The 115,343-nt window shown below is 27.9% G+C and carries 109 protein-coding genes, 3 tRNA genes, 1 pseudogene and 1 riboswitch (2 of these 114 only partly in view); of the genes and pseudogenes, 98 read left to right on the top strand and 15 right to left on the bottom strand.

Annotation, left to right across the window (positions count from 1 at the left end; all coding sequences use genetic code 11):
• The 4 genes from ACH36K_RS17955 to yaaA form a co-directional block, all read left to right on the top strand.
• Positions 1 to 1,342, top strand: partial view of a MutS-related protein gene (locus ACH36K_RS17955; protein WP_411168951.1) — the 3' portion only. Its footprint begins 461 nt before the window's first position; 1,342 of the gene's 1,803 nt are visible here — the last part of the coding sequence; its start codon lies beyond the left edge, outside the window; it ends in the stop codon at positions 1,340 to 1,342.
• A gap of 134 nt (positions 1,343 to 1,476) precedes the next feature.
• Positions 1,477 to 2,370 carry an exonuclease domain-containing protein gene (locus ACH36K_RS17950; protein ID WP_411168950.1) on the top strand — a complete coding sequence of 298 codons (894 nt, stop codon included), beginning with the start codon at positions 1,477 to 1,479 and terminating at the stop codon, positions 2,368 to 2,370.
• 115 nt (positions 2,371 to 2,485) lie between these two features.
• The gene (locus ACH36K_RS17945; RefSeq protein WP_411168949.1) at positions 2,486 to 2,902 is read left to right on the top strand and encodes a CBS domain-containing protein; all 417 of its coding nucleotides are present in this window, start codon (positions 2,486 to 2,488) and stop codon (positions 2,900 to 2,902) included.
• Between the two features lie 25 nt (positions 2,903 to 2,927).
• On the top strand, positions 2,928 to 3,692 hold the full coding sequence (gene yaaA / locus ACH36K_RS17940) for a peroxide stress protein YaaA (protein ID WP_411168948.1): 765 nt from the start codon (positions 2,928 to 2,930) through the stop codon (positions 3,690 to 3,692).
• Positions 3,693 to 3,745: 53 nt separating this feature from the next.
• Here the strand turns inward: yaaA and ACH36K_RS17935 are convergent, their stop codons facing one another.
• The 3 genes from ACH36K_RS17935 to ACH36K_RS17925 are packed head-to-tail and all read right to left on the bottom strand — an operon-like array spanning position 3,746 to position 5,788.
• Positions 3,746 to 4,393, bottom strand: a complete 648-nt coding sequence (locus ACH36K_RS17935) for a DUF1292 domain-containing protein (protein ID WP_411168947.1) — start codon at positions 4,391 to 4,393, stop codon at positions 3,746 to 3,748.
• 8 nt (positions 4,394 to 4,401) lie between these two features.
• Positions 4,402 to 5,055 carry a PspA/IM30 family protein gene (locus ACH36K_RS17930; protein ID WP_411168946.1) on the bottom strand — a complete coding sequence of 218 codons (654 nt, stop codon included), beginning with the start codon at positions 5,053 to 5,055 and terminating at the stop codon, positions 4,402 to 4,404.
• Positions 5,056 to 5,071: 16 nt separating this feature from the next.
• Complete coding sequence (locus ACH36K_RS17925; RefSeq protein WP_411168945.1) at positions 5,072 to 5,788, bottom strand: hypothetical protein; 717 nt, start codon at positions 5,786 to 5,788, stop codon at positions 5,072 to 5,074.
• Positions 5,789 to 6,151: 363 nt separating this feature from the next.
• Between ACH36K_RS17925 and rpsA the strand changes: the two genes are divergently transcribed.
• The gene (gene rpsA / locus ACH36K_RS17920) at positions 6,152 to 7,300 is read left to right on the top strand and encodes a 30S ribosomal protein S1 (RefSeq protein ID WP_411168944.1); all 1,149 of its coding nucleotides are present in this window, start codon (positions 6,152 to 6,154) and stop codon (positions 7,298 to 7,300) included.
• A 98-nt stretch (positions 7,301 to 7,398) separates the two neighbouring features.
• Here the strand turns inward: rpsA and pyk are convergent, their stop codons facing one another.
• A complete protein-coding gene (gene pyk, locus ACH36K_RS17915; protein WP_411168943.1) occupies positions 7,399 to 8,817 on the bottom strand; it encodes a pyruvate kinase in 1,419 nt (472 codons plus the stop codon).
• Positions 8,818 to 8,974: 157 nt separating this feature from the next.
• Here pyk and ACH36K_RS17910 point away from each other — a divergent pair, with 157 nt between their 5' ends.
• The 26 genes and pseudogenes from ACH36K_RS17910 to ACH36K_RS17785 all read left to right on the top strand — a co-directional run bounded on the left by ACH36K_RS17910 (position 8,975) and on the right by ACH36K_RS17785 (position 33,952).
• Entirely contained in the window at positions 8,975 to 10,429 is a 1,455-nt protein-coding gene (locus ACH36K_RS17910; RefSeq protein WP_411168942.1) for an aminoacyl-histidine dipeptidase, read from the top strand.
• Between the two features lie 210 nt (positions 10,430 to 10,639).
• A complete protein-coding gene (locus tag ACH36K_RS17905) occupies positions 10,640 to 11,347 on the top strand; it encodes an SPOR domain-containing protein (RefSeq protein ID WP_411168941.1) in 708 nt (235 codons plus the stop codon).
• Positions 11,348 to 11,590: 243 nt separating this feature from the next.
• Positions 11,591 to 12,157: a Maf-like protein gene (locus ACH36K_RS17900; RefSeq protein WP_411168940.1), complete on the top strand. Its 567-nt coding sequence runs from the start codon at positions 11,591 to 11,593 to the stop codon at positions 12,155 to 12,157.
• Positions 12,158 to 12,213: 56 nt separating this feature from the next.
• A complete protein-coding gene (radC, locus tag ACH36K_RS17895) occupies positions 12,214 to 12,903 on the top strand; it encodes a RadC family protein (RefSeq protein WP_411168939.1) in 690 nt (229 codons plus the stop codon).
• Between the two features lie 17 nt (positions 12,904 to 12,920).
• Complete coding sequence (locus ACH36K_RS17890) at positions 12,921 to 13,940, top strand: rod shape-determining protein (RefSeq protein WP_411168938.1); 1,020 nt, start codon at positions 12,921 to 12,923, stop codon at positions 13,938 to 13,940.
• On the top strand, positions 13,940 to 14,791 hold the full coding sequence (mreC, locus tag ACH36K_RS17885) for a rod shape-determining protein MreC (protein ID WP_411168937.1): 852 nt from the start codon (positions 13,940 to 13,942) through the stop codon (positions 14,789 to 14,791). The genes ACH36K_RS17890 and mreC overlap by 1 nt, the downstream gene beginning before the upstream one ends.
• Positions 14,792 to 14,801: 10 nt before the next feature.
• Entirely contained in the window at positions 14,802 to 15,293 is a 492-nt protein-coding gene (gene mreD, locus ACH36K_RS17880; RefSeq protein ID WP_411168936.1) for a rod shape-determining protein MreD, read from the top strand.
• Complete coding sequence (locus ACH36K_RS17875; protein WP_411168935.1) at positions 15,290 to 18,268, top strand: penicillin-binding transpeptidase domain-containing protein; 2,979 nt, start codon at positions 15,290 to 15,292, stop codon at positions 18,266 to 18,268. The genes mreD and ACH36K_RS17875 overlap by 4 nt, the downstream gene beginning before the upstream one ends.
• A 145-nt stretch (positions 18,269 to 18,413) precedes the next feature.
• Positions 18,414 to 19,055, top strand: coding sequence for a septum site-determining protein MinC (minC, locus tag ACH36K_RS17870; protein WP_411168934.1), 642 nt, complete (start codon positions 18,414 to 18,416; stop codon positions 19,053 to 19,055).
• Positions 19,056 to 19,072: 17 nt separating this feature from the next.
• Positions 19,073 to 19,867 carry a septum site-determining protein MinD gene (minD, locus tag ACH36K_RS17865; protein ID WP_411168933.1) on the top strand — a complete coding sequence of 265 codons (795 nt, stop codon included), beginning with the start codon at positions 19,073 to 19,075 and terminating at the stop codon, positions 19,865 to 19,867.
• 16 nt (positions 19,868 to 19,883) lie between these two features.
• Positions 19,884 to 20,150: a cell division topological specificity factor MinE gene (gene minE, locus ACH36K_RS17860; RefSeq protein WP_411168932.1), complete on the top strand. Its 267-nt coding sequence runs from the start codon at positions 19,884 to 19,886 to the stop codon at positions 20,148 to 20,150.
• A gap of 156 nt (positions 20,151 to 20,306) precedes the next feature.
• On the top strand, positions 20,307 to 21,434 hold the full coding sequence (rodA, locus tag ACH36K_RS17855; RefSeq protein ID WP_411168931.1) for a rod shape-determining protein RodA: 1,128 nt from the start codon (positions 20,307 to 20,309) through the stop codon (positions 21,432 to 21,434).
• Between the two features lie 394 nt (positions 21,435 to 21,828).
• Positions 21,829 to 22,320, top strand: a complete 492-nt coding sequence (locus ACH36K_RS17850) for a peptidase M23 (RefSeq protein ID WP_411168930.1) — start codon at positions 21,829 to 21,831, stop codon at positions 22,318 to 22,320.
• Positions 22,321 to 22,421: 101 nt separating this feature from the next.
• Complete coding sequence (locus ACH36K_RS17845) at positions 22,422 to 23,270, top strand: site-2 protease family protein (protein WP_411168929.1); 849 nt, start codon at positions 22,422 to 22,424, stop codon at positions 23,268 to 23,270.
• A 155-nt stretch (positions 23,271 to 23,425) separates the two neighbouring features.
• Positions 23,426 to 25,279 (top strand): TIGR03960 family B12-binding radical SAM protein, encoded by a 1,854-nt coding sequence (locus tag ACH36K_RS17840; RefSeq protein WP_411168928.1) that lies wholly within the window; start codon positions 23,426 to 23,428, stop codon positions 25,277 to 25,279.
• Entirely contained in the window at positions 25,263 to 25,964 is a 702-nt protein-coding gene (locus ACH36K_RS17835) for a TIGR03936 family radical SAM-associated protein (RefSeq protein WP_411170728.1), read from the top strand. The genes ACH36K_RS17840 and ACH36K_RS17835 overlap by 17 nt, the downstream gene beginning before the upstream one ends.
• Positions 25,965 to 25,977: 13 nt before the next feature.
• Positions 25,978 to 27,426, top strand: a complete 1,449-nt coding sequence (locus ACH36K_RS17830) for an Rne/Rng family ribonuclease (protein WP_411168927.1) — start codon at positions 25,978 to 25,980, stop codon at positions 27,424 to 27,426.
• 132 nt (positions 27,427 to 27,558) lie between these two features.
• The gene (gene rplU / locus ACH36K_RS17825; protein ID WP_322413093.1) at positions 27,559 to 27,870 is read left to right on the top strand and encodes a 50S ribosomal protein L21; all 312 of its coding nucleotides are present in this window, start codon (positions 27,559 to 27,561) and stop codon (positions 27,868 to 27,870) included.
• A 5-nt stretch (positions 27,871 to 27,875) separates the two neighbouring features.
• Positions 27,876 to 28,250 (top strand): ribosomal-processing cysteine protease Prp, encoded by a 375-nt coding sequence (locus ACH36K_RS17820; RefSeq protein ID WP_322545663.1) that lies wholly within the window; start codon positions 27,876 to 27,878, stop codon positions 28,248 to 28,250.
• Between the two features lies 1 nt (position 28,251).
• A complete protein-coding gene (gene rpmA, locus ACH36K_RS17815; protein WP_008676729.1) occupies positions 28,252 to 28,551 on the top strand; it encodes a 50S ribosomal protein L27 in 300 nt (99 codons plus the stop codon).
• Between the two features lie 233 nt (positions 28,552 to 28,784).
• Positions 28,785 to 30,075: pseudogene (obgE, locus tag ACH36K_RS17810) on the top strand (GTPase ObgE).
• Between the two features lie 11 nt (positions 30,076 to 30,086).
• Positions 30,087 to 30,383 (top strand): ribosome assembly RNA-binding protein YhbY, encoded by a 297-nt coding sequence (gene yhbY / locus ACH36K_RS17805; protein WP_411168926.1) that lies wholly within the window; start codon positions 30,087 to 30,089, stop codon positions 30,381 to 30,383.
• Between the two features lie 13 nt (positions 30,384 to 30,396).
• Positions 30,397 to 31,011 (top strand): nicotinate-nucleotide adenylyltransferase, encoded by a 615-nt coding sequence (gene nadD, locus ACH36K_RS17800; RefSeq protein WP_411168925.1) that lies wholly within the window; start codon positions 30,397 to 30,399, stop codon positions 31,009 to 31,011.
• Between the two features lie 34 nt (positions 31,012 to 31,045).
• Positions 31,046 to 31,612, top strand: a complete 567-nt coding sequence (gene yqeK / locus ACH36K_RS17795) for a bis(5'-nucleosyl)-tetraphosphatase (symmetrical) YqeK (protein WP_411168924.1) — start codon at positions 31,046 to 31,048, stop codon at positions 31,610 to 31,612.
• A 48-nt stretch (positions 31,613 to 31,660) separates the two neighbouring features.
• Positions 31,661 to 33,010: an LCP family protein gene (locus tag ACH36K_RS17790; RefSeq protein WP_411168923.1), complete on the top strand. Its 1,350-nt coding sequence runs from the start codon at positions 31,661 to 31,663 to the stop codon at positions 33,008 to 33,010.
• Between the two features lie 45 nt (positions 33,011 to 33,055).
• Entirely contained in the window at positions 33,056 to 33,952 is an 897-nt protein-coding gene (locus ACH36K_RS17785) for an RluA family pseudouridine synthase (RefSeq protein ID WP_411168922.1), read from the top strand.
• An 84-nt stretch (positions 33,953 to 34,036) separates the two neighbouring features.
• Here the strand turns inward: ACH36K_RS17785 and ACH36K_RS17780 are convergent, their stop codons facing one another.
• The gene (locus ACH36K_RS17780; protein WP_411168921.1) at positions 34,037 to 35,302 is read right to left on the bottom strand and encodes a serine hydrolase; all 1,266 of its coding nucleotides are present in this window, start codon (positions 35,300 to 35,302) and stop codon (positions 34,037 to 34,039) included.
• Between the two features lie 159 nt (positions 35,303 to 35,461).
• Between ACH36K_RS17780 and ACH36K_RS17775 the strand changes: the two genes are divergently transcribed.
• From ACH36K_RS17775 to ACH36K_RS17620, 32 genes are all read left to right on the top strand, one after another.
• Positions 35,462 to 36,148, top strand: coding sequence for a helix-hairpin-helix domain-containing protein (locus ACH36K_RS17775; protein WP_411168920.1), 687 nt, complete (start codon positions 35,462 to 35,464; stop codon positions 36,146 to 36,148).
• Between the two features lie 92 nt (positions 36,149 to 36,240).
• Positions 36,241 to 36,456 (top strand): DUF350 domain-containing protein, encoded by a 216-nt coding sequence (locus ACH36K_RS17770; protein WP_411168919.1) that lies wholly within the window; start codon positions 36,241 to 36,243, stop codon positions 36,454 to 36,456.
• Between the two features lie 163 nt (positions 36,457 to 36,619).
• Complete coding sequence (locus ACH36K_RS17765; protein WP_411168918.1) at positions 36,620 to 37,288, top strand: hypothetical protein; 669 nt, start codon at positions 36,620 to 36,622, stop codon at positions 37,286 to 37,288.
• Between the two features lie 36 nt (positions 37,289 to 37,324).
• A complete protein-coding gene (locus ACH36K_RS17760; protein ID WP_411168917.1) occupies positions 37,325 to 37,738 on the top strand; it encodes a hypothetical protein in 414 nt (137 codons plus the stop codon).
• A gap of 19 nt (positions 37,739 to 37,757) precedes the next feature.
• Positions 37,758 to 39,119, top strand: coding sequence for a 23S rRNA (uracil(1939)-C(5))-methyltransferase RlmD (gene rlmD / locus ACH36K_RS17755; RefSeq protein WP_411168916.1), 1,362 nt, complete (start codon positions 37,758 to 37,760; stop codon positions 39,117 to 39,119).
• Between the two features lie 162 nt (positions 39,120 to 39,281).
• Positions 39,282 to 39,545 (top strand): DUF4190 domain-containing protein, encoded by a 264-nt coding sequence (locus tag ACH36K_RS17750; RefSeq protein ID WP_411168915.1) that lies wholly within the window; start codon positions 39,282 to 39,284, stop codon positions 39,543 to 39,545.
• 475 nt (positions 39,546 to 40,020) lie between these two features.
• The gene (locus ACH36K_RS17745; RefSeq protein WP_411168914.1) at positions 40,021 to 42,309 is read left to right on the top strand and encodes a glycoside hydrolase; all 2,289 of its coding nucleotides are present in this window, start codon (positions 40,021 to 40,023) and stop codon (positions 42,307 to 42,309) included.
• Positions 42,310 to 43,056: 747 nt separating this feature from the next.
• Positions 43,057 to 43,797: a TIGR02206 family membrane protein gene (locus ACH36K_RS17740; RefSeq protein WP_411168913.1), complete on the top strand. Its 741-nt coding sequence runs from the start codon at positions 43,057 to 43,059 to the stop codon at positions 43,795 to 43,797.
• A 459-nt stretch (positions 43,798 to 44,256) separates the two neighbouring features.
• Positions 44,257 to 44,490, top strand: coding sequence for a hypothetical protein (locus tag ACH36K_RS17735; protein WP_322390298.1), 234 nt, complete (start codon positions 44,257 to 44,259; stop codon positions 44,488 to 44,490).
• A 50-nt stretch (positions 44,491 to 44,540) separates the two neighbouring features.
• On the top strand, positions 44,541 to 45,947 hold the full coding sequence (locus ACH36K_RS17730) for a GH1 family beta-glucosidase (RefSeq protein ID WP_411168912.1): 1,407 nt from the start codon (positions 44,541 to 44,543) through the stop codon (positions 45,945 to 45,947).
• A gap of 126 nt (positions 45,948 to 46,073) precedes the next feature.
• Positions 46,074 to 46,967: an ROK family protein gene (locus ACH36K_RS17725; protein ID WP_411168911.1), complete on the top strand. Its 894-nt coding sequence runs from the start codon at positions 46,074 to 46,076 to the stop codon at positions 46,965 to 46,967.
• A gap of 87 nt (positions 46,968 to 47,054) precedes the next feature.
• On the top strand, positions 47,055 to 47,786 hold the full coding sequence (locus ACH36K_RS17720; protein WP_411168910.1) for a MurR/RpiR family transcriptional regulator: 732 nt from the start codon (positions 47,055 to 47,057) through the stop codon (positions 47,784 to 47,786).
• A gap of 262 nt (positions 47,787 to 48,048) precedes the next feature.
• Entirely contained in the window at positions 48,049 to 49,488 is a 1,440-nt protein-coding gene (locus ACH36K_RS17715) for a glycoside hydrolase family 1 protein (protein WP_411168909.1), read from the top strand.
• Positions 49,489 to 49,524: 36 nt separating this feature from the next.
• Complete coding sequence (locus tag ACH36K_RS17710) at positions 49,525 to 49,830, top strand: PTS sugar transporter subunit IIB (protein WP_322459296.1); 306 nt, start codon at positions 49,525 to 49,527, stop codon at positions 49,828 to 49,830.
• Positions 49,831 to 49,876: 46 nt separating this feature from the next.
• Positions 49,877 to 51,214 (top strand): PTS sugar transporter subunit IIC, encoded by a 1,338-nt coding sequence (locus ACH36K_RS17705; RefSeq protein WP_411168908.1) that lies wholly within the window; start codon positions 49,877 to 49,879, stop codon positions 51,212 to 51,214.
• 292 nt (positions 51,215 to 51,506) lie between these two features.
• A complete protein-coding gene (locus tag ACH36K_RS17700) occupies positions 51,507 to 52,055 on the top strand; it encodes a phosphatase PAP2 family protein (protein WP_411168907.1) in 549 nt (182 codons plus the stop codon).
• Between the two features lie 239 nt (positions 52,056 to 52,294).
• The gene (locus ACH36K_RS17695; protein WP_411168906.1) at positions 52,295 to 53,242 is read left to right on the top strand and encodes a PucR family transcriptional regulator; all 948 of its coding nucleotides are present in this window, start codon (positions 52,295 to 52,297) and stop codon (positions 53,240 to 53,242) included.
• Positions 53,243 to 53,361: 119 nt separating this feature from the next.
• Complete coding sequence (locus ACH36K_RS17690; RefSeq protein WP_411168905.1) at positions 53,362 to 54,570, top strand: extracellular solute-binding protein; 1,209 nt, start codon at positions 53,362 to 53,364, stop codon at positions 54,568 to 54,570.
• 64 nt (positions 54,571 to 54,634) lie between these two features.
• The gene (locus ACH36K_RS17685; protein ID WP_411168904.1) at positions 54,635 to 55,552 is read left to right on the top strand and encodes an ABC transporter permease subunit; all 918 of its coding nucleotides are present in this window, start codon (positions 54,635 to 54,637) and stop codon (positions 55,550 to 55,552) included.
• A gap of 1 nt (position 55,553) precedes the next feature.
• Entirely contained in the window at positions 55,554 to 56,447 is an 894-nt protein-coding gene (locus ACH36K_RS17680; RefSeq protein WP_411168903.1) for a sugar ABC transporter permease, read from the top strand.
• 93 nt (positions 56,448 to 56,540) lie between these two features.
• Positions 56,541 to 57,560 (top strand): LacI family DNA-binding transcriptional regulator, encoded by a 1,020-nt coding sequence (locus ACH36K_RS17675; protein WP_411170727.1) that lies wholly within the window; start codon positions 56,541 to 56,543, stop codon positions 57,558 to 57,560.
• 207 nt (positions 57,561 to 57,767) lie between these two features.
• A complete protein-coding gene (gene malQ / locus ACH36K_RS17670) occupies positions 57,768 to 59,243 on the top strand; it encodes a 4-alpha-glucanotransferase (protein ID WP_411168902.1) in 1,476 nt (491 codons plus the stop codon).
• Positions 59,244 to 59,364: 121 nt separating this feature from the next.
• Entirely contained in the window at positions 59,365 to 59,652 is a 288-nt protein-coding gene (locus ACH36K_RS17665) for a DUF503 domain-containing protein (RefSeq protein ID WP_411168901.1), read from the top strand.
• Positions 59,653 to 59,745: 93 nt separating this feature from the next.
• A riboswitch (SAM riboswitch) is annotated at positions 59,746 to 59,893 on the top strand.
• Positions 59,894 to 59,988: 95 nt separating this feature from the next.
• Positions 59,989 to 61,026 (top strand): methionine ABC transporter ATP-binding protein, encoded by a 1,038-nt coding sequence (locus ACH36K_RS17660; RefSeq protein WP_411168900.1) that lies wholly within the window; start codon positions 59,989 to 59,991, stop codon positions 61,024 to 61,026.
• Entirely contained in the window at positions 61,026 to 61,661 is a 636-nt protein-coding gene (locus ACH36K_RS17655; RefSeq protein WP_411168899.1) for a methionine ABC transporter permease, read from the top strand. Before ACH36K_RS17660 ends, ACH36K_RS17655 begins: the two co-directional genes overlap by 1 nt.
• Positions 61,662 to 61,798: 137 nt before the next feature.
• A complete protein-coding gene (locus ACH36K_RS17650; RefSeq protein ID WP_411168898.1) occupies positions 61,799 to 62,626 on the top strand; it encodes a MetQ/NlpA family ABC transporter substrate-binding protein in 828 nt (275 codons plus the stop codon).
• A gap of 189 nt (positions 62,627 to 62,815) precedes the next feature.
• Positions 62,816 to 64,015 carry an alanyl-tRNA editing protein gene (locus tag ACH36K_RS17645; protein WP_411168897.1) on the top strand — a complete coding sequence of 400 codons (1,200 nt, stop codon included), beginning with the start codon at positions 62,816 to 62,818 and terminating at the stop codon, positions 64,013 to 64,015.
• A gap of 516 nt (positions 64,016 to 64,531) precedes the next feature.
• Positions 64,532 to 65,305 carry a Na-translocating system protein MpsC family protein gene (locus tag ACH36K_RS17640; RefSeq protein WP_411168896.1) on the top strand — a complete coding sequence of 258 codons (774 nt, stop codon included), beginning with the start codon at positions 64,532 to 64,534 and terminating at the stop codon, positions 65,303 to 65,305.
• A gap of 566 nt (positions 65,306 to 65,871) precedes the next feature.
• A complete protein-coding gene (locus ACH36K_RS17635; protein ID WP_411168895.1) occupies positions 65,872 to 69,819 on the top strand; it encodes a MucBP domain-containing protein in 3,948 nt (1,315 codons plus the stop codon).
• 493 nt (positions 69,820 to 70,312) lie between these two features.
• Positions 70,313 to 71,011, top strand: coding sequence for an N-acetylmuramoyl-L-alanine amidase family protein (locus ACH36K_RS17630; RefSeq protein ID WP_411168894.1), 699 nt, complete (start codon positions 70,313 to 70,315; stop codon positions 71,009 to 71,011).
• Between the two features lie 862 nt (positions 71,012 to 71,873).
• On the top strand, positions 71,874 to 72,416 hold the full coding sequence (locus ACH36K_RS17625; protein WP_411168893.1) for a hypothetical protein: 543 nt from the start codon (positions 71,874 to 71,876) through the stop codon (positions 72,414 to 72,416).
• Positions 72,413 to 72,880: a hypothetical protein gene (locus tag ACH36K_RS17620; protein ID WP_411168892.1), complete on the top strand. Its 468-nt coding sequence runs from the start codon at positions 72,413 to 72,415 to the stop codon at positions 72,878 to 72,880. Before ACH36K_RS17625 ends, ACH36K_RS17620 begins: the two co-directional genes overlap by 4 nt.
• A 44-nt stretch (positions 72,881 to 72,924) precedes the next feature.
• Here the strand turns inward: ACH36K_RS17620 and ACH36K_RS17615 are convergent, their stop codons facing one another.
• Entirely contained in the window at positions 72,925 to 74,685 is a 1,761-nt protein-coding gene (locus tag ACH36K_RS17615) for an ATP-dependent metallopeptidase FtsH/Yme1/Tma family protein (RefSeq protein ID WP_411168891.1), read from the bottom strand.
• A 223-nt stretch (positions 74,686 to 74,908) separates the two neighbouring features.
• Here ACH36K_RS17615 and ACH36K_RS17610 point away from each other — a divergent pair, with 223 nt between their 5' ends.
• From ACH36K_RS17610 to ACH36K_RS17585, 6 genes are all read left to right on the top strand, one after another.
• Complete coding sequence (locus ACH36K_RS17610; RefSeq protein ID WP_411168890.1) at positions 74,909 to 75,370, top strand: hypothetical protein; 462 nt, start codon at positions 74,909 to 74,911, stop codon at positions 75,368 to 75,370.
• 25 nt (positions 75,371 to 75,395) lie between these two features.
• Complete coding sequence (locus tag ACH36K_RS17605; RefSeq protein ID WP_411168889.1) at positions 75,396 to 76,352, top strand: YkvA family protein; 957 nt, start codon at positions 75,396 to 75,398, stop codon at positions 76,350 to 76,352.
• Between the two features lie 32 nt (positions 76,353 to 76,384).
• Entirely contained in the window at positions 76,385 to 77,011 is a 627-nt protein-coding gene (locus tag ACH36K_RS17600; protein WP_411168888.1) for a viroplasmin family protein, read from the top strand.
• Between the two features lie 82 nt (positions 77,012 to 77,093).
• Entirely contained in the window at positions 77,094 to 77,267 is a 174-nt protein-coding gene (locus ACH36K_RS17595; protein WP_411168887.1) for a YtxH domain-containing protein, read from the top strand.
• Positions 77,268 to 77,551: 284 nt separating this feature from the next.
• Positions 77,552 to 78,853, top strand: coding sequence for a helix-turn-helix domain-containing protein (locus ACH36K_RS17590; protein WP_411168886.1), 1,302 nt, complete (start codon positions 77,552 to 77,554; stop codon positions 78,851 to 78,853).
• A gap of 18 nt (positions 78,854 to 78,871) precedes the next feature.
• The gene (locus tag ACH36K_RS17585; protein WP_411168885.1) at positions 78,872 to 80,131 is read left to right on the top strand and encodes a helix-turn-helix domain-containing protein; all 1,260 of its coding nucleotides are present in this window, start codon (positions 78,872 to 78,874) and stop codon (positions 80,129 to 80,131) included.
• A 304-nt stretch (positions 80,132 to 80,435) separates the two neighbouring features.
• On the opposite strand, the gene ACH36K_RS17580 is transcribed toward ACH36K_RS17585, so the two are convergent.
• Positions 80,436 to 82,502, bottom strand: a complete 2,067-nt coding sequence (locus ACH36K_RS17580) for a helix-turn-helix domain-containing protein (RefSeq protein WP_411168884.1) — start codon at positions 82,500 to 82,502, stop codon at positions 80,436 to 80,438.
• Between the two features lie 183 nt (positions 82,503 to 82,685).
• On the opposite strand from ACH36K_RS17580, the gene clpB reads away from it, so the two are divergent.
• From clpB to ACH36K_RS17560, 4 genes are all read left to right on the top strand, one after another.
• Positions 82,686 to 85,289 (top strand): ATP-dependent chaperone ClpB, encoded by a 2,604-nt coding sequence (gene clpB, locus ACH36K_RS17575; protein ID WP_411168883.1) that lies wholly within the window; start codon positions 82,686 to 82,688, stop codon positions 85,287 to 85,289.
• A 135-nt stretch (positions 85,290 to 85,424) separates the two neighbouring features.
• Positions 85,425 to 85,501, top strand: a tRNA-Arg gene (locus tag ACH36K_RS17570).
• An 11-nt stretch (positions 85,502 to 85,512) separates the two neighbouring features.
• A tRNA-Lys gene (locus ACH36K_RS17565) sits at positions 85,513 to 85,588 on the top strand.
• A gap of 21 nt (positions 85,589 to 85,609) precedes the next feature.
• Positions 85,610 to 85,684: transfer RNA gene (locus tag ACH36K_RS17560), tRNA-Cys, on the top strand.
• A gap of 40 nt (positions 85,685 to 85,724) precedes the next feature.
• On the opposite strand, the gene ACH36K_RS17555 is transcribed toward ACH36K_RS17560, so the two are convergent.
• From ACH36K_RS17555 to ACH36K_RS17545, 3 genes are all read right to left on the bottom strand, one after another.
• Positions 85,725 to 85,907, bottom strand: a complete 183-nt coding sequence (locus ACH36K_RS17555; protein WP_411168882.1) for an alpha/beta-type small acid-soluble spore protein — start codon at positions 85,905 to 85,907, stop codon at positions 85,725 to 85,727.
• A gap of 38 nt (positions 85,908 to 85,945) precedes the next feature.
• A complete protein-coding gene (locus ACH36K_RS17550) occupies positions 85,946 to 86,128 on the bottom strand; it encodes an alpha/beta-type small acid-soluble spore protein (protein WP_411168881.1) in 183 nt (60 codons plus the stop codon).
• 213 nt (positions 86,129 to 86,341) lie between these two features.
• The gene (locus ACH36K_RS17545; protein WP_411168880.1) at positions 86,342 to 86,968 is read right to left on the bottom strand and encodes an ECF transporter S component; all 627 of its coding nucleotides are present in this window, start codon (positions 86,966 to 86,968) and stop codon (positions 86,342 to 86,344) included.
• A 250-nt stretch (positions 86,969 to 87,218) separates the two neighbouring features.
• Here ACH36K_RS17545 and ACH36K_RS17540 point away from each other — a divergent pair, with 250 nt between their 5' ends.
• Together ACH36K_RS17540 and ACH36K_RS17535 are read left to right on the top strand one after the other, a co-directional pair.
• Positions 87,219 to 87,932, top strand: coding sequence for an ABC transporter ATP-binding protein (locus tag ACH36K_RS17540; RefSeq protein WP_411168879.1), 714 nt, complete (start codon positions 87,219 to 87,221; stop codon positions 87,930 to 87,932).
• Positions 87,925 to 89,523 (top strand): putative ABC transporter permease subunit, encoded by a 1,599-nt coding sequence (locus ACH36K_RS17535; protein WP_411168878.1) that lies wholly within the window; start codon positions 87,925 to 87,927, stop codon positions 89,521 to 89,523. The genes ACH36K_RS17540 and ACH36K_RS17535 overlap by 8 nt, the downstream gene beginning before the upstream one ends.
• Positions 89,524 to 89,563: 40 nt before the next feature.
• On the opposite strand, the gene ACH36K_RS17530 is transcribed toward ACH36K_RS17535, so the two are convergent.
• Positions 89,564 to 89,761: a PspC domain-containing protein gene (locus ACH36K_RS17530; RefSeq protein ID WP_411168877.1), complete on the bottom strand. Its 198-nt coding sequence runs from the start codon at positions 89,759 to 89,761 to the stop codon at positions 89,564 to 89,566.
• 165 nt (positions 89,762 to 89,926) lie between these two features.
• Between ACH36K_RS17530 and ACH36K_RS17525 the strand changes: the two genes are divergently transcribed.
• The 6 genes from ACH36K_RS17525 to ACH36K_RS17500 all read left to right on the top strand — a co-directional run bounded on the left by ACH36K_RS17525 (position 89,927) and on the right by ACH36K_RS17500 (position 94,507).
• Positions 89,927 to 90,307: a GntR family transcriptional regulator gene (locus ACH36K_RS17525; RefSeq protein ID WP_411168876.1), complete on the top strand. Its 381-nt coding sequence runs from the start codon at positions 89,927 to 89,929 to the stop codon at positions 90,305 to 90,307.
• 10 nt (positions 90,308 to 90,317) lie between these two features.
• Positions 90,318 to 91,448, top strand: coding sequence for a DUF5808 domain-containing protein (locus tag ACH36K_RS17520; protein ID WP_411168875.1), 1,131 nt, complete (start codon positions 90,318 to 90,320; stop codon positions 91,446 to 91,448).
• Positions 91,449 to 91,476: 28 nt separating this feature from the next.
• Positions 91,477 to 92,544, top strand: coding sequence for a DUF5808 domain-containing protein (locus tag ACH36K_RS17515; RefSeq protein WP_411168874.1), 1,068 nt, complete (start codon positions 91,477 to 91,479; stop codon positions 92,542 to 92,544).
• Between the two features lie 36 nt (positions 92,545 to 92,580).
• Entirely contained in the window at positions 92,581 to 93,381 is an 801-nt protein-coding gene (locus tag ACH36K_RS17510) for a YhfC family intramembrane metalloprotease (protein WP_411168873.1), read from the top strand.
• A 106-nt stretch (positions 93,382 to 93,487) separates the two neighbouring features.
• Positions 93,488 to 93,952, top strand: coding sequence for a GNAT family N-acetyltransferase (locus ACH36K_RS17505; RefSeq protein WP_411168872.1), 465 nt, complete (start codon positions 93,488 to 93,490; stop codon positions 93,950 to 93,952).
• Between the two features lie 51 nt (positions 93,953 to 94,003).
• On the top strand, positions 94,004 to 94,507 hold the full coding sequence (locus tag ACH36K_RS17500; RefSeq protein ID WP_411168871.1) for a GNAT family N-acetyltransferase: 504 nt from the start codon (positions 94,004 to 94,006) through the stop codon (positions 94,505 to 94,507).
• Positions 94,508 to 94,616: 109 nt separating this feature from the next.
• Here the strand turns inward: ACH36K_RS17500 and ACH36K_RS17495 are convergent, their stop codons facing one another.
• A complete protein-coding gene (locus ACH36K_RS17495; RefSeq protein WP_411168870.1) occupies positions 94,617 to 95,384 on the bottom strand; it encodes a PHP domain-containing protein in 768 nt (255 codons plus the stop codon).
• A gap of 148 nt (positions 95,385 to 95,532) precedes the next feature.
• On the opposite strand from ACH36K_RS17495, the gene ACH36K_RS17490 reads away from it, so the two are divergent.
• From ACH36K_RS17490 to ACH36K_RS17425, 14 genes are all read left to right on the top strand, one after another.
• Positions 95,533 to 95,874, top strand: a complete 342-nt coding sequence (locus ACH36K_RS17490; protein WP_411168869.1) for a hypothetical protein — start codon at positions 95,533 to 95,535, stop codon at positions 95,872 to 95,874.
• A 150-nt stretch (positions 95,875 to 96,024) separates the two neighbouring features.
• The gene (locus ACH36K_RS17485; RefSeq protein ID WP_411168868.1) at positions 96,025 to 97,137 is read left to right on the top strand and encodes a TcaA 3rd/4th domain-containing protein; all 1,113 of its coding nucleotides are present in this window, start codon (positions 96,025 to 96,027) and stop codon (positions 97,135 to 97,137) included.
• 17 nt (positions 97,138 to 97,154) lie between these two features.
• Positions 97,155 to 98,495: a murein hydrolase activator EnvC family protein gene (locus ACH36K_RS17480; protein ID WP_411168867.1), complete on the top strand. Its 1,341-nt coding sequence runs from the start codon at positions 97,155 to 97,157 to the stop codon at positions 98,493 to 98,495.
• Between the two features lie 415 nt (positions 98,496 to 98,910).
• Complete coding sequence (locus ACH36K_RS17475) at positions 98,911 to 99,090, top strand: hypothetical protein (RefSeq protein WP_411168866.1); 180 nt, start codon at positions 98,911 to 98,913, stop codon at positions 99,088 to 99,090.
• Positions 99,091 to 99,167: 77 nt separating this feature from the next.
• Positions 99,168 to 99,968, top strand: coding sequence for a hypothetical protein (locus ACH36K_RS17470; protein ID WP_411168865.1), 801 nt, complete (start codon positions 99,168 to 99,170; stop codon positions 99,966 to 99,968).
• A gap of 109 nt (positions 99,969 to 100,077) precedes the next feature.
• Positions 100,078 to 101,361 carry a trigger factor gene (gene tig / locus ACH36K_RS17465; protein ID WP_411168864.1) on the top strand — a complete coding sequence of 428 codons (1,284 nt, stop codon included), beginning with the start codon at positions 100,078 to 100,080 and terminating at the stop codon, positions 101,359 to 101,361.
• 156 nt (positions 101,362 to 101,517) lie between these two features.
• The gene (clpP, locus tag ACH36K_RS17460) at positions 101,518 to 102,120 is read left to right on the top strand and encodes an ATP-dependent Clp endopeptidase proteolytic subunit ClpP (protein ID WP_411168863.1); all 603 of its coding nucleotides are present in this window, start codon (positions 101,518 to 101,520) and stop codon (positions 102,118 to 102,120) included.
• A 29-nt stretch (positions 102,121 to 102,149) separates the two neighbouring features.
• The gene (gene clpX, locus ACH36K_RS17455) at positions 102,150 to 103,445 is read left to right on the top strand and encodes an ATP-dependent Clp protease ATP-binding subunit ClpX (protein ID WP_411168862.1); all 1,296 of its coding nucleotides are present in this window, start codon (positions 102,150 to 102,152) and stop codon (positions 103,443 to 103,445) included.
• A 203-nt stretch (positions 103,446 to 103,648) separates the two neighbouring features.
• The gene (gene lonB / locus ACH36K_RS17450; RefSeq protein ID WP_411168861.1) at positions 103,649 to 105,325 is read left to right on the top strand and encodes an ATP-dependent protease LonB; all 1,677 of its coding nucleotides are present in this window, start codon (positions 103,649 to 103,651) and stop codon (positions 105,323 to 105,325) included.
• 269 nt (positions 105,326 to 105,594) lie between these two features.
• Positions 105,595 to 107,925, top strand: coding sequence for an endopeptidase La (gene lon / locus ACH36K_RS17445; RefSeq protein ID WP_411168860.1), 2,331 nt, complete (start codon positions 105,595 to 105,597; stop codon positions 107,923 to 107,925).
• Entirely contained in the window at positions 107,921 to 108,529 is a 609-nt protein-coding gene (yihA, locus tag ACH36K_RS17440; RefSeq protein WP_411170726.1) for a ribosome biogenesis GTP-binding protein YihA/YsxC, read from the top strand. Before lon ends, yihA begins: the two co-directional genes overlap by 5 nt.
• Before the next feature lie 155 nt (positions 108,530 to 108,684).
• The gene (locus tag ACH36K_RS17435; protein WP_411168859.1) at positions 108,685 to 109,119 is read left to right on the top strand and encodes a hypothetical protein; all 435 of its coding nucleotides are present in this window, start codon (positions 108,685 to 108,687) and stop codon (positions 109,117 to 109,119) included.
• A gap of 25 nt (positions 109,120 to 109,144) precedes the next feature.
• Positions 109,145 to 109,384 carry a hypothetical protein gene (locus ACH36K_RS17430; protein WP_411168858.1) on the top strand — a complete coding sequence of 80 codons (240 nt, stop codon included), beginning with the start codon at positions 109,145 to 109,147 and terminating at the stop codon, positions 109,382 to 109,384.
• A 107-nt stretch (positions 109,385 to 109,491) separates the two neighbouring features.
• Complete coding sequence (locus ACH36K_RS17425; protein WP_411168857.1) at positions 109,492 to 110,028, top strand: hypothetical protein; 537 nt, start codon at positions 109,492 to 109,494, stop codon at positions 110,026 to 110,028.
• 159 nt (positions 110,029 to 110,187) lie between these two features.
• Here ACH36K_RS17425 and ACH36K_RS17420 read toward each other — a convergent pair whose 3' ends face one another.
• Together ACH36K_RS17420 and ACH36K_RS17415 are read right to left on the bottom strand one after the other, a co-directional pair.
• Positions 110,188 to 111,117 carry a hypothetical protein gene (locus ACH36K_RS17420; protein ID WP_411168856.1) on the bottom strand — a complete coding sequence of 310 codons (930 nt, stop codon included), beginning with the start codon at positions 111,115 to 111,117 and terminating at the stop codon, positions 110,188 to 110,190.
• Positions 111,118 to 111,210: 93 nt separating this feature from the next.
• Positions 111,211 to 111,618 carry a Fur family transcriptional regulator gene (locus ACH36K_RS17415; RefSeq protein WP_411168855.1) on the bottom strand — a complete coding sequence of 136 codons (408 nt, stop codon included), beginning with the start codon at positions 111,616 to 111,618 and terminating at the stop codon, positions 111,211 to 111,213.
• Positions 111,619 to 111,923: 305 nt separating this feature from the next.
• On the opposite strand from ACH36K_RS17415, the gene ACH36K_RS17410 reads away from it, so the two are divergent.
• From ACH36K_RS17410 to ACH36K_RS17400, 3 genes are all read left to right on the top strand, one after another.
• Positions 111,924 to 112,256, top strand: a complete 333-nt coding sequence (locus ACH36K_RS17410; protein ID WP_411168854.1) for a hypothetical protein — start codon at positions 111,924 to 111,926, stop codon at positions 112,254 to 112,256.
• A 109-nt stretch (positions 112,257 to 112,365) separates the two neighbouring features.
• Positions 112,366 to 113,571, top strand: a complete 1,206-nt coding sequence (locus ACH36K_RS17405; protein WP_411168853.1) for an EAL and HDOD domain-containing protein — start codon at positions 112,366 to 112,368, stop codon at positions 113,569 to 113,571.
• 117 nt (positions 113,572 to 113,688) lie between these two features.
• Positions 113,689 to 113,910, top strand: coding sequence for a hypothetical protein (locus ACH36K_RS17400; protein ID WP_322379512.1), 222 nt, complete (start codon positions 113,689 to 113,691; stop codon positions 113,908 to 113,910).
• A gap of 21 nt (positions 113,911 to 113,931) precedes the next feature.
• On the opposite strand, the gene ACH36K_RS17395 is transcribed toward ACH36K_RS17400, so the two are convergent.
• On the bottom strand, positions 113,932 to 115,343 hold the 3' portion of the coding sequence (locus ACH36K_RS17395) for a nicotinate phosphoribosyltransferase (protein ID WP_411168852.1). The gene runs 55 nt beyond the window's last position; only the last 1,412 of its 1,467 coding nucleotides appear in the window; its start codon lies beyond the right edge, outside the window; its stop codon occupies positions 113,932 to 113,934.

Here is a 115,343-nt window from a genome sequence, read left to right as displayed (position 1 = left end):
AAGGACTCCTAGTAAAGATGATATATTAAAAAAACAAGAGGCAATTAAAGAACTAGGAGATAAAGTTGAGTGGAGACAAAGGTTAGAAGTTAAGTCAACTCTTAAAAAAAGTGGATCAAAAGATATAGATGATCTTTTAAAGTGGGCAAAGACAAGTGGAAATATAAATAAAGCATTTGAAATAGTTCCATATTTATTTATAGGACTTACTATGATCTCTTCATTATTAGTAATTTTAAGAATATTACCAATAAGTTATCTGATATTAATATTCATGATTAACTATCTTGTTGTAAAAATACTTACAAAGGATTTAGTACCAGTAATAAAGTTATTTGATAAACATAAAAAAGACATAGAAGCATACACAAATTTATTAATATTAATAAATCAAGAAAATTTTGATTCTAAACTTTTAAATGAATTAAAATCAAAGTTAAATAGTATTGAAAGTCAAAGTTGTGTTGAGAAAATGAAAGCTCTTAAAAGATTAGTTGATTGGTTAGGTGACAGCTCATCTAATGCATACTATCTATTATTAAATGTAACAGTATTATCTGATATCTTTATATTAAGAAATTTAGAACAATGGAAAAGAGAAAATGGAAAAAATTTAGAAAATTGGCTTAATATAATGGGAGAAATTGAAGCATTGTCAAGTATAGCTAATATTACATTTGACTTTAAGGAATGGAGTTATCCTACAATAAGTAATAGTAATATAATAGAAGGAATAGATATAGGTCATCCTATGCTAGGAAAAAAAGCTGTTGTAAATAGTTTTAAATTAGATTCACAGGCAAAGGTAGCATTAATTACAGGTTCAAATATGTCAGGAAAAAGTACATTCTTAAGAACTATAGGATTAAATTTACTATTAAGTTATATAGGTGCTCCAACTTATAGCGAAAGCTTTAGTTGTGGAATTTTTAGTATATACACATGTATGAGAACAAAGGATAATTTAGAAGAAAGTATATCATCATTTTATGCTGAAATACTAAGAATAAAAATACTTATAGAAGCAGCAAAAAAAGGGGAAAAGGTATTTTTCTTATTAGATGAAATATTTAAAGGAACTAACTCAAAAGATAGGCATGAAGGAGCAAAGGTTCTTATAAATCAATTAGTAAATAATAAATCTGTAGGGATTGTATCAACCCATGATTTAGAATTATGTGATTTAGAGAAAACAAAGGTTTGGTTAAAAAACTATAATTTTCAAGAGTATTATAAGGAAAATAATATAAAATTTGATTACAAACTAAGAGAAGGAAGAAGCAGGACTCAAAATGCAGTTCATTTAATGAAGCTAGCTGGTATTGATTTTAATGATAACTAGAAAAGTGAAAGTAGCAAAGTCTTGCTACTCTTTCTTTTTAAATTTATTCAAGTAGAAATCCCATTTTATAGTGAAAAGTATCAAGAAAAATGGCATAATATACCTATGAGTATAATTGATTGAGGGGTATATCAATGGCGTTTATAATAATTGATTTAGAATTTAATAATTTAGAAGGAATACATAAGTATTATCCAAATATATTTAAGGAATATCCAAATTTAAAGAGTCTAGAGCTAGATAACGAGATAATAGAAATAGGTGCGATAAAACTAGACAACTATATGAAACCAATGGAAGAATTCAAAACATATATTAAACCATCTTTAATTACTGTATTAAATCCCAAAATATCTGAAATTACAAATATAAAAGAAAGTGATTTAGAAAATGGAGTAACATTTCAGGATGGTATAGAACAGTTAGCTACTCTTATAGATGAGGGAGATATTATTTGCTCATGGGCGAAGGATGATATTATAGAAATAATAAATAATGCAATATATCATAAATATGATAATTTAAACTGGTTAAAAAATTATCTGGATATACAAGAATATTCAACTAAGATATTAGCTAAAAAGAAGTCTTTAAGCTTGAAAAATGCTCTTGAAGAGTTGAAAATAAAAGTTGATAATGATAAATTGCATGATGCGTTAAATGATGCTATATATACTTCCCTTGTTTTTAAAAGAATATATAACTCAAGAGTATTAAAAAACTATATTATAAAAGATATTTATAATATGCCAGCAGTAGATGTTAAGAACTTAGAAGAATATGAGCTAGATGTAAATAAGATTAAAGAAAAATGTCCAAAGTGCAATATTGATTTACAAATTGAATACAATTTAAGACCTATAAAATGGAGATTTGTTTCAATAGGAAAATGCCCAAGATGCAATAATAAGGTTATTAATGAAGTGATAATAAAAAAGACTTTTACAGGTGAAGAAGTTTACAAGGAAATTTCTACAATTATTAATGAGGTAGAATATATGAATTATAGCTATAGGATGGAAAAGTAGATCATAAATTAATAAACTATTAAATAATTAAAATTTTAAAACAATTACATTATAATTATGATAAAATGTATATGTGATCGAGTTTTAAATTTGATGTATGGGAGAATGATAAAATATGAATATAGCATTTTTTTTAACACCTAAAAATGAAGTTATATATGAATATTTAGATGCAACTATGAGACAAGTTATAGAGAGAATGGAACATCATGGATATACAGCTATTCCTTTAATAGATAAAGAGGGAAAATACGTAGGAACGCTTACTGAAGGTGATTTGCTTTGGAAACTTAAAAGTACACCTGATTTAAATTTTAAAAATACAGAAAATGTAAAAATTATAGATATTCCAAGAAAAAGAAAACATAAGAGTGTTTCAATAAATTCAGATGTAGAAAGTTTAATTTCACTTTCTACAAACCAAAATTTTGTACCAGTAGTAGATGATGAAGGAATATTTATTGGTATAATAAAAAGAAGTGATATAATTAATTATTGCTATGGTGAAATGATAAAAAAGAAAATAGTATAATTTTAAATATAAAGGAGGATTGGTTATGATAATAGTTATTTCTCCTGCAAAAACTTTAGATTTTGAAGAAAAAGATAATAACTTACCAATGAATGAACCAAGATTTTTAGAAAAATCCAAGAAGATAATTAAGGAACTTACTAATTTTGATAGCTATTCTTTAGAAAAGCTTATGAAAATAAGCAGTAAACTAGCAGTATTAAATAAAGAGAGATTTGAAAAATGGACAACTAATTTAGAAACTTCCAAACAAGCATTATTGGCTTTTAGGGGAGATGTATATAGAGGGATGGATGTAGGAAGTTTATCACATTCAGAACTTTTTTATGCAAATGATCATTTAAGAATTCTATCTGGATTATACGGAGTATTAAGACCTTTTGATGGTATTAGTGAATACAGATTAGAAATGGGAACAAAGCTATCTGTAAATAATTTTAAGGATTTATATGAGTTTTGGGACGATACTTTAGAAGAAAGCATTTTACAGGAGCTAAATACTCATAAAAATAAAACTTTAATAAATTTAGCATCACAAGAGTATTTTAAAGCTATTGAAGGTTTAACTAAAAGTCAAGAAGTAAATGTAGTTACTCCTATATTTAAAGAGTTTAGAGGAGATAAGTACAAGATAATATCTTTAAATGCAAAGAAAGCTAGAGGCATGATGACTAGATATATAATTCAAAATGAAATAGAAGATATTCAAGAGATTAAAAAATTTGACTTAGATGGATATCAATATAATGAAGAGTTATCTACAGAGAAAGAACTTGTATTTACAAGATAATTAACTTAATAAATTAAAAAATATACCCCGCCTTTTTAGGTGGGGTATATTTTTTAAGCTTGTTCATAAGTTTGGACAATAAGATTAAACTCATTTTCATCGGTTATTTCACCAAATTCATCTGATGAAATTCCAGGGTAGTAATATAAGATGAATTTATCATTAGAATCTTGAATGTTTTCTAAGACTATATATAATCTATCATCTTCACAGTTTTCTAATGTGGCTAAAACTTTATATCTACTTGCTTTACCTGTATTATTATTAGTTAAATCTAAAATGAAATCTTTATGGGACCTAACATTTAATTTAGATTTATCACAATTTTTTATATATGAGTTAAATCTACAACCACTGCAACTTTTAAATTTACATTCTTTTATGCAATTTAAACATGAGCATTTGGAACAATTGCTAAACTGATTAAATGCCTCAAGGTTATTTTGTTTATAGTCTGTTAAATTTAATATGGTGTCATCTTTTTTAAAGAAGCTAAATTTTTTATTTCTAGCAGAATACTCTCCATAATTTAACATTTCCATATACTCCTTTAAAATAGGGAGCTTAGAATAATACTTTCTTTTTCTTAAGATACTTTCATCAAGAAAGGGGCTGACTTCACTTATTGCATATGTTATATCAGTATAAACTTTTCCAATGCTATCCTTTTCCTTATTTATAAAATCAATAGTATTTGACATTTAATCACCTAATTTAAGTTTTTGTATTTTTCAAGTTCTAAATCTAAATCAACAGTATCTAAAGCTTCAAATTCACTATCAAATGTATCAACATCTTTAAGCTCACCTAATCCGTTAGCTAAGGCTTCATGTTTTTGAATTTTTCTTTCTATGCTATCAATTTCTATAGAATTTGATTTTGTTTGAACATTGGCAAGAACTTCATTAACCTTTTGTGTAGCTTGTGCGTTACTATATCTAGCAGCAGCTTCATCCCTATAATTTCTTGTTTTTTCGATTTCTGATTCTAATTCAGCAAGATTTTTCTTAATCGCGTCAGCTTGGCTTCTTGCAGTTTCATAACTAGATTTTAAGCTTTCATATTTCTTTTCAGCTTCAATTTTCTTTGCTAACGCTCTTTTAGCTAAATCTTCATTATTTTTAGAAAGAGCTAACTTAACTTTATCATCAAAATCTTTTACTTCTAATTGTGAAGCTTCCATTTTCTTTTTTATTTCATGTGCATTACCAATTATTTGAGCAGAGTTTAATTTAGCTGAGTTAAGTTGTTTTTCCATATCCCTAACTTTTTGATCTAGTAATTCTATTGGATTTTCCATTTCGTCTAAAGTAGAATTAACTTTTGATTTAAACATATTTGACATTCTTGTAAAAATACCCATAATGATCCTCCTAAAATTAATATTTTCTATTTTTTAAATAAGCTTTTACTACAACAACTATAATTATAAAAATTAGTGCTACGGTAAATATTGATCTAAAAGAGAAACCAGATTGCCCTCTGCCAAATCCAAAATGTCTCATAGCAGATAAACCATAAGCTATTTCACCAAAAGATGACCCACCACCATAACTATTTGTTGTATTCTTATAATCTTTATCTTGGGTGCTTTTGTTTTCATTTGAAGAACTATCTGAACTATCTTTCTTCTCATTATCAGTAGTGCTGAATGAACCGGATGAGAAGTTTTTAGAAGATCCAGATTTTCCTTTATCTACATCGCTAAATGAACCACTCTTATATCCATTTGATGAAGTAGACTTTGAATCTGAACTTTTAGTATCAGTTTTGTTATCACTTGTTTTAGAACTAGTAGAGCTACTAGAATTACTTGTTTTAGAGCTACTAGACCCATTACTAAAAGATCCACTTTTAAAAGAGTTTGAAATATTTGATTTTCCACCACTAGACTTAGAAGTACTGGAACTAGATTTAGAGCTAGAGCTAGATTTGGACCCTCCAGAACTTGTAGGTTTAGCAGATACAGTTATCTCTCCATGAGTAACATTATCAAAAATAGATATTGTATCAATTAGAAAACTAGAAGTTAGAAAAACAAAAGTTAAAATTAAGGTAAATATTAGTTTTGTATTCTTCCTTTTTATATATGTCACCTCCAAGAATAAAGATTGTATTTATATATTATAGTAAAAAATGTAATTCCTCAAAACTGATTTAAAGGCAAATTTGGGTAAAAAAATAAGAAATATCTCTTAAAACTTACATTTGCTTTTAAAATCGTAATTATACTTATATTTAGAGATAATATTAAACTTATTAAGAGTTAATACATAACCTTTTAATGATATTTTCTAAACTACTTAATTTAATAATATACTTAATTATAGCATATTTAAATTCAATAATAGTAATGCTATATTTAATTATTAAAATATTAATAATCTTAAATACTTGTAATCAATATCATATTATTCTAAAATTAATTTATGATACAACAATTTTAAGGAGTGAAATACATGACAAATCAAAATTTTGAAGAAACAATGGGGGATTTATTAAAAGATTTCGATGTTAAAAGAATAAATACAGGAGATATTTTATCTGGTGAAGTAATCGATGTTAATGATAAAGAAGTTATGGTAAATATCAACTATGCATTCGATGGAATTATTTCTAAGGAGGATTTAACTAATACTGATAAAAATCCAATGGAAGTCGTAAGTAAAGGAGATAAAATAAAAGTATATGTTTTATCTCCTAATGATGGAGAGGGATATGTTAAGCTTTCAAGAATAAGAGCTTTAGAAATAACTGAAAAAGAAGAGATTGAAAAAGCTTTTAATAATGAAGAAAACATAACTGTATATGTTAAGGAAGAAGTTAAGGGTGGATTAGTTTCTTACTACGGAAATACAAGAATATTTATACCAGCTTCATTAGCTTCAAGAGAAAGAATAGAGCTAAGTACATTAGTAGGAAAAGAAATAGAAGTTAGAATTATAGAGTTAGATTTTAAATCAAGAAGAATAGTTGCATCAAAGAGAGTTTTAGAAGATGCTATATATGAAAATAAGAAAAAAGAGTTATGGAAATCAGTTAAATCAGGAGAAAAGAGAACTGGGGTAGTTAAAAAAATAATTAGAGCTGGAGCAATAGTTGATATTGGAGGAATAACTGGCTTAATTCATTTAAATGACTTATCTTGGGGCAGAGTACACAGAGCAGAAGATGTAGTTAATGTAGGCGATAAAGTTGAAGTATTTATTGGAGAAGTAGATAGTAAAAATCAAAGAGTATCTTTAATATTAAAAGACATAGATAAAGATCCATGGGAGACAAATGGAGCAAACTTAAAAATAGGAGAAATTTTAGAAGGCAAAGTTGTTAAATTCCTTAACTTTGGAGCATTTGTAGAGTTATTTCCTGGAGTGGAAGGGTTAGCTCATATAAATGAAATATCAGAAGAAAACATAGCTAAACCATCAGATGTATTAAAACTAGGACAAAATATAAAAGTTAAAGTTTTAGACGTTGATAAGGCTAATAAAAAAGTATCATTAACTATAAAAGATGCGGAAGAAAAATCAAAGGAATACTTACAATATAATGATTCAGATGAAGGCGTATCCTTAGGAGACTTATTTAAAGGATTATTTGAAAAATAAAGAATTAATTAAAAAACTCCCAAATGGGAGTTTTTTAATTTTTTGTAATTAAGAAATGATTAATTATAGAATTAAGCAATATAGTTACTAATTTAATATTATACTTTTTCAATTTTTAACATATTAGTTCCACCAGTAGTAGCGCTTGGCATTCCACCAGCAATTATTATATCATCACCTTTTTTAGCAAATGATAAATTAGTTGATACCTTTTTTGCTTCACTTAATATTTCATCAGTAGTAGTAAATATTTCGCATTTAGTAGGAAAAATACCAAAATTAAGGTTTAATCCTCTTCTAACTTCTTCATAAGGAGTTATGGCTATAATAGGACATTTTGGTCTGTATTTAGATATAAGTTTTGCTGTTGCGCCACTATTAGTAGCAGCAACAACTGCTTTTGCATGTAAAAGGTTTGAACTTCTACAAGCAGAATGACTAATTGCTTCAGAAAATGAAGTTAATGATGGTTCTTTTAACCTCTTATTTAAATAATTATAGTCTAAATTTGCCTCTGTTTCTATTGCAATTCTAGACATAGTTTCTGCAGCTTCTATAGGGTAATTTCCACTTGCGCTTTCTCCACTTAGCATTATTGCATCAGTTCCATCGAATATTGCATTACATATATCGCAAGCCTCTGCTCTAGTAGGAAGAGAGTTTCTGATCATAGAGTCTAACATTTGAGTAGCTGTTATAACTATTTTACCAGCTTCATTACATTTTCTAATTATGTTCTTTTGAATTATAGGAACTTTTTCAATTGGAATTTCAACTCCCATATCACCTCTAGCTACCATAATTCCATCTGAAGCTTCTATAATGGAGTCAATATTATCTACACCTTCTTGGTTTTCTATTTTAGCAATTATTTGTATATAATTTCCACTATGGTTTTTTAGTACATTTCTTACATCTTCTATATCAGAAGCTTTTCTTATAAAGGATGCTGCAACAAAATCAATTTTATTTTCACAGCCAAAGACTAAATCTTCTTTGTCCTTTTCTGTAATTGAAGGTAGATTAATCTTAACATTAGGAACATTAACTCCCTTATGGTTTTTAATAGTTCCTCCTACAGTTACCTTACATTGAATTTCGTTGCCTTTAACATTTTCAATTCTAAATCTTAATAAGCCATCATCAACTAAAATTTCACCACCAACTTTTACATCTTTGTAAAGGTCTAAATAAGATATAGTACACTTTTTATTATCTCCAAGAATTTCATCTCCACAAATAAATGAAAAATCTTGTCCTTCGTGCAATTCAACTCCATCATTTATAAAATTATGAGTTCTAATTTTAGGACCTTTAATATCCAATATAATTGCAGTAGGAGAGTTCATGTCTTCCCTGACTCTTTTTATAAGATCTATTTTCTCTTTATGTGTTTCATGAGTTCCATGTGAAAAATTTAATCTAGCAGCACTCATTCCAATTTTAATAAAATTTCTTAGAGTTTCTTCATTATCACTTGCAGGGCCAATTGTAAAAATCATTTTTGTTTTTTGCATAAAAATCACCTCACACTTAAAATTATTATGATGATAAAATTAAGAATATTTTGAATAATTATAATAAAAAAATAGAATTTAAGTATCATATATACTATGATATACTTAAAGCTATATAATAATTCTAACATAGTTTACTAGGAAGGGAGAAAAAAACATGAATATTTTACAAAATTTAGAGCCTAAAAATGTTTTTAGATACTTTGAAGAAATATCACAAATACCTAGAGGATCAGGTAATGAAAAAGCCATAAGTGATTATCTAGTTAATGTTGCTAAAAAATTAAATTTAGAAGTTATTCAAGATGAGGCACTAAATGTTATTATAAAGAAGCCTGGAACAAATGGGTATGAAAACTCCAATACTGTAATACTTCAAGGTCATATGGACATGGTTTGCGAAAAGAATAAAGGAACAAATCATGATTTTGCAAAAGACCCATTAAAATTAAGAATTATTGATGATATGGTTTATGCAACAGACACAACTTTAGGATCAGACAACGGAATTGCAGTAGCATATGCCTTAGCTATATTGGATTCAGCTGATATACCACATCCACCACTTGAAGTTTTAATAACAACGGATGAGGAAACAGGAATGTCAGGAGCAATGGCAGTTTCAAAAGAGCATATAAAGGGTAAAATATTATTAAATCTAGATAATGAAGAAGAAGGACATCTTTTAGTAAGTTGTGCTGGCGGTATTAGAAGTAAGCACATTCTAGATGTAGAATTAGAAGAAGTAAATACTTATAATAGTTTTTTAAATATAGCAGTAAGAGGATTAAAGGGTGGCCACTCTGGAATGGAGATAAACAAAGAAAGAGGAAACTCTAATAAAATAATGGGAAGAATTTTAAAATCTTTATCATCAAATATAGATTTTAGATTAGTTTCATTAAATGGTGGATCAAAAAATAATGCTATACCAAGAGAAGCAGATGCATTAGTAGCAATAAAAGCAGATGACATAGAAAAAGCTAAAGATATAGTAATTAAGTGGAATGATATTTTATTAAATGAATTAAAAACACAAGATCCTGGAGTTAATATTTCTATTTCAGAAAGTAATGAAGTTATAGAAAAGGTATTTACAAAGGAATCAACTGATAAAGCTATTAATTTATTATATTTAATACCAAATGGAATAAATACAAATAGTTTAGAGATAGATGGATTAGTTGAAAGTTCAACTAATTTAGGTGTAGTTACAACTAATAAGGATAAAATTGAGTTCGATAGCGCTATAAGAAGTTCTGTTGCATCATTAAAGGACGAAATAGTTTTAAGAAGCAAGACTGTAGCAGATATCATAGGAGCAAAATTTAAAACAACTGCTGGATATCCAGAATGGCAATATGATAGCGATTCTAAAGTAAGAGAAATTTGCCAAGATGTGCATAAGAGAATGTATGGAAAAGATGCTAAAATAGTTGCAATACATGCAGGTGTTGAGTGTGGACTATTTAATGAAAAACTAGGTAAACTAGATATGATTAGCTTTGGACCAGATCTTTATGATGTACACACACCACAAGAGCATATGAGTATAAAATCAGTAAAAAATGTTTGGGAATACTTATTAGAAGTTTTAAAAGAATTAAAGTAATTTTATGAATAAATAAAAATATATTTAAATAAAAAATAGTTAGGCTAGAAATTTAGCCTAACTATTTTTTATAGCTTTAATATTTGTACTTTCAAGAAATTTTTGTATTATAAAAAAATATATTAAATAATTTAAAAAATAAATTTACATAATGAATATTATTAAATGCAAAAGAATATATATTAATATAAAAGTGAGAGGGAGGATAAAATGAAGTACACGAAATATCAATACAAAAAGAAAAATGAAGGAGCAAAATTTTTAACTTCCTTGATTATGACTACTTTAACAGCAGTAGTTATAGGAATAATTGCAGCTTGGATATTATTAAAAATTATTCCTAATATAAATAATAGTGGAATAGCTGAAGAACCTGGGATAAATGTAAGTAATAATACAGAAGTTAACACACAAGTAAAAGAACAGAAATTTTCACTTATACAATGCGGTTATTTTTCAAAAGAAGATAATGCAAAACAGGTATTGGCTAAAATAAATAGCGATTTAAATTCTTTTATAGTAAAAGATGAAACAGGAAAGTTTAGAGTTTTAGCTGGAATATTTAAAGAAGAAGAAAGTGATAAAATAGTAGAAAAGCTAAAGGGAAAGGGGATAGAAAATGCTAAGATAAGCTTAGCATTAGATAAAAATGATAAAGTTCAAGGACAAATAGGTGCTATAACAGAAGGATATTTACAAATAATAAACACTGTAAGTGAAGATGAAGTGAAAGGTATAAATACAACTGATTTCAAGAAATGGACAAAAGAGTTAGATGAGATAAAAAGTGGGGATGGAATAGATGTTTTAAAGGAATATAAGAATCACATAGAAGCCTTACCAGAAGAAATAAGCAAAGAAAATACTGTAACTGAGTTAGAGTATATTTATTCAGTATTAAGCAAGATTAAAAAGTAAAAAAACAAGCTTTGGATAAAAATTACAAAACTATTACAAATAAATAAAAATTAAATAAAGAAAGGCAAAGCCACTTGTTTGAAATCTTATATAATGATAAACTATATAAGATATAAGATTGGTATAAGTGGCTTTGCCATTATATCTATGCATTGCTAATTTAAGTATTTTAAGATTTGCGTGTTTAAACCATACCATTTTGTCAATACTATAAAATATGTATAAAAATAGGATGTGATAGGTTTGAAATATGTTTTAGCGTCAGGATCAGAAAGACGACAAGAACTATTACACAGAATAGTAGATGAGTTTGACATAATAGTAAGTGACTTCGATGAAAGTAAGGTTTTATTTAAAGATAATATAGATAATTATGTAATTAATTTAGCTAAAGGAAAATCCCTTAGTGTTAAAGAGAGTCTAAGAGAAGATTCTATAATAATTGCAGGGGATACGATTGTTGTTTTAGAAAATAAAATCTTAGGCAAACCTAGTAATGAAAATGATGCGTATAACATGTTAAAGTTACTTAGTGGAAAAACTCATAGAGTTTATTCAGGAATAGTAGTTATAAACATGTATAATAAAAAAATAGAACAAGAATCTCTTTATACAGAAGTAAAATTCTCAAATTTAAGTGATGAAGAGATAAAAGCTTACATAAAAACTGGAGAGCCATTTGATAAAGCAGGAGCTTATGGAATACAAGGGTATGGTGGAGTATTTATAGAAAGTATAAATGGTTGTTATTACAACGTAGTAGGATTACCGTTAAATCTTTTAAATAAAATGCTTAATAAGGTTAAATAGTAATAATTAAGGGTATATTTATTAATAAAACTATTATTATTTTGAGGTGTAATTATATGAATAATAGTATAAAAGTTATAGATATACCAAAAGAAGAAAGACCTATAGAAAAATTATTGGTTAATGGACCTGAAGTATTAAGTAATGCAGAACTTCTTGCTGTGATTTTAAGAACAGGAACAAGAGGAGAAAATGTAATTTCACTAAGCACAAGGATACTTTCTGAGTTTGATGGACTAAATGGATTGTTGGAAGTAGGAATTAGTGAAATAACCAGTCTAAAGGGAATAAAAAACATAAAAGCAAGTCAAATTTTAGCTGTGGTAGAACTTTTTAAGAGATTTAATACTTTAAAGCTAACCAGAACAAACCAAAGAATATCATCTCCAAATGATATAGGAAGGCTTTTAATAAATGAGATGATGAATTTAAAACAAGAAGTGTTAAAACTAATAATGTTAGATACAAAAAATAATATTATAGGTATTAAGGATGTATTTAAGGGAAGTTTAAATGCATCAATAGTTCATCCAAGAGAAGTATTTAAAGAAGCTCTTAAAAAAAGTAGTTCAAGCATAATAGTTTGCCATAATCACCCTTCAGGAGATCCTACGCCAAGCAAAGAAGATATAAATATTACAGTAAGATTAAAAGAGTGTGGTAGAATAATGGGGATTGATTTATTGGATCACATAATAATTGGAAAAGAAAAATTTATAAGTTTAAAAGAAAAAGGAATAATATAAACGAAAGGGGAATTCATATGGGATTTTTCAGTAGTAATAAGGACATGGGAATAGATTTAGGAACAGCAAATACACTTGTGTTCGTTAAAGGAAAAGGTGTAGTTTTAAGTGAGCCTTCAGTAGTGGCTATAAATAGTGCAACAAGAAGACCTTTAGCTGTAGGGGCTGAAGCTAAATTGATGATAGGAAGAACTCCAGGGAATATAGTAGCTATTAGACCATTAAAAGATGGTGTTATAGCAGATTTTGATATAGCACAAACAATGTTAAAAAAATTAATTGAAAAGGTAAGTAGTAAAAGTGCATTTACTAGCCCAAGAATTATAGTTTGTTATCCATCAGGAGTAACAGAAGTTGAAAGAAGAGCAATAGAAGAGGCGGCTAAATTTGCTGGTGCAAGAGATGTAGTTTTAATGGAAGAACCTATGGCAGCTGCAATTGGAGCAGGACTTCCAGTTGGCGAGCCAACTGGAAGCATGATAGTTGATATTGGTGGCGGTACAACAGAAGTTGCTATAATCTCACTAGGGGGAATAGTTACTAGTAAGTCATTAAGAGTAGCTGGAGATGAATTAGATCAAGGAATAATGGCATATATAAAGAAAGAATTTAACTTAATGATAGGTGAAAGAACAGCAGAGCAAGTTAAGATGGAACTTGGTTCAGCATATAAAATTGATGATGAAGAAATCAGCATGGATATCAAAGGAAGAGATATGATTACTGGATTGCCAAAAACGGTGACAGTTACAGATACTCAAATTAGAGAGGCATTAAAAGAACCAGTATATGCCATCATTGAATCAATAAAGACAACTTTAGAAAAGACACCACCTGAATTAGCAGCAGACATAATGGAAAAGGGAATAATGTTAGCTGGTGGAGGAGCTCTACTAAGAGGGTTAGATATGTTAATTAACCACGAAACAAACATGCCTGTTCATATAGCAGAATCTCCACTTGATTGTGTTGTTTTAGGAGCAGGTAAGGCATTAGATAACTTTGATGAATTAAGTAAGAGTCAAAGAGGTCAATAATGAAGCTTCTAAAAAATAAACTGGCAGTTACTATAATAGTGCTGTCAGTTGCCTTTTTAGGCATAATTATTTATACAATAAATAATGAACAAAAACAGTTTGTTTCAAGTGGTGTAGGGAGCGCTGTAAATCCTCTTCAAAAAGTAGTTTATACAGTAAACAGCAAAATAAAGGGAACGGTAGATTTCTTTCTAAATTTTTCAAAGGTAAAAGAAGAAAATGAAGAATTAACTAAAGAAAATATAGAATTAGAAAACAAGTTATTAGAATACGATAAGCTAAAAGAAGAAAATGATAGATTAAGAGAAGTTTTAAATTTTAAAAATTCAAAGAATAATTATGAATATTTAGGCTGTGAAATAATTGGATATAGTGGAGAAAGCTTCTCGAGTGGATATATAATTGATAAAGGTGAAAATGTAGGGTTAAAGAAGGATATGGTTGTTATATCTAATAAGGGACTTGTGGGACAGGTTACTACTGTTGGATCAAATTGGGCGAGAGTTGAAAGTTTATTAAATGAAAATATAGCAGTTTCCGTAATGGTAAATAGCACCAGAGAAACCACTGGAATACTAAAAGGATATATAACACATAGTAGTGAAAATTTAACTAAAGTTACTAATTTACCTATGGATTCAGCAATAAAAGAAGGGGATGTCATAGTTACTTCTGGCTTAGGACAAATTTATCCAAAGGAAGTTAGAATAGGTGAAGTAACTTCTGTTGAGACAGATGAAGTTAAGGTGATGAAAACAGCTATAGTTAAGCCATATGTTGACTTTAACAAATTAGAGGAACTTTTTGTTGTTATTCCAAAGGAATCAAGAGAAGTAAAATATGATAATTAGAGGGTAGTATATGAAAAAATGGGTTTTAATTTTAATTTCATTAGCACTTTTAATACTCGATAATTCTCTTATGCCATTTTTCGCTATAAAAGGGGCATTTCCAAGTTTACTTTTTACTTTCGCAATAGCTTATTCTATAATAAATGGAAAATCAGAGGCAGTATTTATAGGTGTAACTACAGGTTTAATGCAGGATATATTTTTTTACAATGGGTTAGGAATAAACGCTCTTGTAAATATGCTTATTTGTTTAATTGCAGCCTTTATAGGGGAAAATATCTATAGAGAAAAAAAATTTATACCGGTAATATCAGTTATATTTTTATATATAATAAAGGTATTAGCTATATTTGTAATATTTAAGCTTGTTGGGAGAACAATAAATATCGAAGTAGGAATAATTACTGCCTTATATAGTGCAGTAGTAATGTTTTTAGGGTATAATTTTGTTTTAAAACTTTATGATATAAAATATAAAAACAGGTCATGGAGGTTTAAATGATAGTAAATAAACCGAAAAAGAAAAAAAAGATTTCAAGATATACAGTTTTAAATATTATAATGCTAGCACTTTTTACTTTAATAATGTCAAAGCTTTTATATATTCAGGTTTATAAGCATGAAGACTATAAGGAAAAAGCTGATATTAGTTCAACTAGGTTTATAGCAGAAAATGCACCTAGGGGTAAGATATACGATAGTAATGGAAATGTTCTAGCAACTAATATTCAAACATTTACGCTAACTTATACTAAGCCAAGTGATGAAAAAGAAAATTTTTATGAGACAATGGATAAGGTTTTTAAAATTTTATCGGAGAATGGAGAAAAGTTTAAAGACGATTTAATGCTTAAATTAGATAGTAGTGGGAATTTTTACTTTGATTTTAAAACTGATGATATAGAAACTAAAAAAATAGTTGAAGTAAGATTTAAAAGAGATAGAGGTTTAAATGAGATAATAGAAAAAGAAGAGTTTCCAGATAAAAAATCTGATTTTACTGATGATGAAATCTCAAAGATAGATAGTGAACTTTTAAAATTATCTCCAGAAGAAACTTTTTATCAATTAGTTAAAGTATATAATATGCAAGAACTTATAAATCCAGCTCCTGTTCAAGAGGAAGGTGAAACTGATAAAGCCTTCAAATCAAGAGTCGAAGCATATGATGATAAAATGAAAGCTTACAAAGATATATCTGGAAAAGAAATACTAGACGAGCTTTTAAAGACATATTCAATAAACGATATAAGAAACTATATAGTAGTCAAGGATGCAATAAAAATGCAAAGTTTTAAAGGCTACAGAGCAGTTACCATTGCATCTAATATAAAAAAGGATACAGCTTTTGTAATTTATCAAAAATTAAATGATTTACCAGGAATAGATGTTAGAGAAGAACCAATTAGATACTATCCATATAATAATCTTGCTTCTAGTTCAATAGGATATTTATCCTCTATTGATGGATCGAAAGAGGCAAATTATGAATTGAGAGGATACGATGTATCATCAGATTTAATAGGGGTAGCAGGAATAGAATCCTCCTTTGAAGATCAATTAAAAGGAGTTAAAGGTGGGACTACAGTTAAGGTTAACTCTAAGGGAAGGGTAACAGAAGAACTGTTTAAATTAGATTCCTACCCAGGAAATAATGTACATTTAACTATAAACAAAGATGTTCAATATGCAGCTGAACAAGCTATGAAAGATACAATGGAGCGTATTAAAGGTAGTGCACCTAATGCAACTAGAGGTTCTGTAGTTGCAATAGAAGTTAATACTGGAAGAGTAATTGCTATGGTTAGTTATCCAGATTATGATCCTAATATCTTTTCAATACCAGGAAGGCTAACAGAAGATTTATCTAAGCAATATTTTAGTCCTGATATAGACAGTTTTGCTAAGGAATATATGAAAAGAACTGGAGCTACAGGAAATATTGATGAGTTATTTCCAATAGATGAAAATACAGGGAAAAGAAAAGATGGAATAGATGTTTATCCAAAGAGTTTCTTCAATTATGCCACTCAAGGCTCATTACCTCCAGGATCTGTATTTAAGCCACTTACAGCTGTAGCAGGATTAATGGAAGGTGTAGTTACTACAGGAGAACCTATGAATGATACTAGTGGTACTTGGAGTAAGGATGATTTACCGGAAGTAAGAAGAAACTTTCAAGGAGTAGCTAATGGAGCCACTGATTTAAGAAAGGCATTACAAGTGTCATCAAACTATTATTTCTATGAATTGGGATATAGATTATATAAGCAAAATGGTGGAGATATAAATAATGGAAATGTAGAGGCCCTAGATTCTTTAGCAAAATATGCTTGGAAATTTGGATTGGGTGTAGACCCTGATTCACCTGAAGCAGAAAATCCATCAACAGGAATACAACTACAAGAGGATTTTGGGCAAGTATATAACTTTTATTCTTGGAAGAAGAAAATGGTTGATCTGCCAATGTTTGAAATTGTTGATGCATTAAAAGTCGGAAACTACTATAGATATAGTTTTGTTCCTCTTAATATAGAAGATAATGAAAATGATTCAGATGAATTAAGAGAGGCTAAAACAGCCCTTAAAAGTCAAATGAAAGATACATTATCTAAAGTTGGTACAGATGAAGAAATAAGTGATAATACAAAGTATGCTGAAAGTCTTCTACCATATATAAAGAAAATTATGGATCTTTCACCTCAATACAAAAATGCAGTTTTAGAAGCATCTAAAAAAAGAAGTGTAGATATAGATGAGGAAGCAGGAGTTATTTCAGATGCTATTGCCTATTACATTATAAATAATATGAGAATTCAAATATTAACACCTGGACAAATAGTATCAAGTGCAATTGGGCAAGGAATGAATAACTTTACACCTGTTCAACTTGCTAATTATGTGGCAACTTTAGGAAGTGGTGGAACAAGATATAAAGTTAGTATTGTTGATAAGGTAACGTCGCCAACAGGTGAAGTTATAAAGGAATATAAGCCAGAAGTTGTTGATAAGTTAGACATACCAGAAGACTATCTTCAAGCAATAAAGGATGGTATGTATAAAGTTAATACAAGTCCAAGTAACGGTACTGCGTATAAATCTTTCAATAATTTCCCAATTAAGGTTGGAGGCAAAACTGGTACTGCTGACTTTAGTACAGATGAGCAATATGTTATTCAAGGTAGATTAGCTTATGGTAACTATATAAGTATGGCACCTTTAGATAATCCTCAAATAGCTATTTTTTCAACTATTTATGATGGTGGTAAAGGTAGTGAAGGAGCTACAATTCATAAAGCTATATATGAAGCATTCTTTAAGGATGAATTATTAAAGCTTGATCCTTCGTATGCTTCTAAATCACAATCTTTTAAAAAATATGTAGTAGACTCACCTCTTAAAGATAATAAGAATGATAGCATTAAGTTAGATAATGGAATAACAAATAATAGTAGTTCAAATACAAATAACCAATAAAAACCATGTTTTCACATGGTTTTTTTTATTTTACTATAAATTATGTAAATTATTGTTGTTAAATGATATAATGTAATTGTATAATTATAAATGTGTAACAAAGTTTATAATTATTGAATCTTTGATTATTGGTGGAGGGTAGCCAATGAATGACGATAGAATTCAGATAAAAGGTACAAAAGAAGGTATCAATGCAACTATTAATATGGAGAGATTTAGCAACTTTGATGATATGCTGGGAGTGTTATTAGATAAGTTAACAGCAGGAAAAGGATTTTACAAAGGAGCATCTCTTAAAATTACTGCTAATTTAAAGAATTTGAATGAATATGATATATGTAAATTAAAAGATATTTTATTTGAAAAGATACAAATAAAAGAATGTATATTTGAAGAAATAAAAAAAGAAGAGCAAAAAGAAAGTAAAATTTTTAATGGCGTATATGAAGGAAAAACTAAATTTATAAAGAAAACAATAAGAGGTGGACAATTAGTAAGGTATCATGGAAATATTGTTATAATAGGTGATATAAATAATGGAGCTGAGGTTTATGCAGGTGGAAACATAGTTGTTTTAGGAACAATTAAGGGCCAAGTGCATGCTGGAGTAGGGGGAAATAAAAAAGCTATAATTTCAGCTTTCAATCTTCAACCAGAAATACTTCAAATAGCGGAGATAGTTACTATAGCACCAGATGATGGTGTTAAACCATCATATCCAGAATTAGCAAAAATTAAAGATGATATAATCGTGGTAGAGCCATATTTACCAAAGAAATATATATAGCGTTGGAGGGAGAAAAAATGGGAATTTCTATAGTTATTACATCAGGTAAGGGCGGAGTTGGAAAAACAACAACTACAGCTAACATTGGAACTGCTTTAGCTGCACTAAATAAAAGGGTGGTAGTTGTAGATGGGGATACTGGTCTTAGAAATTTAGATGTTTTGATGGGACTTGAAAATAGAATAGTTTATACAATAACAGATGTTATAGAAAATAGATGTAGACTTAAACAGGCTTTAATAAAGGATAAGAGATATCAAAACTTATGTTTACTACCTACAGCTCAAACAAAGGATAAAGATGATATTAGACCACAAGATATGTTGAAATTAATAAATGAGTTAAAAGAAGATTTTGATTATATCCTAATAGATTGTCCAGCTGGAATAGAACAAGGATTTGAAAATTCAGTTATTGGTGCTGATAAAGCAGTAGTTGTAGTAAACCCTGAAATAACATCAGTAAGAGATGCAGATAGGGTTATTGGTAAATTAGATGCAAAAGGACTAGAGGATCATTCAGTAATAATAAATAGATTAAATTATGAAATGACTCAAAGAGGAGATATGCTAGATATTTCGGATATAATAGAAACTCTATCAGTTGAATTATTGGGCGTAGTTCCAGATGATAAAAACATAACAGTTTCAACTAATAAGGGAGAACCGATAGTACTTGATGATAAATCATTATCAGGACAAGCTTTTAAAAATATAGCTAGAAGATTAACTGGTGAAGAAGTTCCTCTTTTGGATTTAAAACCAGAAGGAGAAGGATTTTTCGCATCAATAAAGAAGTTATTTAAACGTTGATAGGGGGTTATGAGAGGTGGAATTTTTTAAGAAGTTTTCAAATAAGCCGACACCTAAAGAGGTGGCAAAAGATAGATTAAAGTTAATATTAATACATGACAGAGGTGATTTGCCTCATGAAACCCTTGAGAAAATAAGAATAGAGATACTAGAAGTGTTATCTAAATATATAGAAATAGATACTGAAGATGTTGAAATAGCTGTAAGTAAATCTGAGAGAATGGAAGGGAATAGTCCAGCTTTAGTAGCTAATATTCCTATAAAAAATATAAAGCAGTCATAAAAAGGAAAATTTAAAGAAAAAGTATGAAAATGCTTTTTCTTTTTTTGATAATTTAATTAATATTTTATTAAATTTTAACTATTTATTTAAATTGGTATAGAGAAAGATATGTTTTTTAGATATAATAAATCTTAGGTTGAAAGATGGAGGTGAAATATGTTATCAAAATTTAAGATAGACTTTAAAAAATTAAAAGAGATAGATAAAGTAATTCTATTTTCTATGATAGCATTAATGATATTTGGAATAGTTAATATATACTTAGCAAGTGCAGCAGAATATGGTACTTTATTTTTAAAAAGGCAATCTATTTGGTTTGTGGTTTGTTTAGTAGCATTATATTTTGTCGTAGCAATTGATTATACATTCTTAAAGTCATATACTCCTCTTTTTTATTGGGGCTCTATACTTTTGCTTATAGTTACTATTTTTATAGGAACTGATATAAATGGAGCAAGAGGTTGGATTAGACTTGGACCATTATCTTTTCAACCATCTGAATTAGCCAAAATGGCTACAATAATGATGTTAGGTAAGACTTTAGAAGAAATGAATGGAACTATAAATGAATGGAAAAACTTTTTAACTATGGCCTTTTATGCGATAGTACCAGCTACTTTTATAGTTATACAACCAGATATGGGGATGACTATGGTTTTATTCTTTATAGTTGTAGGAATATTTTTTATTGCTGGACTAGATATAAAGATTATTGGTGGAGGCTTATTGTCGCTACTTTTAGTTGTTATACTTGTTTGGAATTCCGGATTAATTCAACCATATCAAAAAAAGAGGCTAACGTCATTTTTAAATCCTGAATCAGATATGTCTCAATCTGGATATCAACTAAGGCAATCACTTATAAGTATAGGAAATGGTGGAGCTTTTGGATTAAAGGGTTCTACTACTAAAGACAATTCTGTAGGCTATGCAGCACAGTATGTACCTGAGGTACAAACAGACTTTATATTTGCTAGTATAGGAGAGCAATGGGGACTAGCTGGAGCAGCATTTTTACTATTGCTATATGGACTTTTAATTTCTAAGATGATAGCTATAGGAAGAACTGCTAAAGATGCCTTTGGATCAATTATATGTGTTGGTATGGTATCATATTTTCTATTTGCACTAATGCAAAATATAGGTATGACTATAGGACTTATGCCTATAACGGGAATAACATTACCTCTTCTTAGTTATGGAGGAACTTCATTGCTTACAACAGTAATGTCAATAGGATTAGTTTTAAATGTAGGAATGAGAAGAAAGAAAATATACTTCTAAGTTGCTAAGAATTAGAATTTGGAGTAGAAGAAAAAGCACTCTAAAGTTTTAAGTTTAAAATTTTTATAGCTCTATTTTTAGTGGCTAGGAAGTTATAAAAGTTTAGAGTTTTGAAAATGTTAATATATAAGGCTTTTAACAATTGGATTTAGAAAAGTATATTTATTTAATACTTTCCTTGCTTTCAGTTTGGAAGTGGACATATGTAAGTTTTGCGTTGACTTGGAGCGGAGCAACGGAATAAGTAAACTTATATATGTCCACTTTTTTATTTTAATAATACATCTTATCTTAATTATTACTTATATTTTAAATTCTAAATTTTAAATTAGGATAGCATAAATAGGCGGTATCCAAAATATAAATACAATATTAAGAGTTAGGAGTGAAGTGTATGGGGGTGTACAGAGAAGAGTATAAAGAATACTACGAAGGAATAAGAAAAAAAGTTAAGAGCAAAACAAGTAAGTCTAATAAAGCTATTAGCGCTAGACAAGATATATATCCAAGTGTTAGAAATGTACAAAATTTTACTTATCAAAGAGGAAGCTATGGATTAAATACTAAAAAAGGTAACATGAGATATATAGATAAATTTATAATTAGACTGATATGCACTTTTTTATTGTTTTTATTAGTTTTTATTTTAAAAACTATACCTAATAGCAATGCAGAGAGGCTTTATAGTATGTGTAAAACTACAATTAGTACAAATTTTAAATATGAGAGCTTATTGCTTAGTATGGATAAGATGGGGATTAACTACAAAGAGGTAGTTGATGTTATAGAAGAAAAATACACTGATGTTATGAGTGAAATTAAAAAACTAGATAGTGGAGTTCCAAGCTTTAAGGAAGATGGAGAAAAAACAGTTGAAGAATCTTAACATGTAAGAATAGAAACTCAATAAATTAGTCTAATAATTAAAATATATTATAAATAGAAGGTGATTAATAGAGGAACACAGCAATTTTTAGGGAGATATAAATGAAAAGAGAAACTAGAAAAATATTTGCAGAAATAGTGTTAATAATATTAGTATGTAGTTATAATAGTATGTTTATATTTGCACTCATTTGGGTATTTTTACATGAACTAGCACATATATTAGTTGCATTAAAATTTGGATGTAAATTTTATAATATAGAATTCCATGTTTTTGGGATAAGGGCAGAACTTTCAGATATAGATAGTTTAAAGGATAAAGAAAAATTGCTAGTGTATTTAGCAGGAGCATTTCTAAATATATTTATTTCAATTTTATTTTACATTATAGGTATTAAATATCCTTCTAATTTTATAGAAACTAGTATGAATTTAAACATAGGTTTAGCAATATTTAATTTATTACCTGCATACCCACTAGATGGATCTAGAATACTTGAAATACTTCTTTCAAAAAAGATATTATTTAAGAAAGCACAAAAAATAATTAGCATAATTAGTTATTCAATAGCTAGCTTATTTATTATTATATCAACGATTATTTATATATTTCTACATAGTCTAAATATTAGTATGATTATAGGTGCGATAATCATAGTTTATATTACTAGAATAGAAGAGCACACTACAATGTATATAACTATGGGAAACGTAGTTAAAAAAAGAAATAAACTTTTAAAAAACAAGTATATAGAAAATAAATCCATATCAGTATATTACAAGCAGGGGCTTGTTAATGTATTAGCTTTAGTTGATAGAAACAAATTTAATACATTTTATATTTTAGATGATGATATGAAACTTATCTATATATTAAATGAAGATGAGTTAATTGATGCTTTAAAGGTTTATGGAAATATGACTTTAGAAGAGTATATAGAGAAGAGATAGTTGATATATTTAATAGAATTGATTTATTAACTTTATATAATGAGTAATAGATTTACTTTTTAGATGCATATATGCTAGAATAGAAAAGATATAAAGGAAGTATAGAGATATACTTCTTTTTTAATGGATAATTCTCACTTTTAGGAGGAAAGATTATGAAGAAAATTACAGACCATATTTTACATAAGGTTGAAAAGCCATCAAGATACGTTGGCGGTGAATTAAACCAAGTAGTTAAGAACCCAAAAGATGTTGATATAAGATTTGCATTTTGTTTTCCTGATGTATATGAAGTAGGAATGTCTCATTTAGGTACAAGAATACTTTATCATACTATAAACGGAAGAATGGATACATATTGCGAAAGAGTATTTTCACCATGGCCAGATATGGAAGCTGAGCTTAGAAAAAATGAAATACCTTTAATGACTTTAGAAACAAAAGATCCTATTTCAGAGTTTGATATACTAGGATTTACGCTTCAATATGAAATGAGTTATACAAATATATTAAATATGCTAGATATGGCCGGTATTACAATAAGAGCTTCTGAAAGAGGAGAAGATGAACCGATAATTATGGCTGGAGGGCCTTGTGCATACAATCCAGAGCCTTTATATGATATAGTAGACTTCTTTGAAATCGGTGAAGGCGAAGAAGTTATGGATGAAGTTCTTGATGTGTATAAGAAGTATAAGGGAAAAGGAAAAAAGAAAGAATTTTTAAGAGAAATATCAAAAATTAAAGGGGTTTATGTTCCTTCTTTATATGAAGTTACATACAAGGAAGATGGAACTATAAAAGAATTTAAACCTAAATATGATGATGTTCCAGCTAGAGTTAAAAAGAGAATAGTAAATAATTTTGATAAAGTAGATTTTCCATTAGATATGATAGTTCCATATTCAGAAATAGTACATGATAGAGTTGTTTTAGAAACTTCAAGAGGATGTACAAATGGATGTAGATTCTGTCAAGCTGGTATGATTTACAGACCAGTTAGAGAAAAAACTACTAATACATTATTAGATCAAGCAAGAAAAATGATAGATGCAACTGGATACCAAGAAGTATCATTAGCATCCTTAAGTATTTGTGATCATTCAGATATACAAAATCTTGTAAGTAATTTAATTCTAGAACATGGTAGTAAAAATGTAGGTGTAGCCCTTCCATCTATTAGAGTAGACGCCTTTTCTGTAGATTTAATTAAAGAAATACAGAAGGTTAGAAAAACAGGGTTAACCTTTGCGCCAGAAGCTGGATCTCAAAGAATGAGGGATATAATAAATAAAGGATTAACAGAAGAGAGAATATTAGAAGCAACTAAAAATGCTTTTGAATCAGGTTGGAGTACTATAAAGCTATACTTTATACTAGGGCTTCCTTACGAAGAAATAGAAGACGCTGCCGGAATAGGTGAACTTGCAGAAAAGATGGCAAATGTTTATTATGGTATTCCAAAAGAAAAAAGACAAAAAGGATTAAAGATTAATGTAAGTACATCAATACTAGTACCAAAGCCATTTACTCCTTTCCAATGGGCTCCTATGGCTAGCCCAGACGAAGTTTGGAATAAAATAGATGCAGTAAAAGGTGCTATAAAATCAAGAGCGATACATTATAACTATCATGAGCAAAAGACTTCATTTATGGAAGCTGTTTTTGCAAGAGGAGATAGAAGAACTTGTGATCTATTAATTAAGGCTTTTGAAAAAGGAGCTAAGTTTGATGGGTGGTCAGAGCACTTTAATTATGATATATGGATGGAAGCAATGCAAGAATGTAATATAGCTGAAGATTTCTATGTATATAGAGATAGAAACTATGATGAGATACTTCCGTGGGACTTTATAGATATTGGAGTAGATAGAAAATATCTAGAAGTAGAAAATGAAAAAGCAAAAAGAGCAGAGCTTACACAAAACTGTAGAAAAGGATGTACAGGTTGTGGAGTAAATGTAAACTTTAAAGAAGGGAAGTGTTTTGAAGGTGCGTTATGTAATTAAGTTTACTAAAGAGTCTAGTGTTAAGTTTATATCTCATCTAGATTTAATGAGAACAATACAAAGAGTAATAAGAAGAGCTGATCTTCCAATGGAATATTCAAAGGGGTTTAACCCTCATATGGCATTATCAATAGCACAACCTTTATCTGTTGGAGTTTATTCTGATGCTGAGTATATGGATATAGTTTTAGTAGAAGAATTAGAGGAAAAAGAAATAGTAGATAGATTAAATGCTAAAACAGCAGCTGGAATTAAGTTTTTAACTGCAAGTAAAGTAATAAATAAAGAGGGAGAAAAGAAATTACCTCAAACAATGGCTTTAGTAGATGCGGCTAGATTTACAATAAAAATGCTTTGCTCTGATTCTAATAAAGTTGAAAGCAATATGGCTAAACTCATTAGTGAGCCTGAGTGGAACACTATAAAGAAAAGCAAAAAAGGTGAAAAAGAAGTAAACTTAAAGACTATGATAAAAGAAATGAAATATTGGATAAATGATGATGAATTAATTTTAAATGTATTAATATCATCAGGAAGTAGAGAGCATCTATCACCAGATTTAGTAGCAGAATATATAAAAAGTAATATTTCTGAAATAATAGAAGATGCTTTTGTAGATATAAAAAGAGAAGAAATGTATGTTCTAAATAATAATAAGTATATGCCAATATATAAATGTATTTAGGGAAGTGTATCTTATGAGAGAAATTTTCATTGAAAGAGATGAACCGCTTTTAAGAATTGCTATAAAAGATAATGGGGTTTTAAGTGAGTGCTTTGTAGAAGAGCACTCGTCAGGTCCTAAGTTTGGTGAAATATATAAAGGGAGAGTTAAGAATATAGTTCCAGCTATTAACTCTATTTTTATAGATATTGGCTTAGACAAAGAAGCTTATATGTATTTTAGCAATGAAATAAAAAGTGAGGGAATAAAAAAGGGTGATGAGTTACTTGTTGAAGTAATAAAAGAGCCTATAAATAATAAAGGTGCCAAAGTAAGTAAGAATATAAGTATTCCAGGAAGATTTATGGTGCTTACATTAGGTGAATCTGGAATAAATTTTTCTAAAAGAATAAATAGCATAGAAGAAAAAGAAAGAATCAAGAAGGTTATTAATGATATAGATGGATATGGGATAACCATAAGAACAGAAGCAGTACATGCAAGTTATGAGGATTTATTAGAAGAAAAATTGAACCTTTTAGAAGAAATTAAATTAATTACAAAGAAGTTAAAATACAGCTTGAAGCTAGGAAAAGTTTACGGAGAAAATATTATTTTAAATAAAGTAATAAGAGAAAATATAAATACTGAAAGTAAAATAATAATAAACCATGAAGAAGACTTAAATGAAGTTAAAACTTTATTAGAATCTAATGATAAAATAATTATAGAAAAATTTAATAATAATAGAAGCTTATTTGATTATTATGGAATAGAAAAAGAAATTTTAAAGTTAAGACACAAAAAGATAGCTTTAAATTGTGGAGGAAATATAGTAATTGACAAAACAGAAGCTATGTATGTAATAGATGTAAACTCATCTAAGAATATTAAAGGCAGAAGTTTTGATAAGACTATATTAGAAACAAATATAGAAGCAGCAAGAGAAATAGGAAGACAAATTAGGCTTAGAAATCTTGCTGGAATAATAGTTATAGACTTTATAGATATGAGAGATTTCTCTCAAAAAGCATTAGTTATGGATGCTTTAAAAGAATCTTTAAAGAAAGATAAAGGAAATATAAAAATTTTTCCATTTACAGAATTAGATATTGTTCAAATAGCAAGAAAAAGAAGAGGAAAGTCAATATATGAATATTTAGAAGAAGGCTGCAAAAGGTGCAATAAAGAAGGGTATGTTCTAAAGTTATCTTATATAGAAAAGTTAATAAGAAATGAAATTATTAAATGTGAAGAAGAAAACTCAATTAACTCATTTTATATAGAGTTAGATAGAAATTATGAAGAAATTGTAAGAGGAGATATCTTTTCGTTTTTAACTAATACTAATTCATTAAATAAGGAAATTTATATGAATTTTATAGATGGAATCGAAGGTTATAAAATAGAGCCTTTAATATTTAATAGTCAAAAAGAAAATATAAAAGATTTCAAAGTAAATGGCTATGAAAAATATGAATAAACTTCTTTACAATCTATGTAATAGTATGATACAATATCAAATGTTAAACCGCACATAAGAGGTTTTTATTTAAACAAAGTTTAGAGCTTTGTACCTCGGTTGGCGAGACCGTAATAAGAGGAGGTGTTTTTAATGTACGCAGTATTATCTACAGGAGGAAAACAATACAGAGTTCAAGAAGGAGACGTAATATTCGTTGAAAAACTTGACGCTGAAGTTGACTCAACAGTTGAATTAACAGAAGTATTAGCTGTTTCAAACGGTGAAGCTTTAAAAGTTGGTACACCAGTTGTAGAAGGTGCTAAGGTTGTTGCTAAAGTTGTTGCTCAAGGCAAAGCTAAGAAGATCACAGTATTCAAGTATAAGGCAAAGAAGGACTACAGAAAGAAGACTGGACACAGACAACCATACACTAAATTAGTAATTGAGAAAATCGAAGCTTAATTATTATGATTAAGATAAGAATTTTAAAAAAAGATGATTTACGCCTTGGTTTTAAGATAAAAGGTCATGCTTTATCAAGAGTTGAAAGAGAGAAATCAGGAGATGCATATGATTTAATTTGCAATTCTGTTTCAGTACTGTCTCAAAGTTCCTTAATAGGAATTGAAGAAGTATTAAAGCTTAAAGTTAAGTATGATATAAATGATGGATTTTTACATATTAATTTATCAGATCTTAGTAACGAGGATATAGAGAAGTGCCAAGTTTTACTTTTAACATTTGAAAAAAGTATAGAAAGCTTGATACAATCTCTTAAATTAAGTTTTGGAAATGACAAATACAGTGAATATATAAGATTGTTGAAAGAGGAGGTGCAATAGTATGTTAATAATGAACCTTCAATTATTTGCCCACAAAAAAGGGGTAGGTAGCTCAAAGAACGGTAGAGATTCAGAATCAAAGAGATTAGGAGTTAAAGCTGCTGACGGGGAGTTCGTTTTAGCTGGTAACATTTTAGTTAGACAAAGAGGAACAAAGATTCATCCAGGAACTAATGTTGGTAAGGGTGGAGATGACACTCTATTTGCTAAAGAAGACGGAATCGTTAGATTTGAAAGAATGGGTAGAGACAAAAAGAAAGTTAGCATTTACCCAGTGAATGTTGAAGAAATAGCAGAATAATATTATTTTTTCTAAAAAAGCACCCTGATTTAGGGTGCTTTATTTTGTAAGAATGAAAATGGGCAATTGACAATGAATAATCCTTGCCCATTGTACACTGTCAATTGTCCATTTATTTAATGGATTAGAAATTTATTTCATTATGATATAATAAACATTGAAAATAATGAAATAATATAAAATAAGTATGTATTTATATTATTATAAATAATTTTAGAAAGATAGGTGATTTTATGTTTATAGATAAGGCTAAAATATTCGTTAAATCCGGTAATGGAGGAAACGGATGTGTATCATTTAGAAGAGAAAAATATGTTCCACTAGGAGGAACCAGACGGAGGCGATGGAGGAAAAGGTGGAAGCGTAATATTTGAGGTAGATCCAGGTTTGACTACACTTTTAGACTTTAAATATAAGAAGAAGTTTACAGCCGAAGTCGGTGGAAAAGGTGAAGGATCAAAATGTTATGGTAGAGATGCAGATGATCTTAAAGTTAAAGTTCCTATGGGAACAATAATTAGAGATTTTGAAACTAATAAGATTATAGCAGACCTTTCACATAAAGATGATACTTTTGTAATTGCAAGAGGAGGAAAGGGTGGAAAGGGAAACTGTAAATTCTGTACACCAACAAGGCAGGCTCCACACTTTGCAGAGCCAGGTATGCCAGGTGAAGAAAGATGGATTACTTTAGAACTTAAGTTACTTGCAGATGTTGGATTAGTAGGATTCCCTAATGTAGGAAAATCAACTTTCCTTTCAACAGTAACAGCAGCAAAACCAAAGATAGCAAACTATCACTTTACAACATTAAAACCAAATTTAGGTGTTGTAAAAGCAGAAGGTATGAATGCTTTTGTAATGGCAGATATACCTGGAATAATTGAAGGTGCATCTGAAGGTGTAGGGTTAGGTTTAGATTTCTTAAGACACATTGAAAGAACTAGATTACTAGTACATGTAGTAGATATATCAGGAATAGAAGGTAGGGATGCCTTTGAAGATTTCGTAAAGATAAATGAAGAGCTTAAGAAATATTCAGTTAAGCTTTGGGATAGACCACAAATAGTTGTAGCAAATAAGGCTGATATGCTTTATGATGAAGAAGTTTTTGAAGATTTCAAAAAGAAAGTGAATGAGTTAGGCTTTGATAAAGTTTATAAAATGTCTGCAGCTACTAAATCAAATGTTGAAGCAGTGATTAAAGAAGCTGGAAGAATGCTTTTAGAAATTCCAATAAAGGAATTAGAAATAACAGATGAAGAAAGATTTGTACAAGAAGAAAGAAGATTTACATATGATGTATCTATAGAAGATGGAGAAGAAAATAATAAAGTATATGTAGTATACGGATCATTTGTAGATAGATTATTAGATTCAGTAAATATTCATGATGCAGATTCATTAAGATATTTCCATAAAGTATTAAGAAACAAAGGCGTATTTGATAAGCTAAGAGAAATGGGAATAGAAGATGGAGATATGGTAAGACTTAACGATTTTGAGTTTGAATACATTTTATAGGAGGAAAAATAATGATAACAGGAAAGCAAAGAGCTTATTTAAGAGGGCTTGCTAATAATTTAGATCCAATATTTCAGTTGGGAAAAAACGGTATAGAGGAAGCTTTTTTAAAACAATTAACTGAAGCATTAGAAGCAAGAGAACTTATTAAAATAAAGGTGCTTGAAAATAGTGGATTAGCAGCAAGAGAAGCATCAAACTATATATGTGAGAAAATTGGCTGTGAAGGAATTCAAGCTATAGGAAGCAAAATAGTTTTATATAAAAAATCCTCAAAAAAACCAAAGATAGAAGTACCTAATAAATAAAGAGTTTTATTATATGAAAAAAATTGGCATAATAGGAGGAACTTTTAACCCTATTCATTTAGCACATATTTATATAGCATATGAAGCTAAGTGTCAATTAAATTTAGATAAAGTGATTTTTATGCCAGTAGGAAGTCCACCTCATAAAAGAAAAGAAGGTATTTTAGAGGCTTCCTTAAGGTATAGAATGGTAGAAAAGGCTATACAAAATTATGAGGATTTTGAAATAAGTGATTATGAAATAAAAAAAGAAGGTTATAGTTATACTTATGAAACTTTGGAGTATCTTAAATCAAAAGATAATGAGCTATATTTTATAACTGGTGCAGATTGCCTTATAGATATAGAAAAGTGGAAAAATCCAGATAGAATATTAGAGTTTTCTAAACTTGTAGTATTTAATAGAGCTGGATATAACAAAGAGTTATTAAAAATTCAAAAGGACAAAATAGAAAAAATATATAGCACAACTATTAACTTTTTAGATATAATGGACTTAGAGATTTCATCATCTATGATAAGAGATAGAATAAAGAAAGGGAAAAGAATTGATTTCTTTATTCCTAAAGATGTTTTAGATTTTGTTATAGAAAATAATATATATAATTATTGTGATTATATAAAATAGATGAGTTTGAAAGAGATATTTAAGGAGAATATATATGATTAGTATAGATGAAATGAAAAGCTATCTTAAGAAGAACTTAAGAGAAAGTAGATACAATCATGTTTTAGGAGTAGTTGAGACAGCTGTTAAATTAGCAGAAATTAATATGGTAGATAAAAAAAAAGCTGAAGTATCAGCTTTGACACACGATATAGCTAAGAATATGACTATATATGAATTAAAGAATATTATAGATAGAAATAACATAAAGTTATCTTATGATGAGGAAAAAACTCCTGAGTTATGGCATAGTGTTGTTTCACCAATATTAGGAAAAGAAATTTTTAAAATAGAAGATGAAGAAATACTAAGTGCAATGAGGTGGCATACTACAGGAAAAGAAGATATGAGTAAATTGGATAAGATAATTTATATAGCAGATATGATAGAGCCAAGTAGAAGTTTTCCTGGGGTAGATTTAATTAGACAAGAAAGCTTTAATGATTTAGATAATGGAGTTCTTCAAGGGTTAACTCATACTATTAAATATTTATTAGATAAAGGGTTTCCTATTGATATAAATAGTGTAAAAGCTAGAAATTATTTATTGATAAATAAGTAATACCAAATACTATTTAAACTATTAAAAAAATCAGAGAGGAATTAAAGGATGGGTAATAGGAGAGAGGATCTGGGAAATAGGGAAAGAAGAAGACCTTCTAAAGAAGAGCAAATAAAAAGAAAAAAAATACAAGCTAGAAAAAAGAAGCTAAAAAGAAAAAGAATTACTACAGCAATAATAACAATTCTATTAGCTTTTATATTAGGAACTGCCTTATATATTTATACATTTTTATCAGGATTAAAAACTAATAATTTAGGAACAGGCATAGCGCCAGCATCATCTAAAGACCCTGTAAATATTTTGATTTTAGGTATGGATATAGGTGATGCAGGTAATCAAGGAAACAAAGAAGGTAGAAGAACTGATACTATAATGGTTTTAAATTATAATCCTAATACTAAAAAAGTTCATTTAGTTTCAATACCAAGGGATACTCTTATTGAGGTAGATGCATATTTAGATACTGGGGAATTTAGAAGGTACTGGAAGATGAATGTTGCATATGTTCTAGGTGGAGAAGAAGAAGTAAAAACTCATGTTGAAAAGTTACTAGGTGTAAATTTAAACTATATAGTTGAAGTAGATTATAATGCGTTTAGAAGCATAATTGATGCTCTAGGTGGAGTAGACATGTATATAGAACAAGACATGTTTTATGATGATGATGTACAAAATCTTCACATAAACTTTAAAGCTGGAGAAAATGTTCATTTAGATGGAAAGAAGGCAGAAGAGTTCTTTAGATGGAGAGAAAACAATGATGGAAGTGGATTGGCAAATGCGGACTTAGATAGAATTAAGAATCAGCAACAGTTTATGGGTAAACTTGTAGATAAGGCTTTAAGTCCAAGTATAGTGTTTAAAGCACCTAAAATATTAAAAGCCATAAGCGAAAATGTTGAGACTAATATTCCAGCTAAGAATTTAGTATCTCTTGGAATGAAGATTATAAGATTAAAACCAGAAGATATAATTATGAAAACTCTTCAAGGAGAAACAGAATATATTTATGGAGAATCCTTCTTAATTGCTGATAAAAATTCAAACAGAGAGTTAATAGATGCATTGAATGCAGAAAGTTCTTCATCAGTTCCTAATATAACTTCAATAGAAAAAAATAAGCTAAAGGTTTTAGTTTTAAATGGAACTAAAATAGATGGATTAGCATCAACTGCAAAAGAGCATCTACTTTCACTAGGATATACTAACATAGAAGTAGGAAATACTGAAGAAAGTATAGACAAAAGTATAATACAAACCAATAATAAAGACTTAAAAGACTTACTTAAAAGTGATATAGATATAGAAAAGTTTGAAAAAATAAGTAAAGCAGAACATAAGCAATATGATGTTGTAATATTATTAGGTAAAGATTATAACTTATTTGGAAACTAAAAGGTAGAAAACTTAAGGTTTTCTACCTTTTTACTAGGAGGAAAAATGAGTACTATAAATAAGATTGTTGAAAAAGAATACGAAGGTAGAAAAATTAGAGAGTTTTTAAAAGAAGAATTAGGACTATCTTCTAGATTAATAAGAGGGGCTTCAATAGATAAAAGAATATTTGTAAATAATAAAGCGGTAAAAATGAATTATGTGCTGAAGGCAAATGAAAAAGTATTAATAGATTTAGCGAAAGAAGAAACACAGAATATAGATCCTGAAAAAATAGATATAGACATTGTATATGAAGATGAAGACATTATAGTTGTAAATAAAAGCCCTAATATGGTAGTTCATCCAACTAAAAGGTATCAATCAGGAACTTTAGCAAATGCATTAATGTATTATTTTAAAGAAAGTAATCAAAAATGTATTGTTAGATTAGTTAGTAGGTTAGATATGGATACTTCAGGACTTATTATAATAGCTAAAAATCAATATGCTCATATGGAGCTATCCAAAGAAATGACTTTAAACAAAGTTGAAAAAAGATACCTTGCAGTAGTACATGGACATATGGAAGATCAAGAAGGAACTATAGACTTACCTATTTATAGACCAGAAGAAGAAGGAACTATAAGAAGGACTATTGATGAGAGAGGACAAAGAAGCATAACTCATTATAAGGTTATTGAAAGATTTAAGGATTCAGATTTGGTAGAATGTTTATTAGAAACAGGTAGAACTCATCAAATAAGAGTTCATTTAAGTTCATTAGGGCATCCTATTTGGGGAGATACTTTATATGGTAATGAAGCGGATGGAGAAATAATAAATAGGCAGGCTCTTCATGCATATGGATTAGATTTTAAGTCTCCAAGAACTAAAAAAGAGTTAAGTCTTAGAGCAAAGCTACCAGAAGATATAAAAAAAATAATTGAATATTTAAAGTAGATTTTATAATTGTATATAAAAAAAGGACTTATATAGTTTGCTGTTGCATACAGTAAAACTTCTATAGTCCTTTTTTTATATAATTTATCTGAAGTTTGGTCTTTTTTTTCTTAGATTTCTTCTTTTTATAGAAAAATAAATGTAACGAATAAGAATTATTAAAATAACTATTGATACTAATATTACTGAAATATTTGATTGATTAAACAATGAAGAAAAGCTTTCTTTAATTTTTGCCTTAAGGTCATATTTTCTATCACATCCACTTACTAGATCAATTGATGAAATATTTTTTCCATTAACATTTACCTTAGCTTTAAAAAGAGTATCTCCATTAGAAATATCTTTTTTACTTATATCTTTATTTACATAATCTATAGAATACGTAGGCGCTTTTTCAAGTTTTGGCTTAGTATAATATAAATCATCCTTAGCAACTAATGGAATAGTGAGGTCATCATTAATTTTATATTTAGAGAGTACATCATTTTTGCTTATAAGCTTTATAGTTTCAAAGTTATCAAATCCATAATTAAATAATGGTCCTATATTAGTATAGAAGTTATCTTTATCAGTTGCATTTAGTAATGCAGTAACTAATAATTGTCCATCTTTTAAAGCTGAAGCGGTGTATGTATGATTAGATTCTGGAGTATATCCATTTTTACCAGTATAGGCATATTGGTAAAAATATGGGCTATACTCATTAAAAAGCTGGTTTCTATTAGTTGCCCATTTTTCACTACCATCAGAAAATGGATGGTTAACATACTTATGGGAATCTGTTCTAGAAATTCTTACATAATCTTCATTTTGTGAAGCTGCTCTCATTATAAGGGCTAAATCATATGCTGTAGTTAAGTGACCTTCCTCATGTAGTCCACTAGGATTTTTAAAATTAGTATCCAGTGCTCCTAACTCTTTAGCTTTATCATTCATAAGTTTTGCAAATGCTTCATTAGATCCTGCAACATGTTCAGCAAGTGCTTCAGCACAATCGTTTCCAGATTCTAACAAAAGACCAAGCAGAAGTTCTTCTACAGTATATACTTCCCCTTTAGCTATACCAATTTTACTTCCATCTACTAAAGTTGGTTTTTCACCAATAGTAACTTTATCTGTTAATTTAGTATTTTCCAAAACTATTAATGCAGTCATGACTTTTGTTGTTGAGGCAGGCTCATATTGAGTATGCTCATTTTTTGAATAAATAACTGTACCTGTTTTCTCATCCATTAAAACTGCACCTTCAGAATATACAGTAGGTAATTCTGTAGCTTTTGCTGTAGTAGTAAAAATACTAGTTACAACTATAGTGGATAGAAATATTTTCCTCATAAATTTTTTCATATAAAATCTCCCCAAATAAACTTATTGCATATAGACAAAAATATTTTATCAAAAAAAAGATTGTCATTCTATAACTTATGAATATTTAAAGTAAAATTAGGTATAATTTTAATAAAAAGTTAATAATTAAAATGAAAAATTATAAAAGTGAGGTATTTTATGGAGAAGATAATGAAAAAATTTGTAAACAAACGTAATGTTACGTTAATTATATTAGCAGTATTATTTTTAGCAACATCATTTATTTTATATGGAAAAAATAAATCTAAAGTGTTTAAAGATGATTATATGAAAAATATATTTGTAGATGAAGAGGATATTAACAATGAAAATAAAGTCACTAATATTAATAAGGAAGAGATAAAATCAGTAAAAGATAAAGAAGAAAGTAAAATCTCAATAAATAATAAGATGATAGTAGTAGAAATAAAAGGAGAGGTTGTTAATCCTGATGTATATGAATTAAGTGAAGGAAGTATAATTAGAGATCTAATTAATAAAGCAGGAGGGTTAACTAAAGATGCAAGTATAGATAAAATTAATAGGGCGGATAAGCTAAAAGCAAACCAATTAGTAGTAATACCAAACAAAGAGAGCAATGAAAATACAAGCATGGCTACAACATCGAATATATCAGGCAGTACATCAGAGAATGGAGTAATAAATATAAATACAGCAAACTTAGATGAGCTTAAAAAAATAAATGGAGTAGGAGAAGTAAAGGCAAAAAATATAATTGAATATAGAGAAAAAAATGGAGGGTTTAAATCTATAGAAGAAATTAAAAATATAGAGGGCATAGGAGAGAAGACATTCGAAAAATTAAAAGATAAAATAACAAATTAATTTAATAAAATTAAGGAAAGTTTTATATTATAGTAACCATATTTATGATAGAATTTAAATATATAACTTCTAAATTAAAAGGGGGAAGGGTTTTGGACATATTTTTAAATACTGTTATGAATTTAGGCCTAAGTTTATTATTTGGAGCAGTAGGGATATTAGTATTAGTAATTGGATATAAGATTTTTGATGCAATAATACCTGCTGATTTTAATAAAGAGTTAGAAAAAGGTAATACAGCAGTTGCTATTTTTTTAGCTGGGGCATTAATTGGCATAGCAATAATAGTATCACAAGTTGTAAAATAAGTTGTTTAAATAATGGGCAAGGGATAAATATCCTTTGCCCGTTGGCACTTATATGGCAGTTATGTGACAGAGACTTTTAAAATAAGTTCTTTAATGTTATAATAAAATGAATTTAGGAAAACATAGAAACAAAAGATTAGAAAAAATCCTAGGGGGAATTACTATGATAAAAAAAATAGTAACAATATTAATTTGTGGATTAATTACTACATCACTAATGGCTTGTAGTAGTTTAAGTGATAAGAAGGTAAAGGAAGAACCAGCACCAGCTAAAGTTGAGGAAAAGCAATTTATAGGAGAAGGTGAGTGGGCAAAAAATTATACAAAGGATGAAGTAACAGCTTTAAATAGTGAAATATTTACAAGAGTTGAAGAGGTAGCTAACTTTTATGGATTAGAATACTCTAAAGAGGAAAAGGTAAAAGAAGAAAACGGAGAAACAGTGAATAATAATAATATATACGTAGATAATTTAAATCCAGAGCCAAATAGAATGGAAAGTATGTATTATGGATTTAAAATTTATGGTTCGGATATGTCTAAAGGAAGCTTAAATTTTAAAATAGGATTTAAGCTAGATATAAACCAAATAAAGACAGAGGAAAAATTTGATTTTGCAGAAACTTCAATAGCTTCATTTTCAGAAGCGATGACAAATGACAAGGAAAGAGATTACTCTGATTTAAATAAGCAGATAATAGATATAGTTTTAAATAAAAAATCAGAGGGAACAATAGAAACTAACTTGAATGGTTTAGTAGAAACTATAACTATAAAAAATGACTTTTTATTATATAAGTTAGATTCTAAAAAATATGACTTTAAAAAGTAATACATATTTAAATTTATAATTTAGGAGGATATAGAATTGGTAGATAACGAAGGGTTAGAAATGAACAACGAAGATATATCTAAAAAAGGTGATGTAAACAGAGAAATAGATTCAAATGAATATTTTGAAGATAATTCTATTAACGAAGGTAAAATAATTGAAGCTGTAGATGAAGAAGAAATTCAAAAAGATGAATCTAAGGAAGATATCAAAGATATAAAATTTGTAGAAAGAATCTTAGCTACAATAATAGATCAAATAATATCTTTATCAGTAGCATTAGTTTTATTAATTGTGTTTGATTTTACACTAAAATTATTAGGATTTTATATTGCTGAAAGACAACCAATGTTCCTAATAGTGTATATCATAGTTAATATAATTTATGCTCCAATTTGTGAGTCAACAGGACTTAAAAAAACTATAGGAAGAAAACTAGTGTTAAAATAAACATTAATTAGGAGATAGAATGAGAAAAGGAAGTACAGTACAAGTTAAAATAGATAAAACAGAATTTCCATCAGTTGGAGTAGGCACTCTAGAAGGAAGAAAGATATATGTAAAAGGTGCTTTTCCTGGGCAATTAGTAAGCGGAAGAGTTAAGAAGAAAAGAGAAGGCTATGCAGAGTTAAAGCTTTTATCAGTTGATGAAAAATCAGATTATGAAATAGATAAGCCTTGCGAACACTTTGGAGTATGTGGTGGTTGTACATCACAAAACTTAACTTATGATAAGCAATTAGATTTTTTAAGTGAAGAAGTAAAAGAATTATTTAAAGATGCCAATATCCCTATGGGAAATTACTTAGGTGTTGTAGGAAGTAAAGAGCAATGGGAATATAGAAATAAAATGGAATTTACCTTTGGAGACTTTGAAAAAGGTGGAGAATTAACTCTAGGTATGCATATGAAGGGAAAATCTTTTGGTATTATAACAGTTGATAAATGTATGATAGTTGACGAAGATTTTAGAACTATAATAAGAGAAACTGTTAATTACTTTAAGGATAAAGAATTACCATACTATAGAGTTATGAAAAGAGAAGGATATTTAAGACACCTAGTAATAAGAAAAGCTATAAATACTGGTGAATTAATGGTTAATTTAGTTACTACAACTCAAATAGATTTTAACTTGAAAGAATATGTAGATTTACTAAAGGAACAAAATTATAAAGGTGAATTAGTATCTATACTACATACTGAAAATAATTCTTTTTCAGATGCGGTAATCCCAGAAAAAGTAAATTTATTATTTGGTAAAGACTATATAATAGAAAATTTACTAGGTCTTAACTTTAAAATATCTCCATTTTCATTTTTCCAGACAAATACTAAAGGAGCAGAAAGTCTTTATAGTATAGTTAGAGATTTTATGGGAGAATCAAATGATAAGGTAGTATTTGATCTTTACTGTGGAACAGGTACAATAGGTCAAATAGCAGCTTCAAATGCTAAAAAGGTAGTAGGAATAGAGCTTATAGAGGAAGCTGTAGAAGCAGCAAAGGAAAATGCTAAGTTAAATGGATTAAATAATTGTGAGTTTTTAGCCGGAGATGTTGCAGAGATAATAAAAACAGTTAAAGATAAACCAGATATTATAATATTAGATCCACCAAGAAGTGGAGTACATCCTAAAGCATTAGAATATGTAATAAAGTTCAATGCTAAGGAAATAATTTATGTATCATGCAATCCTAAAACTTTAGTAGAAAACTTAAAGGACTTAATATCATCAGGATACACAATAGTTGAAAGTTGCGTTAAGGATATGTTCCCAAACACGCCACACGGTGAAGTTGTAATAAAGCTACAAAGAAAGCAAAGTTAGAACCTTGAGAAATCATGGTTCTTTTTTTATTTTCTAGAAATTAGTGAGCCTTTTGATGAATATTAATATTATAAATGCACATATTATTTAGTTTTATAATATATATATCATTAATAAATATAAATTAGCTTAGTGATTAAATAATTAAAAGGGGGATTCAATTTGGGTGAGCAAAATAATAATGGCTTAGAAATCAAAAATAATTCTACTAATGGTATGGCAATAGTTGGACTTGTTTTAGGTATTGTTTCATGGTTTTTAAATTTTTGGGGAATCGTTGGAATATTAGCAATAGTTTTTTCTGCAATTGCTTTATCACAAGTTTCAAATACTTCTCAAAAGGGAAAAGGTTTTGCAATTTTTGGTCTAGTATCTGGTATTATTAATCTCCTTTATGCCTTTATTGTAATAATGTTTATACTTTAGTGTTTTTAGGGAGAGGAATATGAGATAAAATTTAAAGAACAAATAATCACAGAAATAATACAAATAATTAATGAAGATTTAATAAGAGACTTAAAATATTATTTGAAGAATAATACAAATTTAGATAGCATTTACCAAGGTGTAAATAAATATGAGGAAAATTTTAACTACTAAATTATAAGATTTCGTATTAAGAGATACGAAATCTTATTTTTATGTTCAAAGGTTTAGTTAAAGTGAACATAAAACGTAAAATTTACTTCTTAAGAATGGCCTAAAATGGTGATTGTAATTTATTTTATAAAAAATTTTTTTATAAGTATGCCAAGAAAATATGTCGTTTTTTTCTTTTTTTTCAATACATAATATGACATAAGGAAAGTGTTTTAAGTGATAAAATTATTGTAACAAGCTTGTTATAACAATTTAGTTGCCGACTCAATATTAATATAAAAATATTAGTAGAGGTGAGAATGTGAATAGGAGGAAAATATTAAATCAATTAATTTCAACTTCTGTAATTTTTACAATGTGTTTGTCAGCAGTACCCACTATGCATGCTAAAGCTAGTACAAATATATATGTAAATCCAGCAGCTCAATATCAAACTATGGAAGGTTGGGGAACAGCTTTAGCATGGTGGGCAGACATTGTTGGAGGCTGGTCACAACCGAATAAAGATGCAATTATGGATACACTATATGATGCTAATAAAGGACTAGGTTTTAATATTGCAAGGTATAACATAGGAGGAGGGGAGAATCCTAATCACCAGCATATGAGGGCAGGAGGAGAAGTACCTGGTTTTCAACCAGAAAATGGGGTATGGGATTGGAATGCAGATGATAGACAAAAAAATATTTTATTAGAAGCAAATAAGAGAGGGGCTAACATACTTGAAGCATTTTCTAATTCACCACCATATTGGATGACAAAGAGCGGTTGTACTTCAGGTAAAGGATTAGCACCTATATTTGGAGTTAATAATCTTCAAGATTCTAAGTACACAGATTTTGCTGATTATTTAACAGAAGTTGTAAAGTATTTTAGGGACTATGATGGAATTAATTTTACTACCTTATCACCTATAAATGAGCCTAATTCTCCTGCTTGGTGTTATAATGGTGCACAAGAGGGATGTCATTGGGATAGAAGTAATCAAAATACTATTATGAAAGAAGTCGGAAAAAAGATAGAAGAAAAAAATCTTGATACAATACTTTCTGGACCAGAAGAGAATACTATTGATGAAACTATAGATTCATATAATTATTATGATAATACAGCAAAGTCATATATTTCTCAAATAAATACTCATTCTTATGCTGGTAGTAAACGTTATGAACTTAAAGAACTCGCAGCAAGAGAAAATAAAAATTTATGGATGTCAGAGTATGGATGTGGAGGAGATTGGAGAGAACCTATAAGTTCTCATGATCATTCTTCTATGAAGTGGCCATTGAGGCTTGCAAATACAATAACCAGTGATATAAATGATATGGGAGTTCCTTCATGGGTTTATTGGCAGGCTGTAGAAGGTGAAGAAGGAGCTGTATCAGGAAAACATTCATGGGGACTAATTCACGCAACCTTTGAAGGTGGAAAAGAAGAATATTGGTATACTAATCAATATTACGTAATGGGTAATTACAGCAAATTTATAAGACCAGGTGCTAAGATTATAAATTCAGGTAATAATAAGACTGTTGCAGCTTATGATGAAAATAATAATACATTAGTGTTAGTTGTGACAAATGATACAACTTCAGCACAAGAATATAATTTTGATTTATCAGCATTTAATACTTTAGGAACAAGTGCTAATGTATACAGAACATCTTTTAGTGAAGCTTTAAGTAAGGTTAATGATGTAAATATTCAAAATAAAGCTTTGAGTGTTACAGCAAACCCTGAGTCAGTTACAACGTATGTAATTCCAGATGTTAATTATAATGGTATGAAAAGTATAAATGATACTATTGTTGGAAATCAGCAAGAAAAATTCAACTATGTGGGAAACTGGAATTACAAAGCAGGTATATCAGCTTTTTCCAATGACTGTCATTGGACTGAGACAGCAGATAGTTATTTTGAAAGCAAATTTACAGGAACTCAAGTATCTCTATATGGAGAAAAGAATACTTACCATGGCATAGCAGCAATATCTATAGATGGTGGGCCAGAGGTTAAAGTAAATTGTTATGCTCCAACTAGGGCAGATAACACTTTATTATATACAAGTCCTCTATTAGAATCAGGGGAGCATACTATAAAAGTAAGAGCAACTGGAGAAAAGGATCCTAATTCAACGAGTATAGTATTAACAGCAGATAGATTAGATGTGTATAATGATGGTTTAAGGAACCCGATAAATTTAGCATTAGGAAAACAAGCTACAGCAGATAGTGTAGAAGGCCGAAAAAAACATTACGCTAATAATGCCACTGATGGTCTTACAAATACGGAATGGATTGCTAATGATGGATATTGGACTCACTGGTTACAGGTAGATCTTGGTGATATTTATAGTGTGGATTCAACTGAGATAAATAGAGAATCTAATGGAAGCCCATATAAATATTACATTGAAACATCTACAGATGGAGTTAATTGGGCTATCATAAGTGATAAACGACAAAATATGAATGCAGACAATATACAAGCTGATGAATTTAATGCTATACAAGCTAGATATGTAAGAATACAATTTACTGAAGTAAATGGATGGGTTAGCTTAAGAGAATTTAAGATTTTTGGATATTAATAGATAAAGAGAAGTATATCTAATTAATAAAAAGCTATGTTTTAGATTAATTTTAAATACGAGTTTAAATTGTAAAACGTAGATAATTACAAAGCTTTTAAAGATATAAACTTTAGATGAAAATCTTAAGTTTATGTCTTTTTATTTTTAGATATATGTTTTCTATAAAGTATTATTAGAGAAATAAAAATAAAGTTGATTTTTAAATGATTAGTAACAAAAGAGTACTCATACCTGTTTTAGTTATGGTTGGTGTCAAGAAGTAATATTCACTTAGATGCAACACTAAAAGGAGAATGGTGTTAAGATAATAGAGTTATTGTATATTTAGAAGATGTTGTTGAGAAATTATGGCTTATGTTTAGAAAACAATATATAATAATATATTAAGCAGTGAGAATATAAAAATTAAGTAAGTTAAAAATAGAGCTATATGCCTTCTAGATAGTACAAAAATTTTTGGATTTTATTGGTTTTTAATTTGATACTTTTTTATTAGAAGTAGATGGACAAGTATTATCTTTAGAGTAACAATATTTAAAAGTACAGTCATTTGCTAATCTATTTAGTGTGATATATAATCTTTATTTGAGCTTTTAGTAATCCAAATATAGAATCGATTATTATTAGTTTATAGGTTATGGTTAATGATGTATAAAGATATAAGCATCTATAAATTATTTTTAAGCATTTATTTGTTCGTCAAATATAATTATAAACATAAGATAAGATGATTGGAGGGGAAATATGAATTTACTTAAAGAACTTTTTAGAAGTAATCCGGATAGATATGTATTCGATAATTTTGGATTTATACATATAGTAATTTTGATAATAACATTTAGTGGTTGTTTTATTATTATAAAGAAGAGAAGAGTGTTTAAAGAAAATAGTATTCTCTGTAAAAAAATTAAAAATACTATGATAATAATTATGCTAACACAACAAGTTATTTTATATTTATGGTATATATTATCAGGATATAATACATTAAGCCAGGGGCTACCACTTTATAATTGTAGAGTGGCTATTATATCAATGGCTATAGGGTTATTAATAAATAATAAAGCGTTAAAATCATTAGGAGTATATTGGGGGTCTTTTGGAGCAATTTTCGCACTAGTAATGCCGGGCGTAGATCCATTTAAATTTCCACACTATACTCAAATTTCATATTTTGTAGGTCATATATGTTTATTGTGGTCTGTAACGTATATTTTAGTAATTGAAGATTTTAAATTCACAGTTACAAGTTTAAAAGAAATTTTAATATTCACGAATGTTTACCATGGAATAGTTTTTATTATTGATATAGTAATTGGAGCTAATTATTGTTATTTAATAGAGTCACCTATAAGATTATTTATGAACATGCCACAATTATTATATACATTTACTTTTATGATGATATTTAATATAGCTATTTTAGTAAACTATAAAGTTTGTAAATCACTCTTATATAGAATATATAAGAGTGATTTACTCTAATATGAACAACTAAATTCAAATCATTTCTATAATAGCCATTAACAAATATTATGTTTCTATATTTTTTACTAATTATAATAATATGATTACTATGATACGAAAATACAAATTTATAGTGAGATTCAGAATTTTTTTCATTTTAATTAAACGGTGTAGCTAAAAACTTATCTACAAAATCTAGTTTAAATCTATCTAAATCCTATTGAATGTAATAACGCCTTACTCTAGACCAGGTCTCCTTTTTATTATTTTTATATTTTCCCAATTTACATATTTGATCTTCATGCAATTTAGTAAATATTTAATATGATAAATATAACAATATGTTACAAGAATAAAACAAATTATAAAAAATGATATTTGTTTTATTAATTTATAAAAATAGGTTTTAAATAAAAAAATATTATAAAATTATATTAGGTAAACTAACAAAAATTAATTGATATAGGGGGATTGTTTATGTATAAAGTAGAAATAAATGGAGTTCAAATGAAATTTATAAGAGAATTCTTTGACAATTATGAAGATAACAAGGTTAAGCTTATAGTAAACGATGATAGCAATAGAATAAAAATAGTTTATTCAGCAGAAACAAGCTTAACAGCTAATGAGTTAGAGGCTTACTTAAAATCAGAGTTTAAGACTAAGTCAAAATATGGAACAACACTTTATTACACACTTAATGTTAAGTAACATATTAAAATAGAAAATAAGCTTATTTTTATAAATTGGAGGAAAAATAAATGAAGTTTTCAAATGATTTTTTATTTGGAGCAGCATCTGCATCATATCAAATAGAAGGGGCTTGGAATGAGGATGGAAAGGGGCTATCCAATTGGGATGTGTTTTCTAAAATTCCAGGAAAAACTTTTGAAGGTACTAATGGTGATATAGCAATAGATCATTATCATAGATATAAAGAGGATATAAAACTAATGGCAGAAATGGGATTAGAATCTTATAGATTTTCAATTTCATGGCCTAGAATAATACCAAATGGAATAGGAGAAGTAAATCAAAAAGGGATAGAATTTTATAATAATATAATAGATGAATGTTTAAAATATGGGATAGTTCCTTTTGCAACTTTATATCATTGGGATTTGCCACAAGTATTAGAAGAAAAAGGTGGGTGGACAAATAAAGAAACAATTGAATCTTTTGTAAAGTATTCTGAAATTTGTTATAAAGCTTTTGGTGATAGGGTTAAGCATTGGATTACATTTAACGAAATAGTAGTATTTTGTGGATTAGGATATTTGGCAGGGGCACATCCTCCAGCTATAGTAGGGGATATTAATAAGTATTTCCAAGCTACTCACAATGTATTTTTAGCTCATGCAAAATCAGTTGAATTGTACAAAACATTAAAGCAATATGGAGAAATAGGAATTACACATGTATTCTCACCAGCCTTTAGTATAGATGATAAGGAAGAAAATTTATTAGCTGCAGAGCATGCAAATAAAGTAGATATGCATTGGTATTATGATCCAATATTAAAAGGTGAATATCCTAAGTATGTTGTAGATCTTATTAGTAAAAAAGGTATTACTATTGATTGGACCAGTGAAGAATTAGAAATAATAAAAAGAGCAGCAGATAAAAATAATTTTATTGGACTAAATTATTATCAACCTCAAAGAGTAATGAAAAATAATATAGATGAACAGGTTGAAAGAAGTAGGGAAAATTCAACAGGAGCGCCTGGAAATCCGTCTTTCGATGGATTTTATAGAACAGTTAAAATGGATGATAAGCAGTACACTAAATGGGGATGGGAAATATCTCCTGAAGCATTTTTAGATGGATTAAGAATGTTAAAAGAAAGATATGGAGATGTGAAGATATATATAACAGAAAATGGATTAGGAGATGAAGATCCTATTATAGAAGGTCAAGTAGTGGATATACCTAGAATTAAGTTTATAGAAACACATTTAAGAGCTGTTAAAAGTGCAATTAAAGAGGGAATAAACTTAAAAGGCTACTATGCATGGTCTGCTATAGATTTGTTAAGTTGGTTAAATGGATTTAAAAAACAATATGGATTTATATATGTTGACCATAAAAATAATTTAAATAGAAAGAAAAAAGCCTCTTTCTACTGGTACAAAAACGTAATAGAGACAAGAGGAGAAGATATTTAGATATAAAATTTAAATATACTTACATTGGCTGAAGTCTTTATTAATATAGATTTCAGCCTTTTATAAATATCTATTTAATAGTATAAAAATTTGTTTATATCAAGTTGGTAAGAAGGGTGGAGTAATATGAGTAAATATTTAGGAATTGATATAGGTGGAACGTTTATAAAGTATGCCATTGTTGATGATAACTATAAAATATTAAAGAAGTGGAAAGTTGAATCTATTAAATTTGATACAAAAGACAAATTTTATGATTATATGTGCCAAAATATCAGCGAATTAGAAATGATAGAAAGCATTGGAGTTAGTGCACCAGGGCTTATAGATGAATATGGAAATGTAAAATCAGATGCTGCTCCAAATGTAAAAATAATGCGTAATTCAAATATTAACGAAGAAATATCAAAAAGAACAGGTAAAAGAGTACTTTCTATAAATGATGCAAAATCAGCAGGGCTTTGTGAACTCAAAATTGGAAATGCAATGGGTAAAAAAAGTTCAGCTTTTCTAATAATAGGTACAGGCACTGGGGGATGCATTTGTGATGAAAATGGTGTTATATATGGAAATGATAGCTTTGCAGGTGAGTTTCATCATTTAACTTATTTTGATAATTTAAATAAAAGGTTTAATAAAATGGGAGATACTGCATCAATAGTTGGATTAATAAATATATATAATGAAAAGGTAAATGAAAGTGATAAAGCTTTATATGGCAGAGATATTATTTTAAAATATCTAAATAAAGAGAAATTAGCTATAGAAAGTATAGAGCAATGGATAAATAATATAGTTGCACAATTAGTGACAATAACAGCATTTTATAACCCTGAAACCATATATATAGGCGGAGGAATATCAGATGAAGAGTGGCTGATTAATATTATTAATACTAAATATAAAGAAGTGTGCAATAAGAATTTAGGAGAGTATATTAAAACGAAAATAGATAGATGCAAATATAATAACGATGCTAATATACTTGGTGCCATAATAAATGTAAAATGTAATGCTTAAATGAACTTTTATATTGTTAATAGGAATTTTAAGTGGTATAGATATAACTATGTACATTATTTTTAATTTAAGAAAAGGGGATTAGTAATGTTTAGTTATAATAAAATACAAAGTTTGAATGAATTGGAATTATCACTCTATAACTATATAATGAAAAATAGTGAAAAAGTAATTTACATGAGGATAAGAGAATTAGCAAATGAAGCTCACGTATCTACTACAACTATATTAAGATTTTGTAAAAAACTAGATTGTGAGGGCTTTTCTGAATTTAAATTAAAATTCAAAATGTATATAGAAGAAGGTGGAGGAAAGGAATTAACAGATAACACTTCAATGATAATTGACTTTTTAAAAAAAGCACAAACTAAAGACTATAGAGAAAAAATAGATATGGTTTGTGATGAATTAAATGAAGCAAGTACTATAATATTTGTTGGAATAGGCTTTTCAGGAATACTTTCTAAGTATTCAGCAAGGTATATTTCTGCTATAGGAAGAAATGCAATATATATTGATGATCCATTTTATCCGATTAATTTCAAATACACAGAGAATTATGTAACGATTGCCTTTTCTGTTTCGGGAGAAACACCAACTGTAATAGATCATATAAATGGCTTAAAGAGAAAAGGTAGCAAAATCATAAGTATAACTAATAATGAAGATTCAACTTTAGCAAAGATATCTGATATAAATATTGGATATTATGTGCAACAAGAGAAAACAGAAGAAAACGATATTACCACTCAAATTCCTGCATTATATATCATTGAAACTATAGGAAGAAAATTATATAGAAATTATAAGGGTAGATGATTTTTCATCTACCTATTATTTTTTGATAACAATATGTATTTTATAAGATTTTTAAATTTATAGTATTTAATTAAATTATATTATTTTAATTAATACGAGCAGAGAAATAATATAAGAAATATGTTTTGAAGGAAACAATTTGTTACATAAATGTAACAAGTTATAAAGAGTTGAGGTATGTTTTTTTAAGTTTTGAAAATGATTACAAGGGTATTTTTATAAGTTATAATATGAACATCAAGGGAGAAAGGAGGAGGTAATCTTGATTTATGAAAAACTCGATAAATTTAAAGATGGGTTCTTATGGGGAAGCGCTTCTGCAGCATATCAAGTTGAAGGATCTTATGATATTGACGGAAAAGGCTTGAGTATTTGGGATAAATTCACTGAGATACCAGGCACAACTTACAAAGGAACTAATGGAAAAGTAGCAGTAGATCACTATCATAGATACAAAGAAGATATAGAATTGATGAAGGAGATGGGATTAAAAGCCTACAGATTTTCAATAGCATGGAGTAGAATTTATCCGAAAGGAAGAGGAGAGGTAAATGAAAAAGGTCTAGAGTTTTATGATAAGTTAATAGATGAACTTATTGCTAATGAAATAAAACCAATTATAACTATATATCATTGGGATCTACCACAACACCTTCAAGAGTTATATGGAGGTTGGGAATCTAGAGAGATAATAGGGGATTTTAATAATTATTGTATAACTCTCTATAAAAGATATGGTGAAAAAGTTAAATACTGGATAACTTTAAATGAACAGAATGTATTTATACTTTTAGGATATAAAATTGGAATACATCCTCCTAAGGTACAGGATGATAAAAGGATGCTTAAAGCGAATCACATTGCAAGTTTAGCTAATGCGAAGGCAATAGAATCATTTAGACAATATGTATCAAATGGAATGATAGGACCAAGCTTTGCTTTTACTCCTAATTATGCTTATACATGCAAACCAGAGGACGCTTTAGCTAGAGAAAACGCTGAAGATATGAATTGTCATTGGTGGTTAGATGTATATTGTTTTGGAAACTATCCAGCATTTGCATTAAGTAGATATGAAAAACAAGGGATAGCGCCAGAGATTGAGGATGGAGATTTAGAACTTTTAGAGAGAGGAAAACCTGATTTTATAGGGATAAATTATTATAGAAGTGAAACGGTTGAGGCAAATGCGATAGGTGGACTTAATAATTTTGAAGAAATAAATACATCAGGTAAGAAGGGAACTGCTAAAGATTACGGAATACCTGGTAGCTTTAAGAGTATAAAAAATCCTTATTTAGAGAGAACGAATTGGGATTGGGAAATAGATCCTACAGGACTTAGGATTGGCATTAGAAGGATAAATAGCCGATATAGACTACCTATATTAGTTACAGAAAATGGACTTGGAGAATTTGATAAGCTTGAAGATGGGGACATAATAAATGATGAATATAGAATAGATTTCATAAGAAATCATATTAAAGCTTGTAAAGAAGCAATAACTGATGGAGTAGAATTATTAGGATATTGTACATGGTCCTTTACAGATTTATTAAGTTGGCTTAATGGATATCAAAAAAGATATGGATTTGTTTATATAAATAGAAATGAAAACGATGAAAAAGATTTAAGGCGTATAAAAAAGAGAAGTTTTTATTGGTATAAAAATGTTATAAGAACTAATGGAGAAGAGCTTTAATTATATTTTTAAGAATAAATTTTAGGAGGGATTATAATGAAAAATATTTTATTAGTATGTGCAGCAGGAATGTCAACAAGTCTTTTAGTAAATAAAATGAAAGGTGCAGCAAAAGAAAAAGGAATAGAAATAAATATTGAAGCTCTACCAGTTTCAGAATGCTCAAGAGTTATAGATAAGGTAGATATAGTGTTATTAGGACCACAAGTAAGGTTCCAAAAACCACAAGTAGATGCATTAGTTAAAGGAAGAATACCTGTAGAAGTAATAGATATGAGACTATACGGAACTATGAATGGTAAAGCAATTCTAGAAAATGTATTAAAAACACTTGGTTTATAATCAAGATTTTAATAAATAAGTAATATTTATGAGGGGGAATAAATATATGAGCATTATGACGAGATTTGAAAATGGCATAGAAAGATTACTTGTACCTGTAGCAACAAAATTAAATTCACAAAGACATATTTGTGCAATTAGAGACGCATTTATCCTAACATTTCCATTAACAATGGCTGGGTCATTAATGGTATTATTAAACTTTGTTTTATTATCACCAGATGGATTTATAGCTAAATTATTAAAATTAGGCACTTTAATACCTAATTTAGCAGATTATCAAGCAATATTTGCACCTGTATTAAAAGGATCTTTGGATATTTTAGCAATTTTAATAGTGTTTTTAATAGCAAGAAACCTTGCAAGAACCTTAGGTGCAGACGACTTATTAACTGGACTTACTGCTGTTTCAGTTTTCTTTATTATATATCCAGCAGGTAAAGATGGGGCAATTTCAACTCAATATATGGGACCTCAAGGATTATTCGTTGCAATAATTGTTGGCTTATTAGTTGGAGAAATATTATCAAGACTTTCTAAAAGTCCAAAGCTTGAGATAAAAATGCCTGAACAAGTACCACCAGCAGTTGCAAGAACTTTTAAAATATTATTTCCAATAATAATAGTAACAATTAGTTTTTCAGTTGCAAATTTCTTGTTATTAAAGGTTACTGATGGTGGTGGAATTCATACATTAGTTTATAATGTATTACAAAAACCATTAACTAAATTAGGAACAAGTGTATTCTCAGTTATTGTATTTGCAGTAGTATCTAACTTGTTATGGATAATGGGAATACATGGACCAAATACAGTTGCAGCTGTAAGAGATACTATGTTTGCTGAAGCTAATGCAGCTAATTTAGCTTATGTACAAGCTAATGGGAGTGCATGGGGAGCACCTTTTCCAACGACTTGGGCATTAAATGATGCCTTTGCAAATTATGGTGGATCAGGAATGACATTAGGGTTAATAATAGCAATATTTATTTTCTCAAGAATGAAAGATCAAAAAGATATAGCAAAACTATCAATTGCACCTGGATTGTTTAATATTAATGAATCAGTAATATTTGGCTTACCAATAGTATTAAACCCAATATTTATAATTCCATTTCTACTTGTACCAGTAGTAAATATTTTAATTGGTTATGGAGCGATTATGTTAGAAATAATCCCACCAGTAGCATATGGAGTACCTTGGACTACTCCAGGACCATTAATTCCATTTTTAGGAACGGGAGCGAATTTTATGGGACTTGTTGTGGGATTAGTTTGCTTAGCTGTTAGTGTTCTTATATATGCACCATTTGTTATTGCATCTAATAAGGCAGCTGCAAAAATGCAAGGAACTCAGGAGTATTCAGATCCAGAAAGTATGTAATAAAAAATAATGCATTCAGAAGACCAATTAATTAGTGCAGAAACTATAAAAGATATAGCGGTAGAACTTGTAGAAATGAGCATAATATTTAAAAAGAATTAAATATAAATCTTAAATAATAGAGGTAGTATCAGCAAAAAACTGGTACTACCTCTAGATTTTTTCTTAATAACTATGAGATAATACTATAGTAATTATATAATAAAATAAAAATGTATATAATTAAGGAATAATAAATCAAAATAAAGAATAAATAACAAATATATTATGTAAAATTTTTAGTGGAGGAAATATGGTATTAGATATAAGTAGCATAGATATAAATGTTTTAAGGTTTATAAGTGATAATCTATCAAGTCAAATTATGGATAAAATAATGAGTTTTATAACAGCATTAGGAAATGGTGGGCTTATATGGATAATCATAGGGGTAATCTTATTATTTAGTAATAAGTATAGAAAAATAGGAATCACAATGTTAGTAGCCCTTTTGATAACAAGTTTATTTGGAGAGGTAATTATAAAAAATATAGTAAAAAGACCAAGACCTTTTATTACATTTCCTAATATAAAAATTATGATAAAGGAACCACTATCATATTCATTTCCATCAGGACATACAGCGTCTTCATTTGCAGCAGCAGTTGTACTTAGTCATTATATAAAGAAATGGAAATATCTATTTTACTCATTAGCATCACTTATTGCATTTTCTAGATTATATCTTTTGGTCCATTATCCTTCTGATGTGTTAGGAGGAATAATATTAGGAGTTGTATGTAGCTTAATTACTATTAAAATAATTGATAATATTAAATTAGAAAGGCTGTCCAATGAGTGATGGCCTTTTAAAATTATTAATAAATAAGCCTTAAGTATGCTTTTCGTAAAAAAGTACAAAAAAAATGTTAGTAATTGTGATAAAATACTATTGAATAAAAACGTTTTCACAAGTATAATTTAAATATAAGATAAAGGAAATATATAAAATAAGAGTTTTAATTTTTAGTTTTTTGGAAACGTTACCTGTTTCATGAATGTTATGAAAATGTTAAAATTTTTATCCGGTGGGTGAAACTTATGTATGAGTTAGAAAACTCTTTTCAAAAAATAAGTGAAGAAATTCAAATTCCCTTCAAAATAAGTAAGAAAGATGGATCTGTAATAGCTGATTTTATGCAAAGAAAAAATTGTAAAGTTATTAGTAGTATTTTAAAAATCTCAACTGAAGAATTGCTATTAGAAACATACGATAATTATAGTAATTGTATAAGTTTGTTGAAATACTGTTTAGAACAACAGCTAAGCAATGTAGTCAAATCAAAAGAAGAAATAATAGCAGATATAATAAAGGGAAAAGAATTTTCCAACGATGTTCTACAAGAAGTTATTAAGGATAAGCCCTTTAAATTAATACTTATTTATTTGAGGGACAAGCACTTTAAAGCTCTAAAATTAATAGAAAAAAATTATTTAAGAAACGAGAGTATAATTGTATATCATGATGAATATATTCTTATAGTAAGCAAAAATGATATTAGTAAGGAAAAAATTAAAGAATTATACATTGAATTAAAAAAGAATGTAACAGAAGAATGTTGTATAAGTTATTGTAAGATAAATGAATACAATGAATTTAAGGATAAATTTGAATATCTTAAGGAAAATTTAGAAGTATGTCTAAAGTATAATTTACCATCGGAAATATATACAGAAAATTCATTATTATTAGAAAAAATTATAAAAAATGTAGATGAAAAAGAGATTAACAGAGTATATAAGCAATATAATGAGGTTTTTTCTAAATTGGATGATGGTTTAATAAAAACTATAGAGATATTTTTCAGTGAAGGTCTAAAGATAAGCGAGTCTGCAGATAAATTATATATTCATAGGAACACTTTATTTTATAGAATTGATAAAATAAAAAAAATAGTTAATTATGATATATCTAATTTTAATGAAGCAATAGAATTTAAAATATTATTTTTACTTTGGAAAGAAGCAAGATTTAAGAATAAAGTTTAAAGTTTTGTGGAAACGGTACCGGTAAGGTTACCTATAAATAATATCATTAATTAAGTTAATAAGCCTAAAAAGGTTTATAAATATAAGAGTCTAAAATTAGATTTTGGGAGGAATTTATTATGGTAAAACGTTCAAAATTGTTAGCAGTTTTAATTGCTGGTGTAATTGCAACAACTTCTTTAGTAGGTTGTGGTGGAAAGAGTGGTACAACAGGAAATAAAGATGGAGAAAAGAAAACATTAACAGTTTGGTCACACTTCACAGCTAACGAAGTTAAAGAATTTGAAAAAGTAGCTAAGTCTTGGGGAGAAGAAAACAACGTTGAAGTAAATGTTGTTGAAGACCAAGGAAAGTTCCAAGAAATGATCCAAGCTTGCCAAAGTGACAATGGTCCAGACCTTATATTAGGTGTACCACATGATAATTTAGGAACATTCCAGAAGGCAGGAGTTACTGCTGAAGTACCAGCGGGTATGGTTTCTGCTGATAAATATACTTCTCAAGGGATAGTTGATGCTATAACAATAGGTGGAAAACAATATGCTATACCGTTTGCTCAAGAAACAACAGCAATGTTCTATAATAAAGATAAAGTTAAAGAAGTTCCAAAAACAATGGAAGATTTAGTTGCAATGGCAAAAGAAACTGGATTTGAATATGACGTAAATAACTTCTTCTTCTCATATGCATTCTTATCAGCTGGTGGTGGATATGTTTATAAGAATAATAACGGAACATTAGATCCATCAGATATAGGACTTGGAAATGAGGGGTCAGTAGCAGGACTTCAATTTATTTCAGATTTAGTTAACAAGAATAAGTTAATGGCAGCAGATATAACTGGTGACATAGCTAAAGGAGATTTCACATCAGGTAAAGCTGGATTCTACTTCTCAGGTCCATGGGATGTTGCAGGTGCCAAAGAAGCTGGATTAAACTTTGGTGTAATTCCAATGCCAACTTTAAATGGAAAAGTTCCACAAACATTCTTAGGTGTTCAAACTGCATTTGTTAATGAAAATTCAAAGAATAAAGATATAGCTTGGAAACTTATGGAGGAATTTGTTAATAAGGGACAAGATATAGTATATAAAACTGGTAGCAGAATTCCTGTAGCTAAAGGCTATACAGTTGATGATGAATATACAAAAGCATTTATGGAACAAGCAAAAGTTTCTATGCCAATGCCAAATATAGTAGAAGTTCAAGCTATGTGGGAACCAGCAGGAAATAACTTAAAGTTATTAACTTCAGGTCAAATAGATGCTAAAACAGCTGGAAAGAATATAGTTGATCAAGTAAAAGAAGGCATTAAACAAATAAAATAGTAGATGCAGATAAATAGAGATAGGTGATTTACCTATCTCTATATAAAATAAAGGGGGATTTAACATGGGCATGAAGAGTAAAAGTCATAAAGCTTACTATTTCTTAGCACCAGCACTTATTTCAATATGTATATTTACGTTACTTCCAGTATTATCAACAATATACTATGCTTTTACTGATTATACTCAGTTTTCAAAAGGCGAAATTAAATTAGTAGGATTAGCTAATTTTATAGAAGTATTAACCGGACCTTTTAAAGAAACATTTTTACCTGTATTTGCATGGACAATGATTTTTGCTATATTATCAACACTTGGATGCTTTTTCTTAGGATTAATAATAGCATTAGTTTTAAATAATCCTAATATAAAAGAAAGAGGGTTTTATAAAGGAATATTAATTCTTCCTTGGGCTTTACCAGCATCTGTTGCAATTTTATCTTTCCAAGGTTTACTTAATGGAAGCTACGGACAAATAAATAATTTACTAATGCAGTTGCACATAATACAAGAACCTATAAAATGGTTAGCAGATCCTAATTTAGCTAGAATGAGTATAATATTAGTTAATATATGGCTTGGATTTCCGTATATGATGAATGTTTGTTTAGGATCATTATCAGCAATACCAGAAGTTTATTATGAAGCAGCTATGGTAGATGGTGCAAGTAAATGGAAGCAATTCACAAGTATTACATTACCAGCACTAGCTAAAACTGCTTATCCACTAGTTATATCATCTTTTGCATTTAACTTTAATAATTTTGGACAAGCTTTTTTAATAACAAATGGAGGACCTCCAAGATTAACAACACAGTTTGCAGGGTACACAGACATACTAGCATCAGTAAATTATAAACTTTCAATACAATTTGGAAGATTTGATATTGCAGCAACACTTAGTATAATAACATTTATAATAATTGCATCAATTTCATTTATTCAAATGAAAGCGTCTGGCCAGTTTGAGGAGGTTGATTAATATGCAAACAGAGGTAAATTTAAAGAGTATTTCAACAAAACAAAAAAAGGTAAGATATAAAAAGAAATTAAGACCTGATGAAATTAGAACAGCTTGGCTTGGTAGAATTTTTATATGGATAATGATAGCAATAACATTAGTTCCTATAGTAGCTGTAATTTCTTCTTCAATGGCTAAAGGACAAGCGTTTACTCAAACAACTTTCTTTCCAACGGAATGGAGTTTGGAAAATTATAGAAAAGTGTTTGAAAAAACAAACTTCTTATTATGGCTAAAAAATTCACTAATAATTTGTACAATAGTAGCAACAGTTCAATTACTATTATCTGTACCAGCAGCATTTGCTTTTTCAAAATTAAGATTTTGGGGAAGAAAAAATGGATTAATGAGTTTATTAATACTTCAAATGTTCCCAGCAACTATGGCGTTACCAGCAATAATGGGGATAGTTTTCACATTAAATTTAACAAACAAACCATGGGTATTAATATTAATACTAGCAGGTGGAAGTGCTTATAATATATGGCTTTTAAAAGGAGCAGTAGATGGAATTCCAGAGGAGTTAGTTGAAGCTGCTTATATAGATGGTGCATCAACATGGAAGGTATTTACTGTAATAATATTACCATTACTTAGAAATATGTTAATAGTTATATTCTTATTTGCCTTTATAGGAGCTTATAGTGAATTTATGTTTACTTCAGCAATATTAAAAAATGCAGAAGTACAAACTATAGTAACAGGACTTCAAAAGTTCATTAAAGATCAATTTTCTGCAAATTGGACAATGTATTCATCAGCAGCAGTAATGGCGGCTTTACCAATAGTAGTAATATTTATGCTTTTACAAAAATATATAGCATCAGGGCTAGTTTCAGGATCAGTAAAAGAGTAAAAAAGTAATCTTAACTTAAGTGTTATGGTACAAAAAATTGAATAATAATGAAGTTTATATCGAATACTTTATCGAAACTTGGAGGGAGTTATGATAAACATAAGAGATATTGCAAGAATAGCAGGGGTAGGGGTTAGTACAGTATCAAGAGTAATTAATGATCATCCAGATGTAAAGGAACAAACTAGAGAAAGAGTATTAGAAGTAATAAGAGAAAATAATTATATACCGAACAATAGTGCAAGAAATCTTAAAAAAAATAATACAAATAACATTGGGGTCTTAATAAAAGGAGTCTTTAATCCATTCTTTTCAGAAATGTTAGATTATATAAGTAAAAAGATTTCTAAGGCAGGGTATTCAATGATATTAGAGCATCATGATTACTTAAGTGATGATGAAATGAATAACCTAATATCTATGATAAAGGAAAAGAGATTACAGGGTGTGATTTGTTTGGGTGGAAACTTTACAGAAGTAAAAAATGATGATTTTAATGATATTGATGTACCTGTAGTATTAACTTCTATAAATCATAAATATGGAAAAGAGTTTTCAAATTTTTCTTCAGTATCTATAGACAATGAGGAGGCAGCTTATTCTGCTACTAGATATCTAATAGAGTTTGGACATAAGAGCATAGCTATAATGCTAGGTGATGAAAATGACTTTGGAATTGGATATCTAAGAGAAGCTGGTTATTTAAAAGCATTAGATGAAAATAATATTAAGTTCAATGAAGGTTATAGACTTTTAGGACGTTATGATTACAGAGGAGCATACGAAGAAACTAATAGCTTATTAAAATATAATAAAGATATAACAGCTATATTTGCTATATCAGACATAATGGCTGTAGGGTGTGCAAAAGCTATAAAAGATAATGGCTTAGAAGTAGGTAAAGATATTTCAATAATGGGGTTTGATGGGATGGATATTAGTGAATTCTATAATCCTACAATTACAACAGTTGTACAACCTAAAGTAGAGATGGCAAAAATAAGTGTTGATCTATTGTTAGACCTAATAGCAAATAAAACAGATAACAAGCACATAATACTTAATACTGAGCTTGTGCAAAGGGAATCAACTAACTTTAATATGAATAAATAGAAATATTTAGCCAACTCATAATAGTAATATCTTTGATGTTATGAGTTGGTTAATATAAATAATATAGATTTAAAATGAATTATTTAAAACTCTCACGAATATTTATAAAAAATCTCTTATGAAAGTAATAAGTCTATTATCAAATAACCTTCATAAACGTAGTAATTATAATATAGAATAGGCTTTATGAGAAATGAGGTAAAATTTATGGAAAGAAGTAGTGGCATATTAATGCATATTTCATCACTACCAGGAAAATATGGAATAGGGACATTTGGAATGGAAGCCTTTGACTTCGTAGATTTTTTAAAGAAAAGTGGACAAAAATATTGGCAGATACTACCTTTAGGACAAACTAGTTATGGTGATTCACCATATCAATGCTTTTCAGCATTTGCAGGTAATCCATATTTTATAGATTTCGAAATATTAGAAGAAGAGGGGTTATTAGAAGAAGAAGATTATTCTAATTTAGATTATGGATTAGATGAAAATTGTGTAGATTATGCTAAGTTATTTGTAAATAAAAATAAAGTACTAAAAAAAGCATACCATAATTCAAAGAATAAATTTAATAATGATATAGAGGATTTCAAAGAAAAAAATAAGTTTTGGTTAAATGATTATTCTCTATATATGGCTGTGAAAAATCATTTTAACTTAGTTAGTTGGCAAAAGTGGGATGATGATATAAGATTAAGAAAAGATGAAGCCATAAATTATTATAAAAAAATGTTAAAAGATGAAATTGATTATTGGGTATTTGTACAATATATGTTCTTTAAACAATGGCATAGTTTGAAGAAATATGCTAATGAAAATGGAATAAAAATAATAGGAGATATTCCAATATATGTTGCAGAAGATAGTGCAGATATTTGGAGCAATCCTAAGTATTTTAAAGTCGATGAAAATATGATTCCAATAACTGTTGCAGGTTGTCCTCCGGATACTTTTTCAGCTACTGGCCAACTATGGGGAAATCCTATTTATAACTGGGATAATTTAGATAGAGATGGATATGGTTGGTGGATTGATAGAGTTAGAGAAAGTTTTAAATTATATGATGTAGTAAGAATAGACCATTTTAGAGGGTTTGAAGCATATTGGGAAATACCATATGGAAACAAAACAGCAGAATTTGGGCAATGGACAAAAGGGCCTGGAATTAAATTATTTAATGCTATAAAAGATAATCTTGGAGACGTGAATATAATAGCAGAAGATTTGGGAATGATGACAGATGACGTAATAGAGCTTAGAGATAAAACAGGATTTCCTGGAATGAAAATTTTACAGTTTGGATTTGGCGGAGAAGATAGTGTAGACTTACCACATAATTATCCTGTTAATTGTGTGGCTTACACAGGTACACACGATAATGATACAAATTATGGGTGGTATAATTTAACTGGAAGTAAAAATGAAATAGAAAAAGCTAAAAAATATTTAAATTTAACTTATGAGGAAGGAATAGCAAGAGGATTAATAAGAGGAGTTTGGGGAAGTCAAGCTTATTTAGCAATAACCACGATGCAAGATTTTTTAGGATTAGGTAATGAAGCTAGAATGAATTTACCTTCTACATTAGGTGGCAATTGGACTTGGAGAGCTTCAAAAAAAGATTTAAACGATAAATTAGCAGAGGAAATATTTGAATTAACTAGATTATATGGTAGATAATTTAATTAAATTATAAATAAATCCCCGATAAAAGTTATAAATAAAGCTCATGGAGAATATTCTCTATGAGCTTTATTTATAATAATATTAAGGTACATAATATTTAAAGAGGTGATTTAAAATGAGAGTCCTAGTAATGAGTATAAATTTAAGAGCAAGTTGGGTACACTCTTTAAAAGAAAAGAGAATGGTGGTTAGAAGTATAACTCAAAAGTTAAAAAATAAATTCAATATTTCTGTAAGTGAGATAAGCGATCAAGATATTCATCAAAGTATTGTAATTGGAATTTCAGGAATATGTGCAACTAATGCTCAAGTAGATTCTACTATGGAAAATATAATAAATTTTATAGAAGAAAATACAGATGCAGAGCTTATAAAAATAGATAAAGAAGTAATAATGTTTTAAAATTTATAAAAATAAATTTTAAAATGTTGTTGACAAATATAATTAATAATCGTATATTAATATCAATATAAAAATTAAATATTTTGATTACGTTTCTTATCAAGAGTGGTGGAGGGACTGGCCCTGTGAAACCCAGCAACCTGTAATAGGATTATAAGATAAGTCTAATTAATGTTGGACTAAAACTATATTCTATTAAATTTGGTGCTAAATCCTGCAGCTTTAAGCTGATAGATGAGAGAATAAATTAGTATGTGAGTAATTATACGCACTAGAGATTTATTCTCTAGTGCGTTTTTTGTTTTACTTTAAGTTTCTTTAAAGGGGGAATCAATTGTGATAGAAATTAATAACTTAAGTAAAAGCTTTGACAAAGTAGAAGTTATAAAGAATGTTTCGCTTAAGATAGAAGAAGGACAAGTGTATGGAATTATAGGACATAGTGGGGCAGGGAAATCAACTTTATTAAGATGTATAAATGGGCTAGAAAGTTATGAAGATGGATCTCTTACAGTAATGGGTAAAGAGGTTAAAGATTTAAGTGGAATTGAGCTTAGGGAATTTAGAAAAGATCTTGGTATGATATTTCAAGGGTTCAATTTATTAAATAGAAAAAATGTATTTGAAAATGTAGCATTACCACTAGAAGTTTGGGGTTATGAAGAGGAATATAAGGAATACAAAGAAAAATGCAAGAGAAAAGGAGAAAGTTTTTGTAGTTACAAAAAGTTTAGAAAAGAAAAAATATATAATAGAGTAACTGAACTTTTAAAGTTAGTTGGACTTTCAGAAAAAGCAGATGCAAAACCATCTAATTTAAGTGGAGGTCAAAAGCAAAGAGTGGCTATAGCACGAGCTTTAGCATTAGAGCCTAAAATTCTACTTTGTGATGAGGCTACATCAGCATTAGATCCTAAGATTACAAAGGATATATTAGAACTTCTTTCAAAGATAAATAAAGAGTTAGGAATTACAATAGTTATTGTTACCCACCAAATGGAAGTAGTTAAAGAGGTTTGTGAAAAAGTTGCATTAATAGAAGGGGGCATTTTAAAAGTACAAGGCAATTCAGAAGACTTATTCTTAAAACCAGGAGTATCGCTTAAGAAGTTTTTAGGTGAACAGGATGAAGAACTACTACCAGCGATAGGGATAAACATAAAATTATTTTTTCCAAGTACATCATCAGAAAATGCGCTTATCACGAGAATGTCAAGAGAGTTAAATATAGACTTTTCAATAGTTTGGGGCAAATTAGAAAAGTTTAGAGATGATGTACTTGGAAGTTTAGTAATAAACATAGAAGAGGAAGATAAGGAAAGGGTAATAAATTATTTAGAAAAGAAAAATGTAATATTGGAGGTGCTTAGCTAATGTCAGATATATTATTAAAGGCTCTGGGGCAAACAATTATAATGGTATTTTTCTCAACTGTATTTTCAATAATATTAGGATTTGTACCAGCAATAATCTTAATAGTTACAGAGCCAAATGGATTAAAGCCAAATAAGTTTATTTACAAAATATTAGACACTATAATAAATATCCTAAGAAGTTTTCCATTTATAATATTAATGGTGTTTATGGTACCTTTAACTAGGTTAATAGTAGGAAAATCAACAGGAATACAAGGTGCAATAGTCCCTTTAACTATAGCAGCTGCTCCATTTGTAGCAAGAATAATAGAATCTGCCTTAAAAGAAGTAGATCCAGGTGTAGTAGAAGCAGCAAAATCTTTTGGAGCATCAAATACTCAGCTAATATTTAAGGTTATGCTTAAAGAAGCTGTTCCATCAATAATTTCTGGATTAACTTTAACTGTAATTAGTATAATAGGCTATTCAGCTATGGCAGGAAGCGTAGGTGGTGGCGGACTTGGGGATCTTGCCATAAGATATGGTTATCAAAGATATCAGACAGATGTAATGATTGTAACAGTTTTAATTTTAATAATAATTGTACAGGTGTTGCAATCTTTAGGAAATTACTTATATAAAAAACTATCATAATAAAGTTATAAAAATAATTAAAATATAAAAATAAAAGCAATTGATATAGGAGAATAAATTTAATTAAATAAAAATTAAAGAAATTTAAATTGTCTAATTTTAAATGTCAATTGTACATTAAAAAGGGGGCTTTCAATATGAAAAGAAAATCAATATTAACATTATTATTAACAGGGGCTTTAGTAATAAGCTTAGTAGGTTGTGGAAGTAAGGGAAAAGAAACAGGCTCAGCAGCTGAAGATAAAACAATAACAATAGGGGTTACACCGGTTCCTCATAAGGAAATAGTAGAACAAATTGTACCAGATCTTAAAGAAGAGGGGTACACATTAAAAATAGTAGAATTTACAGATTATGTAACGCCAAATACAGCCTTAGCGGAAGGGGAATTAGATGCGAACTATTTTCAACATATTGCATACTTAAATGAGACAAATGAAAGTAAAAAGCTAGATTTGACTTATACAGCAGAAGTTCATTTAGAACCAATAGCAGCATACTCTAAAAAAGTTAAAGGTATAAATGAAATAAAAGATGGGGCTAGAGTTGCAATTCCAAATGATCCATCAAATGAAGCAAGAGCATTAAGACTATTAGAAAAACAAGGACTAATTAAACTTAAAGAAGGCGAATTAGTAACGCCTAAGGACATAACAGAAAATAGTAAAAACTTGAAATTTGATGAATTAGAGGCAGCTCAACTACCAAGAGTATTAGAAGAAGTAGATTTAGCTGTTATAAATGGTAACTATGCTATAGAGGCAGGATTAAATCCATCTAAGGATTCATTAGCAATAGAAGATAAAGATGCAGAAGCAGCAAAGGTTTATAGAAACATATTAGCTGTTAAGAAGGGGAATGAAAATAGTGAAAAAATTAAAGCTTTAACAAAAGCTTTAACATCAGATAAAGTTAAGAAATTTATAGAAGAAAAATATAATGGAACAGTAATTCCAACTTTCTAAATTCCATATTCAACTATTAATGGTTAGGTATTAAAGGGATAAGAGTGAGTAGTAATGTTTTGATAGAACCTTACTACTCACTCTTTAATTTGTATGAAGAATTGATTTAATCCTTTTATGATATAATAGCAAATATATCAAAAGGGATATGTTTTATTGTTGAAGAAAAGAATGGATAGGTGAGATAGTATGGAGAAGTTATATTATAAAAATCAATATATAAAGGAGTTTGAAGCAGAGATTATATCTATAAAAAATACAGATAATAAGTATCATGTAGCGCTAGATAAAACAGCATTTTTTCCAGGAGGTGGAGGTCAATCCTGTGATTTAGGAGAGATAGATGGAAAAACTGTAATTGATGTCTATGAAGAAAAAGGAATAGTTTATCATGTTCTTTCAGAAGAAATTATTAATAAAAGATGTATTAAGGGAAAAATAGATTGGAATAGAAGAGAAGATGGTATGCATCAACATTTTGCTCAGCATGTACTTTCTGGTTGTTTCTTTAAATTATTTAATGCAAATACAGTAAGTGTTCATTTAGGAAGGGAAATTAGCACAGTAGATATTGTTGGTTATTTAAATGAAGATCAAATAAGAAAAGCAGAAGAAATGGCAAATGATATCATAAGGCAAAATATATTAGTTGAATTTATGACACCTGAAGCTAATGAATTAAAAAATCTAAACTTAAGAAGAGATTTACCAAATACTGAAGATGAAATAAGAGTAGTTAAAATAGGAGAGCTTGATATTAATGCTTGCTGTGGAGTACATCCTGCCAAAACATTAGATTTAAGAATGATAAAAATTAAAAAATATGAAAAAAATAAAGGTAACACTAGAATAGAATTTTTATCAGGAGAAAGAGCAATTAAAGATTCTTTGAGTAAAGATAAAATATTAAGAGATATTTGTTTTTATTTAAGTAGTAGTGAAGAAGAAGCATTAAATAGCATAAAAAATTTAAAAAATAATATAGAAGATTTAATAAAAGAAAAAAAGAAAATAGATGAAGAGCTTATGCAATATGAAATGGATGAGCTACTTTTGAATTCTAATAAACATGGAGAAATCATAATTTTAAAGAAAATATATGAAGAAAGAGATATTAATTATGTTAGAAAGCTTCTTAATAAATTAAATGATAAAGATAATGTAATTAGTTTAATTGCAGTTAAAAATCATAATAAGATAAATGTATTATTTGGAGCTTCTAAAAATATGGATTTTGTAAATATGGGTGATTTATTAAAAAAATCAATTAAATTTATAAATGGAAAAGGTGGGGGAAATAGGTTTCTAGCGCAGGGCTCTGGAGATGATATAAATATTGATGAATTTTTAAACCATGCTTATAATGAAATAAAAGAAAAATTAATTTAGTTAAAAAGCTACTTTGAAATATATAAAGATTTCAAAGTAGCTTTTCCTTTTATTAAGGTAGTATCACTATATGCATAGTAAATACTATTAATGTACGTGAGATTATTGGATCATAAGTATTGTATTGAAGAAGAGATATTGCTAAATTAAACTTTCTAGCATTATCATTATTTGATATAATAAAATTAATAATAAATAATCTTTTTAGTGTTATGCTTTTCGAAATTTTATTATCCCAAAGTTGATGTTTTTTTATTTTATTTATTAAAAGTACAAGCTTTTGCCTTAATATTGATGTGTGAAAGTTGAGTTATATAAATTATAATTTTAAATTGCCATTTTCTTTAAACTTATACAATTTATAATAATAATAATGGATATATTTTACTTTTATATTGTTATTATAATTTCAAAGGAAAGTATTTAGATTCTGTCAAATCTATTATATTTTATTATATTTAGAGTTCAATGTTAATATAACTTAGCAAAACTTTAAATTATACTAGGAGGAATGTAATGAATAATTCTAATATATTATCTTCATTAAAAATTTTATATGTTGAGGATGAGCCAATTACAAGAGATTATGTTTCAAGGTATTTGAAACAACAAGCAGGAAAAGTTATATTGGCTGTGGATGGAAATGATGGCATAAAAAAATTCTCTGAATTTGATCCAGATATAATTATAACAGATTTAGCTCTTCCAGATATGAGTGGAATTGAAATGATGTCAAAAATAAGAGAAAATAAAGTTAAATGTCCTGTCATAATAACTTCAGCATTATATGATTCACAAACTATTTTAAAGAGTATAGATTTAAAAATAGATAAATATTTAGTAAAACCAATAGACTTGAATATCCTATTGGAAACATTATTAAGTATTTCAGTTCAATTATTAGAGGAGAATCACGGTGTTCTTATAATAAATGAGGAGTTTATTGTTTCAAAGGAAAACAAAGATAAGTTGGAGCTAGATATAAGGAATATATATTCCAAATATTTAAAAAGTGTCACTGGAAAAGGATCTAAAACGATACAGGTTTTTATAAAAGGAAAAGTAATAGAAATTGTTTCAAAAGAAAATTTAACATTAATTGAAGAAAGTTTACTTAATGCAGGAAGACATAGTAAAGACGTTGAAATTATTAGAAAAGTTATATATGAGAATACGAAATTACTTATTGAAAATGAATTAGAAAAATTAATTGGTAGAAAAGTGGTGATGGATAAAGTCGAAATTTATCCATATGAAAAATACGAAAAAATTAATTTTAATATTAAATAGTAAAAATAGTTAAATACTAATAATATTCAGTATATAAAAGAAGCTGTCACACTAAAAGATACAAACACAATATATTGCTATTTAATAAAATAGCTTATACACTATATTGTAGTTAAATTTCTTTGCGCGACAGCCCCTTTTATAGTCTTTTGGTTTATTTTACTATAACATAAGCATGTTTCTAAAGATTATTTAAAAAAATTAAATAGAATTATATTTAATATTAAATTTTTTTATATAGCAAATTTTAATTATATAATAAATTTTAGAAAAAAGTATTTACAAAATATTATCTCTTTGATATAATCAAAACATAGAATTAAAGTTTAAAATTATAATTTGTATTGCTAAGGAAAAATAGATATATTTTTATAAGCTGTTTTTTTATATAAATTATAATTGAAATTTAAAATTTAATATTTTATGGACTAGCTTTTTAAAACAATTTTGAAGTTGCAATTTATAAAGCCCATAACAAAAATTGAAATAGTTTTTGTTATGGGCTTTTTTTTATTAAAAAAATTTATTTTGAAAGGTAGTAAGTATTATAAAGAGAGGATATTACTATGATTAAAAAAATTAATTTATTTGTTCTATTAGCTTTTTTTATGAATATACTTGTTCAGGGTTTAAACTTAAAGAGTGTATCGGCCAATGAAAATGTAAATTTAGAAATTAACCTAAAAAAAGCTATTACAGGAACTGCGCCGTTCAATACTATGGGCATGGGACCGGGGCTACATCCTGGAGATGATTATAGTGATAATGATAATTATGTTCGAACAATGGACATAATTACTTATGAGATTCACTATTCAGTAAATCCAGCAGGAGGAGTGGCAAGCAATACTGTTATAACAAGTACAATACCACTTAATGCTGAAGGAAAAACTGTCGCTGTATGGGAAGATAAGTTAACTACTATGTATCCAGGGCTTATTATTTCAGATGGTGGAAGAACTTTAACTTATAATATTGGTAATGTGACAGCGGGAAATGCTTATACATTTTCACCTACTGCAAAAGTTTTAACCACTGCAGGAAATGGAGAGGCATTTTCATTATCAGCATCAATTAGTGCTGATAATGCGAATGTAAAAACTACACAACCGTATACAGCTACAGTATCGGCACTACCGAAGGTTGACTTAAGTAAACAGACAGATGGAAGCTTTGATGCACTTGGGCCTAACGGAGAAAAAGGAAAAGTTTATACCTTTGCTATTGGACTTACGATTGGTGATGGAAAAGGTGGGGAGGCTGTACCAGGTACAATAACTTTTACAGATGATTTGAGTAATTTTGGATTACCAAATGCAAGATTGTATAACTTTGATGGTAAACCAGCGGTTGGAGTTAATGGAGATGGTAGATGCCTAGTATCTTTACCAAATGGGAGAACTGCTACTACTCAGTACGATGAATTTTCAGTATCAGGAACACCAACAATATCAGCTACTCAATCTTCACCAGGAGCAAATGTAGACATAAGTATTAGCAATATAGATCAAGAAGGGAGATATTTCCCAACAAAAAATGCAAATGGTACGGCTATTTCAGCAGATAAAAAATATATATTTGCAGGATATATATCACTTTGGGTTGATTACAATGATATTCCTGTAGGTTATACCGATGTAATTAACAAATATACAAATTTATCTTTAACTGGAGTAAGTGGAACTCAAAATTATGGGGGGCAGCCAGAACCTTTAGATAATAATGTGATTAAATTTAATGTGTATAGAGCACCAGAGGGAACAGGAAATTTTTCTGCAAATTATCTTATGTACACCATAAGTGCAGATGAGTATAGGAATTTACCTACTCAAATGGATATTTTATCAGGTGATGGAGTAGTGTATCCGGGGCAGGTATTTGGATTGACTGCAACAAGCGGTAATGGGGGAAATATTCCATTAAATAATTATGAAATGCTTATTAAGATAGATCCAAGCAGGCTTAAGGTTACTGATTTGCAAGGTAAACCAGGTGTTGCATATGTACTTAAAGGTACCCCTGGATTAGATGATATTCTACAAGTACAATATGGAACAGGTACCTATGATAATTTTGATATACAACAAAATGACAATGCTAAAGATGCAACTTGGTATAATAGCACTACAGAAGCTTTAGATTCAGGAAGTGGACCTATAAATAAGGTTAGGCTTATTACAAAGCCAGGAAAAAGCCTACCTGTAGGTGCTGATAATATTATGTTTGGAGTAAATGTTGCAGCTTTAAATAATCCGATTAATACGGTAATACCTTCAGTTATGGCTGTTAGAGCTGACGAAGTAAATAGTGGAAACTGGCAAATGTCGAATTATGACCCAATAAATCATAACAGAAATTTAGGGGATAGGGTATTTATAACAGAAGTATTATCTAGAATACAAAAAGATACAGAGCCATCTGGAATTAAGACTTCTGAAGTTAATAAGGAAGTTACTTTTAAGATAACTCCTACATTAACTACAGATTCTAGATATACAAATGTTACTACAGTAGATAATGTTACTGTAACAGATACATTGCCAAAGGGGCTTACGTATATTCAAGGAAGCGGTAGTTTAGAACCAGACAGCGTAGTTAAAAATCAAGATGGAACCACAACTATTCAATGGACTTTAATAAATGTTAATATAAATGCACCTATTGAACCAATATTATATAAAACCATTGTTGATTTTAATGTTAAAAATGCAACGGTTTTAGAGAATAAAACGGTTATTAGTACACCATTAGACAGCAGTGCAGAAGCATTTAGGACTTCTAAGTATGGATTAAATATTGTAAATTTAAGTGCTTGGGGTATAGGTAAATTTACACCTGAACCTACTGTTGAATTAGGTGATGATTTAACATACACCTTAAAATATGCAGTGTTTAAGGAAGAAGCATTTAGTGATTTTAACCTCATAGATATACTTCCTTATAATGGAGATACAAGAACTCCTGCAAGTAATTTTAACGGCGGATATACAATTAAAGAACTTTCAGGAACTAATGGAGAAACTTTTTATTTTACAACAGATCCTCAAAGTAGTATAAATAGAGATCCTTCATTGAATACAAATACATGGATACCATATACACCTGAGGTAGCTACAGGTAAAAACATTACAGCTATAAAAATTCATGCAAATACTCTTACTTCTACTGATGGAGCAAAAGAAGTTACAGTTAAATTAGCTCCAGCTAATAATAAGGGTGGAGATATATACACAAATAATTTTAGTGGTAGAGTTTCAAATGTAAATGCTATTGTATATTCTAATGATGTTCCTATAACAGTGGTTTCAAGTTCTATAGGCGACTATGTATGGAATGATGCAAATGGTAATGGAGTAAAGGATTCAGGTGAATTAGGAATTCCTAATGTAACAGTAAATCTTTTAGATCAACAAGGTAATAAGATAGCATCTACTGTAACGAATAGTGAAGGTTATTATAGCTTTAACGAATTACATTCAGGAAGTTATCAAGTGAAAGTTGATGAAAGTACATTACCTAATAATTTGATTCAAACTTATGATTTGGACAAGGTTTTAGATAATTCAACAATAATTCAGCTTGATGCTAATACACAGAATCATGATGTAAATTTTGGATATAAAGAAAAACTAGGAAATCTAGTAGTAAAATACTTGGAGCAAGGAACAAACAAGGAGCTTGCACCAGAGGTTACAGGCAAGGAAAAAGTAGGAACAGATTATACAACAATAGCAGAAGCAATAGATGGATATACATTAGTAAGTACACCATCAAATGAAACAGGAAAGTATGTAGATGGAACAGTAGAAGTAATATATTATTATGCAAAAACAATACCATGGACACCGTTAGAGCCAGCTGAAAGGTTAGGAAATCTAGTAGTAAAATACTTGGAGCAGGGAACAAACAAGGAACTTGCACCAGATGTTACAGGTAAGGAAAAAGTAGGAACAGATTATACAACAAAAGCAGAAGTAATAGATGGATATACTTTAGTAAGCACACCATCAAATACAACAGGACAATATATAGATGGAACAGTAGAAGTAATATATTATTATGCAAAAACAATACCATGGACACCGTTAGAGCCAGCTGAAAGGTTAGGAAATCTAGTAGTAAAATACTTGGAGCAGAGAACAAACAAAGAACTTGCGTTACAAATAGGAGATAAGGGTTTAGTAGGAACAGAATATTTCACAACAGCAAAAGATATTGATGGATATGAGCTGGTTGCAGTACCAAGTAATGAAAAAGGTAAGTATATAGATGGAACAGTAGAAGTAATATACTTCTATTCTCCAAAAAAAGTAACTATATCACAAAGTACAGCGCCACAAAACACAGTGCCACAAAAAGTATCACAAGGCACAGTACAGCAAGATAAAATTGAAGAAGAAGCACCTTTATTGCCAAAGACTGGTGAAGAAGGTTACATTTTATATTATGTTTTAGGGGCATTGTTTTTAATCGCTGGATTAAGACTAACTTCAAGAAAAAGTAAAAAAATATAGTGTAATTTAATAATGAGACCTCTATAATGTATTCTATTTAATATATTATAGAGGTTCTTTTTTCAGTTTTAGAGTTTATATAATTTGTATTACATGTTGTATTAAGGAATTGAACTTATACAATAAAAGTAGATTATATGAAATTGTTATTTTATTGAATAATGATATTTCTTTTTGGGATTAGTGAGCTCCCAGAAAGAAGTTTTGTTTGTCTTGTGCTATTAACAATATTTCTATTAAGAAAAATTTTTTCTTAAACTAAATGAATGAATCTAAGTAATTAATTATAAAAAAAATTACTATTTATTAAGATGATATAACTAAAAAAATTTATTGTCGTAAATAGCTAGTACTTTTTTATATTTGTAAAAACAACAGATATAAAAATTAATTTTGTAACCAAGTTTAAATATCTTCAGTATACTAAATTAAGAATCAATATAATAATTGTATATTTATATATCTGCATATTTATATATAAAGAACAGGAGGGATGGAAGTGGCAAAGTGGGTACTAGATGCAGGACATGGTGGCAATGACCCAGGGGCAATAGGTAAACATGGTAGAAGAGAAGCAGACGTAGTTTTAGAAGCAGTGTATGAAGCAAAAAGATTATTAGAAAGAAACGGAGAAATAATATTACTGACTAGAGCATCAGATGTAACGGTAGATTCAAAAGATAGAGCAAGTATAGCTAATAATTGGAATGCAGATTACTTTATTAGCTTCCACATGAATTCCTTTGTTGAAGAGTCAGTAAAGGGAAGTGAAATAGTAATATTCGAAAAAGGCCATAAATCAGAAGAATTAGCAAAATTTATAAAAGATGAGCTACTTGCAAATCTAAAATCTAATGATAGAGGAATAAAAGAAGCTAGCTATACTGTTTTAAGAGAGACAAGTATGCCAGCAGTTATTATAGAAGCTGAATTTATATCTAATGAAGACATAGAAAAAAACTTTAGTAGTATTAAATACGGGTACATGGTAGCCAAAGCTTGTTTAGCTATGGTTGATAAGGTTTTACTAGATGCTCCACCAAAAAAACCTAAAACTCCTACAAGAGAAGGCTGGAGAATTTGTATAGGATATTATCAGGATTATGAAGAGGCAGAAGTAGAATTAATGAAATTAAATAAGAATGGATTAAAAGAAGCTTATATTGTTCCTTATCCAGAAGAAAGTAAATAAGTAGCAGTTTAGAAAATAATTAAGCTGATTTTAATATGTAATTAGTAGACAGTTTCGAATAGCCTAATTATCTAATTAAATTTTCAAACAAGGATAAGTTTGTTTAACTCTAATATATTTTATTTAAATTTAATTTTAGACATTAATCTATAATTTAAAATTAGTATGCTAAAAAATTAAAAGCTATAATTCTGTATTGATATACGTGAAATTATAGCTTTTTTATATAAGTTTATTCAGAGTAAACAAAAATACATGATATTAAAATATTAAAAAAATAATAGCTCTTAAATGGATTAAAATATTAATTTTTTATTTTAGTGTAAAATTTTAAGTTAGAGAAATTATAAGAATTAACTATGTTACATGGTATAATTTGTATATAAAATAACTTAGATTAATGAATAATTGCAATTGATTGAGAAGGGAGTTATATTCTAAAAAGGAGTTTTCATGGAGATAATATTTGAGTTTTTATTTACTATATTGATTGAAGGCTGTTTTGAGGTGATTTCCAGTCAAAAAGTTAATATTGTAATTAGAAAAATTATTTTAGGCATTATTACACTTTTTTATGTTTGTTTAAGCATATTATTTATTATACTTTTGGTTAAAGTTAATAGCATTGTAGCTAAAATGATTTTGGGTTTAGCCATAACATTAATTTTATCAATTCTAATTAAGTTATGGGTAAAGTTATATAAAAACAAAGTATTTTAAGCAATGCATAATTTTAATTTAAGACTAGCTATTTAAATTATTAAAGGTGATGTTTTTGTATTATTAGTTAAAGCAGCTTTTAACTAAATCGATATTATAAAAAATTTTTAATTATTATATGCAGAACATAGGAGTTGATATTATGGAAATTAAATATAAAAATACTATTGAAGACGTTGAAATTTTCTGTAATTACTTTAGTGAGAAGTTCTTAAAAGGATCTTTATATATAGAGAAATTTCTTCTAGTTGCAATACCTTTTTTTAGTGGAATATATTATTCAAATGTAGAAAATACTAGTCTATATTTTTTTACTAATTCTGTAGTAATGACAATAATAGTAATATATATGATATTTAAATTAGAACCTAAATTTAAAAGAAATGTTGCAAAAAAACAAGCAATTAAAATGTTTAATAAGAACAAATATTTTTCTAATGAAAAAACTTTAAGCATAGATAATGAATCAATTATTGTAAAATATGATAATGATAGTTTAGAAATAAAATTAAATAAAGGTATTGTATTAGATGTACTTGATAAATATATAATAATAATAGCTACAAAAAAAATAGGCTATGAAAGAAACTTAATAATTCCTATTAATGTATTTAACAGTGAAGAAGAAAAAAATGAATTTATTGAAAAAATAAAATCAATTATCTATGAAAGGAAATTATTATGAGTATTATAGATGTTATTATTCCTTTAATTTTTATTGTTATAACCCTTGATCAATTTAGATATATAAAGAAATTATTAGTAAGGACAAGAAAAAGCTTTACTGAAATATCTATTGTAGTACTAGGTATATTTATTTTTATAGGTATTACATATTTTTATGCAAGGACTTGGATTCACTATATAATAGGAGTATTAGGTATTTTTATGTTTATAAGTATGTGGATTAAACAGGGGATTACCTTGAATGGTTTTACATCAATGTACAGGTATAAACCGTGTATACTATGGAGTGAAATTCAAAAAGTTTCGGTGATTTATGGAAAAGATATAAAGGTTAAATTATTTGGTGGCTTTATGGAGCAAGCCTTCCGTTTTAAAAAGAGTGATTATGAGAAAGTTACTGATATTTTAAGAGAAAAGCTACCTGCACAAGTACACTTAGATTTGATATATAATAAAGAATAGTAAAAAAATCTACTGATGTTTCAGTAGATTTTTTTAGAGGAATTTTATAGATTAATTTTTTCTATCATTAAAAGCTTGTATATTTCTTCTTCATCAAGAGTTTCTTCTTCTATAAGATTCATAGCTAATTTATTTAGAGTTTTTTTATTAGATTTAAGCAATTCTAGTGTTTCTTCATAAAGAGAGTTTACTAGTTCCCTACATTCTTCAACTACTGGATTTCCATAACTATTTGAAAGAGGACCTAGGCTTGAAAGTTTTAATAGTCCTAAGGTTTTACCCATACCATACTCTGCGATCATAGACATAGCTATTTCTGTAGTCTGGCTTAAGTCACCTTGAGCTCCAGTTGAAATTTTATCAACTCCAAATATGATTTCTTCAGCCGCTCTACCTCCTAAAAGAACCATAATTCTATTTTTAAGATAATCTAACCTTTGGTAAGAACTATCTTTAGGAATAGTTAATGTGTATCCGCCAGCTCCTTTAGTAGTTGGAATAATAGTTATTTTTGAAACTTTATCCTCTGGAGTTTTGAATATAGAAACAAGAGCATGTCCAGCTTCATGATAAGAAGTTAATAGCTTATCTTCTTCAAGATAATGACTTCTTTCTTTTTTTTCATGACCAGCAAGAACAATTGAATAAGCTCTATTTATGTGGTCTTGTCTTAATAATGTTGAATTATCTTTTGCTGCAATTATTGCAGCTTCATTAATCAAATTTTCTAATTTTGCACCAGAGAAATAAGCTGTTTTTCTAGCAATATCCTTTAAGTTCAGTTTATCATGTGGCTTATTTTCTAAGTGTAATGAAATTATTTTTTCTCTTGCACTAATATCAGGTAAGGCTACTTCTATATGCCTATCAAATCTACCGGGTCTTAATAAAGCTGAGTCAAGAGTGTCTAGTCTATTAGTTGCAGCAATAACAACTATACCTTCCTTTTCACTAAAGCCTGACATTTCTGTTAATAAAGCATTTAATGTTTGATCTCTTTCATCATTTCCACTAGAGGAACTTGAGCCACCTCTTTTTTTACCTATTGCATCTATTTCATCTATGAAAATGACAGCTTTACCTTGAGACTTTGCTTTTTTAAATAAATTTCTTATCCTAGCAGCACCAACCCCTACGTAAACTTGTACAAAATCTGATCCACTTAATGCATAAAATGGAACATTTGCTTCACCTGCAACAGCTTTTGCTAGTAAAGTTTTACCAGTTCCTGGAGAACCATAAAGTATTACACCTTTAGGCATTCTTGCACCGTAATTTTTATATTTTTCAGGATTTTTAAGAAAATCAACTATATCCATTAAGCTTTCTTTAGCTTCTTCATTGCCAGCAACTGAATTAAAGTTAAATAAATTATTAGTGTCTTCAGAAAAATCCTTAATATCTAAATTAGTTATACTTGATGCTCCAAGATTTTTTTTCTTTAGAGAAATAAAAACTATTGCAATAACTGATATTAAAAGAATGCTAGAAGAAATTGTTTTAGTAGGACTCATTACATTCGTATCTAGTACTTCTATATTGTTTTTTAACAACTCCTCTTTTAACGTAGGACTATTAGGATTATTAGTTGAATACTTTGATCCATCTTTCAAAAATATAGTTAAATTAGAATTATTATTAATTACTACTTTAGAAATATTATTAAGGGTTATATCTTCTAAAAAGCTTGAATATTGTTTACTATGGTTAGCTTTAGATGCAATGCTTGTATATCCTAAAAATATAGTAGAGAAAATTGCAGTAGCTATTGGTATCCAAATTAAATTTTTCTTTAGTTTGTTCATCATTACCTCCTAAATAGAAGATGAATTTTCAAGAATATTGTAACACTTTAAAATATTTAGTCTACTTAAAATCATATAATTTTCCAATGTAAGTATTGGTTCATTTGTAAAATCAAAATAAATCTTTTAAGTTCATTATAAATGGAGTATACTTTAAGTAAAATAACTGACTAATTAGACTAATATCTTTAATAAGTAATATAGCAAGGGGAGATTTTATAAAATGATTAACTCAACTGCGTTAACATCAGAAGATATTATTGAAATAGTTAATTTAAAATGCAAAGAAAAAGGAATAGAGGTAACCCATATAGAAATAACTAATGGAATAAAATTTTCAGGGAGAATAAATGCTAAAATAAATAGCAGTTTTAATGGTACACTATATATAAGAGAATTTGTTCATAATAAAATAATACTAGAACTAGATAGATTAAATATAACAAGCTTTGGAGTTTTAAAAAAGGCCAGTAATATAATTTTAAAAGCCATGATAAAGCTTCTTGGAGAAGATTATTTAAATATAAAAGGAAACAATATAATTATTAATTTAGAAAAGATAAATAGTGATAGTATTAGTTACAATAAATCAAATATATCAAACACATCAATAACTGATGTATATATTAAGGACAAGTACTTATATATAATTGGTACAAACTTAGATATGTATTTAAATGCATAAACGACTTTTATAATAGGAGGTAATTATGAATATATCAGGAATTAAGGTTTTGTTAACAGGAGATGATTTACTTAGTATAATAAATGATTTTGTAAAAGTAGACGGGTTAAATTTATCAAATATTGAAATTGGAGAAGAAATAAAATTACAAGGAAACTACAAAAAAGGGTTTAACCTAGAATTTATTGCAGGAGTAAAGCTTAAAAGAGTAGAAAATGGAATTATACATGGAGAAGTGTCATCCTTTAAAATAGCAAAAATGAAAATATTTTCTTTAGTAAGAAAAATGGCCTTAAAATATGCACTTAAATCACTAGAAGAAAAAGGTATTCATTATGAAGCTGGTAAGGTAGTAATAAACTTAAAAAGTATATTAAAGAATGTACCATATGTAGATTTAGATATTTCAGATATACATATTAAACAAGATATATTAAATGTAGATGTATCAAATATTAATATTTCCTTAGATGGAAGCATAAAGAAGGAAGAAATAGAAGTTGTAGAAGTAGAAGAAGTAGTTGAAGAAATAAGTGAAGATATAGAAAAAATCAAAGATTGTTATAGTAGCGGCAGAGAATATTTAGAAAATAAATTACCTCAAAAAATAAAGACATATAGTGATTATCTATTTATAATACCTGATATGACAGCTTTGTTATATAGACTGTTAAAGGATAAGAGAGTATCAGTAAAAACTAAGCTGATAATATCAGGTGCAGTTGCATATGTAGCATTTCCAACAGATATTATACCTGACAACATTCCTTTTATAGGTAAAATTGATGAAATAGCAGTAGCATTCTTCGCTTTAGATAGAATTGTAGCTGACGTACCAATTAATATAATATTAGAAAATTGGGAAGGAAAAAATGATATAATATTAGTTATTAAAAACATACTAGAATATGTAACTAACTTTACTGGAGCAAGAAATGTTGAGAAAGTATATAACTTTGTAGAAGAAGTAATGTCGTTGTAAAATTAGTAGATCTAGTTTTAAGGAGGATAATTTTGAAGTACTATTCAGTTTATAGAGGAAAATCGGAAGTACCTAAAATATTTACAAGCTGGGAAGAATGCAAAAAAGAGGTAATAGGACAAAAAGGAGCCATATATAAAAGTTTTAAAACAGAAAAAGAAGCCATTGAGTTTTTATCTTTAATGGCAAGTGGAAGAAGCGGAAGCAAGGAAGTTAGAAAAGAAGAAGAAACTTTAAGTGAAAAGGGTCTTATTATATATGTAGATGGAAGCTTTATGCTTGATAAGGGAAATTTTTCTTATGGATTAGTAGCTATAAATGATGGAGAAGTAATACATAAAGAAAGTGGTGTAGGCTTTGACGAAGAAGCTATACCATTAAGAAATGTTTCTGGAGAAGTTTTAGGTGCTATGAAGGCTGTAGAATTTGCAGATAAAAATAATTTTAAAGAAGTAACAATAGCTTTTGATTATCAAGGTATTGAATGTTGGGCTTTAGGCACATGGAAAAGAAATAATAAGATAACAGCTTCATATCATGAATTTATGAAGGAAAATATGAGAAATATGAAGGTAAAATTTAAAAAGATAAAGGGTCATAGTGGTAATACTTACAATGATATGGCAGATAAGTTAGCAAAGGAAGCACTTATAAAGTAGTTCCATAAATTTCATGGATAAAGACATTAATATTACTAATAATAACTATATCAACTTTAAAATAATTATAGAGGTGATTTATATGTCAAAAATGATGAGAAATATGGCTGCTGGAGCAGTATTAGGTGTGGCAGTAAGTGCAATGATTTTACCACAACTAGATAAAAAGTCTCAAAGAAATATGAAAAGAGCTGGAAGAAGGGCTATGAATATGGCAGGAGACGCATATGACACAATAATGGGTTATATGAAATAAAACATTTAAAAGAGTAGGAAAATCCTGCTCTTTTTTCTTTTAATATTAAAGTTATATTGCAATTTTAAGTGGATTTAATTACAATATTTTTAATTTATTCCATGAATTAAATAAGTTTAATAAATAAAAAATAAAAAAATTATTGCAAAATTTATAATTTGACGAAAAACATCTAATTTATAGAGTGATTTATAATAATAACTATTTAAGTTTGTTAAATTATGATATAATTGAATAAAAACAAGAAAATTATTAATATATAGGAATGAAAAGGAAGAGTATTGATGGAAATTCTTGCATTAGGGGAAAAAATAAAGAGAAGAAGAAAAGAATTAGATATGACTCTTAAGGATTTAGCTGGAGATAGGATTACCCCCGGCCAGATAAGTTTGGTAGAATCAGGTAGATCAAATCCTTCTATGGATTTATTAGAATACTTGGCAGGTGCATTGCAAACTTCGGTAGAGTATTTAATGGAATCTGAAGAAACTCAAGCTGAGAAGATTAGTATTTACTATGAACAAATTGCTCAATCATACATTCTATCAGGAGATTATATAACAGGAGAAAAATATATAGAAAATGCTTTATACTATGTAGAAAAATATAACTTAGAATATAGAAAAGCCAAGATCCTATATCTGCGTGCTCAAATATATGTGGAAAAGAATGAGTTGACTTTGGCTCAGCAATTTTTCTTATCATCAAATGTAATATTCATTAAAAATAATAACTATGAAGAAGTAATAAACACTTTTTTAAATTTGGGAAAAATAACACTACATTTAAAAGCATACTATTCTGCAAGTAGTTATTTAAGACAAGCTGAAAAGGTCTACTTAGATAACAATATAGGAAATGATTCATTACTTGGTGAAATATACTACTATATGGCTAAATCCTATTTTAAGACTGAGAATATAGGAAAGGCTATAGATTATTCTTTTTTAGCAAAAAGTAAGTTTGAACAAGTTCATAATAGAGAAGAATATGCTAAGACACTTCTATTAATATCAGAAGAGTATAATAAAAAAGGTGACTTATCTAATGCTATAAAATATTCTCAAAAGACTTTGGAAGTTTACAAAGAGTTAGAAGAATTAAGCAATATTTCAGAAATAGAAAACAATTTAGGAAAGCTATTTTATGAGTTTGAAAATATAGAAGAATCTTTTAAGCATTATGAAATTTCCAAAGAAATTAGAATAAGAAGAAAAGACACTAAAATAATAGATACATTAATAAATATCTGTGAGAATTATATTAAATTAAAAAACATTCCAAAGTGTGAAGAAGTGTTAGAAGAAATAAGTTATTACTTAGAAGAAGATGATATGGGAAGATTAATAGATTTAAATATATTATGGTACAGAATTTATACTATAAAAGAAATGTCTAAAGAAGCAGAGTATATTTTATTAGATACATATAAATTAGCTAAAGCAAATAATTTGTATAATCAAGCTGGACAATTAGCTATTATGATAGGTAAATTCTATATAGATAATAAAAAAGATTTTGAAGCAGCTAAATATTTAGATGAGGGAGTTAATATTTTTAAGGAAATAGGAATACTTAAAAATTAATTCAAGCGGGGGTTTTAAATGGAAATATTATCAACTGGAGAGAAAATAAAGAGGGCACGAATATATCAGGGGATAACTTTAAAGGAATTATGTGGAGATAAGGTGTCCATATCAAAGATGAGCTGCATTGAAAATGGTAAGATAAAAGCTGATAAAGAGATTTTATACTATATATCTAATAAGCTTGGAATTGATTATGACTATTTAGTTAGAGATGTTGAGGAACAGATAGTTAGCAATCTTGAGTTAATAAGAAACAATTTAGTATCAGAAGATGAAATAGATAATGTAATAAATCATAATTTAAAGTATGCATTAGAATATTCCTATAATGATTTAGCTTTTGAACTTATACATAGACTATTTAATTTTTATGTAGAAAATAATAAAGTTGAAAATATACAGCTAATAATATCACAATATTATGACTTATATCAAAAGAACAATACTCGAGAGAATACAATAATTTATTATATAGATATGGCTACATTTTTTTATAGCATAAAAGAGTACAATGAAGCTGTAAATTATTATAGTAGAACAAAAGATTTTATAAAAGATTCTAAGGATTTTGATAAAATAAAGTACGCTTATATTTGCTATAAAGAAGGAAAGTGTTATGCAAAATTAGCATTTCTAGAAGAAGCATATACTTCATTAAAAGAATCAGTAAAATATATTGATTATGTTACTGATTCTATGGAAAAGGGTGACATATATCATTGTTTTGCTATAGTTAGCATAAGATTAAAGAAAAAAGATGCTGATAAGTATATAAATATGGCTTATGAATATCAAAAAGAAGATTCAATGGTTATGGCAATAGCAAAAGGAAAAAATAGTGAGAGCTATTTTTATGTAAATGAAAGAGAAAAAGCAATTCAAGAAATTAAAGAGGGAATAAGTTTATTTCCATCTAATAATAAGAATAAATATGTTAAGTTTTTAAATAAGTGTATAAGAACACTATATAATAATGAAGAGTATGATTATGCTTATGAAATTTCAGATACAGCCTTAAACTATGCTATTGATACAGATGATATAGTTTTAATAGAAGATGCTTATTACTTAAAGGGAATGATTTTACAAAAAAAAGGCTTATATGTTCAAGCAGAGATGTATATGAACTTGTCTTTAGATTCTCTTTTTAAATTTGGTAATAAAGAAAAGAGATATAAAAGGTACTTGGATATGGCAGATATGTATTATAAGCTAGGAGAAGTAAAGGATTCATTAAAATACTTTACATTAGCTATGAAGGTAAGTAAAGATTAATAAAAGGTAGTGTAGCACTACCTTTTTAACATTTAAGAATATTTATTTATATGGATGAAAAATTGATGTTAAAATACTTATTAATGAATACTTTGATAAAATACCAGGCATAAAGAATAAGCCTCTCATTGAAAATCAATCCTTTCTAAAATTTGAAAGTTATACTTATAATTAAATTATAATGAAATATAAGTATAAAAGAATTGACTTAAGTGTTAATATTTAAGTACATTTAAGTTATTAAAATTTAAAAAAATAATTTTAAAAAGTACAAAGAAACCATGAAATTTGGTTTCTTTGTACTTTATTTAATATTTTTTATTAAAATTAACTTAGCTGCATATCCTCTAAGTTCTGTTATTATATTTAATATGGTATTTTTCTTTGAGTACTTAAAATCTATTTTAGGGAAAGATGCCTTATGCAAAATTTCTTTTTCTTCCTTGTTTAACCTGTCTGGTGATCCCATAGATAGCCAGTAATTATAAGAAGATCCAACCTTTTCACTAATTTCATAAGTTATTATTCTAGAGGATTTTTTTATATTTTCAATATTTAAAGAAAATTTTCTTTTATATATTTTTCTTTTACCTCTTTTAGTAAATATATCATCATATTTTTGAAGTTCATTTATTTCATCTGTATAAGAATAAAGTAAAATACAGTATTCATCATCTTTTTTTGTAACTATATAGCCGTTTTCCATAGCAACAATTTCATTGCCTAGCTTACTAAGCAAATAATATGCATAATATGAAGGCTTTCTAATTCCCATGTCATTAACAAGTCCTGGAGCACCTATAAATACTTCATTAGTTAAACTAATTTCTTTTTCTAAAACATCAAAAGCTCTTAAAAAGCTTAAGGAGTCTTTATTAAAGATGGTATTATGAATTATATAGGGAAGCATATAAGTTGTATCATAAATTTTGTTTAAATTTTTAGTACATATAAAGTTATCTTCAATTACATCTAAATTACAATCCTCAATAAGGAAGGGTTGTAATGATGTTTTTATATCTGAAGATATAGCAGGAGTAAATTGAAATTTAAATTTAGATATATCAATATAGTCTATTTCTGAGAAATATTCAAAAAAGCTATTTAAAACTTGCTTATATTTATCAGACGTAAAATTAGAGTTATCAATTAATATAATAGGCTTTAAACCTATATAATCTAAAAATTCTATAACACTCTTTGCTTTATTCCAATTATAGAAATCAGCCTTAGGAAAAACCCCCATATCACTATTAAACATATTTTCAAGTCTTGCATAACTAAAATGAAGCTCCTCTTGAATTTCTTCTAGTATATCTTTGTTATCTTCGAGCAATAAATCAAAAGCATCATCTAGGTTTATTACTTCACTATAGCTTTTATCAAAGTCTTTTAGGGTTGTATCCATATCTATATGAATTTTCCAAAGTTTATTTTCATAATTAAATCTTTCATAATCTTCTAATTCATATGAAAGATATTCTAGAGCATCTTCTAATTTTAACATTTCAATTGATTTAATTTCTTCAAGTTCAGCATCGGTCAATTTATTTTTTTTCCTAAACTGAAGAGGAGTACAATCGTAATAATTTTTAAAATTTTTATTTAAATATCTGACATGAGAAAACCCAACTTCATCAGATATATCAGAAATACTTAAATCACTATCTAATAATAATTTTACAGATTCTTCAACTCTAGTAAGATTAACTAAGTCAGTAAAGCTGTATCCAGTAGCATATTTTATTTCATGTGATAAATAGTGTGGACTTAGAAATTCTTTTTTAGCTATTTCTTGTAATGTAATATTACTATCATAATTATTAAATATATATTTAGAAATTCTATGATATCTAGCAAGTTGTTCTGTTTTTTCTTTTAGCTCTTCTTTTTCATAAGTAAGATAATGAAAATTATTTATAAGATGATAAAGTAAATCAACTAAAATAGATTCTATTTCTTTATCATAATCATCTATTTTTTGAACTGATTCACATAAAAGCTTCACTAGAAAATTTCTAAGTAAGTCATATTCATCTCCCTCTTGAGCTCCATCATCAGTGGAATTTGTATAAAAGAATATATTATTTATATCTTTATAGTATTTTTCGAAAAAGTAAGGATCTATATGAAATATTAAAACCTTGTTATCCTCATTACTATAGATTCTATGAGATTCATCAACATTTATAATTTCAAGTTCTTTTTCTAATACTTCAAATGAGTCTGTATCTATATTTACATTTATACTTCCTTTTAGAACATATAATATCTCGATTGAGTTGTGCCAATGTATTGGGTATTCTTTGATATTTGCATAGGATATTTTAACTGGAGAATCTAGTGGATATGTTATATACTCTTTTCTCATAAAATCACCTCTTTTATAACTAAATTAAACTATAATTTAATTATAGCCTATTTTATATAAATAAGAAAATTTTAAGTGGAAAATTCAAAAAATATACTTTGACTTACTTTGACTTTTGTATTAATATATAAATATAGAAGAAAATAAAATTAGTAAAAAGGTAAAGATAAGGAGGAGTGAAGCATGAATATTGAGAAAATGACATTAAGAGTACAACAAGCTCTAAATGATGCCAGTTTAGTAGCAGTTAAATATAATCATCAGCAAGTAGAGTTAATACATTTATTTACAGCATTAGTTCAACAAGAAGGTGGGCTAATACCTAACATAGTAACTAAAATAGGCATTAGAGTTAAATCATTAGAGGAAGATTTAATTAAAATATTAGAAAAGATGCCAAGGGTTTTAGGTGAGGGTGCTAACTCTTCAGGTGTTTATGCAACAAGACAAATAGAAGAAGTTTTAGTAAAAGCAGAAGAGATAGCTAAGAAGTTTGAAGATTCTTATATTAGTGTTGAGCATATAATGCTTTCAATAATTGAAGTAGATAAAGGTGGAGAAGTTAAAAACTTATTAAATAAATATAATATAAATAAAAATACTTTTATGGAAGTTTTAAAAGAAGTTAGAGGCAATCAAAGAGTAGAAACACAAGATCCTGAAGGAACTTATGAGGCTTTAGGAAAGTATGGTACTAACCTTACAGAGCTTGCTAAAAAGCATAAGCTTGATCCTGTTATAGGAAGAGATGATGAAATAAGAAGAACAATAAGAATTCTTTCAAGGAGAACTAAAAATAATCCAGTATTAATTGGAGAACCAGGAGTAGGTAAAACTGCTATAATAGAAGGTTTAGCTGAAAGAATAGTTAAAGGAGATGTACCAGAGGGGTTAAAGAATAAAGTTATTTTCTCTTTAGATATGGGTTCATTAATAGCTGGAGCAAAATATAGAGGTGAGTTTGAAGAAAGACTTAAAGCAGTTTTAAAAGAAGTTCAAAGTAGTGAAGGAAGAATAATATTATTTATAGATGAGATTCATACTATAGTTGGTGCAGGAAAAACTGATGGAGCTATGGATGCTGGTAATTTAATAAAACCATTATTAGCAAGAGGAGAACTTCACTGTATAGGTGCTACAACCTTTGATGAATATAGAAAATATATGGAAAAAGATAAGGCATTAGAAAGAAGATTTCAACCAGTAATTGTAGATGAACCAACAGTAGAAGATACTATATCTATACTAAGAGGTTTAAAAGAAAGATTTGAAATTCATCATGGGGTAAGAATACATGACTCTTCATTAATAGCAGCTGCAAAATTATCATATAGATATATTCAAGATAGATATTTACCAGATAAAGCTATAGACTTAATAGATGAAGCTGGAGCTATGATAAGAACAGAAATAGATTCATTACCAACTGAACTTGATAATATAAGGAGAAAATTATTCCAATTAGAGATTGAAAGAGAAGCTCTAACTAAGGAAAGTGATGAAGGTTCTAAGAAAAAACTATCAGTATTAGAAAAAGATATAGCAGAGTTAAAAGCTAAAAATGATGAAATGACAGCAAAATTTGAAAAAGAAAGAGATGCTATAGTAAATCTTAGAGATTTAAAATCTAAACTAGATGGTGCAAGAGGTGATTTAGAAGCAGCTCAAAGAAATTATGATTATAATAAAGCTGCTGAAATACAATATAGTTTAATTCCAGCATTAGAAGAAGAAATAAAGCAAAAGGAAGTAGAAGTAAAAGAAAGCTATGAAGATGCTCTCTTAAAAGAAGAAGTAACAGAAGCAGATGTTTCAAAAATCCTTTCTAGATGGACTGGAATACCTGTTACTAATTTGTTAGAAGGTGAAAGAGAAAAGCTTTTAAGGTTAGAAAACGAAATGCAAGAAAGAGTAATTGGGCAAGAAGAAGCAATTACAGCAGTGTCTAATGCAATACTAAGAGCTAGAGCAGGATTAAAAGATGCAAATAAACCAATAGGGTCATTTATATTTCTAGGACCTACAGGGGTAGGTAAAACAGAACTTGCTAAAACTTTAGCTAGGAATTTATTTGATGCTGAAGAAAATATAATAAGAATTGATATGTCTGAATATATGGAAAAACATTCTGTATCTAGATTAGTTGGAGCTCCTCCAGGATATGTAGGCTATGATGAAGGTGGCCAACTTACTGAAGCTGTTAGAAGAAATCCGTATAGTGTAATATTATTTGATGAAATAGAAAAAGCACATGAAGATGTATTTAATATTTTCTTGCAAATCTTAGATGATGGTAGATTAACTGATAATAAAGGAAAAACAGTTGACTTTAAGAATGCTATAATAATTATGACATCTAATATAGGAAGTAACTATCTTCTAGAAAATAAAAGCGAAGAAGGCATAGATGGAAATATAAGAAAACAAGTTATGGATGAAATGAAATTAAGATTTAAGCCAGAGTTCTTAAACAGAGTAGATGATATAATAATGTTTAAGCCTTTATCAGAAAATGGAATTAAAAAGATAATAGATATTTTCTTAAGAGAAGTTTCTAATAAATTAAAAGATAAAAATATTACTTTAGAAGTAACTGATTCTGCGAAGACAATAATGGCAAGAGAAGGCTATGATGTAGTTTACGGAGCAAGACCTTTAAAGAGATATATTCAAAATGCACTTGAAAATAATTTAGCAAGAAAAATTATAAAAGGTGAAATAGGTTATGGATCAAATGTTATTGTAGATATTGAGGGTGAAGAAGTAATCATAAAGGCTAATATATAGAAAATTAGAAAAATATAAAAAGTTAAGGATTTCACCTTAACTTTTTATATTTGAATTACTTATATTTAATTTTTAAACAAAAAATTATTGACAAAATACGACTTGATGATGTATCATAAACAACGTAGCAAATTTGCGTGTTTAGCTCAGCTGGATAGAGCAACGCCCTTCTAAGGCGTGGGCCAGGAGTTCGAATCTCTTAACACGCACCATTTAAATTTATGGTTTACTAGCTCAATCGGTAGAGCACTTGACTTTTAATCAAGGTGTACCGGGTTCGATTCCCGGGTAAGCCACCATTTTAAATGATGTTTGTATTAGCGAAAGTGGCTCAATGGTAGAGCGTCACCTTGCAAAGGTGAATGTTTCGGCTTCGAGTCCAGTCTTTCGCTCCATAAAAAAGAGAAGTGTTTATAACTTCTCTTTTTTATTTTATTATTTTATAGTAGACTCATATTGTTGAACCATTCTCTTAACCATTTCTCCACCAACGCTACCGCATTGCTTAGAGCTAAGGTTTCCATTATAGTCAGTGAAAGGTACTCCCATTTCGCCAGCTACTTCATTTTTGAACTTAGCTAATCCATTTTTAGCTTCGGGTACTAATTTCTTTGCCATAATAAATCCCTCCTTAATTTGATACACTGAAATACAGATTATTTTAATGTAGATTCATATTGTTGAACCATTCTCTTAACCATTTCTCCACCAACGCTACCGCATTGCTTAGAAGAAAGGTTACCGTTGTAATCAGTGAAAGGTACACCCATTTCACTAGCTACTTCGTTTTTAAATTTAGCTAATCCATTCTTAGCTTCAGGTATTAATTTTTTTGCCATAATAAATCCCTCCTTAAAACTTGTAAAAGTTTTGTATTGAGTTTGTTTTACAAAGCTTGTTTAACTTTGTACTATTATATTATGTAAATAAATTCTTAATAAACTATTAAATTTAAGACATTAAAGGGAAATGACTCTTAAGTAAGAAAAAAATGGTACAAACCATAAAAAAAGGTTATTTGAAAGACATTTTCAAATAACCTTTTATAATATTTAATTATTTCTTTTTTGCATTTTAAATATTGCTATCACAACAGGTATAGAGATTAGAGCTGATAATACTGCTTCTGCAATGCCGTTAGTACCTACTATAGATAATAAGGCGAAGGTGACGGTACCTCTAGAATAGGATGTAATAGAACCTTTTTCCATAAGTATAGAAGCATAATCTTTAAAATAAATTAAGTAAATACTACCAAGAACTCCTATTGTATTAGTTAATGAACCCAAAATAGCAGCAATACCTATAGAGATTTTACGATTTTTAAATTTTGTTTTTAAAAAGCTGTAAATATAATAGGAAACTACTCCTATTAATACTCTAGGAAGTATAGAAACTAATGGGTTATAAAAAAATGGAGACATTGGAGTAGGAGTAGTTATATTTTGATATATTGAAAATAATCCAAAAATAAAACCGATTGCAGCTCCTGCTACAGGCCCTTCTATTATAGCTCCAATTATTACAGGCAAATGTAAAATGGTTAGCTTAAAAAGGGGCAATGGTATAAAGCCAAGTCCTGTTAAGCCTAAAAATAAACAAATACCTGATAGCATTGCAACTACTACCATCTTTCTAACATTTTCACGAGATTTTCCCATCCCTCTGGTGTTTAACATTTTAATTCCTCCGTTCTTATTCCATTTAGGATATAATTCGGCAAAAAATGAATTTTTGCATTAAGTTCAGTTTCCTTAGAATACCGACTACTTTATTTTATCATATATACATAAACTGTAAAGAGAAATATTTAGACTTAAAAAGACTATAAAATAATAAAAGAAAATTTTAAAAGATATTGTAATTTTATTATACTTGTTATAGTATATATATAACAAGTATAATAAAATTAATGAGAGGGAGAATAGCATGTTAGATATAATAAAATTTTCAAAGTCATATAAAAATGGTAAAAAGGCTGTAAATGATATTTCAATTACTGTAAAGGCTGGGGAAATATTTGGTTTTATAGGTCACAATGGAGCTGGAAAAACAACTACTATTAAATCTATAGTTGGAATTTTAGAATTTAATGAAGGAGATATATTAATAGATGGAGTATCAATTAAAGAAGAACCGATTAGTTGTAAGAGAAAGATAGCATATATACCAGATAATCCAGATATTTATGAATCTTTAACAGGAATACAATACTTAAATTTTATAGGCGATATATATGAAGTTCCAAAAGAAGAAAGAGAAAATCTAATAAAATTTTATTCAGAAAAGTTTGAAATAATGTCAGCATTAGGAGATTTAATATCATCTTATTCACATGGAATGAAGCAAAAATTAGTTATAATTTCTGCTTTAATTCATAATCCTAAACTTTTAATTTTAGATGAACCATTTGTTGGACTAGACCCGAAAGCATCACATATTTTAAAAGAAGAAATGAGAAAGCTTTGTAATGATGGAGTAGCGATATTTTTCTCTACTCATGTTCTAGAAGTAGCAGAAAAGTTATGCGATAAGGTAGCAATAATACAAGATGGAAATATAGTATCTCAAGGTAAGATGGATGAAGTAAAAGGAAATAGTTCATTAGAAGATATATTTATGGAGTTGATAGAGAATGAGTAAATTAGGAAATATTTTAAAAATTAGATTTATTAATTCTAGTGGTATTAACAAGTTTACCAAAGAGAAATCAAAGACAGAAAGAAATAAGGCTATTTTTATAACTGCTACAATTGGATTTTCTATAATTGTATTTTTAGTAATGGCAGTACTATATTCAGAACTTTTAGCTAAGGGATTACAACAATTAGGACTATTAGATATACTTTTAGTTATGGGTTTTATGTTAAGTTCAGCAATGATACTTTTTACATCTATTTATAAGGCTCAAGGAATATTATTTTCATTTAAAGACTATGATTTGCTGATGAGTTTACCAATTAAGAAAAGTGATATTTTAATTTCAAAGATGATGCATTTGCTAGTAATTAATTACTTTTTCTTATTATTTACGTTACTACCACCAGCAATAATTTATTTTAAATATACAACAGTATCACCTGTATTCTTTCTAAATTTATTATTAGTATTTTTAGCATTACCACTTATTCCAATAGTTATATCATCTGTGGTTGCTTTCGTGATAAGCTATATTTCATCACGATTAAGGCATAAGAATTTGATTATTACTTTAGGAACTTTAGGTGTTGTATTTATTATATTTATAATATCCTTTAGATCAGGTGACCTTATACAAACATTAGTAGCAAATAGCGCATCTATTAGTGATGGAATTTTAAAGATTTATCCACCAGCAATTTTAGCTGTAAAAGGATTAACTAATGGTAGCTTTATAGATATTTTATTATTTTTATTATTATCAATTTCAGTATTTGCATTATTTGTGCTTATATTTAACAAGAGCTTTAAGAGCATAAGTGCAAGACTTCAAGAAAGTTACAAAAGGGCTAATTATAAATTAAAGGAAATGAAAAGTTCTTCTCAATTAATGGCGTTATTTAAAAAAGAAATAAAGAGATATTTTGCTTCACCTATATATGTAGTAAATACCATAATTGGACCATTATTATTATTAGGAGTTTCAATAGCAACTTTATTCTTAGGAGAAGACGTAATTACAACTATATTTGAAGTAGAAGTAATAAAAGAAATTATGCCTTTATTTATTATAGTTATTGTATGTGGAATTTTAGCTATGTCTTGCACAACCAATTCTTCAATATCATTAGAAGGAAAAAAATTATGGATATTGAAGTCAAGTCCTATTAAGCCAGTAGAAATATTTAAGGCTAAGATAATGATGAATTTAATGTTAATTTTACCAAGTGTAGCTATTGCAGATATTATATTTACATTTTCATTAAAACTATCAATAAATCAACTAATATGGCTTATTATTATTTCAATACTATATTCTTTCGTAGTTCCTATACTAGGAATAATAGTTAACTTATATTTCCCCAATTTAAATTGGGTTTCCGAAACTTCTGTAGTAAAGCAAAGCGCAAGTGTTTTAATTCAAATGCTTATATCAGCATCAGTTATAGCAGTTCCTGTAGTTATATTTATATATGGTAATATATCAAATGTTACTATGTTTTTATTAGGTGTGTTAATATATGAAGCATTATTATTAGGAATATTAATGACGCTTTTAAATACTATTTCTGTAAAGTTATTTAATAGACTATAATTAAAAACTGACAATTACTTTTAGTAATTGTCAGTTAAATTTACATTATCTCAGATTTATCAGGCATTATAAGGGCACATCCTAAATAGAATATTAATCCTATAGAAAAAGAACAAAGAATTATTAATAGAGCTAAAACCCTAATTAATGTTACATCAGCATTAATATATTCTGCAAAGCCAGCACATACACCAGCTACTCTTTTTTGAGCAGAAATTTTATAAAGTTTTTTATTCATTATAACCCCTCCTCAATGATTTTATTATAATAAAGGCTATATACTTATATTATACTTTATTATTCTAATATATAATGTAATTATAGTACAAATTTTTTCTTAAGTTTTACTTTAGATAAAACTTAAAAAAATCTTAAATTAATTATAGACAAAAGAGGTGATTTAGTGATTTTGAGGATAGACTTCGATTCGGAAGTTCCAATTTATATTCAAATAAAAAATCAAGTCATTGAAGGAATAGCAAGGGGAGAGATTGAAATAGATGAAGAATTACCTTCAGTTAGAGCCTTAGCTGAAGATATAGGGGTAAATATGCATACTGTAAATAAGGCTTATACCATGCTTAAAGAAGAAGGATATATAAAGATTGATAGAAGAAAAGGTGCCGTAGTTTCTTTAAGTTTAGAGCAATCCATGGAGAGGTTTAAAGAAGATTTAAATGATAACTTATATTATTATATGGCTCAATGTTTTAATAGAGGTATAAGTAAAGATGAAATTAAAGATTATATAGATGAAGTATTTTTAGATTTTAATAAAAAGTAGGTGAGGATTAGTGGAAAATATAATAATTTTAGGAAGCACTATTTTTGTAAGTATAATTCTATTTTTTTCAACTTTTCTTGTAAATAAGTTTTCTAATAATGGAATTATTTTTGGAGTTAGAGTTCCTAAGGAATATGAAAAAGATGAAGATATAGTTAGTCTAGAAAAAGAGTATAAGAAAAATTATTTAATATTTATTTTACCACTAATTATTATAATTAATATACTTGTATTCTTTACTTCTAAGATTTCTATATTTCTTTTATTAACAATTATTTTAATTATAGTAACTAATATTCCTATATTTATTTATTGGAAAAAAACAATGAGGCTTAAGGAAGAAAAGGGCTGGAGAAGCCTTGGTAAGAATGTAGTTCTTGTGGATACTACAATTAGAAAACCAAAAGTAAAAGATGATGATGTTGTAATAAAAACTAAGACTTTTTTATTATTATTAATTATTCCTTTAATAACAGTTATATTAACTCTTATCGCTTATAAAAATGTACCAGATCCTTTTCCCATTCATTATAATGGCGAAGGAATAGCTGATAGTTTTGTAAATAAAGAAGGTTTTAAAGGATTTTTTTACTTAGTTTTATTTCCGACCTTATTTCAAGTTGGAATGATAATTTTTTTAACTGTAATGAACAAATTTGCTATAAATAGTAAAGTTGAAATTAATAGTGGAACATTAGAAGAAATTAAAAAACAAAGAAAAGTTTTTAAAAGAGTTAACTCTATACTTTTATTTATAATTGCTTTAGAAATTTCAATTATGTTTGCATTTATACAATTTTGCACTATTTTTTCTTGGAATGTAAATATTATAAATATAATTTTCTTACCTGTAATATTAATAACGGTAATTATTTTTACAGTTATAATCTATAAAATAGGCCAAGGTGGAAAAAATGTTAAATTTAATAAAGAAGATAAAGAAATATACAGAGATGATGATAAAAACTGGATATTTGGAAACTTTTATTATAACAAAAAAGATCCAAGCATATTTGTAGAAAAAAGAATAGGTGTTGGATGGGATGTGAATTTAGGAAATCCAATAGGAATGATTTTTATGGGATTACCTATAATTTTAATATTAATAGTAATAATATATTTAGCTGTAAGAGGAATATAATAAAAAGCGAATAAGGGGTGGATTTATTTTGCAAAGCTGTATGATTATATTAACTTCAAATATTATTATAATAACTATGGTTCTTTTATCATATTATTTGAATAGTGCTTCTAATAAGGGGATATATTTTGGAGTTAGAATTCCTAAAAAATATCAGGAGTCAAGTGAAATAAAGGCCTTAGATAAGGACTATAAAAGAAAGATACTTTATATATTTGGGGTTTATTTTGTAATAACTAATGTATTTATAATTTCTAATTTGAAAGCTAGTGAGTCTATATTGTCCATGATAATGACAATATCATTAATAGGAGCTCTTTTAATTCACACCATTTTATTTGGTATTTACTATAAAAAAATAAAAGAATTAAAAGAAAATAATAGTTGGAATTATAAAACAAGTAATGTTGTAGTTGTAGATACAACATTAAGAAAACCAAAGAAAAATGAAAAATATAAAGCACTAAATCAAAAATTTTTTTTAATTCCAATCTTAATTTCTATTATTATTTTAGTATTAACTATTTTAAGAAGAGAATATATTTTAAATATGAATCCATATGATATTTATAAGATACCTGTAAATCAAATTATAATGTGTATATTTATATTTGTACTAATTAAGATAACATTAAATTCAAAAGTTGATTTAAATAGTGGAAATATTGAGATAGCAGTAAAAAGAAAAAAGAGATTTAGAAGATTAATTTCTATATTTATATTTATAACTGAAATTGAAATGTTGTTATTATATTCAACAATACAACTTGGAATAATTTATGAAATTTATACAAAATCATTAGAAGGATTTATAAATATTGTTATATCAATTAGTATGTTAATATTTATAATTGCATTTATACTAATAGGACAAGGTGGAAGAAATATAAAAGAAGATAGTGAGGGAGATGACCTATATAAAGATGATGATGATAAATGGGTATGGGGAATGTTTTATTACAATAAGAATGATCTAGCATTGATGGTTGAAAAAAGAGTTGGAATAGGATACACAATTAATTTTGCTAATAAAAAAGCAATAATATTATTAGTTTTACTTATAGTATTAATAATTATTTTTTCTATATATGATTAGAAATTTAATGTTTAAATTTAAGAAGGGGGATTAAATATGGTCAGTATCTTATCAATTACTTTTATGGTATTTAGCTTATTAGTAAGTGTAGGACTACCTATAGGAGGGCTTATATTTTTAAAAAAGAAATATAATGTTAGTATAAAAATATTTTTTATAGGAGCTATAGCATTTTTTGTATCAACACAACTTTTAGAAGCACCAATACATTTTTATTTCTTAAAGTTCAACAATACTACATCAGATTTTTTATTAAATACACCAGTAGCATATATGTTATATGGTGGACTAATGGCTGGAATATTTGAAGAAACAGCAAGGTTTATATCTTTTAAGTTTCTAATAAAAGATAGAGATTTATTAGGAGGAATAACATATGGAGTTGGACATGGTGGAATTGAAGCTATATTGATTGGAGGAATAGGCAGTTTAAACTCAATAGTATACGCTATGTTAATAAATAGAGGTGGATTCGAGTCAATAATGGAAGGAGCATTAGTTCCAAAGGAAGTTATTAGTGCAACTTATAATCAATTTGTAAATAGTAGTCCATTTATATGGGGCGCTCCTGGAATTGAAAGAATATTAGCCATATTAATTCAAATATCATTATCTATTATAGTTTTATATTCAGTAAAAGAAAGAAAATACATTTACTATATAATAGCAATATTATTACATGCAGTAATAAATTTTCCAGCAGTTCTATACCAATTAGGAATAATTAAAAATATATTTATAATTGAAGTTGTTTTGCTAATTGAAGTAATAGCCCTATTAGTATGTATATTTAGAATTTTTATAAAAAAGTTTAATAATATTGATGAAATATTATAAAAAAACCGTTATAATATTATTAAATTAGTAAAATTATAGGTGGATTAATAGATTTCTATTTTTATAGGAATCTATTAATTTATCTGGAATAATAGGGGGCAAAATTATGAAGGATATTATAATAAGAAAGGCTATAGTTGGAGATGAGCCTAAAATATTGAATTTAGTAAAAGAAGTTTTAAGTTTTTATGGACTAGATTTAAATCCAGAATGTGAAGACTTAGATGTAACAGATATATATAAATATTATTTCAATAATAATGGGGCTTTTGAAGTAATAGAGTTTAAGGGAAACATAATTGGAACATATGGTATTTATAAAATTAATGAGGATACTTGTGAATTAAGAAAAATGTATTTAAATCCAAGTTTCCAAGGAATGGGGTTTGGAAATATAATGATGGAAAATTCCTTTAAACTAGCTAAGGCACTCAATTACAAAAAAATAATACTACAAACAAATTCAGTTTTATATAAAGCGGTAAAGCTTTATATAAAATATGGATTTAAGGACTTTGATGATGATGTATGTTCTAGATGTGATATAGCAATGATAAAGGATATTGTTTAATAAAAAAACTTTTTAATGCTATTTAGTTCTATCTAAAAGAAGGGAGAGTTTATGAGATATTACAACACTGATATGGAAAATTTAAAAATAAGAGAAGCTATAGAAGATGATACTCAACTAATATTATCATTAATTAAAGAAATAGCAGAATATGAAAACATGTCTAATGAAGTTATTGCAACAGGGGAAACTTTAAGAGAATCTATTTTTGAAAATAATAGGGCTGAAGTAGTTCTAATAGATTTAGATAACAAAACTATAGGTTATGCAGTATATTTTTATAATTTCTCAACATTTATTGGAAGAAACGGATTATATATAGAAGATATATTTATAAAAAAGGAAGCCAGGGGTAAAGGCATAGGTAAGGAAATATTTAAGTTTTTGGGTAAGAAGGCGAAAGAAGAAGGATGTAAAAGAATGGAATGGGCATGTTTAAATTGGAATGAGCCTTCAATAAAATTTTATAAGTCTTTAGGAGGAGTTCCAATGGATGAGTGGACAACCTATAGACTTACTGAAAAAGAAATAGAAAAACTGACTGAACTAAAATAAATATATTACAAAATATTTCATTAAAAAAATTAGTAAATAGCTATATCATTAAACGGATAATATAGCTATTTATTTTTTATTATAAATTTAAAACATAATAATGTTTGTATTAAAAGTATCTTAAATTTCTTTTGTCAAAATAAACCCCTTTTAAACCGATATGCTCCATAAAATTTATTGCAATATCAAAATTTTTAGAGATGCTTCTATAATTATGTGCATCTGAACCAAGAGTAACATATTTTCCACCTAAATCTGTGTAAAGTTTATATATATCTGTTAAAGAATCTTGTGCTGATTTTATATGAAGTCTACTTGAATTTAACTCTAGAACCTTACCCTTACTTATTAAAGTAGTAAAGATTTCAGCAAGTAAATCTTTAAATTCTGAAACTATAATTTCTTTATTATCAAAGGAACAATATCTACAAGGATAATCTATATGTGATAAGGCATCAAAGTTATTATATAACTTTACACATTTAAGCATATCTTCGAAATAATAAGAAAAAAAATCATGTTTGTTGTGGCCTTGATTAATAAACTCAGCATAAATATCTAAGTTTCTAACTGCATGAATAGAGCCTAAAATAAAATCAAAATCATATTTAAAGGCTATAGATTCATTTTCTAGAAGTTTATTTTCAGTTAATCCAATCTCTATTCCTAATTTCACCTTATCTGATCTATAACGTTCGTAATCACTAAAGTATTTAGGTATGTCAAATCTAAACTCATTGTCTAATGGATAATCTAAATCCATATGATCTGTTATTATTATTCCAATATTTTTATTTTCACTAAAAGATATTGCATCTAATATATTCATAGTGCTATCTGTAGAAAAACTAGAATGCATATGACTATCAAATATCATAAAATCTCTCCTTCATATTAGCGGTTTATTTTCAAATTATAACATATAATTCTTATTGAGTTATTATTATATAAAATATCCTTGATAAATATTATTATTAAATATAAAATTAAATCAAAGTAAAAAATATAGATAAAGGTGTGTTATTATGAAGAAATTATTCGAAATAAAAGACTTAGTATTTTACAAAGAAGAATTTTTAGATGATTTAAGTGAATTTGAAGATATAATATCTATAATAGAAGAACTTAGTGGAGAATTAACATATGAGGAAATTGAAGTAGTAGGAATGAATGATTGCTGTGACAAGACAAATAAAAATTATATAGTTGAAATACCAGGATTTTTAGATGAGGATGATGAATTTATAACAAAATCAGAGGCTGAACAATTAATTAATTCTGGTAAAGAGAAAATGTTAGACTTATTTGTAATCAGACTTTATAAATGTGTAGAGTGTAATAAATGGATAATAGATATTTTAGAGTAAAGAGAGTTGAGCGTTTTGGAGAAATTTTATGAATTATTAAAAAAATTAAAAGAGTATGTATCCATTATAAGTAAGGATATTAAAAGTTTAAATTTTAATAATATTAAAGAATTTCTATTTAAAAGAAAAATTTTAATCCTCTTTATTTTTTTGTTTTTTATTCTAATAGGTTTTAGAGTTGGTAGTTACAGAGCATCAAGAGATATAGTACTAAAAAATTTAGAGGTAGCTTTAAAAGAAAACAAGCCCCAAAAAATATATAGAAATATTAGAATTGAAGAGAAAAAGATAAATAAAAAAGACTTAGAGCCATTAACTCAATATTATTCAGAGAATACTACACAAGTTGACAATATAATAAATGAACTAAAAACTAGTGGAAAGAGTGGACTTTTTCTTTTAAAAGAAGATAAAAGGCTATTGGGAAATAATTATATAATAGAAATTGAGTCCGTGGCTATAAAAGTTAATACAAATTTTCATGAAGCTAAAGTTTATTTAGATGATGATATTATAGCTGCAACAAAGATAAAAAGAGGTCTAATTCCCGGGAAATATAAAATAAGAGGAGAGTTAGATACATTGTATGGTAAGATTTCTGAAGAACAAGAAATATTTTTAATAGAAAATAAGGAATTTAATTTAAATTTTAAAGCAGTAAATATAAATTTATCATCAAATTTTGATGATGCAAATGTATTTATAAATGATGTAGATACAAACAAAAAGGTGAAAGATATAAAAAAATATGGGCCTTTACCATTAAATAAAGATATCTATGTACATTTAGAAAGAGAGTTTCCATGGGGATTAATAAAAAGCGAAAAAGTTCCTATAGGGACATTACCTGATATAAAGATAAATATAGATATGGTTAATGATGATTTAATTAAAGATATAGAAAACTTATCAAATAGCTTTTATGAAAGTGTTTTTAATGCTTTAAATTCAAATAATTACTCTTTGATAGAAAATGCAGAAGAAAATGCAAAAAGTAAGATTTATGATAGCATAAGAAGGGAAAGTTTATTTTTAAAAAACAATTATGAGCTTAGTGAGCTAAAAACAGAAATAAAAAGCAGTGAATTTGCTTATGAAAATAATACATATAAAGCTAATATAGTTATAAACCTAAATTATAGTGTAAGTAAAAAGCTTATTCCATTTATTAAAAGTAATGTTGATGAAATGTTTTTAACTCAAATGAAATATGTTAATGGAAAATGGGAAATAACTGATGTACAAAAGTTTAATTTAGAGTAAGGGTAGGTGTAATACTTATGAATAAAAAATTAAGAGCGATAACATTATCAATTGCAATAATTTTTTCTAGTAATACAATTGCATTAGCAGAAAATAGTAGTTCATTACAAGATAAAATAGATCAGAATACAAATGATATTAATAACCTAGAGAACGAAAAGGATAAGGTAAATAGTGAAATAGAAAATCAATCAAATGAGTTACAAGGAATATTAAGCCAAATAAATGAAAAAAGTAAAGATTTAGAAGCAGCAAAGTCTGATGTAAATTCATATCAAGTTAAGATAGATGAAGTTCAAAATGAAATTAATAAAATAAATAATGAAATTGCAACTACTCAGGATGAAATTAAGACTAAAGAAAATCTTATATTACAAAAAGAAGAAGAAGGTAAGAAAATAAAGGAATCATTAGATAAAAGGGTGAGAAGCTATTATAAGATGGATGTAACTTCAAACTACATATATATGTTATTAAAAAGTGAAAGCATAGTTTCTCTTTTTAATAACATAGAAAATATATTTAGAATAATGAATTTAGATAAAGATTTAATAAAGTCAGCTAAAGAACTTCAAAAGCAATTAGAAGAAGAGAAGGTTGAAATTGCAAAAAAATTAGAAAAGATCGAAAGTGATAAGAATGAAGTAGTATTAAAGCAAGAAGAACTAAAAGATGCACAAAAAGAATTTATAGTTAAAGAAGAATTTCATAAAAATAAAATGGACGAACTCCAAGGCCTAGAATCACAAAAGTCAGGCTTAATCTCATCTTTATCAGGTAAGGAAAAGGAAATAGAAGACAAAATTGGAGATTTGGTTTCATATAATAGAGAATTACAACAAGCTTTAGATGATATATTTAATCAAATAAATAATGGAAATAACGGTGGAAATAATTCAGGCGGTAATAACTCAGGAGGAGACAACTCAGGAGGAGGTAACTCAGGTGGAGATATAACTCCAGGTGATCCAAGTAGTGAAAGCTTTTTAAGACCAGGTAATGGTATAGTAACTGATCCATATGGACCAAGAATAAATCCTGTAACAGGTGAATCTGGATTCCATACAGGTGTTGATTTAGGAGATCCTTCTGGAGCACCTGTAGCAGCATCAAAAAGTGGGGTAGTCGCATATTCAGGCTGGATTTCAGGATATGGAAATACAATAATAATAGATCATGGTGGTGGAGTTCAAACTTTATATGGACATAATCGTGAGTTACTAGTTGATGTTGGACAAACTGTTGCGAGAGGCCAAACTGTTGCGAAAGTTGGATCAACAGGAATGAGTACTGGGCCGCATATTCATTGGGAAATAAGAGTTAATGGACAACATACAAATCCAATGGGATATTTATAAAATTAATTTTGAAAAAGACTTCTTTAGTTATTTTTATATACTAAAGAGGTCTTTATTTAAATAAAAATAAAGAACCTGCACAAGAAATTGCACAGGTTAAAGGGTTTTTATGTTCATTTAAGAAAGGGAATAAATGAACATATGTGGGGTTTTATTAAAACTGCTAATAATAAATTACTAACAGTAGTATGGGCTGGTAAATATAATGTTATATAATTAATAAAATAATTGTAAAATTTATATATTTATTATATTATATTTAGTCATAAAATCCAATAGTTTTTATAAAATTTATCGAAAATAAGATTTTTTTAGAAAATATTATCATTTTAGAAAATAAAAATATTTAAAAATATATAAAATATATAGAGATTTACACAAAATAAGTTATATAATATAAATTGAGGTGATTTAAATGATAAATTTAAAAAATGAAGATATATTAAGAGATACACCTGACTATGAAGATTACACTGAAAATGAAGCTAAGTTATCAGTTGAAGAAATGAGAGAACTTGGCATGCTAAAGTGTGGGGGATGTTGTAGTAGTAAAGGTAGTGGATCAAAATGTGGTTGTAAAAGTAAGAGAAAATAATATCATATAAAGGTATTTTATAATAGATAATTGTAAATGCTCTTAATATAAATATAAAGCTATAGGAGGTATTAGGTGTGAGAAAACCTAGCATATTCAGTAGAGATTATGAGAGGAAAATGAGAAAACGAAGAAGAAGAATAGCTATTATTTTAGTAGTAATATTTTTAGTAGTTGGACTTTTATTTATGAGAATAGCTATGAGCAGCATAAATATGGATACACTTAGAAATAAAGTCCAAATGTGGATTGATGAAGATAAAATTTCAGAGGATAAAAACAATGCAACTGATAATTTAAATAATAGTGAAAATACTGAAGTAGTTGAAGAAGCACCTAAAGAACCGGAAATTAAGCTGATTGAGCTTAAAGTTAATGATAATGCTATACTAAAAGTAGAGTATGAAGAGATAAATGGTGAGTTAAAGTTTAAGGAAGTAAAAGATGTTCCAAATAATATTTATTATTCTATAAGTCAATCTAAAAAACTAATTTTAACTATAGATGAAAAACAAAATATGAAGTTTTTTGATATAAATAAAAAAGAAACAACTTTAACTAAGGATAAGTATATTGCTCCTAATGGAGAAGCATTTAATAAGGATTCAGTATTAGAAACGTATAAAGGATACTTATGGAATGTAGAGGGGAAATTTATAACTGATACAAAAATTGCATATGTAAGTAATGTTCCTTATTTTGGATATGATTTAAATAAATACATATGGGTTATAGATTTAAATAATAATAGTCATACAACATTGTGGAACTCTAAAGGAAAAGAACTTAAATTTGGAGATTTCAAAGACAAAGGATTAGAAGTTAAAATTGATGGCAATGTTAAGTATATAAGTCCTAATGGAGAGTTAATTAACTAAAGGAAAAAATTAACCAAACAAATATTTGAAAATAATTAATATTATATGGTATAATAACGTAGTTATATCAATTATGATAGTATCTTACTATTTTAGGAGGAAGAGTACAATGGAAGCTAAAATGGAAAAAATAGAGAAGAATGTTGTTAAGTTTGAAGTAAAGGTTGAGGCTGAAAAATTCCAAGAAGCTATAAAAAGAGCTTACAATAAGAATGTTAAAAGTTTTAACATTCCAGGATTTAGAAAAGGAAAGGTTCCTATGGCTATAGTAAAAAAATACTATGGAATAGGAGTTTTAATTGAAGATGCAGTTAATTTTGCTATAGAATCATCATATTCAAAAGCATTAGAAGAAAACAGCATAATTCCTGTTGATTATCCAAAGATAGATGTAATAACAGCAGAAGAAGGAAAAGATTTTGTATATACTGCAGAAGTTACTGTTTATCCAGAAGTTGAATTAGGAGAATACAAGGGATTAAAAGTAGAAAAACCATCATATGAAGTTACAGAAGATGCAATAAACGAAAAGTTAAAAGAAATGCAACAAAAAAATGCTAGAGTAGAAAATAAAGAAAATGGAGAAATTGCTACTGGTGATACAGTAGTTATAGACTTTAAGGGCTTTATTGATGATGTAGCATTTGAAGGTGGAGAAGGTAAGGATTATTCCTTAGAAATAGGATCAGGTACTTTCATAGACACTTTTGAAGATCAATTAATAGGATCTAAAGTAGGAGATAAGGTAGAAGTTAATGTAACTTTCCCTGAAAACTACGGTAGAGAAGAATTAAATAATAAAAAAGCTAGATTTGAAGTATTAGTAAAAGAAATAAAGATAAAAGAGTTACCAGAAATAGATGATGAATTTGCTAAGGAAGTATCAGAGTTTGACACTTTAGTAGAGTTAAAAGAAGATATCACTAAGAAAATGGAAGAATCTAATAAGGTTAGAGAAGAAAAAGAATATGAAGAAGCAGTAATAAAAGCTGTTGTTGAAAATGCAAAAGTAGAAATACCAGCTGTAATGGTTGAAAAAGAAATTGATACAATGGTAAAAAATCTAGAGCAAAGACTTCAATATCAAGGATTAAATCTAGAACAATACTTCCAATTTACTGGAACAGATGCAGCGAAAATGAGAGATTACATGAAAGAAAATGCTGAAGTTAAGGTAAAAACAGATTTAGTTTTAGAAGCTATAGAAAAAGCTGAAAATATAGATGTAACTGAAGAAGAGTTAAAAGAAAAAGCTAAAGAAGTTGCAAAAATGTACTCAGCTGGAGAAGATGAAAAAATGGTTGATTTATTAATGAACAGCCAAAAAGCAGCACTTGTAGCTGATGTTAAAGTATCAAAGACTATAAACTTCTTAGTTGAAAATAATAAATAATATATAAAAGTAATTGCCAGAATAAAATTCTGGCAATTATTTCAAATATCCATTAACAAAATAAATAAAATTTTATATAATTTAATATAATTAGTTTTTTATTAATATGGATATATTATAAAAGAAGGTAGAAAATAGAGAAGGAGGGAATAAAGAATGAGTTTAGTTCCTATGGTTGTAGAGCAAACTAGCAGGGGAGAAAGATCTTATGATATTTTTTCAAGATTATTAAAAGATAGAATAATTATGTTAAGTGGAGAAATTAATGATAGCATTTCTAACTTAGTAGTAGCTCAATTATTATTTTTAGAAAGTGAAGATCCAGATAAGGATATATACATTTACATAAATAGTCCAGGAGGGTCAATAACAGCAGGAATGGCTATTTATGATACAATGCAATATATTAAGCCGGATGTATCTACTATATGCATAGGCATGGCAGCTTCAATGGGATCATTTTTACTTTCATCTGGAGCAAAAGGAAAAAGATTTGCATTACCTAATAGCGAAATTATGATTCATCAACCTCTAGGTGGATTCCAAGGTCAAGCAACAGACTTTGATATACACGCTAAGAGAATATTAAAAATTAAGGAATCATTAAATAAGATATTAAGTGAAAATACTAATCAGCCTCTAGAGAAAATCAAAGCAGATGTTGAAAGAGATTATTTTATGTCAGCAGAAGAAGCTATGAATTATGGGTTAGTAGATAAAGTGATTACTAAAAATGATAAAGGTAGCAACAAAATATAGTTCTATCTTAACCTAAGTGAGGTGAATTTATGGCTAAATATGACGATAAGAAACAACTGAAATGTTCTTTCTGTGGAAAGAATCAAGAACAAGTTAAAAGATTAATAGCTGGACCTGGTGTATATATATGTGATGAATGTATAGATTTGTGCTCAGAAATAATAGCAGATGAATTTGAAGAAGGTATTGAATTAGATACATCAACAGTTCCAAAGCCAAATGAAATAAAAAACTATTTAGACCAGTATGTAATTGGTCAAGAAAAAGCTAAGAAATCACTATCTGTTGCAGTTTATAATCACTATAAAAGAATAAACTCAAATATGGTAGATGATGATATTGAATTACAAAAGAGTAACATACTTTTATTAGGTCCTACAGGTTCCGGTAAAACTCTTTTAGCTCAAACATTAGCTAAATTTTTAAATGTTCCATTTGCAATTGCAGATGCAACCACATTAACAGAGGCTGGATATGTAGGGGAAGATGTAGAAAATATTCTATTAAAATTAATTCAAAATGCAGACTATGATATAGAAAGAGCAGAAAAAGGAATAATTTATATAGATGAAATAGATAAAATTGCTAGAAAGTCAGAGAATCCATCTATTACTAGAGATGTTTCCGGAGAAGGTGTTCAACAAGCCTTATTAAAGATATTAGAAGGAACTACAGCTTCAGTACCTCCACAAGGAGGAAGAAAGCATCCACATCAAGAGTTTCTTCAAATAAATACAGCAAATATATTATTTATTTGTGGAGGAGCATTTGATGGAGTAGATAAAATAATAGAAAAGAGAACTCAAACAAGTTCTATGGGGTTTGGAGCAAATATAGCATCTAAGCAAACTAAAGATGTAGGTAAGTTACTTAAAGATATAATGCCAAGTGACTTATTGAAATTTGGTCTTATACCGGAGTTTGTAGGTAGATTACCTGTAGTAGTAACTTTAGAATCATTGGATAACAATGCTTTAATAAATATATTAACTCAGCCTAAGAATGCTTTAGTTAAACAGTATAGAAAGTTATTTGAAATAGATAATGTTGAGCTAGATTTTACTGAGGATGCATTAAAGGCAATAGCTAATGAGGCTATTGAAAGAAAGACAGGAGCCAGAGGCTTAAGATCTATAGTAGAGGAAATGATGACAGAAGTTATGTTTGATATTCCTTCCGATGAAACTATATCTAAGGTAATTATAGATGAAGGTTGCATAAAAGATAAAAGACAACCAGAAATAGTTAGATTAGTAGAAGGGGAAGTAAGACCTCAACTAAAAGCTAAGAAAACTAAAAAAAGAAAAGGCATAGAAACTGCCTAATATAAAAACATCTTATTGTTAATAATTAACTTTAGGATGTTTTTTATTTTATATAAAACTTATAAAACATAATATTTTGGAGAAAAATCATGGTAATTAATCCTTTTTTTATAGAATATTAACTTATGATTAAGTTAATAATATGTATATGATTAAGAGAAGGGAGGGACGCATTTACTTTTTAAAAGTTTAATGCAAAATTTATGACCGAAGTATTAGTAGTATTACAAATAACAACAATGCTAGTGTTTATATATTATATGGTTAATAACAATAAAGGACATAGTAATAATAAAGTTGTTATAGAGAAAGAAAACATAAAAGAGATGGATAAGTTAAATAAAATGAGGAGCATTCAATTAACCCAACCATTAACAGAAAAGAGTAGACCAAGTAAGTTTGAAGAAATAGTTGGTCAAGAAAATGGAATAAAAGCATTGAAAGCTGCTTTATGCGGACAAAATCCGCAACATGTTATAATATATGGGCCACCAGGGGTTGGAAAAACAGCAGCAGCTAGATTGGTATTAGAAGAAGCTAAAAAAATGGAAAAATCTCCTTTTAAGAAGGAAGCAAAGTTTATAGAAATAGATGCAACAACAATAAGGTTTGATGAAAGAGGAATAGCAGATCCTTTAATTGGTTCAGTACATGATCCAATATATCAAGGGGCAGGGTCATTAGGTATTGCAGGAATACCTCAACCAAAGCCTGGGGCAGTTACAAAAGCTCATGGGGGCATCCTATTTATGGATGAAATAGGAGAATTACATCCAATTGAGTTAAATAAGCTATTAAAAGTATTAGAAGATAGAAAAGTATTTTTAGATAGCTCTTATTATAGTAGTGAAAATCCCAATATGCCAGATTACATAAAAGAAATATTTGATAATGGATTACCAGCAGATTTTAGATTAATAGGCGCAACAACAAGAAGTCCGGAAGAAATAGTTCCAGCAATAAGATCAAGATGTGTTGAAATATTTTTTAGATCACTTCATCCAGAAGAAATTAGGACAATAGCAAAAAATGCAGCTAACAAAATAGGATTAGATATAAATGATAAATGCTTAGACTTAATTTCAAAATATTGTACTAACGGTAGGGATGTTGTTAATTTAATACAACTTTCGTCCGGAGTTGCAATGAATGAAAATAGAAACGATATAAATATAGATGATATACAATGGGTTATAGAAAATGGAAACTACACACAGATTCCTGACAAGAGAATAAGGGAAAAACCAGAAGTAGGAGTCGTAAATGGGTTAGCTGTTCACGGTGCTAATATAGGAATATTAATGGAAATAGAAGCAACAGCTAAAAGGGTATCACATAGAATAGGAAATTTAAAGGTTACTGGAATTGTTGAAGAAGAAGAAATAAGTAGTAATAATAGAAAGATTAAAAGAAAAAGCACAGCTTACTCATCCATACAAAATGTTCTTACAGTGTTAAATAATATATTTAATTTAGAATGTGAAAATTATGATATACATATAAATATTCCTGGTGGAATGCCTGTAGATGGTCCATCAGCAGGTGTAACAATAGCAACTGCTATATATAGTGCTGTAAATAAAATTAAAATAGATAATAAGGTTGCAATGACTGGTGAAATAAGTCTTTTAGGAGAAGTTAAACCAATAGGTGGAGCAGGAGCTAAAATATGTGCAGCACAAAAAGCAGGAGCAACTAAAGTGATTATACCAATAGAGAATTGGCAAGATAATTTTAAAGATATAAAAGACATAAAAGTAATACCAGTAAAAAATTTAAATAAGGTAATAGAAGAAGTAATAATAAAAGAATCAATATCAGAAGAGTTAGTAGTTAACAATAATCTAGATATATTATCTGCTAAGGGAGAAAATAATTAAATTTAAAGAAAAAATCTGTTGAAAAAGCAACAGATTTTTTTCTTTAAATTTCTAATAAAAAATACTAAATTTTCATTTAACATTATTGTCCATTGCTAAATTTCAACTATGTATTATAATATTAATAAATCTATAATAATAATTAATATCATTTATTTTAAATAGAAAAGTAAATTATTAGGTATTACTTAGTTCAAATAGATTGAAAAATAATAATTTTATGTGTATACTATAAAAGTTACATAATAATACAAGGAGGATGGGAATAAATGAGTGAACAATTAATAACTCTGCCTTTGATTCCTCTAAGGGGAATTAGTATTTTTCCTAATATGATAATACATTTTGATGTAGGAAGAGAAAAATCTAAAGCAGCTATAGAAGCAGCTATAGAAAATCAAACAGATATATTCTTAGCAACTCAAAAGGATTATGAATTAGAGGAACCGTCTATTGGGGATATTTATAATATAGGAACTATATGTAAGATTAAACAAATAATAAAGTTACCTAACGATATAATAAGAGTGCTAGTAGAGGGTACAGATAGAGGAGAAATTAAAGGGTTAGATACAGAGAAACAATACCTACAAGTTTGTGTAGAAAGAATAGAAGAACCTTCTAACGATGAGTATGAAGATATTGAGGCTTATATTAAAACTCTTAAAAAGAGTTTTAATAATTATATGAAGGCTTCAGGAAATATAAAAAATAATGTAATATCTATTTTTGATAGTATAAAAAACTATAGTGAATTAATAGATGTAGTTGCATCTTATGTAATTTTTGATGAAGATAAAAAACAAGATATATTACAAGAAATAGATTGTATTAAGAGAATAGAAAAGTTATTAGTTATAATAGAAAATGAAATTGAAATACTTAATGTTGAGAAGAAAATAGGTAAAAAGCTTAGAGAAAGTGTTGATAAATCACAAAAAGAGTATTATATAAGAGAGCAAATAAGAGTTCTTCAAGAGGAAATTGGAGAAGAAGATGATGATAAGAAGGAAATTTCTAAATATGAAGAAAGAATAAAGAAAGCTAAGCTACCTAAGCATGTAAAAGAAAAGGTTGAAAGTGAATTATCAAGATTAAAAGCTACATCAGGGCAAGGTTCAGAAAGTAATGTTATAAGAACTTATCTAGATTGGATATTAGATATACCTTGGAATAAATCAACAAAGGACAATTTTGATATTAAAGAAGCAGAGAAGATTTTAGATAATGATCATTATGGATTAGAAGAAGTAAAGGAAAGAATAGTAGAGTATTTAGCTGTTAAACAATATACTAATAGCTTAAAAGGACCTATAGTATGTTTGGTTGGACCACCGGGTGTTGGTAAGACATCAATAGCTAAATCAATAGCTAATGCAACAAATAGAAAATTTGCTAGAATGTCCTTAGGTGGAGTTAGAGACGAAGCTGAAATAAGAGGGCATAGAAAAACTTATGTTGGAGCAATTCCAGGAAGATTAGCTTATGTTTTAAAGGAAGCTAAGGTTAACAATCCACTTATTTTATTAGATGAAATAGATAAATTAGGATCAGACCATAGAGGAAATGTTTCAGATGCACTTTTAGAAGTACTAGATAGCGAACAAAACAATACTTTTAGAGACCATTATTTAGAGCTAGATATGGATTTATCTAAAGTATTATTTATAACTACAGCAAATTCACTAGATACAATACCAGCGCCACTTTTAGATAGGATGGAGATTATAGAGGTATCAGGTTACACTTATGAGGAAAAATACTATATAGCCAAAGATTATCTTGTACCTAAGCTACTAAAAGAGCATAAACTAACATCAGAGCAATTTAAAGTATCAGAGAGTGCAATTAAAGAAATTATAAATTGCTATACTAGAGAAGCTGGTGTAAGAAGTTTAGAAAGAGTTTTAGGAAAATTAATTAGAAAAACTCTTACTGAAATGATAAAGAATAATAAAAAAACTATATCTATATCTGCTAATAGAATAGAAAAATATCTAGGAAGTAAAATTTATACATTTGATATAAAAGAAAAAGAAGATAGAGTTGGAGTAGTAAAAGGAATGGCGTGGACTGCAGCTGGTGGTGATACATTGCCAGTTGAATCTGTAATTATGAAAGGAACAGGTAAATTAATACTTACAGGGCAACTAGGTGATGTTATGCAAGAATCAGCAAAAATTGCATTTGGATTTGTAAGAGCTAATTCAGTGAAATATGGAATTGATGAGGAATTCTATAAGAACACGGATATTCATATACATTTCCCAGAAGGCTCTATAAAGAAGGATGGACCTTCAGCAGGTGTTACTATAATTACCTCTATTGTTTCAGCATTAACAAACAAAAAAGTAAGAAGTAATGTAGCTATGACTGGAGAAGTTACTTTAACAGGAAGAGTACTTGCTATAGGTGGATTAAAAGAAAAGTCAATAGCAGCATTTAGAGCTGGAATTGATACTATAATAATTCCAAAAGAAAATGAAAAAGATTTAATTAAAATACCTGCAACAATAAAAAATAAGCTTAATATCATTGCAGTGGATCATGTTAATGATGTATTAAATAAAGCTATAATTGGAGTTGATACTATTGATTAAAATTAAAAACTCAGATTTTGTTATATCTGCAGTTAAAAGAGAGCAATATCCTATAACAGGTTTACCAGAAGTAGCTTTTGTAGGACGTTCTAATGTTGGGAAAAGTTCTATAATAAATGCTATAACTAACAGAAAAAAACTTGCGAAGGTTAGTCAAACACCTGGTAAAACAAGATTAATAAACTTCTTTATAATAAACGGAGATGAATTTTATTTAGTAGATTTACCTGGATATGGGTATGCTAAGGTTTCAAAAACAGAAAAGGCAAGTTGGGGAAAGACTATTGAAACATATTTAAATGGTAGGGATGAATTAAAAAGAGTAGTTCTTTTAGTAGATTCTAGACATAAACCAACAGCAGACGATATACAAATGCATGAGTGGATTAAATTTTATGGGTATGATGAAGTTGTTATAGCTACTAAAAGTGATAAACTTTCTAATAATGATTTAAGAAAAAGCGAAAAAGTAATTAGAGATACATTAAAATTAACAAAAGATGATAAGTTATATTTCTTTTCTTCAGTAAATAAGAAGGGAAAAGATGAGTTAATAGATAATCTTTTTAGAGATATAATTGAGAATAAAGAAATAGAAATTTAGTAATATTATTTAAGGAGCTTATAGATAATTCTATAACTCCTTTTTTATTGTTAAAAATTTAAAATATTACAATAAAAAACAGTGGCAATTATTATTCGAGAGAATAGTATATATTATAAAAATAAAAAACTAAAAATCCCAAGGAGGAGTAAGTTATGGAAATGAATGAAATTCTAAATGGTTTAAATTCATGTGACTTTAGCGATAGTACTACAAGCGGCATATCACCAACAACATGTACTAGTTCAGGATCTAGCTGTAGCGGATTTGGCAACGGATTTGGCGGCGGATTTGGTTGTGGATTCGGAAGTTGGATATGGATTCTTTTAATACTATTCTATAGTGGAGGATTTGGTAGAGGAAATAAAATGATGTGTTGCTGTAAGAAAGAAATGAAACATGAATCTTGTTGTGAGCCATGCTGTTGTGATGGTGGCGGAGGATATGGAGGATATGGCACTGGAAGTGGAAGTGGAAGCTGCTCATCTTATCTATTCTTACTAGTAATTCTATTCCTTTGCAACGGTTGTTCAGGTTTTAACAACTTTGGAAGCTGCGGAAACGGAAATGCATTTAGCGGATGCTGCTAATTTAAATTAGAAAGGAGAGATAGTCATGTCAAAAAAACATCATGGAGAAAAATATGAATGCTGCTGTTGTGAACCAGTATCATGCTGTGGAAGTGGAAATGTATTTAGTGGAGTAAACAGTTGTGTTGCACCTATAATATTCTTATTAATAGCATGTGGTTCAGGTGTTTTAAATAATAATTGTTCATTCTTAATAATTTTATTATTCTTACTATGTGGAGATTGTTTCGGAAACTTATTTGGTGGAGATGGATTCGGCTACTAGTATAGAGGATGGAGGGCACTGCCCTCCAAAAAAATGTTCAAAATCATAAACATATTAGATAGTTTTACATATAATAAATCAACAGAGATTTAATAGGAGGAACCTAGATGTCAAAAAAGAAGAATAGACATAAAGGGGAGAGAATAAATAATGAGAATTCTAGCAATAGAATTAATAATGCTCCATTTGGTATAAATCCTGCTCAGCTTATGAGTATGTTAGGGGGCAATATAGATATGGGTCAAATCGGCAATATGCTTTCATCTATGAAGATGGATGGATTAGATTTAAATAATTTTAACCTAGGACAACTAGGAAATAATGCACCCAATAAAGGAAGCAGTACAAGTAATAGAATTGGATTTGACTTAGGGTCACTACAAGGCATGATGAACAATTTAGGCATGGGAGGATTTAATTTAGGAAATAATAATTCTCAAAATCTAAATTTTAATAATCTAAATTCAGAAAATGATAATAATTTAAACATAGCAAATGAAGAAAATAATAATTCAAGAGATGAGTCAATATATTATGATGAGAACATACAGATGTTAGTCGCTATAAAGAGCATAGTTGACTCTAAGAAAGCTATATTTTTAGATAAGGTAATAGAAGCATATAATAATGGGCATTTTAAATGAAGTTTCAAATAATGACTTTAAAGAGTATAAAAAAATAGTATTATGTAAAGAATATTACTGTACCGGAGAAGTATTCTCCTATAGCAAATGAAGAGAAATCTTCATTTAAGCTAAACCCCCCCATCCCCCTTTTAGGCCGCTAATAGCGGCCTTTTAATTTCATAATTTTTTTATTGAGGATATTTTAAGAGAACCATAGCCGTCTTCTTGAACAGTTAAATAGAGCACTAACTCTTTAACAGAAGATGAATCATTTGTATTTTTAACACATTCAAATGATAATATCCAATTAATTCCTAAGGAATTTCCGTTAGTATCCCATTTAAAATCAGTAAAATATCCATTTTGAAAAGAGTATCTAAAATTTTCTTTATCTAGCCCCCATAGTGTTGCCAGTTCGGTGCTTTTAATATTTGAAGTAAAAATGTTAGGAGCTTCGGAGAGTTCGTAAGGTGCTTCGATTATATCTATAAATCCTTGAATAGATGAAAGACCGGGGACCTTGGGCTTTGAAAATGTTATATCTTTTAAATATTCTCCTAAAAACATAAATCCCTTTGTAGACTCATCTCCTTTACTAGAAGATAAAGATAGCAATCTAGGCGTTTTATTGTTGTTAGAGTCTAATATTCCTATTATATTATCATTGGACACAAAAGTATTTATAAATTCGGATCCATTCCATGAAAATACATAATTAATTGGAGTTTTGTCTTTGGATAATCTAGCGATTACCTCAGGTATATTATTTCTAGATAAATCAATCATATCAACTTTCATAGGCCATTTTGAAAGGGAATCTCCAAGTAATTTTGAACCATATCTATTAACTAGTGAATAATTTTTATCTTTAATTTTTATATTTAATATGTAGCTATTACTTTCCTTAGATATTTCAAATTTATCACTTTCACCATCACCATTTAAATCAAAATCAGTATCATTTTTAGAAGTTAATGGAGTTATAGTTTGAATTGAAGCAGAATCTTTAACAAAAAAATAAGTAGATGAAACTAATACAAAAAGTATCAGAAAAGTTAGTATATAAGATAATACTTTATTTTTTTTTATAATTATAAACTTTGACATACAATCACCTCATTTTATTATATGAAGGTGATTAGTAATTAATTCAATATAAATAAAAAGCTAGAAATTAATTAAAATTTCTAGCTTAATTACTTATTGACAATCTTTACATAATCCGTAAAAGAATATTTTGTTTGATAAAACTTTATATTCTGAGCACTCCTCAGCAGTACGATTAAGAGTAGAAAATGATACGTTTTCTAAATCATTTACCTTACTACAGTTTATACACTGAATATGAGCATGTTCATGTGAATTAGCATCATATCTAAAATTACCTTCACCAACATTAATTTCTTGAACTAAGTTAACTTCTACTAAAGTCTTTAATGCTTTATAAACTGTAGCTAAACTCATAGTAGGATATTCAGGTTGAAGTGCTTTGTATATAATTTCTGCAGAAGGATGTTCATTTGTACTCATTAAATATTTATAAACTGCTAATCTTTGGGGAGTAAGTTTAAGTTTCTTTTCTCTAAAGATAGAAGTTATATTCTCCATAATACACCATCCTTTTATATTCTTTCTACAATTATATAATAGAAAATGTTATAAGTCAATATGTATTTTTTAGTAGCAAATACTAATAAATAATAAATATTAATTATTAGAAAATTTCATATTTTATAACAAAATCTTCTTAATAAGTATTGTAATTCTAAATTTAATATGATAATATAATGTTGAGATTGTTAATAAATTAACAACTTATAAAATTATCATATTTAAAAAGTATGAAATAATAATATCATAAAAATTAGCAATAATATATAATAAATATAAAATATTTATGAGGAGGAATTGGAATGTCAAAATATAAGGTTGGTGACGAATTAATTGTAATTAGTAATGCTTCAGAGGAAAAAGTTAAATTAAGAGAACTAACACAGCTTACAACAGATGGAGATTATGCCCAAATATCATGGGGATTGAAAATAGTTAAAGTTGAATATGACAAACCATATGTAACTTTAACATATAGAAACTTAGATGGTGAATTAAATAAAGTATTTGCAGAATGTAGAGATATAGAAAATTTTGATCAAGAGATGGTTTTAGAAAAAGCACTTCTTAAAGCATTTACAAATGAAATAATAAATATATCAGTAGTTAAAAATAGTAGCCATTGCAAAAGATAAAAAAGGAGAGTAATCTCCTTTTTTAATTTTATAAAAAATGTAATGCATTCTTTAAAATTGAATAGTATTATTATATAATTATTATAAATTAATAATTGAGGATGAGAAAATGGATATTTTTATAGCAAGGCAAGGAATATACGATGTAGAAGAAAAAGTAATAGCTTATGAATTGCTTTATAGAAATTCATTAAAAAATAGCTTTAATGAATCTATAGAGGATGAAGTAGCTACATATAAAGTAATAGAAAATATATCTTCATTTGGACTTGATACATTAACTGACAATAAGAAAGCTTTTGTTAATTTCCCAGAGAAGCTAATAGAAAAAGATATTGCTACATTATTACCGAAGGAAAAAGTAGTGATAGAAATATTAGAAACAGTGTATCCATCTGAAGAAATAATAGAAAAGCTGCTCTTATTGAAAGATATTGGATATTATATAGCATTAGATGATGTGGTAGATGAAAATCATGTTACAAATTTTATTGGAGTTATAGATATAGTAAAGGTTGATTTTATACTTTCTTCAAGGGAATCAAGAAAAAAGATAGCATTTATATGTAAAAAAAATAATATTAAGATGTTAGCGGAAAAGATAGAAACATTAGAAGACTTAGAGGAAGCAAAAGAGTTAGGATTTGATTATTTCCAAGGGTATTATTATAGTAAACCATCTATATTTTTAGGGAAAGATATTGCAATTAAAAATACTAGTATTTTTAATATATTAGTGGAATTAATAAGAGAAGATTATGATTTAGACAAGGTAGAATATATAATGAAGACTGATATTGCACTTACATATAAGTTTTTAAGATTTATAAATTCATCTTATTTTAATTTTCTTCAGGAAATAAAATCTATAAAGCAAGCTATTATCTTAATAGGGAAAGAAGAGCTTAGAAAGTGGTTATCAATTTTATCAGTTGTAGAGATTTCATCAGGAAAAAATGATGAATATGCAAAAAACATAGTAATACGTGCAAAATTTTGTGAGGGAATAGCTAATATATTATCGCCTAAAGATAGGGCATCAGCATTTATGGTTGGATTATTCTCTAATTTGCATCTAATGATGGAAAAAGATATTGAATATGTTGTAGAAAACCTACCTGTTAATGTAGAAATAAAAAATGCCTTAATGGGAGAAGAAAATTTTTTAAGAAGTATATTAGGATTAGCCTTAGCTTACGAAATATTAGATAATGATAATATAAGAATTCAATGTAATAAATTAAAAATTAAGCAAGGGTTACTATGGGATGTATATTGTGGTTCTATTGAGTGGAGTAAAAATATAGGGAATTAAGTCGATAATTTCTTTTCAAAAATATCCAGAAAACACTTTCTTTTACCAAAAAGATGTACTATAATATAAGAAAATTCTGATTTCGTTTTCACGTATTGGGTATTGGGAGGGGAAGTTATGAGTAAGTGTCCATTTTGGTCAACCAATAAAGAAAAAGTAGGTTGCTACAATGCATGTCCAATGCATTCGGTAAGTAATGAAAGTGAACCATGTCCATTTAAGGAATTTTTATCTTCAAATAATAAAGTAACATTTGTTGATAATATGGATGAAGACTTATTTTATTCACAAGATAGATATTTAAATTATGATATGAATGAAAAAGTTATTAATTATTAAAAAGAGTGCATAAGCACTCTTTTATTTTATACATTTATGAAGTAGGTCTTGTTTTAATGTCCATAATTCACTAGATAAATCAACATAATAAGTATGAGGATTCTCAAATCTTAATATTTCAGGCCACATCCTTAGACTTTCACTTTTTGAAAACTCTTTTATTTCTAAAACGGAAGGACTAGTATAAACTTGAGATCCTTTATCAAAAATTTTAACCATTAAATCTTTAACATAAAAGTTAGTAACTAACTTTCTTTTCCAAGTTTCTATAGGGTGAAATATTTCAAGTGGCTTAGATTCATCAACAGCCTCATGATTTAAAGCTATAAGGTCAGCAATTGCATTATTTGTCTCTTTATCATAAATTCTATATATCTTTTTAAAGCCTGGGTTAGTTATTTTTTCGCTATTTTCACTTATTTTTATTTTAGGAATAATTTTATCATTATTTTCTACGGCCACAAGCTTATAAACGCCACCGAAAACAGGCTCTGATTTAGCAGTAATTAATCTTTCACCAACACCAAATGAATCTATGCAAGCACCTTGATTTAAAACATCTCTTATAATATGTTCATCTAATGAGTTGGATACTATTATTTTACAGTCAGGATATCCAGCTGAATCTAAGAGGTTCCTACATTTCTTAGTTAAATAAGTTATATCTCCAGAATCTATTCTAATTCCCTTAGGTCTTTTACCTATAGGTTTTAATACTTCATCAAATACTTTTATAGCATTTGGTAATCCGGATTTTAATACATTATATGTGTCAATGAGAAGTGAACAATTATCAGGATATACCTCTGCCCAAGCTTTAAAAGCCTCGTACTCTGTATCAAATAGTTGAACCCAACTGTGAGCCATTGTTCCAACTGCAGGTACATCAAAATATTTATCAGCAATTGTACATGCTGTTGAATCACAACCTCCAATTATTGAAGCTCTAGCACCATAAATTGCACCATCATATCCTTGAGCTCTACGAGAACCAAATTCCATAACTGTTCTACCAGCAGCAGCTCTACATATTCTATTAGCTTTAGTAGCTATAAGAGTTTGATGATTAATAGTAAGTAGTATCATAGTTTCTATAAATTGAGCTTGAACAACAGGACCTTTAACTATTACTAATGGTTGATTTGGAAAAACGAAGTTTCCTTCAGGTATTGCCCAAACATCACATTCAAATTTAAAGTTCTCTAGGTATTTTAAAAATTCCTCTGAAAATAAGTTTTTACTTTTTAAATAATCTATATCTGATTCAGTAAATTTCAAATTGTTTAGATATTGTATTAATTGATCTACACCAGCCATTATACAGTATCCACCGCCATCTGGAACTCTTCTAAAATACATATCAAAATATGCAATTTTATTTTGGATCTCTTTATTAAAATATCCATTAGCCATTGTTAGTTCGTAAAAATCTA

Source organism: Clostridium sp. MB05, from assembly GCF_046581255.1.
Classification (GTDB): Bacteria; Bacillota; Clostridia; order Clostridiales; family Clostridiaceae; genus Clostridium.
Note: the sequence above shows the minus strand (reverse complement) of the source record. Positions and strands in the feature narration are given on the sequence as shown.

Bases quoted from the DNA above. Each gene is read 5' to 3' on its own strand.
- ACH36K_RS17950 (WP_411168950.1), top strand. From the start codon at position 1,477: ATGGCGTTTATAATAATTGATTTAGAATTTAATAATTTAGAAGGAATA.
- ACH36K_RS17945 (WP_411168949.1), top strand. From the start codon at position 2,486: ATGAATATAGCATTTTTTTTAACACCTAAAAATGAAGTTATATATGAA.
- yaaA (WP_411168948.1), top strand. From the start codon at position 2,928: ATGATAATAGTTATTTCTCCTGCAAAAACTTTAGATTTTGAAGAAAAA.
- ACH36K_RS17935 (WP_411168947.1), bottom strand. From the start codon at position 4,393: ATGTCAAATACTATTGATTTTATAAATAAGGAAAAGGATAGCATTGGA.
- ACH36K_RS17930 (WP_411168946.1), bottom strand. From the start codon at position 5,055: ATGGGTATTTTTACAAGAATGTCAAATATGTTTAAATCAAAAGTTAAT.
- rpsA (WP_411168944.1), top strand. From the start codon at position 6,152: ATGACAAATCAAAATTTTGAAGAAACAATGGGGGATTTATTAAAAGAT.
- pyk (WP_411168943.1), bottom strand. From the start codon at position 8,817: ATGCAAAAAACAAAAATGATTTTTACAATTGGCCCTGCAAGTGATAAT.
- ACH36K_RS17910 (WP_411168942.1), top strand. From the start codon at position 8,975: ATGAATATTTTACAAAATTTAGAGCCTAAAAATGTTTTTAGATACTTT.
- ACH36K_RS17905 (WP_411168941.1), top strand. From the start codon at position 10,640: ATGAAGTACACGAAATATCAATACAAAAAGAAAAATGAAGGAGCAAAA.
- radC (WP_411168939.1), top strand. From the start codon at position 12,214: ATGAATAATAGTATAAAAGTTATAGATATACCAAAAGAAGAAAGACCT.
- ACH36K_RS17890 (WP_411168938.1), top strand. From the start codon at position 12,921: ATGGGATTTTTCAGTAGTAATAAGGACATGGGAATAGATTTAGGAACA.
- mreC (WP_411168937.1), top strand. From the start codon at position 13,940: ATGAAGCTTCTAAAAAATAAACTGGCAGTTACTATAATAGTGCTGTCA.
- mreD (WP_411168936.1), top strand. From the start codon at position 14,802: ATGAAAAAATGGGTTTTAATTTTAATTTCATTAGCACTTTTAATACTC.
- ACH36K_RS17875 (WP_411168935.1), top strand. From the start codon at position 15,290: ATGATAGTAAATAAACCGAAAAAGAAAAAAAAGATTTCAAGATATACA.
- minC (WP_411168934.1), top strand. From the start codon at position 18,414: ATGAATGACGATAGAATTCAGATAAAAGGTACAAAAGAAGGTATCAAT.
- minD (WP_411168933.1), top strand. From the start codon at position 19,073: ATGGGAATTTCTATAGTTATTACATCAGGTAAGGGCGGAGTTGGAAAA.
- rodA (WP_411168931.1), top strand. From the start codon at position 20,307: ATGTTATCAAAATTTAAGATAGACTTTAAAAAATTAAAAGAGATAGAT.
- ACH36K_RS17850 (WP_411168930.1), top strand. From the start codon at position 21,829: ATGGGGGTGTACAGAGAAGAGTATAAAGAATACTACGAAGGAATAAGA.
- ACH36K_RS17845 (WP_411168929.1), top strand. From the start codon at position 22,422: ATGAAAAGAGAAACTAGAAAAATATTTGCAGAAATAGTGTTAATAATA.
- ACH36K_RS17840 (WP_411168928.1), top strand. From the start codon at position 23,426: ATGAAGAAAATTACAGACCATATTTTACATAAGGTTGAAAAGCCATCA.
- ACH36K_RS17830 (WP_411168927.1), top strand. From the start codon at position 25,978: ATGAGAGAAATTTTCATTGAAAGAGATGAACCGCTTTTAAGAATTGCT.
- rplU (WP_322413093.1), top strand. From the start codon at position 27,559: ATGTACGCAGTATTATCTACAGGAGGAAAACAATACAGAGTTCAAGAA.
- ACH36K_RS17820 (WP_322545663.1), top strand. From the start codon at position 27,876: ATGATTAAGATAAGAATTTTAAAAAAAGATGATTTACGCCTTGGTTTT.
- rpmA (WP_008676729.1), top strand. From the start codon at position 28,252: ATGTTAATAATGAACCTTCAATTATTTGCCCACAAAAAAGGGGTAGGT.
- yhbY (WP_411168926.1), top strand. From the start codon at position 30,087: ATGATAACAGGAAAGCAAAGAGCTTATTTAAGAGGGCTTGCTAATAAT.
- nadD (WP_411168925.1), top strand. From the start codon at position 30,397: ATGAAAAAAATTGGCATAATAGGAGGAACTTTTAACCCTATTCATTTA.
- yqeK (WP_411168924.1), top strand. From the start codon at position 31,046: ATGATTAGTATAGATGAAATGAAAAGCTATCTTAAGAAGAACTTAAGA.
- ACH36K_RS17790 (WP_411168923.1), top strand. From the start codon at position 31,661: ATGGGTAATAGGAGAGAGGATCTGGGAAATAGGGAAAGAAGAAGACCT.
- ACH36K_RS17785 (WP_411168922.1), top strand. From the start codon at position 33,056: ATGAGTACTATAAATAAGATTGTTGAAAAAGAATACGAAGGTAGAAAA.
- ACH36K_RS17780 (WP_411168921.1), bottom strand. From the start codon at position 35,302: ATGAAAAAATTTATGAGGAAAATATTTCTATCCACTATAGTTGTAACT.
- ACH36K_RS17775 (WP_411168920.1), top strand. From the start codon at position 35,462: ATGGAGAAGATAATGAAAAAATTTGTAAACAAACGTAATGTTACGTTA.
- ACH36K_RS17765 (WP_411168918.1), top strand. From the start codon at position 36,620: ATGATAAAAAAAATAGTAACAATATTAATTTGTGGATTAATTACTACA.
- rlmD (WP_411168916.1), top strand. From the start codon at position 37,758: ATGAGAAAAGGAAGTACAGTACAAGTTAAAATAGATAAAACAGAATTT.
- ACH36K_RS17740 (WP_411168913.1), top strand. From the start codon at position 43,057: ATGAATTTACTTAAAGAACTTTTTAGAAGTAATCCGGATAGATATGTA.
- ACH36K_RS17735 (WP_322390298.1), top strand. From the start codon at position 44,257: ATGTATAAAGTAGAAATAAATGGAGTTCAAATGAAATTTATAAGAGAA.
- ACH36K_RS17730 (WP_411168912.1), top strand. From the start codon at position 44,541: ATGAAGTTTTCAAATGATTTTTTATTTGGAGCAGCATCTGCATCATAT.
- ACH36K_RS17725 (WP_411168911.1), top strand. From the start codon at position 46,074: ATGAGTAAATATTTAGGAATTGATATAGGTGGAACGTTTATAAAGTAT.
- ACH36K_RS17720 (WP_411168910.1), top strand. From the start codon at position 47,055: ATGTTTAGTTATAATAAAATACAAAGTTTGAATGAATTGGAATTATCA.
- ACH36K_RS17710 (WP_322459296.1), top strand. From the start codon at position 49,525: ATGAAAAATATTTTATTAGTATGTGCAGCAGGAATGTCAACAAGTCTT.
- ACH36K_RS17705 (WP_411168908.1), top strand. From the start codon at position 49,877: ATGAGCATTATGACGAGATTTGAAAATGGCATAGAAAGATTACTTGTA.
- ACH36K_RS17700 (WP_411168907.1), top strand. From the start codon at position 51,507: ATGGTATTAGATATAAGTAGCATAGATATAAATGTTTTAAGGTTTATA.
- ACH36K_RS17695 (WP_411168906.1), top strand. From the start codon at position 52,295: ATGTATGAGTTAGAAAACTCTTTTCAAAAAATAAGTGAAGAAATTCAA.
- ACH36K_RS17690 (WP_411168905.1), top strand. From the start codon at position 53,362: ATGGTAAAACGTTCAAAATTGTTAGCAGTTTTAATTGCTGGTGTAATT.
- ACH36K_RS17685 (WP_411168904.1), top strand. From the start codon at position 54,635: ATGGGCATGAAGAGTAAAAGTCATAAAGCTTACTATTTCTTAGCACCA.
- ACH36K_RS17680 (WP_411168903.1), top strand. From the start codon at position 55,554: ATGCAAACAGAGGTAAATTTAAAGAGTATTTCAACAAAACAAAAAAAG.
- malQ (WP_411168902.1), top strand. From the start codon at position 57,768: ATGGAAAGAAGTAGTGGCATATTAATGCATATTTCATCACTACCAGGA.
- ACH36K_RS17665 (WP_411168901.1), top strand. From the start codon at position 59,365: ATGAGAGTCCTAGTAATGAGTATAAATTTAAGAGCAAGTTGGGTACAC.
- ACH36K_RS17655 (WP_411168899.1), top strand. From the start codon at position 61,026: ATGTCAGATATATTATTAAAGGCTCTGGGGCAAACAATTATAATGGTA.
- ACH36K_RS17650 (WP_411168898.1), top strand. From the start codon at position 61,799: ATGAAAAGAAAATCAATATTAACATTATTATTAACAGGGGCTTTAGTA.
- ACH36K_RS17645 (WP_411168897.1), top strand. From the start codon at position 62,816: ATGGAGAAGTTATATTATAAAAATCAATATATAAAGGAGTTTGAAGCA.
- ACH36K_RS17640 (WP_411168896.1), top strand. From the start codon at position 64,532: ATGAATAATTCTAATATATTATCTTCATTAAAAATTTTATATGTTGAG.
- ACH36K_RS17635 (WP_411168895.1), top strand. From the start codon at position 65,872: ATGATTAAAAAAATTAATTTATTTGTTCTATTAGCTTTTTTTATGAAT.
- ACH36K_RS17630 (WP_411168894.1), top strand. From the start codon at position 70,313: ATGGAAGTGGCAAAGTGGGTACTAGATGCAGGACATGGTGGCAATGAC.
- ACH36K_RS17625 (WP_411168893.1), top strand. From the start codon at position 71,874: ATGGAAATTAAATATAAAAATACTATTGAAGACGTTGAAATTTTCTGT.
- ACH36K_RS17620 (WP_411168892.1), top strand. From the start codon at position 72,413: ATGAGTATTATAGATGTTATTATTCCTTTAATTTTTATTGTTATAACC.
- ACH36K_RS17615 (WP_411168891.1), bottom strand. From the start codon at position 74,685: ATGAACAAACTAAAGAAAAATTTAATTTGGATACCAATAGCTACTGCA.
- ACH36K_RS17610 (WP_411168890.1), top strand. From the start codon at position 74,909: ATGATTAACTCAACTGCGTTAACATCAGAAGATATTATTGAAATAGTT.
- ACH36K_RS17605 (WP_411168889.1), top strand. From the start codon at position 75,396: ATGAATATATCAGGAATTAAGGTTTTGTTAACAGGAGATGATTTACTT.
- ACH36K_RS17595 (WP_411168887.1), top strand. From the start codon at position 77,094: ATGTCAAAAATGATGAGAAATATGGCTGCTGGAGCAGTATTAGGTGTG.
- ACH36K_RS17590 (WP_411168886.1), top strand. From the start codon at position 77,552: ATGGAAATTCTTGCATTAGGGGAAAAAATAAAGAGAAGAAGAAAAGAA.
- ACH36K_RS17585 (WP_411168885.1), top strand. From the start codon at position 78,872: ATGGAAATATTATCAACTGGAGAGAAAATAAAGAGGGCACGAATATAT.
- ACH36K_RS17580 (WP_411168884.1), bottom strand. From the start codon at position 82,502: ATGAGAAAAGAGTATATAACATATCCACTAGATTCTCCAGTTAAAATA.
- clpB (WP_411168883.1), top strand. From the start codon at position 82,686: ATGAATATTGAGAAAATGACATTAAGAGTACAACAAGCTCTAAATGAT.
- ACH36K_RS17555 (WP_411168882.1), bottom strand. From the start codon at position 85,907: ATGGCAAAGAAATTAGTACCCGAAGCTAAAAATGGATTAGCTAAGTTC.
- ACH36K_RS17550 (WP_411168881.1), bottom strand. From the start codon at position 86,128: ATGGCAAAAAAATTAATACCTGAAGCTAAGAATGGATTAGCTAAATTT.
- ACH36K_RS17545 (WP_411168880.1), bottom strand. From the start codon at position 86,968: ATGTTAAACACCAGAGGGATGGGAAAATCTCGTGAAAATGTTAGAAAG.
- ACH36K_RS17540 (WP_411168879.1), top strand. From the start codon at position 87,219: ATGTTAGATATAATAAAATTTTCAAAGTCATATAAAAATGGTAAAAAG.
- ACH36K_RS17535 (WP_411168878.1), top strand. From the start codon at position 87,925: ATGAGTAAATTAGGAAATATTTTAAAAATTAGATTTATTAATTCTAGT.
- ACH36K_RS17530 (WP_411168877.1), bottom strand. From the start codon at position 89,761: ATGAATAAAAAACTTTATAAAATTTCTGCTCAAAAAAGAGTAGCTGGT.
- ACH36K_RS17510 (WP_411168873.1), top strand. From the start codon at position 92,581: ATGGTCAGTATCTTATCAATTACTTTTATGGTATTTAGCTTATTAGTA.
- ACH36K_RS17505 (WP_411168872.1), top strand. From the start codon at position 93,488: ATGAAGGATATTATAATAAGAAAGGCTATAGTTGGAGATGAGCCTAAA.
- ACH36K_RS17500 (WP_411168871.1), top strand. From the start codon at position 94,004: ATGAGATATTACAACACTGATATGGAAAATTTAAAAATAAGAGAAGCT.
- ACH36K_RS17495 (WP_411168870.1), bottom strand. From the start codon at position 95,384: ATGATATTTGATAGTCATATGCATTCTAGTTTTTCTACAGATAGCACT.
- ACH36K_RS17490 (WP_411168869.1), top strand. From the start codon at position 95,533: ATGAAGAAATTATTCGAAATAAAAGACTTAGTATTTTACAAAGAAGAA.
- ACH36K_RS17480 (WP_411168867.1), top strand. From the start codon at position 97,155: ATGAATAAAAAATTAAGAGCGATAACATTATCAATTGCAATAATTTTT.
- ACH36K_RS17475 (WP_411168866.1), top strand. From the start codon at position 98,911: ATGATAAATTTAAAAAATGAAGATATATTAAGAGATACACCTGACTAT.
- tig (WP_411168864.1), top strand. From the start codon at position 100,078: ATGGAAGCTAAAATGGAAAAAATAGAGAAGAATGTTGTTAAGTTTGAA.
- clpP (WP_411168863.1), top strand. From the start codon at position 101,518: ATGAGTTTAGTTCCTATGGTTGTAGAGCAAACTAGCAGGGGAGAAAGA.
- clpX (WP_411168862.1), top strand. From the start codon at position 102,150: ATGGCTAAATATGACGATAAGAAACAACTGAAATGTTCTTTCTGTGGA.
- lonB (WP_411168861.1), top strand. From the start codon at position 103,649: ATGACCGAAGTATTAGTAGTATTACAAATAACAACAATGCTAGTGTTT.
- lon (WP_411168860.1), top strand. From the start codon at position 105,595: ATGAGTGAACAATTAATAACTCTGCCTTTGATTCCTCTAAGGGGAATT.
- ACH36K_RS17435 (WP_411168859.1), top strand. From the start codon at position 108,685: ATGGAAATGAATGAAATTCTAAATGGTTTAAATTCATGTGACTTTAGC.
- ACH36K_RS17430 (WP_411168858.1), top strand. From the start codon at position 109,145: ATGTCAAAAAAACATCATGGAGAAAAATATGAATGCTGCTGTTGTGAA.
- ACH36K_RS17425 (WP_411168857.1), top strand. From the start codon at position 109,492: ATGTCAAAAAAGAAGAATAGACATAAAGGGGAGAGAATAAATAATGAG.
- ACH36K_RS17420 (WP_411168856.1), bottom strand. From the start codon at position 111,117: ATGTCAAAGTTTATAATTATAAAAAAAAATAAAGTATTATCTTATATA.
- ACH36K_RS17415 (WP_411168855.1), bottom strand. From the start codon at position 111,618: ATGGAGAATATAACTTCTATCTTTAGAGAAAAGAAACTTAAACTTACT.
- ACH36K_RS17410 (WP_411168854.1), top strand. From the start codon at position 111,924: ATGTCAAAATATAAGGTTGGTGACGAATTAATTGTAATTAGTAATGCT.
- ACH36K_RS17405 (WP_411168853.1), top strand. From the start codon at position 112,366: ATGGATATTTTTATAGCAAGGCAAGGAATATACGATGTAGAAGAAAAA.
- ACH36K_RS17400 (WP_322379512.1), top strand. From the start codon at position 113,689: ATGAGTAAGTGTCCATTTTGGTCAACCAATAAAGAAAAAGTAGGTTGC.